Genomic DNA, 99,314 nt, shown 5'->3' on the forward strand with positions numbered 1-99,314 from the left:
AAAGTGGTCGATGAGGTACATCGCAAAAATGGAAAGATATTTTGCCAACTGATGCACACAGGTCGGGTTTCTCACCCGGCAAATATGCCACCCAATAGTCAAATTCTGGCGCCTTCAGCCATCAAATTAGAAGACACAAAGATGTATGTGGATAATCAAGGGGAATTAAAGATGCCTGTTGCTAAAGCCATGGACAAAAATGAAATAGAAAAAACCATTGACGAGTACAGACATTCTGCCGCAAATGCCATTCGCGCTGGATTCGATGGAGTAGAGATTCATGGTGCTAATGGTTATTTAATCCAGCAATTTCTAAATACTGCTTCCAACCATAGACAGGATGAATATGGAGGTTCAATAGCCAATAGATGCCGCTTCGGTCTAAAAGTTGTTGAAGCGATATCAAGTGAAATCGGTCCAGAAAGGACAGGTATTCGACTATCTCCATTCGGAGTGATGAACGAAATGGAGCACTTTGACGAAATTGAGGATCAATACCTGTATTTCGTGACCCAGTTGAATAGGCTGGATATCGCATATGTACACCTGGTAGATCACGAAAGCATGGGAGCTCCCGAGGTACCTGAAGAAATCAAAAGAGAAATTAGAATCTTATTCAAAAATTCATTGATTCTGAGCGGAGGCTACGATAAAGAAAGAGCAGAACATGATTTATCAAAAGGCCATGCAGATCTCATTGCATTCGGAAGACCATTCATCTCTAATCCGGATTTGGTTACCAGATTTTACGAAAATGCAAAACTTGCTATTCCAAATACCGATCTTTTTTATACACCAGGGGAAGAAGGATATACTGATTATGAAAAGCTTCATGAAAAAATCAAAATTTAAATTTTTAATTATGAAATACATAACCATTCTATTTTTTGCATTAATGACTTTATCAGCATGTGATAATTCCAATGGCAATGATAAAGCACCTTATAATCAATATGAAGATATTGATGGAGACAACACACTTAGAGATGATACTATAGGGATGACAGAGAAGGACACCCTTCCAGTCATCGTTAAGAAAGGAGAAGAAATTGACAACTAATATGAATATATTCGAAGCGATTAGAAAAGACCATGATATCCAGCGAGGATTAGCTGATAAATTGGTTGAAACATCAGGTGATTCTAAAACGAGAAAAATTACGTGGGAAGCTCTTAAACATGAACTACAAGTTCATGCAGATGCAGAAGAACGTTATTTTTACGTTCCATTGATCGAAAAAGACATGACACAGGAGCATGCCCGACACGGTGTTGCTGAACACCACGAAATGGATGAGCTCATAGAAAAATTAGAGGAAACAGACATGTCCTCACCTGCATGGTTGAGTACTGCTAAGAAATTAAGAGAAAAAGTTTTCCATCATTTGGAAGATGAAGAACATACTTTTTTTCAGCTTGCCGGAAAAGTATTGACAGAAAAAGAGAAGACAGATTTGCAGACAAAGTATCGAAAGCATATGAGCGAAGAAGATGCTGGCATAAAAAAAGGGTAAGTCATCAAACAATATCTGTCCGTATTTAGTAAGGCACTGCAATGCCGTAAAGACTTTTAAATCGAGGTTTGCCATTGCTAATATTCCTCGATCTGAATCACAAAGACAGAAATGAGATTTTATTTTTTTATAGCAGTACTATTTACTGCTTTTTCATGTAATGAAGGCGATCAATTAACGAAGCAAGAAGTAGCCGACAATTATTCCGGTGATGCAAATGTCACTGATGTATACATAGTGGATACTACTGGTGAAAATATAGTTAAAGACACCTTACCAGTAATCATTGAAACGGCGAAGAGAATTGAAAACTAATTTTCACTAAGCTGGTTTAAATGGTTTATCGCTTAAACAAAATTTAAATGAACAGCAAAACAGCAAACAGTAAATACGACCTGGTGACGGAAATCGAAAATAGATGGAGTCCCAGGTCTTTTTCGTCTGAGACCATTTCAGATGAAGAAATGATGAAATTATTTGACGCCGCCAGGTGGGCAGCCAGTTCCAACAATTATCAACCATGGCGTTTCATGTGGGCCAGAAAGGGTACGGAAACATGGGATAAAATTTTTAATTGCCTTAGTGATTTTAATCAAAAGTGGGTCAATAATGCCACTATTCTGATCTTGACTGCCTATAAGGAGCAATTTGATAATGGCAAGGAAAACTTTCATGCTTTGCATGATTTAGGATTAGCGGTAGGGAATATGTCTATACAGGCTCAATCCCAGGGTATAGCTTTGCATCAAATGGCTGGAGTGGACTGGAAAAAAGCACATGAAGTATTTGAGATTCCGGATGGTTATCATATTACTACAGCTATCGCTGTAGGTTTATATGGTGGAGACCCTTCAGTTCTTCCGGAAGATCTTGCTGAAACAGAAACCAAAGAGAGAAGCAGAAAAGATTTATCTCAGATTGTCAAAGAAAACACTTTCAGTTTCTTGTAGCATTTTTGACTGCTAGACCATGATCACATGCCTGTATTCTTATTTTGAACATCCAAAAATATGATCTGTAATAGCCAGAATCATCGAACATATCATTGTTTCTTGAGTATGATCAATAGAATAAGTTATTAATTAATAAAAAAAATAAAAATTATGAATGAGTCAAAAATAATAGATGGATTGAATGACCTGCTAGCGAAGAATTACGACGCTGAAAAAGGTTTTATGAAGGCAGCTGACGAAACTGAAAATCGTGTTTTAGCTGCTTTGTATAGAGAAAAAGCAAGTCAAAGATATACTTTCGGTCACCAAATCAAAGACATTTTGAGAGAAATGGGTGGTGAAATCGACAAAGGTACAAGTACCCTTGGAGACATGCACAGAGCGTGGATGAACTTCAAAAAATTCTTTTCATTTGATAAGGAAGAAGCTATTTTAGAGGAAATAGAGAATGGTGAAGAAGCGGCAGTAAAAGAATACAACGAGTTTCTTGAAATCAGCGATTTGCCTCATTCTATCAGAAGAATTATTACTGCACAAAGAAATGCTATCCAGAAGACTTTGGACAAAGTGGAGCAGTTAGAAGAAACATACGATTAATTGTAGTATAACCTAATTACGAGCCTCGATGCGTTGCATCGGGGCTTTTTTTATTGATCTGACAAACAAAAGAACAATTATCTACTTCTTTAAGTATGAAAATAAAAGATATGTCATCATTTGATATTATAGTGATTGGTAGTGGTCCTGCAGGCTCTACTGTGGCTAAAAAATGTGCTACAAAAGGTAAGAAAATAGCTATCGTTGATGTGCTATTTGGTGGCACTTGCGCTTTAAGGGGCTGCACACCTAAAAAGGCCATGGAATCTGTTACTTCTACTTTTTGGGAAACACGTGATTTTACGGGGTATGGCTTTAAAAAGACGCCTCCATTCATAGATTGGCATGATCTGATGGCACACAAGGCAAAATTCACTTCTACAGTTCCGGCTCAAACGAAAAGTGATTTTGAGGAGCGTGGAATAACTGCGATAGAGGGCAAAGCTTCATTTCTGGATAAAAAAACACTGCTAGTTGATGGAAAAGAATATAGCGCTGACCTTTATGTAATCGCAACTGGAGCTACACCCAGGACACCACCTTTTCCAGGTGCTGAACACATGATAACATCAGACGATTTCTTTGAACTGGATCATTTACCAAAAAAGGTAGCTATTGTAGGAGGTGGATATGTGGGTTTTGAGCTATCACACATTATGGCAGCTTGCGGCTCGGAAGTGACCATTTTAAGTGATGAAGAAATGCCACTAACCGTCTTCGAAGAAGATTTGGTTAGAAAATTAATTCAGGCCACGCTACATAAAGGCATTGAAGTCAAGCTCGGATTCAAGGTTAGCGGCATTTCCAGGGAAAATGATTCATATCTCGTTAAAGCCAGTAGATCTTCAATTACGGACTACGAATTGGAGGCTGATCTGGTTCTCAATGCCACTGGAAGAATTCCTGCTGTGTCAGATTTAAATCTGGAAAATGTACCCTTGGAACTTAATGAAAACCAAGGAATTAAAGTAGATCGTTTTTTATTTGCTGAAGGTCACGAGCACATCATGGCCATAGGGGATGTTTCCGCCAACTTACCCTTTACTGAAGTGGCCAACTATGAGGCAAATCTTGCTGTGCATAATATTTTTGAAAAGAGAAGAAAAAGCGTCGGCTATCATGGAGTACCTATGGTCATCTACACTTATCCAAAAATGGCAATGGTGGGTTTAAAAACAGAGGAATGTGGCAATATGAATGTCAAAGAAGCATCACTAAGAACATCGTTCATACAGAGAGCTAGAGCTAATCAATTTGCAGGCTATAAAACCATAGTCGAAAAATCTACGAAGAAGATCGTTGGTGCACACATCATTGGCTACAATGCAGATGAAGCCATAAACATATTCGCTTTGGCCATGCAATTAGGTATAACTTGCGATGATTTGAAGAATAGCTTTCTAGCCTATCCTACGGTTATACATGATACTAAATTTCTCGTTTAGTTAAGGGTGACTTTTGAGTTGCTCTTTCTTCTTAAGCAGTTGTCTCTTTGCCTTCGAAAATGCTTCATTGAAAGCCTTAACGTAATCCATGTCATCACTACTGGCAAAAATGGTAGGTCCAGGTTTTCTTACTTCAAGATTGGCAAATACCGTTTTATCTGATTCCCCATCATCTAATTTGAAGTACAAATCTACCTGTGTAATTCCCATTTTATATTCTTCAAGGCTATTGAGCTTTTCATGAATCATTTCGTCAACTACATCACTGATTTTAAACGGACTTTCAATTACTACTTTCATCTTTCACTTATTTTAAATTACAACAGCTGAGAGCATTGGTATGTTCGAAGAAACGATTGAACATTTCACTACTTGCAGCACTTTCTTTCATAAAAATGACTTTAGATTATTTTGATAAAGACTTCCACCTTATATTAGAATCAGCCATTGGAACAACAGTCATTATTGGCCTTATTATACTCTACACCAGAATTTTTGGCCTTAAGAGTTTCAGTAAAATGACCGGCTTTGACTTTATCATCACCATCATTATCGGTAATGTCGCAGCAATGGCGCTTTCAACTGGAAGGCCAGGCCTTTATATGGGTATGATTATACTGACCTTTGCCTTTGTAATCAACTACCTCATTACTTATTTTCTATTTAAAAGTGAAAAAGTTGAAAGCATTGTAGAAAACAAACCAGTCTTTTTGATGCGAGACGGAAAAATGAATGAAGAAAACATGAAAAAATGCAAGGTCACGGTTGATGAATTGAGGGGGAAATTGAGAGAGGCCAATGTTCTGCAACTTCATCAGGCAAAAGCTGTTATTCTAGAAACGACCGGCGATGTCAGTGTTTTGCACTCTGATCAGGATATAGAAATCGATGACTTTATTTTAAAAGGAATCCAGTAATTACAACATTGACCTAAAAAAGCGACGCCCATTTAAAAGAAAAGAAGGATATTTGCGCGCAAATGAAGAACACTTATTTCGATTTAATAGACCAAACCTACTACTTTCCTCAGGAAGGTTTTGATTTACGGGATGACTACCTCACTTTCCATGGTATTTCATTGAAGTACTTGATAGAAAAATATGGTACACCGTTTAAGATCATGTATTTACCCAGGATTGCGGAACAAATCAGGAAAGCACGAAACCTATTTAATCGTGCGATTCGCAAGCATAAGTACAAGGGATCGTATTATTATTGTTACTGTACTAAATGCTGTCATTTTTCGCATATCGTCAAAAAAGCCGTGCAGGAAGGAGTTCATCTGGAAACATCTTCATCTTTTGATATAGATTTGATCTATAAGATTTACCATGAAGGGGAGATTACTAAAGACATCATCATCGTTCACAACGGCTATAAAACGGAGGATTATCTGGAAAAGATTGCCAGACTGAATAGAGATGGTTTCAAGAATTCAATCCTTGTGCTGGATTCTAAATCTGAAATCAAACGGGTAAAGAAATACGCCAGTGATCTGAAAAATCCGTTAAAATTAGGCATTCGGATGGCCATAGATGAGGAACCACAGTCTGCTTACTATACTTCCAGACTTGGAATACGCGCTGCTGAAATTCTGGATTTTTACCGAAATGAAATCGCAGATGATCCATCACTGAGCCTGAAAATGTTCCATTTTTTTGTGGATTCAGGAATTAAAGACAATATGTATTATTGGGGTGAGTTTCAGAAAGCACTCAAACTCTACGTAGACCTCAAAAGTATTTGTCCAGATTTACGGGCAATCGACCTGGGTGGCGGATTTCCCGTCAGAAACAATCTGGGATTTGAATATGACTATGAGTACATTATCAATGAGATTGTAGCCAATATCAAAACAGCCTGTACTGAGGCTGAGATTCCTGATCCGGATATTTTCACTGAATTTGGGAAATATACGGTAGGTGAAAGTGGAGCTATCATTTTTCAGGTACTCGAGCAAAAACAACAGAATGATGCAGAACTTTGGTATATGGTGGACAATAGTTTAATGAATACCATTCCGGATGCATGGTCGATATTTGAAAAATTCATTTTACTTCCGGTTAACAAGTGGAAAAATGAATATGCCCGAGTGAGTATTGGGGGCATCAGCTGTGATCACTCGGATTACTATAACTCCGAAGATCTGAATCAGCAATTATTTCTTCCTAAATACGATTCATCAGACGCAGAACCGCTCTATGTTGGATTTTTCCACACAGGGGCCTACCAGGACTCCATCAGTGGTTATGGAGGAATCAAACATTGCCTTATACCTGCTCCCAAATTGATCATGATCGATAGAGACGAAAAAGGAAATTTCGTAGACAGCGTATACAGAAATGAGCAGACGGTAGAAGAAATGTTGGAAATACTTGGATATAATAAGTAGATGAATAAAAAAACATTTGCGGGTATAGAAAGTCAATTTAGCGGAAAGGACGATTCTGCCATATGGTTGCAATCTATTCCTTACGATGGGACCAGTACCTGGGGAAAGGGCGCAGACAAGGGATTTGATGCCTTCATGGATGCTGCAGAAAATATGGAGCTTTATGATATCGAAACAGATTCAGAAGTGTATAGGAAAGGCATTCATTTGCTTAAAAACGCCCCTCCTTTTTCTTCACCGGAGGAAATGTATCAGTGGACTTATGAAAACACACAGGAGCTTCTCTCACATGATAAATTTCTTACTTTTTTCGGTGGCGAACATAGCATCAGTATAGGCATCATAAAGGCGTTTTACGAACATTTTGAGAATCTTACTGTCCTACAAATTGATGCTCATGCTGATCAACGACCTACCTATGGTGGTACGCCTTACAATCACGCATGCGCTGTATATGATGCGGGGCGTCATTGCAATTTGTTACAAGTAGGTATTCGATCAATGGACGTTGGAGAAAAATCATTTATGGTAGACGATAAGACGTGGTATGGTCATGAAATTATTGGTCGCCTGGATTGGATTCCTTCCGTGATTGAGAAAATGACCGATGAAGTCTATATAACGGTCGATTTGGATGCCTTCGATTCTTCCATTATGCCTGCAACAGGGACCCCAGAGCCCGGAGGTATGACATGGCAACAAGTCATCGAGCTTCTGCAGAAGACCTTCTCGCGTAAGAATGTAGTTGGCTTCGATATCGTAGAATTAGCGCCCATACCCGGTATGAAAGCACCACAATTTCTGGCAGCCAAATTATACTATAAAATGCTCTCTTATAAATTTAAAGGTTAAATGGATATCGACAAGGTCAAATTAGATTATCTCAAAACAGAAGATTATAAAGAGCTCAGAATTGCGATGAAAGCAGCTTACATCGGTATGCCAGAAGAGGTATGGATGGAAGAAGAAATTCTGAATCTGCTTGAAAAATTTCCAGAAGGTCAAGTCGTCATTAGAGTAGATGACAAACTTGCCGGATGTGCCTTATCCATTATTGTGAACCACGAATTGCTGGAATCCACCCACACCTATGATATCATTACAGGTGGAAGTACCTTTAATACACATCATTCTGAAGGTGATTTGCTATATGGAATTGATATTTTCATCCGACCGGAGTTCAGGGGATTGCGATTGGGAAGAAGGCTTTATGACTACCGAAAAGAGCTTTGTGAGAAGTTGAATCTACGAGGCATTGCTTTCGGCGGTCGGATCCCTAATTATCACAAATATTCGACTGAATTAACCCCTAAGCAATACATCGAAAAGGTACGATTAAAAGAAATCGAAGATCCTGTTTTGAACTTTCAGATCTCCAATGACTTTCATCCATCGAAAATCTTAAAAGGATATCTACCTGAGGATGAGGAGTCTGGAAAGTTTGCCGTACTCATGGAATGGAAAAATATCTATTTCGAAAAACCGCAAACCAAAGCGGCTACTAAAAAAAAGGTGGTAAGAATAGGTCTGGTGCAATGGCAGATGCGGATTTACAAAGATCTAGAAGAACTGATGCATCAAGCAGAATTTTTCGTGGATTCACTATCAGGTTACCGTTCTGACTTTGCTTTATTTCCCGAGTTTTTTATGGCTCCACTTATGGCTTCCTACAATCACTTAAGTGAATCCGATGCCATTAGAGAACTGGCTCAGCATTCGGAAGAACTGGTCAACAGATTCTCTGAATTAAGCATTTCTTACAATATTAACATCATCACTGGCAGCATGCCTGAAATCGTAGATGGCATGTTATATAACGTAGGATATTTATGCAGAAGAGATGGTACTGTGGCCCGTTATGAGAAATTGCATGTGACACCGGATGAAGGAAAAGTATGGGGTATGCAAGGAGGAAGTCAGATCAAAGCTTTTGATACAGATTGTGGTAAAATTGGAGTGCTCATTTGCTATGATTGCGAATTTCCGGAAGTAAGTAGGATTTTGGCCAATGAAGGAATGGATATATTATTTGTACCTTTTTTGACGGACACCCAGAATGGTTACAGCCGAGTTCGAAGTTGTGCGAGAGCCAGAGCGATTGAGAATGAATGCTATGTGGCCATAGCGGGTAGTGTCGGCAACCTACCCAAGGTACATAATATGGATATCCAATATGCTCAGTCCATGGTTTTTACCCCCTGCGATTTTGCTTTCCCTGCCAATGGCATTAAGGCCGAAGCCACTCCCAATACAGAAATGATATTGATTGCTGATGTTGACATAGATTTGCTACGCGAACTACATCAATTCGGAGCAGTTAGAAATCTTAAAGACAGAAGAACAGATTTGTACAACGTTAATAAAAACTAGATTATGGACAAAGGACCCATCTCTAAATTCATTAAACACCACTACAGACATTTCAATGCTGCCGCTCTGGTAGACGCAGCAGAAGCATATGAAAAACAATTAGAAGCTGGTCATAAAATGATGATCACTCTGGCTGGTGCAATGTCCACAGCAGAACTAGGTTTGTCCCTTGCTGAAATGATTCGTCAGGACAAAGTGCACATTATTACATGTACCGGTGCTAACCTGGAAGAGGATGTATTCAATTTGGTAGCCCATGATCACTATAAACGAATTCCTAATTATAGGGATTTATCGCCAGAAGAAGAACAGGAATTGCTGGATCAACACTTCAACAGAGTTACAGATACTTGTATTCCAGAGATGGAAGCCATGAGGAGAATAGAAGAGCATCTGTTTCAAGCATGGTCCAAGGCTGATAAAGCTGGTGAGCGTTACTTCCCCTATGAATTTTTTTATCAGATTTTGTTGAGTGGCGAGTTAAAGGAGAAGTATCAAATAGACCCTAAAAATTCATGGTTACTTGCAGCAGCAGAGAAAAATCTTCCCATCATCGTTCCGGGTTGGGAAGATAGCACCTGTGGTAACTTCTTCGCCTCCTATTGCATTGAAAATAAAATTAAACCCTCTACCATGAAGAGTGGTATTGAGTATATGATGTTTTTAGCTCAATGGTATCAGAACTACGCTTCTGACAAAGGAGTCGGTTTCTTTCAGATTGGCGGCGGAATAGCAGGTGATTTCCCTATCTGCGTAGTTCCTATGCTGCATCAAGACCTGGGTTTAGAAGCTGTGCCAATGTGGTCCTATTTTTGCCAGATATCGGATAGCACTACCTCATATGGCTCCTACTCAGGAGCTGTTCCAAATGAAAAAATTACATGGGGAAAACTTCAGATAGATACACCTAAATATATTATTGAAAGTGATGCGACGATTGTGGCACCTCTGATCTTTGCGTGGTTACTGGGCTGGTAGTAGTCAAATTTTTTTAATCAAAATGGACTATAAAAGTGTCAGTCTCTTTATCTTATTTCTGCACAACTTGCTATTTGCAGGTTTATTGGTCTGGCACGGTAGAAAAAATAATCTTCGTTCTAATTATTGGTTAGCATCCTTTCTTTTTCTGGCAGCCTTATATATTGTTCCATTCGTTTTGGGTTATGCCGGTTGGTATGCTGTAGAATGGAAAAGAAACATATTATTTTACTTTCCTTTCCAGCAGCTTTTTCTACTCCCTCCTGTCTTGTATATGTATACTAAATCACTTCTGGAACCAAAATTTACTTTTAAAAAAATAGATCTGGTCTATTTTATTCCTGCCATCCTTTATTCATTCTATACCTTCATAGTCTGGATAACAGACCAAGTGATTTTAGGTGAATATTATTTCTATGATGATGGCAAAGACATGGATTTTGATCCCTGGTATCAATTTGCAGGATTCATCTATTTGCTGTTTTTTGCTGCGCTCTGCATAAAAGCATATTTGAGATATAGAAACAATACATTTCAAATTTACAGTTATGCCGACGCCATTTTATATATATGGTTACCTAGGTTCATTATTGCATTAATTTTATTGCTACTCATCAGACTGTGTTTCTTCATAACCAATCCGGAGTGGGCTAACTTTGGACAAAAATATTGGTATTACGTGTCCTTCTCAATTTTGACCTACTATATTTCTATCAATGGTTACATTCACGCCGTCAAATTGGTACCAATATCATGGAGAAATTTGAAGCTTGCTGCATCAGAACGTGAAGATAAACCAGAATATGCAGATCAATCTAATGAAGGTGATCTGGACCTTGCATTAAAAGACAGTCTTGTTCGTCTGATGGAAGAAGAACAATTCTTTTCAAAACCGGACCTCACCCTTTATGATCTTGCTAATGAATTAGATGTCCACTCCAGATCTATTTCACAGACGATCAATATGGGTTTTGATATGAACTTTAATGATTATGTCAATATGCATCGAACCAAAGAAGTAATGAAAAGAATGCAAACAGAAGACTTAGGTGTTAAGTCCATCCTGGGGATTGCGTATGATTGTGGTTTTAATTCAAAATCAACTTTTAATAGGGCATTTAAAAAGTACAGTAACATGACGCCGAGCAAATATTTGGCATCTATTCGAAAAAAATAGGTGCCAAATCAGGATATGACACCGATATCTTACCATAAAGAGGGATGTTTGTCTTTTTGTAATTTGTAATCAAATTTATATGTGTACCAGATTAGTCTTTTTTCTTCCCTTCTTTCTTCTTTTGGGTTTTTGCTTTGGCCAACAAAAACCTTCGTTTGATTTTGATAAGTTGGATATTATCGCCTCTGCAGATGTTCCTCAGGATGCCCCTGGAATTGCGACAGGTATCATCTTTGAGGGCAAACAGATATACACCAAGTATGCTGGATTCAGAGATTTGGAAGAAAGGCAGGACATTAATGAGGAAACAAGATTCAATATCGCCAGCATGGCCAAGCAATTCACCGCCCTGGCCATACTTATGCTTGAAAAAGAAGGCAAACTTAAGCTTGAGGATGACTTTCGTATTTATTTGCCTGAAATTTATTCGAAAGTATCACATAAAATAACGCTAAAACACTTGCTTAGTCACTCAAGTGGAATAAGAGATGTCTACGCGCTCTGGTCTCTGAAGGGCATTGTCTGGTGGAAAGAAACTTTAAGAAATGAAGATGCCTTAAAAATTCTCAGTGATCAGGAAACTCTAAATTTTAATCCGGGTGAACATTTTGAGTACAGCAATTCTAACTATATTTTGTTAGCAGAGGTCATTGAAAAAGTGGCCGAGGATGGATTTTATAGTTTTACAGATGACATGTTTGCCAAACTAGGGATGAAAGGGACATCATTCACTCGAGATTATACAAAAATTAACGGTCCGATAGCCAAACCCTATTTCAATTTTGATGAATGGCAAGGTTATGAATGGACTTGTGATATCGTGGGAGATGGTAACTTATTTTCTACACTGGAAGATCAATTGCAATGGGAAAGAATAATACAAACCGGAGGAAATGATTGGGTGAACTCTTCTGTTATCAACAAAAGTCAATTGCTTTTTGATTCCATAGACCACCGTGAATATGGTTTTGGTTTACAACATGGTATTTACAATGACATACCGTACAAATATCACGAGGGTGCTACGGGGGCATGGAAGTCAATAACGGTTAGATTCCCGCAAGAAGATCTTTCAATTGTGACATTGACCAACAGCGGAAAAGTAATCCCAACCTACCAAACGATGTTGATGGTCAATGAAATATTTAACATTAAAGATTCCAAACCAACTTTCCCAATCCAGCCTGACAAGGAAGGCGATTTTATTGAGATTCAAGAATTGATGGGCAACTACATTACACCAGAAGGATACTTTGTCAGATTGATAGATAAGGAAGGTGATTTATATCTTTTGAGAAGCAATAGAAACGACACTAAATTAATTAGAGAAAATGCCAATACGACACAACAATGGAATGATAAAGCTTTTAAGCAGCAATTCAAAAAAAATGAGCAGGGTGAGATGGAGGTCACATTTTATTATCCCTCTGTTCCGCCTTTTACGCTGACAAAAATTGATTTTGAAGCAGACTCTTTGGATAAATCGTTGCTAGGAAAAGAATACATTAATAGAGAACTTGGTGTCGCTTTAAAAATTGACATGGAAAAAACAGGCGGACTTTCTGTAATCCTTGGGGAAAACACGATGGACGCTATTGCATTGTCCAATACAAGAATAAAGGCTGGAAACTATATGCTTGAAATAGATAAAACTAAGGACGGAAAAACATCAATATTACTAAATACAGATCGACTGGATCAAGTGATATTCTCCTCAAATGAATGAAACACTCATTTACAAGGAACTATTACTATAGGTGAAATTTGATCCAACAATAAGTTGCCCTTATAAGGTGGTATTTCTTCTGACCTATAATAAACTGAAAAAGTAAGATATTCCATATCTTCTGTCGCTTGAAAGGTCAGACTATACTTCTTCCATTCTAAATGTTCTATGGCCTGCGTTTCAGTAAGTAAAATTCCGTCGCAAGCGCTAGTGCCTCCGTACAATGTGAAAATGAGTGGCAAATTTTGACTTTCATTTGCATTTGATTTGCTGGTGCCTAAACGATTCCCTTTTTTAATCAATACAGATTCATTTGCGTTGTCTTTGTAATGTCTGCTCAAATAATTTTCAGATCGTGCTAAATGTAATTCAATCGAATAACAATGTCCCTTTTCCAGGGGTTGTTCTAGTTTCTGACTGATGGCTTCCCATGTATGATCGTCTCTTGCTACCAATCCCACGTATGTCTTTCCGTCTTTAGGCTCTTTAGTAACATTGAAAAAGCCGCCTGGATGTATATCCGGTGGTGTATTTTTAGGGAAAAGATAGGGTGTGCAGTCTATCCAATCTTTTAAGAACACATGACTAAAAAAGGAACCCGCTTTGGGCTCACCTTCAAGAGAAGCATTTCGAATCAGAATAGTATCATTTTGAGCAGATATTTCTGTTCCCATAAAAGTAATTACAGAAAAAAATACCGCAACGCTTAAATTCTTAATTATCATTTTACAAACTTTGAAATAAATAAATAAATAAAACCCAAGGATTTCACCTGCATTTAATCTTGCCCTTCTATCGTCCGACATAACCAAACCACTCGCAATCTAAATCTTCATATTTTCTTTCATGAGATGTTAACACCTTATAAAAGAATTTATTGAGAATACGATTTACAAAGATATGTCTTAACCATAATGATGAATACTTAAAAACTCATCAGCTAAACATCTCCTTCACCTTTGTCTTCATGCTTTTAATTATTCTTTGTTTATTTATACTAAATAGTAAGTATGATTGATATTAATAAATATTACAGTGTAGACAGCAGATACATTCAGGAGTTATTTTTCCTGCAAGCTGAGCTTCTCAAACTACAAAAGCACATCAATGATGAAAAACTGAGATTAGCCATTCTCTTTGAAGGCAGAGATACTGCCGGAAAAGGCGCCGCGATTGCCAGGTTCACCCAGTTTTTAAATCCACAATCGTACAGAATGGTTGCCCTGGGCAAGCCAACTGCCTTAGAAAAGCGTCAATGGTATTTTCAACGTTACATCAAAAGACTTCCCAATGCAGGCGAAATGGTTTTCTTTGACAGAAGTTGGTATAACCGCGCAGTTGTCGAGCCTGCAATGGGCTTCTGCACTCAGAAACAGCACGAATTATTCATGAATCAGGTAACCCAGCTGGAAGAAATGATCATCGCAGACGGAATGAAAATTGTAAAATTTTGGTTTTCGATAGACAGCCTGTCACAAAAAGCCAGAATTCAGAAGCGCCTCGACTCGCCACTGGAAAGGTGGAAAGTCAGCCCTGTGGACCTTGCAGCACAGGATAAATGGGAAGAATTTACCAGATATAAGGAAGCCATGTTTGAAAGAACGAGCTCTGTTAAAAGTCCATGGATCATCATTAAAGGGGAAACGAGAGAATACATGAGAATTCAAGCCATGAGGTACATCTTATCGCTTTATGATTATGCTGAAAAATCCTCCGACGTGAGGCCTCCTGAATCCGATGCAGCGAGGATCTACGGTCAGTGAATGTCCTATCGAACATCCATTAAGTACATCTAATTCTGATTTTTGAACAGCGATCAATGATGGAGAGGAAACTCAGATAAACAGCTTACTGCTGCAAACTGATAAAAGCTTCATCATCCCGATGATCGGAAAGTGTATTGATCTTATCAATCCACTCCTCAGGAATTTCTCTGATGATATCGCTTAATTTCTCGCCCCAAAGCCTGGAAATATCCTTCAATTCGTTCTCTTCAAACCGCTTCTCAATAATTTCACCCGTTTCTGCTTTTAGAATGACCACATCGATTGGAAATCCAACGTCATTGGCGCTTACTCTGGTAGAATCAAAAGAAAGAAATCCTGTTTTCAAAGCAAATCTCAGGGTGGACTGATAGTTTAACGTACGATTCAAAATCGGCTTGCCATATCCTGAATTCCCAATAATTGTAAAGGGTGCAGCCGTACCGATTTCTATCCAATTTCCTTCAGGATACAATAAGAAAAGCTTAGGTTCATGATCTTCTGACAACTTGCCTCCTACGATGGTATAGAGATTAAAATTCAAGCCCGAAGCAGCCAGTGCTTCTTTATCTTCCTGTGCAACCTTTCTCAATTGCGCTCCAAAAGCGTTGGCGACATTATACATGCGATCATAATTTTCACCATCTTTTTTCAATACATCTTCGAAATAAATAACAGCTTTATCCCGGATGGAGCGCAAGCCTGAAGTCATCAAAAATACGGTGCCATGATTGGTCTTGTGAAGAGAGATCTTTTTAGCCGTGGTCGTCTCAGTTCCCATGGTAATTCGGGTATCTGCAAGAGCTACAAGTCCCTGTTTCACCCTGATTCCTAGGCAATATGTCATTTAATTTCTAGTTTCATTTCTGTTACAAATCTAATTTAATTAAAGTACATATTGGCGATATCATTATGTATTTTTGATATTCTTTCTATCACTTGGTGCACATACTCTAAGACCTTGTCTTCATCGTCGAAATCGTCAAAGGATTGCATACTTAAAGTCTTCTTATCAAAGGATTCAATCATAGCATCATAACCCTGTGGTCGAACACTAATTTTCCTAAGGCCCATCCTTATATTGTTTAAGGAATAAGCCATCGAACGCGGGAAAAGGTCATTCATGAAAATCATTCTAAATATATTCTCAATAGATTTTTTTCCGGGATGAAGCTTGTTATAAATATCAAATCCTTCAATGGACTTTAAGAGAATGGTCCACTGATAGCTAATGAGTGCTTTATTCATGCCATTTTCGCTCAAAATAGACCAGTCTGAAATCTTACCTCTGACAATTCTGAGTACCTGGATCGAGCGCTCGACGAAAAGTCCTAATTTGATAAAATGATAACAATCATCATGTAATATGGTGTTCTGTATGGTCGACTTTATCATTGCAATATGAGTCCTCATATCCTCTGTAAAATCATAAATCTTTCCAGCTGAAAATTTTTGCTCTTCATAATTTGAACAGTACAGATAAAGCTTGTTAATCGATTCCCATAGTTCAGTAGAAATAGAATTTCTGATACTCCTTGCGTTTTCACGAGCATTTTTGATGACACTGAAAATACTATTGGGATTATTAATGTCAAAAATTACATTTTTCCAGATCTCCTGCTCCATTATTCCGCCCTGGCTTTGAAAATTCGTTCCGGCCATAAACATAATCGATCTCAGGGTAAAGTCCTTGTTTCTGATCATAGGTGTATCTAATGTACTGAAATACTGCACCTTGAGAAACCGGCTACAATGCTCAGCCCTTTCTAAGTTTCTCCCTATCCAATACAAACTATCTGCAACTCTCGATAACATATTTTATGCTTTTATAACCCATGTGTCCTTCGACCCACCTCCTTGAGATGAGTTTACAATCAGGCTTCCTTTAGTCAATGCGGTTCTGGTGAGACCTCCTTTCAATACAAATGGCTGATCACTTCCCATTAGCGTGAATGTGCGCAAGTCAATATGCCTGGGCTCAAATGCTTCACTTTCCTCTATATAAGTTGAATGTGTGCTCAATAACATTTTGGGCTGTGCAATGAACTCTCTTGGGTTCGCTTTGACTTTTTCTTTCAGCTCTGCAATTTCTCCTTTGCTCATTTGATCACAAATACATACGCCATAACCTCCGGACAAGTCAACGGGCTTGACCACGAGTTCTTCCATGTGATCTAAAACATACTGCAGATCTTCAGGCTTTTCACATATGTAAGTCGGAACATTCATTAAAATAGGATCTTCATCCAAATAATATTTAATGAGGTCCGGCACATAAGCACACACTGCCTTATCATCTGAAATACCAGTACCCGGTGCATTGATGATCGTAATATTCCCTTTTAGATATGCCCGCATGAGACCAGGAACACCTAACATCGAATCCGGTTTGAAAACCTCAGGATCTAAAAATCCATCATCTATCCTTCTATATAAGACATCCACCTGAATCTTCTCACCAATGCTCTTTAAGTAGACTTTATCATTCTCTACATACAAATCGCGACCTTCCACTAATTCTATACCCATTTTCTGAGCCAGGTAGGTATGCTCAAAATAAGCAGAATTGTAAGCGCCTGGCGTTAACAATGCACAGAATATTTCTCCCATTGGCTTGTTGGCAACCCCCCATAAACATTTTAACAATTCTTCCGTATAGTCCGATACCGCTTCAACAGGAGTATCATTAAACATATTAGGAATAACCCTCGTCATGGCAATTCTGTTAATCAGGACATAACTTACTCCAGATGGACTTCGGAGATTGTCTTCTAGAATATAGTAATTGCCATCTGAATGCCTGATCAGGTCAGTTCCGGAAATGTGGCAGTAAATATTCTTAGGAGGAGAAAAGCCTTCCATAGCTTTACAATAATGACTCGAACTCTTGATTAAACGCTCGGGAATAACATTATCTTTAAATACTTGACCACCGTTGTAAACATCATGGATGAACATGTTAAGAGCAGTATTCCTCTGGATTACTCCTTTTTCCAACATATCCCACTCTTCGTGGTTGATGATCCTGGGAAAAAGGTCAAATGGAAAAATTTGCTCCTCACTCTTTTCTTTTTTGTACAAAGCATAAGTTACACCTTGATTCAGAAAGGACAATTTTGCCGATTCATTTAAAATTTTAAATTGATCAAGTGGCAATTGCGACAAACGTTTGATCAATGGATGATAGTAAGAGTCTTCCGACTCCATTCCTTTCACCACTTCATCGTAAATGTCATCAGGTACATGGTATTGGTCTAGTATATTGCTCATAAGTTGGTTTCGCCTGAAAGTGTTTTAACCTTAATAAATCACTTATTAAATTTTACTCGAACATAATTCGAATATTTCTATTAAAATAGATGTATATGCAATAGATTGCTTACTAAATTTGTTCGCCAAAACAGCTATTATACCCGGATGTTATAGAATTCTTCGCTGTTTACCCGGAAAAGATCACCTGCGGAAGATAACAAAATAAATCTTAAACAAAAAAACTCTATGAGTATCCAAGTTGCTATTAAGCACAACACGAAATATACTTACGACCGACCTATTAAACTATGGCCTCAAACCATCAGATTAAGGCCGGCTCCTCATTCCAGGACTAAGATCACTGGTTACTCATTAAATATCCAACCCGAAGGTCATTTTATCAATTGGATGCAGGATCCTTTTGGCAATTATCAGGCTAGAGTAGTGTTTCCTGAAAAGGTGGAAAGCCTTCAAATCAATGTAGAGGTTCTTGCAGAAATGGTTTCGATTAATCCATTTGACTTTTTCCTGGATGAAAGCGCAGAAACTTTTCCTTTCGAATATGATGAGCTCACTAAAAAAGAATTGGCACCCTACCTGGAAATCAATGAGCGAGATCCGTTATTATTAGAGTTGTTTGAGCAATGTCAGAAATATAAGGGGCAAACAACAGTAGATTTTCTGGTCTCACTAAACATGCACATTTACAATCTCTTAGACTACACAGTGAGAATGGAACCGGGCGTCCAAACTGCCGAAGAAACCATTAAAAAACAATTGGGATCATGTAGAGATTTTGCATGGTTATTTGTCCAGCTTGCCCGACATTTTGGTTTGGCAGCAAGATTTGTCTCAGGCTATCTGGTCCAATTAAAAGCAGATGAAAAGTCATTGACAGGTCCATCCGGGCCGGAAGAAGATTTCACTGATTTACATGCCTGGGTGGAGATTTTCATTCCAGGAGCTGGATGGGTAGGGCTGGATTCTACCTCTGGACTTTTCGCCGGAGAAGGTCACATTCCTCTGGCCTGCACACCTCATCATACCAGCGCGGCTCCGATTACCGGAGCAACTGAAATCACGCAGGTTACTTTTGATTTTGACAATTCAGTCGATAGGGTCTACGAAACTCCCCGAGTTACGAAACCTTATACATCCAGTGATATTGAAAAGATACACGAACTGGGATTTAAGGTAGATGAAATATTAGATAACGAGGATGTCAGATTGACCATGGGCGGAGAACCCACCTTTGTTTCAGAAACCGATATGGAATCTGAGCAATGGAATACTGATGCAGATGGTAAGGATAAAAGAGCTTTGGGACTGAAGCTGGCGAACGGGCTCAAAACGCATTTTGGGAAAGATACTTTGATTCATTTTGGTCAGGGCAAATGGTATCCCGGCGAACCCGTACCTCGTTGGCAATATACGCTGTACTGGAAAAAGAATGGCGGGTCTTTATGGAAGGATCCCAGTTTGATTGGAAACCCAAATCAGAAAGGAAATCTCAAATCTGAAGATGCACTGCATTTTATGGATTTGCTGTGTAAGAGTTTAGGTATTCCCCCAGATGCCGCTATTCCTGCATATGAAGACAAATATTATTATGAATGGTCTAAGGCCAATTTGCCTATTGACCTGGAAGACTTCGAAAAGGAAAGTCTGGAAAGACAAACCCTTCATTCGCTTTTGAAAAAAGGGATAGAACAACCCGAAGGAGCAGTAATACCTTTGAAATGGAATTCTGATACTCATACCTGGGTAACTTGTAAATGGCAGTTCGAAAGGGAACACTTGTTTCTAATTCCCGGAAATTCACAAATAGGGTATCGATTACCTTTAGATAGAATATCTATTAAAGCAAACGCAACGGAAAATATTGAGGTTCCGGCCGACCCCTTATCAGATCAGGAAGTCTTATATACGAAAGATCAATTCAGTGAAAAAATAGAAGATCGACTGACCAGAAGCTCAACATATGATAATGCCAGTGTCTTTAAAACTGCCATTTGTGCACAGGTTACCAATGGAAACTTACATGTTTTCCTTCCTCCACTTGAAGAGATAAATGGATTTCTCGACCTCATCTACACCATAGAATATTGTGCTTCGAAACTCAATATGCCGGTAGTGATCGAAGGATATCAACCACCTTTTAATAAGGACATTCAAAAGCTTGCGGTTACTCCAGACCCCGGTGTAATAGAGGTGAACGTCCATCCGGCCCATTCCTGGTCCGAATTGCTGGATATTTATAATAACTTGTTTGACGAAGCGAGGAAAGTTGGACTGGGTACCAACAAATTTATGTTGGATGGCAAGCATACTGGTACCGGAGGTGGCAACCATATTACCTTGGGTGGAAGCAGTCCTGCTGAAAGCCCTATGCTAAGAAGACCGGATCTCTTGAGATCCATGATTTCATTCTGGCAGAATCACCCATCGTTATCCTACTTATTTTCATCTGCGTTTATAGGCCCTACCAGTCAAGCTCCCAGAGTGGATGAAGGCAGGCCCGACAATATATATGAGCTTGAAATCGCCTTTGCCCAATTGGAAAAGCAAAAAGACCCACCATTTTGGATGGTCGATCGCTTGTTCAGAAATCTGCTGACCGATTTAACAGGAAATACCCATAGAGCAGAGTTTTGTATTGACAAATTATACAGTCCAGATTCATCGACTGGCAGATTAGGAATACTCGAATTAAGAGGCTTTGATATGCCGCCACATAAGGAGATGAATCTGGTTCAATTGCTGTTGATTCGTTCCCTGGTAGCAGCTTTCTGGAAGAATCCTTATCAAAACAAACTGATTGACTGGGGAACTGATCTTCACAATCGATTTATGATGCCGCACTACATCAGAGAAGATATAGATGAAGTTGTGGAATATTTGGGAAGTAATGGAATTCCTTTCGATAAAAAATGGTTGGATCCATTTCTTGAGTTTAGATTTCCATTGATAGGCGAAGTCCAGGTCAAGGAAATGAATATGAAATTACGATCAGCCATTGAGCCCTGGATCGTTTTGGGAGAAGAAATGACTTCAGGTGGTACTTCCAGATATGTTGATTCTTCACTTGAACGATTAGAAGTAATGGTAGAGCATTTTAACCCTGAAAGGTATAAGATCCTTTGTAATTCTGTGGAAGTCCCTATGGTCAAAACTGGCTATAAAGGAAAGTATGTAGCTTCGATACGATACAAAGCCTGGGCACCTTACTCCGCTTTACATCCTACTATAGATGTCAATACGCCATTGGTTTTTGATATATATGATACCTGGAACGAACGTTCTGTCGGTGGCTGCACCTATCATGTAATGCATCCTGGTGGAAGAAGTTATGATACCTTTCCGGTCAATAGTCTGGAGGCAGAAAGCAGGCGAACCACTCGTTTTTGGGAATTCAATCATTCTCCCAAGTCACAGGTTAATATTGAAAATCAACCGGTATCCGCAGGAGAGGCAAAAAGTTACGTGGTGGTCAATGAGGGAGTGAAAACGGATATTACTATTAAACAAATACCTGTGAGTAAGGAGTTTCCGAATACCTTAGACTTAAGGAGAGGGTAACGTGGATGTTTTCTTCAATCATTAAATCTTCCTATATGCCACAGCACTCCACTGGGATCGTGGAGAAAAAATTCGCTACCCCAGTCCTTGTGAACGATTTCGCTTAGCCGCACATATTCGTATTGGTCGACAAGGTTTAAGTCCTTCACATATCGATGCATACCTTCCAGATCTTCTACTTCCAGAAACATCATGGTATTGTCAACCCACTTTTTTACATAATACTTCTGTAAATAAAATCCGATTCCCTCACTGACTATAAAATAAGACATCCCTTCATCAATTACCGACTCCTGCCACCCAAGAGATCGATAAAATTCTCTGGATTCATTGTAATTTTTGGCTCCAATAAAAGAACGAATACTTTTTGTTTGCTGATTAAAATTTACCATAATGGTTATTGATATTTATACTAAGATCCAAATTTATGCGCATAGTTTACGATCCAACCTGCCTGGTAAGTCTCGTTGATTGACAAAATGTGTTTGGATTCGTTAGGTCAACACTTCCCTTCTTTTACTGTCGAATATAGTAATACGAATCTAAGCGGGCATATTAGCTATTGACCGTCTAAAAATCCCCTGACGCTTATCCATTCCTCCCGATATGGCCAAATAAATACTCCATTTCTTCCTTAATCTGTTCACTTCTTTCCAAATACACTTGCTTTTGATCAGGTCTATCATCTGCTGCCTTGGGATCTTTATAAGTAATGGCAAATCGATGATCCGCAGTGGGTATGATTGGACAGTTTTCGTCTGCTTCATCACAGGTCATGATCGCTATGAATTGACCTGAAGGGTTAATGGGGTGATCATATTTTTTAGAAAAGATAAACCAAGGTGGAGCATTGGGATCTGATTTGACACCATATACCGGGTTATCACCATCCGAAATTTTGGTGATCAAGAAACCCTGATTTATCAGAGTCCTGATAATCATGGGATGCACCGCTGTGGCCTCCGTGCCACCAGAAAAACAATGAACTTTACGGTTTCCATTTCTGATCGCTGTAACCTGTGCCCAAATTTGTGCTAAATGACTCCTTCGAGAATTATGTGTACAAATAAAGTTGAGCAAAACAACGTCACGGTTTTGGATCTGCTCATCAATGACGGAGGCTAGCTTTTCAAGCGACGATCTTCTTTGCTCTTCGATCATACACCTACTACTTTGCTCCTTCTTTCCATCAGGATATTGTCCATCCAAACTCCATTTAACTGAGCAACTTTTTCTCTATACCCAATGGTCCGAAAGCCACATTTCTTATGTAAATTGATGCTGGCAATATTCCCGGGCATGATCCCACTTTGAAGGGTCCAAATGCCATTTTCTTCACTGATTCGAATAAGCTCTCCTAGGAGATAGTAACCCACACCCTGACCTCTCGCCTTTTCAGATACATACACGCTGACTTCCGCCACCCCGCCATAAACGCATCTGCCAGATACGGGTGCTAAACTTGCCCAACCCAAATAACTTTTTCCATCTGTAGCCAAAATCCTCCCATATGCCAAATGATCCGAGTCCCATTTATCCCATTCCGGAATATGTGTCTCAAAAGTAGCCACTCCAGTAGCTAAACCTTCTTCGTAGATCCGCTGAACTTCAGGAAAGTTTTGTAAGTGAATGGACTCAAATCTCATTTTAGCAACACATTGAGTCAGTTGAACAACAAGCGTCAGCTTTGTCAGCAAGATTAACAATTAACTTTGGAACACCACAATCCTCCTTTGCCAGGCAGGTGGTCTGTGTTGGCACTAATTGAAAATCCCCACTACCTGAATCCAAAGCATACTTACCCACAGTATCTCCCTGATACTCCACTTCCACTTCTTCGTCCGTAAGACCAAGCTTTTTCTGACTTAAATCAATAATCTTAATGAGCTTTTCAGGTGTGAGCCTGTGATGGATATCAATAGAGCTCCATAGTTGAATACTGGCTTTTACCTCTTTTCTTTCTTTTCCACCACAATCCATAAAGTGTTTATCGACTTTTCCTATCTCGGTGACATGAAAGTGTGCGGGTACCTTCTTTCCATCCGGTAAAACAAAACCTACATGGTCCCTGGCTTTTAACTCCTCTTTAATTTCATTTAAATTCATAATTGACACATTAATTTTAGCAGCAAGAAAACTGCTTGAAAATTTGATTGAATAAGATCCGAATAGAATCCATTTTTTGACGGTTAATACAATAACATACCTTAACACCTTCCACTTCACCTTTGATAATGTCCATCTTTTTCAACTCTTTCAGATGTTGGGAGATCGTTGACTGAGAAAGACCGATTTCGTCCACGATTTCACCACACACACATGAATTGACATCTACCAAGTATTGTAGGATAGCAATTCTGGCGGGATGAGCAATAGCCTTTGCGATGGAAGCAATCTCATTCTGCTCTGGCGTAAATAGTTCTGTTTTAGATATTCCCATAGTATTAATCGCAATATTACGATTAATAGTTGAAAGTATCAAACATATCTTCAAAAATATGGTTTGTTTGGTGAAGAATCTAGATTTCTGTGAGGACCAAGGTGACACAATTACCAATAATGGCACTATCACATGAAAACCAACCGATTTTTCCTGAGTCGATCGAACAGGTTTTCTGATGTCAATGTTGCTAAAGAAAAAACATGAACAATTTTAAAATTTCGAGCAGTGACCTGAAATCACAAATGACCAAGAAACACGTTTTCAATGATTTTGGAGCGGGTGGTGAAAATGTATCACCTCACTTAAAGTGGGAAAATGCACCGGAAGGCACTAAGAGTTTCATTGTCATTTGCTATGACCCTGATGCTCCAACAGTGAGCGGGTGGTGGCATTGGTGTGTGGCGAATATCCCGGCTTCAACCACAGAATTTAAATCTGGTATTTCAGAGTTTCCAGATGCTTGTGTTCACGGATTAAATGATTATGGATCTACAGAATATGGTGGTGCGTGCCCGCCTCCAGGCGATCCTGCTCATGCTTATCAATTCACAGTCTATGCACTTTCCACAGAAAGATTAGAGATTGAAAATGGTACACAACCAGCGATGATTATGTTTATGGCCAATGAACACATTTTAGGTAGAGCTACGATTACAAGCTACTACTCCAGGTAATTTCGTCTTCCTTAAAATATTAATGGACATGCACTCTATAAGGGAGCCTTTTAGTATTATCTTCCTACGATGAAGAAATATGATGTCATTGTGATCGGTGCAGGTAGTGCAGGACTGGGAAATTCCGGGGTTGCCAATGCTTTAGGTTTAAAAACGGTTTTAATTGAAAAGGATGAAAATCACTTCGGTGGTGATTGTACCAATTTTGGCTGTGTTCCTTCAAAAGCAATGATTCATATTGCCAATCACTTTCACGAGGCGAGAAAAGCGGCAAAATTTGGTATGACTGTTAGCGGGAATGCCGACATGTCAAAAGTACTAAGCTACATTCATGAGAAACAGACTGAGATACGCAATGAAGAAGATGCCGAAGCCTTGAGAAATCAAGGTTATGAAGTCATCATCGGCAAAGCGCGTTTCGTTGACAAGAATGTAGTGGAAGTCAATGGGGAAAAGCTGGAAGCCAAAATCATTCTATTGTGTACAGGTTCCAGTCCGCGGATGATTGAAATTGAGGGCCAGGACAACACAACCATATACAACAATGAAACCCTTTTCTTTGAATGCAAATCTTTGCCTGAACATTTCACTGTTATAGGTGGAGGGCCAATTGGTTGTGAAATGGGTCAGGCTTTTTCACGCCTGGGCAGTAAAGTCACCATAGTCAATAGAGGAGAGAGGTTGTTGTCCAAAGAACAGGAAAAAGTATCTGCCATACTCGAGGAATGTTTTGCAAAAGAAGGCATTCAAGTGATCAACAACGCCACTGTAAAATCTTTTTCTGATGGCAAAGCTACCATTGAATCCAAGGATGGTAGCCTTCGCACCATTTACTCATCAGCAGCCTTAATGGCCATTGGCCGGGTAGTCAACACCCAGGATATAGGATTGTCAGAGGCCGGCATTGAATTGACGAAAAATAGTAAAATTAAAGTTGATAAATATCTTCGCACAAGTAATCGTCAGGTATATGCCATTGGCGATGCCGCGGGTAGTTACATGCTTTCTCACGGAGCTGAGAAAATGGTCAGAATGCTCTGGAGAAACCTCTTGATCCCTATTATGAAGCACAAAAATACTACTCGTGATCTCAGTTGGGTCACTTTTACAGATCCACAAGTTGCCCATTTTGGTTGGACTGAGCGTGAATTGGACGAAAACAAAGTCAACTATTACCGCCAGGATCAATCTTTCGCTGAGGATGATCGTGCAATCATTCAGGAATATCAGTATGGACACACCTCCATGTGGATGGAAAACAACCGAAATGTGAGGGGGAGAAAATTAATCTCCGGAAGCATGATTGCTCCGGATGCTGGCGAATTAATCCAAGAGATGGAACTGGCTAAAGATGCCGGCGTCAAGATCAAAACGATTGAATCTCGTGTATATCCTTACCCCGTCAAATCACGTATCAATCAAAAAACCATTCGAGGAGTGATAGCTGCTAATAGAGCAGATTGGAAAAAGAAACTTGCAAGGCTGGCTTTCAGATTATTCCATTAAATTTAATTCACTGATCAACACTTCGTACTCCAAACTTATAAATAGTCTGTGAACGAAATAATTCACCAGGTTTTATAATTACAGATGGGAAATTTGACTGATTCGGACTATCTGGGAAGTGCTGGGTTTCAAGACAAAAGCCGGTTCGCTTACCATAGTTTTGCTGAAATTTCCCATTATAATGACCTTCTAACCAATTTCCGGTATAGAGTTGAATACCCGGTTCATCTGTATGTACTTCTAAAACTCGTCCACTCTGAGGCTCAAGCACCTTCGCTGCTAGATACTGAATGCCAGGTTGATCAAGTACAAAGTTGTGATCGTAGCCACCTCCAAATTCGAGTTGCTCATCTGGCGAATCGATATCTTGTCCTATCGCCTTCATGCTTCTAAAATCAAAAGGAGTGTCTGCAACTTCCTGTAGATGTCCCAGCGGAATGATATACCTATTTACCGGTGTGATGTATGAGGCATTGATCATTAAACGATGTTCTAAGACATCTCCTGATCCGGCCAGGTTGAAGTAGGCATGATTGGTCAAACTAATGGGTGTAGCCTGATCGGTAGCCGCTTCATAGGTAAGAATCAGAGCATTTTCATCATTTAATTCATAGCTGACTTTAACATCCAAGTTGCCTGGATACCCTTCTTCCATATGTGGGCTCCTGTAAGTCAATATCAATTTTTCATTCTCCACTTCCGAATGCCAGAACTTCTTGTCAAACCCTTGCTCACCTCCATGCAGGTGATTACCGTTGCTATTGGTGGCTAATTTGTAAATTTTTCCATCCAACTCGAATCGACCTCCCTCGATTCTATTTCCATACCTTCCTATGATCGCTCCGAAATAAGGATGTCCCTTCAAATAATCTTCAAACTGATCAAACCCAAGGGTAATATCTGCTAGCAAACCATTCTGATCGGGAGTAAGGATGGATTGAATAATGCCACCATAGTTTAAGACAGTAACTTCTACCCCATTTTTATTTTCAAGTGTAAACTTTTTAGACTGGCCAAATGCTTCTTCGATGATCATAAGTTGGTTTTATTGGAGTAAAAATAATCCATTGAATTAATTTTAACTTTGGTACGCACATTATTTACTTTGATAGTTGAAATAAAATGAACCAAACATGAAACAATTTCTACTGTGGACTTTGAGCTTGTTGGTGGCAGGCCTTTCCGCACAAGTCACGAAGGTAGCCTATTTGGATGCAAATGGCAATTATTCGATTCATAAGGCAGCAGTAGATTATTCATTTAAAAGGTCCAACTTTTCTCAAGTCGAAGGCTTTCCTTTTACAACCATTGCCCACCCCAATTTTAAGAATTTTAGAAATGTAAGCATTGCAGATCTAAACAAGGATGGGCTGCAAGAAATCATCGTTTGTCTCAATGAAACACTGTATGCCTTGAATGCGGATGGCACTGTACATTGGCAAGTCCAATTGAAAGGCACCTCTAATTTTCCACCAGCCATCGCCGATATTGACCTGGATGGAGATTTAGAAATTGCAGTACAAACTTATGGTGTACCAGCCGTTGGAAATGTTTATGTTTTTGATCATGAAGGTAAGATTATGCCAGGGTGGCCGCTTAACATTGAAAATCATTTTTTTCTAAATGGCATTGCACTAGCTGATCTGGATGGACAGGGACAGCTCGAAATTTTGGCTAGTGAAAGAATTAATTCTAGTCAAGGTAGAGTACATTCATTAACTCTAGACGCTAAACCTATCAACGCTGGTTGGCCAGTGACCATTCCAGGAACGCCGGCATTTACGCCTTCCATAGGAGACATTGATCAGGATGGGAACAAAGAATTAATCACATGTACTACCACAGCGCTTTATGTTTTTGATGCTAGTGGAATGTTACTTGATGGATTTCCTCTAGAAGAGAATGGCAGTAAATTTTCTTACCAATCTCCCATTCTCGCTGATCTGAATTCAGATTCTAATCTTGAAATCATCGGTGCCCGCCATGGAGATCTACCCGGCACCATTGCTGTAACGAGCGATGGAGGATACCATGCTAATTGGCCTGACTACGACCAGCTATGGACTTATGCCACACCTGCAGTTGTCGATATCGATGGTGATGGAGATTTGGAAGTTTTCTATGCCAGACCGTATGTGGACGAAACCCTACCTGATGATGTCGTGCTTGGCTATGACCATAATGGAAATCGATTGGAAGACTTTCAAATCATTGATTTAGTTGGCTCAGAAGGCATTCTGGCGATAGCTGATATAGATAACGATCAGGATTGGGAAATCATAACCGCTTCGAAAGCCACTATGAATGGGAAAGGTTTAATTCATGCCTATCACCTAGAAAATGGTAGTGAAGCCTCTAATTTTCCATTACTGGTCGACGGTTTTACTTTCGTCAATGGCGCATCTTTGTCAGATATTGATAACGATGGAATGATGGATCTGACGGCCCTATCCTATCAATTAAAATTTAACAGCACCAGCCCTGACTCCGTGTTTATTAATGTTTTCAATCTTGAAGTTCCTTATCGACCTTCCTCTGTCCTGTTTAATGGATATAAGGGAAGTAATACACACGACGGACTTTTCCAGCAACTCTTTTCTTCCACATCAGAACAAGCCATAATCAAGTTTGCAATTTATCCAAATCCTTCCACTAATACCATCAATGTTGACTCGTCTAACATAGGTCAAAAGTTTCGGATTCTTAGCCAGAATGGGGGATTGGTCAAAAAAGGTAAACTTTCCCAACCAACCATTGACATACAAACCCTTCAACCTGGAATTTATCTTCTAAAGGTCGGTGAACAAGTGCAAAAATTTATCAAAACTAATTGAGTAAGGTCTGGATTTTCTTTCTCAATGTTACATCGGAAGCCATTCCAAGATGCGAGCTTTTAACTTTATTCCCCACCATAAAAAACAAAGATGGGATGCTTCTTACTTGAAACTTAGAAGCAATGTCTCTTTGTTCATCCACATTGATTTTTACGATTTCTACCTGGCCCTCAAATTCCTTTGCCAACTTTTCAACCGTAGGTAGAAGTTGTTGACATGGACCACACCAGTCCGCATAAAAATCCAGCATGATGGGCTTCCCAGTCGCCACCAAATCATTAAATTCCTTATTTGAATTAATTGTCTTCATATTTCATTCATTTTATGCACAATTAGGACAATGCTAAAATTCATCAATAGCCTTATTCCTGAGTGCTTAACAATTTCACATCTTCCGTATTGATTTCGGAGAGTTTTTCCAACTTGCCCGCCTCAAATAGTGAGGGTAATTCCGCTAGAGGTGTTCCAAGAGGGGCCTTATAATTCACGTAGTCCTGAAAAACAATTCCACCTAGTTTTCTCTTATTATAACCTTCCCGAAACCTGACTCCACCACCATTTACTTGATAATTATACGCTAAATAATCGATGAAGTTCGATCCCTTGTTGATCCAATAATAATAGTTGTCTTCATGATCCAGCCCTCCTCCTTCTTCATCGAAAGTAACTCGTATCACATGGTAAGCTTGATCTTTAATGATTACCTCTCCTTCATAAAATTTATTGACCGCAGGATCTTTTAGCTTGTGAGGTAGGGTGGCAAAATAAATCACTGAATTTAATCCTTCTCTGCCGCTAGTTTCCTTTTTTTCTGTCAATGCGGCTGCTTCACCATTCACTTTTCTAGAAAACTTTTCATTATCCATGTAATCCTCAAAGAACGTATCATTTTTCTCATACTTTGCTTCATATCGATAAGAAGGTCCCTCATTGACAAACGAATATTTTCTATCTCTGAAAGTAAAGGTATATGCAGACTGTTCATATGCTTCTCCCCCATGCGCCTCAATGGTTGCATTTAACAAACTATCTTCTCTAGTTTGCGGAACTTCGCTGACAGGTTCTTTATTGGTAGCGTGATCACAAGCGTATAGCAAACTGATCAACAAACTAATTAAAACGATTCTAGTCATAATTTAATAATTCCTTTAGGGGATTCTATATACAGATAAATGGCGTTTCGATCTCCTTTCTTGAGGTCCACATCATCTCTAAAATGCTTTAGTACGGTATGAATGGTTTTGGGTTCTGTGTGATAAAACTCAATACACATAAACTTACACTTCGCCTCTAATTGATCTGTGGGATGATGCTCGGACTCAGACCAGTCGACCACAAATGGCACAATTTCAACTTCTGGTCGATCCAGAGGTTGGGTCATCTTCCACTTTAGTAATTTTTCATCAGCTGTCCTACGACTCCCTTCTACAATTTCTCCGAGCTCCTCTTTATATTGACCTAATGCCCGGGCATCTTCTTTTATATTCGCGGTTTTCACACACCATCTCGTTACCTTGTTGTGCTCAATTAAATCTAAGCCCATCCAATGAGGATGGTTGGCTTTCTCTTTTGTCTCATCAATAGCAATGATCTCCAGATAGCATTGGTCCCCTAAATCCAAAAGTGCATTTTTGGTCCCGTGGTCCAAATGACGTCCACCGTAGCTAGGCTTGACACCCAACTTTTGGTAAAGATCTTCTACCGCCTCATCTAAATTCTTGACGGCATAAACCACATGGTCGACTCTGCTGTTCATAATCTGAAAGTTTACTAAAGAACAATAACAAAGTTAAATTTATTTTCGACTGTCCCTTTATAAACCTCAGTATTCGTCTATACTTAAAAACTATTAAAAATGAACAACAGAAAAATCTTCGACTTTCTCAGAGATTTACAAGAAAACAACTCCAAGGAATGGATGGATGAAAACAGAGACCGGTACCATGAAGCAAAAGAAATTTGGATTGATCAATGCGCCGCCATTCTGGACCGTTTAGCGAAAATAGATCCGAAATATGGGAAGATAGAGCCTAAAAGCACCATCATGCGAATCAATAACAATCGCATGTTTCATCCTGATCGGCCGGTTTACAAGGATAATTTTGCCTTTAGTCCGGGAGAAATGTCTGATCCGGCATTGTACGTTCATGTTTCACCAAATGGATCTTTCATGGGCGGCGGCTTACATCATCCTGACAATAAAACGCTTAAGAAAATCAGAGCTGCTATTGATTATGATGGCGAAGAACTACTTAAAATTTTGCAGGAAGATAAATTTCAACAATTTTATGGTGGATTGTCAGAAGATCCAGATCAATTAAAGACCAGTCCTCGAGGTTATTCCGAAGATCATCAGCACATCGAACTGTTGAGAAGAAAGAACTTTACGGCCATTCATTCTCTGACTCAGAAAGAAGTGAACGGCAGTGATTTTACCGACATAGTAGAAAGAGGATTTAAGATTATTCAGCCATTTAATGCATATCTGAAAAAAGCAATTGATTTCGAGGCTTAAATGTGAAACCGAATGATCCTTTACTTCGTTACATGACCATGCGAATTTTGTTTTCATTTACCTTTCTTAGTTTTTTGGCATTCACCTCCTACGCTCAAATCGATGTTGGTGAATTTCAATTAGTTATAGAAGAGTACTACCAATCAAAAAACTTGCCTGGAATTTCTGTGGCAGTAAGACTAGCCGATGGCACAGAGTTTCAGGGAGCTACGGGTTTCTCCCATGCTCAAGTGTCAATGGATACCAGCATGTTCGTTGGGGTTGCGAGCAATACCAAGCTTTTCACATCGATCCTTTCTCTAAAGATGATCGAAAATGGTTTCTATCAGCTTGAAGATAAAGTTGGTCAATGGTTGCCCAGTATTCAATATGTCGATCCTTCTATCTCCGTTAAGCAACTTTTACAGCACAACAGCGGTGTGAATGACTTCATAGGCAATAACGAATTGTTCCCGGGCCTGGTCATTAGTGAGCCACTGCGGATTTGGACTCCTGAAGAAACACTGGAATATATCTTCGAGCCGATTGGTGGGCCCGGAGAAGGGGTTTATTATTCGAATGCCAATTACATTTTAGCAGCCATGATTATGGAGTCAGCTACAGGATTACAATTCGAAGATCTGCTTCGTGATTCGATTCTAACGCCATTAGGATTGGATGGATTCTATATGGAAGGGTTTGAAGATGTTCCTGGTGAAATCGCGCACCCTTTCCTGCTTGGTCAGGATTATTTTGAAACAGAGAGAATAGCTCTTGGTACGATTACATGGTCAGCTGGATTTTTAGTTTCACGACCTGTCTGGATGACCCGTTGGTATGATGCCGTTTTCAATCAAAACCACTTCAGTGATTTTATTGTCTCACAAATAACAGACTTTATAGAATGGCCGGATGACGAAGAAGGAAAGGAAATGGGCCTAGGCCTATATCGCCTGAACATCAATGATCGAACTTATTTTGGGCACGGTGGGGCGACCATTGGTTACGCTTCATACACCTTGTATGACAGGGATTGTGGGCATAGTGTAAATGTAGTGATCAATGAATTATTTGCAAGGCCACAGGAGTTAGCAGTATTACTAGCTGAAAAAGCCTGTGCATTAACGTCTTCTACTGAAAATACGACCATTGATTTTTTGGAGGCCAATGTTTTGGTATTTCCGAATCCAGCCAGCGAAAGCATAACTGTGCCATTCGCCGAAGTTCTTTCTTTGTACACGTATGATGGTAAACTGATCTTAAAATCAGAAGGACCTAGGATGAATGTAGAAAAGCTTCCAGAGGGCTTGTATATGCTTCAGGTATCTAGAGGCAAATCAAATATTGCCAGGAAAGTAATCATCAACAGATAACTGCTCTCCTATTCAGATTTCACTTATAAAACCTTCAGAGCTACTTCGACACTTTGTTTAATTTGATATGATTCCAGGTATGTCTTTCATTGCATAAGATTAATTAATACCTGAATCTGCTTTAAGCCTTTTGCCACACCTGTGCTTCAGATTTACTGAAAAATTAATGAATTATTTTCTTTGGGCCATCTACATTAATAATCCCACCGGATACGATGGCTTGCATCACATCCTTGGCTTTTCCCTGAATGGGTCTAACCCGGGACCGCGGAACCAGATATAGATCTCCGGAAAGACTGAAAGAGAGCGGAAAATAGACCAAAAAAAATTTATCCTCCGTGCTCTGATCCGTTTGCTCGCCAAGTAGCAAGCCTACCTCCTTATTTGTAATAAAGCCAATTTTATATACATCTTCATCATGCATTTTCACCATCACCGGTTCTGAAAACTTCCTATCCCGACCAATCAAGGCGGTCGTAATATCTTTTACCGATTTATAAACCAATCCTAAAATCGGTAATTTGATCAGATAAGCTTCTACCCTAGCCCAGAATGCAACTTCTACATATTTCCTTGCCAGGTAGCCAATTAAAGTCAGTAAAACAATAACTCCTAAAAAGATGAGCATTGATGATCTTAATTTCAAGTACGAATCTACATAAGAAAGGATATAAAAGATGACCCATGCCGTTAGTAATAAAGGCAGCACCAACGCTAATCCTGAAATGAAATAACTTAAAAGTCTGGCAAACATTTACACTCTTTTAATGAATTCTCAACTCCCCATTTGAACCTCTAAACCGCAAATATAAGCCGATGTTCTATTGCTTCTCTATTAAATTATTCCAATACCTTCTGGGAACATGACGAAGGTGTAATTTTGCATTATTTCTTTCTGAAATATTCACACTCTGAAAATATTGCCGCCACATTTTCTGATACTCCAGCTCTTCCGTGGACAATGCCGAGCTCTTTATGGTCAAGAGTTTCTCTTCAAATCCAATAAATGTGCTCTTAAAATCTTTATAATGCAAACCATATTGTCGCCTCACATCAAAAATAATCCACTCCATTGAAGGATATCTGTCTTCAAAATGCTGACCTATCAAGGGCATCACGTCAAAATCAGGCTCAACTACAGCGGCATAAGACCCATCCTTCAGTTCCTGAAAACGGACAAATGCGTGCATCCTGTGAACCTCACGCCTGATCATCTTTAAGACTTTATGCAACGCCATCACATTCTCATCTCCATAATTGTAGAAATAACCTGTATTACCTTTGAATATTTGCCGGATTAAGACAAGCAATCTCATTTCAATCCCATCCTGCTCAGATAAAAAGCACCGGTAAATTTGCTTAATCATCCTTTTGTCTGAATGCTTTTTCAGTCCTTTAAGCACCCTTTCAGCCTTACTCCGATCTGAATCAATTTGCAGCTTAACTGAAAACATATCTGTACCTGAACCCTCGCATTTTTGGATGTCTACTGCATCTAACCTTCGTTCATAGATGGTGAATACGCTACTTAAAAATCCCTGAAAGCTTCCATCATAGCAACAAACCACTTTTTCTTTTACCATAATGTAAGTTGCTTTTCTCTTTCTGATTGCTGAACTGATGCTGGCAATAAATTTCTCCTGATGAGGTATTCAGGTTTATCAAGTAATTTATTCAAGTATCCTACACACTCTATAAAATATTGCGCACGCTTCCACACCACACCTATCTTTTTCAATTGTTCAACATTAAGTCTTCTAAACTTCCTGGCAGCCACAATCTTTTTGGCTGACTTCACGCCGATGCCAGGCACTCTGATGATTTGCCAGTAATCAGCTCTATTAATATCTACCGGAAAAAGGTGCAAATTCCTCATTGCAAAAGCAGACTTGGGATCCAATTGTAAATCGAGGTTGGGATGAAGGTCACTGACTATTTCATCCACATTGAACCCATAAAAACGCATCAACCAATCAGCCTGATAAAGTCTATTTTCTCGAACTACTGGAGTTTTATCCACGGTAGGCAATCGAGCATCATCACTGATGGGGACATAGCCGGAATAATAGACCCGCTTCAATTGCTTGGTTTTATATAACTGATCCGATAAATTTAAAATCTGATGATCACTCTCCGGACTTGCACCAACAATCAATTGTGTTGATTGTCCTCCGGGAGCCACTTTCGGTGCATTTCGGCTTTTTCGACGCTCTGCCTTGGATTCAGATATGGCACTCTTCAAATAACTCATGGGTTCCAGAGCCTCCTTAAAAGATTTTTCCGGTGCTACCAACTTTAAGCTCTTTTCCGATGGCATCTCAATATTGACCGATAGTCGATCGGCATGGAGGCCAGCCTCATACAACAACTCCTCGCTGGCACCAGGAATCGCTTTTAGGTGAATGTATCCATTAAACTGATGTTCTGTTCGTAATTTCTTAGCAATTCTAACCAACCTTTCCATGGTGTAATCGGGACTTTTGAAAATGCCAGAACTGAGAAACAGACCCTCAATATAATTACGCTTGTAAAAATTCATGGTAAGATCTACCACCTCCTGTACAGTAAAGGCAGCACGCTTAACGTCATTTGATTTCCTGGAAACACAATATGCACAATCGAAAATGCAAAAATTGGTCAACAAGATTTTTAAAAGTGAAACACATCTGCCATCTTGCGTGTAGGTATGGCATATGCCCATTCCCGTAGAATTACCTAATCCGGTTTTGGTATTTTTACGGTCCGAACCACTTGAAGCGCAAGAGACATCATATTTTGCAGCATCGGACAAAATGGACAATTTTTCAATAGTAGCTAATTTCATGTCGCAATAATCGGCATTTTTTGCCGATTATACTGTCTGTAAAGAAATTTTTTCTACTGGAAAACAAAATTTTACATTATCTTTTCCTGACAAGATGAATTAAGCATTGTGCAAAGCCATCTAATAATTAAACAGATCGACAAAAATGAAATTAAATCGCAGAATTTTTAATAAACAGTTGCTCATAAGTGCAGGCGGATTGACCTTAGTCAACTCGCTGCCTTTTAATTTACAAGTAAAAAGTGAAAAGAAGGGCTTGGGAATTGCATTGGTCGGCTTGGGAAGTTACAGTTCAGGTCAACTTGCACCTGCTCTGCAAGAAACCTCCGAATGCCACCTTGCAGGAATTGTTACAGGTACACCTGCCAAAGAGAAGCAATGGGCACAGCAATATGACATACCCCAGAAAAACATTTACAATTATCAAAATTTTGACGACATCAAAGATAATGACGATATAGATATTGTATATGTTGTACTTCCCAACGCTATGCATGCTGAATTTAGCATCAGAGCAGCCAAAGCCGGAAAGCATGTGATTTGTGAAAAACCTATGGCCATGAATGTCGAAGAATGTGACGCGATTATCCAAGCTTGCAATGATGCAGATGTCAAATTGAGTGTGGGATACCGTTTGCAATCAGAACCTTATACCCAGGAAGTCAAGAGTATGGTCAGGGAAAAAACTTTTGGGGAGGTGCGCTATGTTCAGTCAGATGCAGCATACATATCAAGAGGCAATCCTGATCAGTGGAGGCTTAATATAGATCTTTCAGGTGGCGGAGCATTAATGAATATGGGCGTTTATGCCATTCAAAGCAATATTTACGGATCTGGAATGAATCCTATCTCAGTAACTGCTCAAGAATACAGTACCAGGCCGGAATACTTTAAAAAAACAGACGAAACCATCACTGCTCAATTTGAATTTCCAAACGGCGCCACCGGTAATATGATGACCAGTCATAACATCAGAGCTAATCGTCATTATACCTCCTGTGATAATGGTTGGTTTGAATTACAACCCGCCAATAGCTATGGCCCACTGAAAGGCAGAAGGTCAGATGGCACTTTGATAGAATTCCCTCATAGGAGCCAGCAGGCACTCCAAATGGATGACTTTGCCCGCCACATCGCTCAAGGGACCGTAAACAGGGCACCAGGTGAAATGGGAAAAAGAGATATGATTATTGTTGAGGCTATCTATAAGTCTATCCGGAATGGAGGTACAAGGGTAGATTTAGACCTTGGAAATCTGGGAATCGTTTCAGAAAAATGATAGGCTTATTTTCTAGGATCGTACTTCAGTTTCTGTATCATCTCCATGGTCATTGGATCTGCATATACTCCGTAGGCATCCACCAATAATCCTTTGAGATCATGTTTTTCAGAAGATATCGCATAGAGAACGGAGTTATCATCTGTACTTGACATTCCCTCGAATCTATACATTTGATCTACATTGAACTCTGCAGGGCTTAGTTTTCGGTCAAGTCGTTCACATTTAATACAATCACTCTTGATATTGAAGTCTTCTACGTAGCCTTTATCCTTTAAATCTTCTATCGCTTCCGACAGCGTATCATAATTATTCTGATCCATCGTTATACTTTTATTTCTTAACGCAGCAATTGCGGCAATGTTCGCTGATTTTAATTTGCTATCTTTCAAAAAACCATTGGTATGAAAAAATTTATGCTGCTCTCCTGTTTTTTAGTGTATGTCAATGTTCTTTTTGGACAGAATCAAAGGTCATACGAGGATATTCATATTTTAGATGTAAATGTAATTGACGTGGTCACCGGACAAGTCAGTCCTGATATGCACATTACCATTTCAGATGGTAAAATTAAATATGTTTCCAGCACTAGTCTACCGATCAAAAGTACAGACCTTATTATAGAAGCAAAAGGACAGTACATCATGCCAGGTTTAGCGGAGATGCACGCCCATATCCCACCTCCATCGACCGGAGATGAACGAATCACAGAAGTGCTATTTTTATACTTGTCTAATGGTATCACCGCTATCCGGGGGATGTTAGGTGATTCGTCTCACCTCGCGCTTAGGTCTGCTTCTGAAAGTAGTCAATTGCTCAGCCCTAGAATATTTACTTCCAGTCCATCATTGAATGGGAACTCTGTAACAAGTTTGGAGGAAGCTGACCGAAAAGTCAGAAAATATAAAGAGAATGGTTATGATTTCCTAAAAATACACCCTGGCATCTCCAGGGAAAACTTCGACCAAATCGTTGAAACTGCCAACTTAGTGGACATTCCATTTGCTGGGCATGTACCAGTTGATGTCGGAATTAGACATGCTCTCAAAAGTCGGTATGCCTCTATCGATCATGTGGATGGATTTATTGAAGGTTTGGTTCCGGCATCAGAAGATGTAGAACCTACTGAAAATGGTTTCTTTGGATACAATTTCACTCCATTGGTAGATACTACTCTGATAGATGAATTGGTAAGTCTTTCTCGTGAAAACGAAGTTTGGATTGTTCCCACTCAATCCCTATTTGAGCGATGGTTTGCACCGGTCACTGCCGATGTCTTGTTGGCTCAGCCTGAAATGCAGTACATGCCTCCAGCGACCAGACGAAATTGGCTTAGGGTTAAAAATCAGTACATGACTGACGAAAACTTTAATGAGGAACAGTGGAAGAAATTCGACCATATACGCAAGAAATTGATAAATGCTCTTTCAAAAGATGGACACGGCATTTTACTTGGTTCAGATGCTCCACAGCTCTTCAATGTCCCTGGCTTTTCCATCCATCACGAAATAGCAGGCATGCAAAATGCGGGAATGTCAAATCTCGAAATTATACAAGCAGGCACGATAAATACAGCTCGATTTTTTAACCAAACGGACGTATTTGGGCAGGTCAAGGAAGGTTTGTCAGCGGATTTAATTTTGCTTGGTGCAAATCCACTCGAGAATATAGGTGCTTTGAGAGAAATCATAGGAGTATTTCGCAATGGACAATTCATAAGTAAAGAAACCATTGACCTAAGACTGAGTGAAATGGCAAATAAATACAAATCCGATTAGAATTTAATTGCTCATACCACCTGGTTAATCAGACCACTTAATAGCAAGTAAATCAGTCTGCTTTTAATGAGTTTGCTTTGGCCTTGTATCAATTTGTATCTGCTTTCCAAATATTTGATTTCCCTGGAATTGATCAAGAAAATAGAACTCTCGCCGATTTCAAATTTTCTATTCTCTGCTTCTAGCAATCGCCTGTAATTTACGACCGCATCTGCTGTGATTACATTTTGTTCTTCCAGCTGTCTTTGCAAATTGTAATAGGTTTCCAGTTTAACTTGTAAATCCTGTCTTTTGAGGCTAAAATCGTAATAGGTGTCCTGAAGTTTCACACGAGTCATTCTCAATTTGCCTCGCGCTTTTCTCTGCAATAATGGATAAGCTGCTGATATCCCTAATTTATAATTTTCGATGGGTTGAAAATCGGTACCCGCCTGATATAGTGGATTGTAGTCTAATCTCAAATCGGGCTTGAGAAACTCTCTATTTAAGCGCTCTTCAATGTCTAAGCTTTCTATCTTGTATTCATATTGTAACAACTCGGGGTGCTGAGCCAAGAACTCATCCTGCACCAAAACCAGACTGTCTGAAGCTGCTTCTAAATAATTAAAGTTAATGGGAGTCGGTTGGATAAACGGTTCCAATTCCAATGGAATATCTCCTTGAATCCACAAGAAGTTGTTAAGCCCAAGCCTGGTTTTTATCAAATTCTGTTCTGCTTCTGATTGCTCTATCTGTCTGGATTGTAAGGATATAAAAGCTTCCAATGTATCTATGGCAGGAATATCTCCGTTTCTGAAACTGCTAATACTGCCCTGGAGTCGAATTCTCGCTAATTCTACACCTTCTTCAGCAATCTGAAGATTAAAAAATGCTTCCTGCCAATCTATATACCGATCCAAAGCGTTATAGATCAGCTCATTGAGCAAGATTCGTTGCTCCTGAATGCTGGATTGTACAAACACCTGGGCTTTTCTTACTTCCGTCCTCCTTTCATCGATCAACAATCCTTGCCCCAATGGGATACTGACACCTCCATAAATTAAACCGTTACTGGGAAGATTTTCGCTGTCATCCAAGAATACTCCGCTGTTCCAGTCGTATCCTGCTTTCAGGTCAACCGCATACCAGGTGGGGATCTTTACTCCTCCATTAAAAATCGAATAATAATTCTTCTCTTGAAAAGCCTTTTGATCCCAGGTCACCCCTAACTTAGGGTCGAATGATCCCCTGGACATCAGCTCATTTGCATCAGCAAAATCTCTGACCAATTCAGATTTATAAATCATGGGATGATGTTCTCTCACAATCCCCAGATATTCCGAAATGCTTAATACTCGCTCATTTTGTGCATGGAGCGCGCTTACCACCATCATGATTGATATGATAATTCTAATCTTCATCCCGTTTTCTTATTGATATCCTCCATCGTCAACCCATGTGGGTAGGGCTTTTCATTTTCATCAACTCTGACAAAAACAATTTGATCTATAGATATAATTGTTTTTTGAGTGAATAGATTTCTGACCAAACACTTCATAGTAATGCTAGTGGTTCCTACACCCACGAACTCCATTCCTATTTCGACCACATCACCTTGCTTTGCAGAGGATACAAAATTAATTTCAGAAATAAACTTGGTCACCACTTTTTGACTGTTCATTTTAGTCATGGCATAGATACCTGCTTCTTCATCTATCCACCTCAACAAGGCGCCTCCAAAAAGCGTGTTGTTGGCATTCAAATTTTCTGGCTTGATCAGTTTCCTACTGTAGAATTTCATTCTATTTAATTTTTCTCAAAGGTGCTTTTGTTTTGACGGATTCCTGCTGTTCATCTTTATAGTAATCCGGCGGAAATCCATTCAATTGCCTCCATAGTTCATACCCTACCGAAACATTCTTTAATAGAATAATCACATTTGCTCCTCCACCAATTCTTACCTCTTCCGGCCAATCTTCCGCTGTTGGATCGGGAGCCACTAAGACCCGATATTTACCATTAGGGCTTATAAAGTTGTCAATAGCAAAGACTGTCCCCCCGAAGGTTCCATAGCTGTTATTGGGCCATCCACTAAATACAATGGCTGGCCAACCGTCAAACTGAATTCTAACTTCTTGTCCTCTATCCAGCAAAGGAACATCCATGGCTTCTACGTACATTTCTACACCTCTTTGGTAGTTTGCAGGAATGATGCTTACGATTTCCGAACCAGCACTGACCAGTTCTCCGATTCCCGTTTTAATGGCCCTGGTCACAATACCATCTATAGGCGAAGTGATGAAATAGTTTTTCTGTCTAACTTCATAGGCATTGTAATTGGATTGTAGCTTATTCATAGTGGCATCAGCATCATAAGCAGCCGAAAGTGCGGACATTCTTTCTGACCTGGATTTGGCCATTTTGTCATTGTAATCATTTCGAATACTTAGTGCATTGGTTCTCAGATTTTCAAGTTCATTCAGATGTGTCGATAACTTGTTCTGAAGTGAAATGACCTTAGCGTTGGCTTCCTGTGCTGCAAATCGCTTTGCTTCCAAATCTGTTAAGGATTTCAAACCTTCTTCATACAGCTGTTCCTGCCTGCGCAGTTGGTTCTGGGCAATTTCGTATTTGGTACGAGCTGCTACCAACTCTATGCTGTCACTTTGGATCATTAATTTGACCTGGGCAGTTTTAATGTCGTTTTGGTCCAGTTTGTTTTGAAGACCCATTCTCAATGCCTCTAATTGTTGTTCGAGATTTCTGGCTTTCTCAAGATAAGCTTTAGAAGCGCCGGACTTTGCTGTAATCTGATCCTGCGTTCTATTCAGTATTTCCGGATCGAGATACTCTTCCTTGACTTCAGAAATTCTGATGATGGTATCACCTGCATTGACTGACTGGCCTTCTACTACATACCACTGATCTATTCGACCACCGATGACATTTTGAATGGTCTGTGGTCGATCGTCAGGATTGAGTGTGGTGACATATCCTTTAGATCTGATATTTTGGGTCCAGGGGAGAAATAATGCGCAAATGCTAATCAGCAAAGCACATAACATAACGATGATCAGTGCTCTGGAAACCGATTTTTGCTCCAGCATTCTAAAGGATCCATATCTATGGGTTTCTACATCGTCGTTTACTCTCTTAAGGCTAATGTTCAACATAGCTAAGCATCTTTAGTTTCGTCTCCAATAATTCTACCGTTGTTCAAGGTGATTTTTCTGCTAATGTATCTGGACCAGGCATCATCGACAGTGGTCACAATAATGCTCCAGGGCGCATTCTTATCCGTCAATTTTTGCATAATCACTTCTTTTTCGACGAAGGGTACATGGTCTAATGGATCCTCTAAAATCAACAATTTGGGTTTCGCAGCCAATGCTCTTGCCAACAAGATCTTGTTAGCAGCAGACCGGGGAATCCTTTTCCCATCCGGATCTAATTTCGTGTTTAAACCTTCAGGTAATGTTGAAATAAAATTTTCCAACTGCACCAATTCAATGGCATTGATTACATCCTCTGTTTTGACATCATCCCTTCCCATTGCTATATTTTCAAGCAACGTACCTAAAAAGACCTGATTATTACTCAATGAAAAGCCAATGTGCTTCCTTAGTGATACAAAATTTAAGGATTGCATGGAGAGATCATTGTACCTAATTACGCCATCGGTGGGCTCGTTAATTCCAGCCAATAATGAAATTAATGTAGACTTCCCTGATCCTGCGGAACCCATAATGGTAATCGACTCCCCTCCTTTCACCTTCAAATTCAGATCTTTTAAAATCAGTTTCGGAGAATCTGAAAAAGAAAAACTAACATTTTCAAGTGATGTACTGATGGTTTCGAAGTTTTCACTAAAGGTCAAACCTTCTTCTTTGTCCAATTCCATGTCTGTTACCGCACCAATCTTTTCAAGTGCTGTCAATACATCATAAATGGAATCCAATGACTTGATTAATTTTTCAACGCTGTTAATAATAATGATGATGATGATTTCTGCTGCTACAAACTGACCAATATTCATTTCTTGCCTAAAAACAAGTATACTTCCAATAACCAAGAGGCCGGCAGCCACCAGAACTTTAAATCCAATCAAATTAAAAAATTGATTGATCAAAACCCTGAAATGACTTTCTCTCGAAGTCAGATAGCTGGAAACTTCCTTGTCCGTTTTGATCATAGCGATCTCCTGGTTTTCAATAAGTTTAAAAGAAAGCTTTGTTCTGGCAACCTCCTCTAACCAATGAGCAACTCCATATTTGTATTTGGACTCTTCCAGACTGGTTCGTAATCCCTTGGGACCACTGATCAACAAGATGGCATAAACCAACCCGATCAGCACCACTCCAAATATGATGAAGAACGAATGATACATACTGAGAACGATCAAACCCACTATGATCTGAAATGAGGCCAAGGAAAAATCTATCAAAATTTTAGGCAAACCTTTCTGGATCGTGATGGTATCAAAAAATCGGTTGGCCAGTTCTGGTGCATAATACTTGTACAACTCACTGTACTTAATTCTGGGGATCCTGTATGCAAATTCAAAAGATGCTCTGGTGAAAATTTTCTGAGCAATGTTTTCTACTATACGAAGCTGCATCAATTGAAAGATTCCGGTCAATGTAATCCCTACTAACACAAAGGCTACTAAAACTCCCCAAGCGGTAGACATTTCACCTCCCTGAATAAGATTGATAATAGCCTGGATGCCTATCGGAAGTGAAAGATTGACCAGTCCATTGAGCAGGGCATAGATGTAAACCTGTGTGATTTCCTTGCGATCTACGGCCAATAAACGCTGGAGTCTGCGCAATGGAGTTAAAGGAGTGAAGGCTTCCATAGTAAAATAATTAATTTTTCGTACTTTTAACTAAACAACTATTACAGATAATAGTTTTACTATTACACGTAAAATTAAAACTTTTATGCCACAAGTAAACATTACCGTCGATATCAATGAGAATATTTATCTCAGGGATCCCTTAGAGACTGACCTTGGCAAGCGCATCATAGAGCACGCCATTTTGCTTTTGGACGAAATAGGATTTGAAGATCTCAATTTCAAAAAGTTGGCCCATCACATGAAGTCTACAGAAGCATCATTATATAGGTACTTTGAAAACAAATACATGCTATTGGCATACTTAGTAGCGTGGTATTGGGACATCATGCATTTTACCTTACTCATGGACATTCGAAATATCAAAGAACCAAAGAAAAAACTCATCCGAAGTGTTGAAACTCTTGTAAATTCTCTTAATGAATCCACCACTCCATCTTATATTGACCAAAACAAACTACACAATATTGTCGTCGAAAATGCTGCAAAAGTTTATCACACTAAGAAAGTAGACACTTTAAATAAAGAAGGGTTTTATATTAATTATAAAAAAATTGTCAAAACACTTTCTGAAATCATCCGGGAGATAGACTGCGACTTTAAATATCCGCGGGCTTTGGCCACCAATATCATTGAGCAATCCCTGGACAGCGAATACTATCTGGATCATCTCCCCAGCCTCACTGATACTCAGTCAAGATCAACGGATTCGAAAAATGAAACGGTAAAAATGATCACCTACATGTTGGATAGAATATTATGATGTCCAAGTATCGTTAAGGTTTCATTAAAATGCGGTTTTGAAATTTACTTTCTCTCTCTTTGATCCTAAATTGGTTGTAAATACATCACAATGAAATATTGGTTTTGTGCGACAGTGATTATATTAGGAATTTCGGGATGCAGATCTTATTCTTACATTGACAGTTATGAGGTCAATGCACCGTTAAGCCGGCTCCCCCAATTATCTGTGATCACAGACCAGGAAATTTTTTACGGCAATCAAAATCCAGACTACTATAATACTTATTCACGCTCCCTGGGTTCTGCCTCGAACATACACATCGTGGAAAGGCAATTCACATCTTATATACTGGATCAACTCACAAACGCTAAATCTGAAAAGAGCGGTTATGCCGTCATGAGGATCAATCATCTTAAAGTAAGAAATACGATGTCATTGTTTTCGGTCCTGGCCATCTTGTCTGTGGGCAGCACCACATTGTTGGGCCTTCCAGCTGGCAGATATCACGTTGAATTAGATATGACTTTGGAAATTCTGGACAAGGATCAGAACATATTGGGCACTTACAGGGGCAAAGGGAGACAGAAAGCCTTCATTGGCATGTACTATGGATATGGAGAAAGAGAGGCAAAAGAAAAAGCGATTTATGAGTCTGTTGAACAATCTTTGAATCAGATTAATGAGAAGGTAATGACGGATATGAGCTACCTGAATACCAAGTTAAAAAAGAACTAAAATTGCTGTGGTTGCCTTAAAATCATTGATGATTTTGAACAAACGCTTTCATTTGTTAATAAGGTGAAATAGCTATATCAATCAAATATTATGATCAGTACATTTCTTGCACAAGTTGTTTTGGGAATTTTGGCCATCACGATAGTGGGCATCATTTTGCTTTTTATCTTAAGAAAAAGAAAGAAGAAAACGCATTTCCAATCTAAAATCGTCAACGACACTTCTTACAACATCGGTAAAATAGAATCCCATGAGGAAAACAATTCTGATGAAAAGGTAGATGAATATCTGGAGCGAAAGAGTAAAGACGGTGCTCAACCATTTAACAGAGGAGACTACGAAATTTACAATGACTAATCACAGAATAAGCGACCAAGATTTAATGCAAGCCGCCATTTCCTGTGCCCTGGAAAACAATACTCCTTATGGGGCTCTGGTGGTGAATGTCAGAAATGGCGAGAAAATAGTTTGTGCTAACACCACCTCATCCGGCGATAAAACGGAACATGCTGAAATGAATGCGCTGAGAAAGTTGAATCAATTAATTTATAATGACGAAGAAGATCTGATCCTGTATTCTACTGCTGAGCCTTGCCCTATGTGTATGGGTGCCATTCTTTGGTGTGGTATTAAAAAAGTAAAGTTTGGCATTTCTATCACCGTGGTCAAGCAATTTCATGGCCAGATTATGGTTTCTGCCCAACGCTTAAATGAGCATTATCACAATGATTGTGTCATTACAGGTGGAGTGCTGGAAGAACAATGCTTCAAACTTTTTAAGAAATTAGCATCCTAAATAGTTTGAACTTCAGGAACAGCGCACATTATATGTAAATATACTACATATGGAAACTGGTAGTTTCATTTCACTTGCAATTCCTGTTTTAAACGTATATCGTTAGAAGCAGCACCCATGTGTAGCTGTATCGGTCCTTCTTCCAAAACATATTTCTGGGATGCTTCGTGCCAATATTTTAGTTCTTCAGAATCGAGCTGTAACTCCACCGATTTGGTTTCTCCGGATTTAATATGGACTCGATTGAATGCCTTCAGTGCTTTGATGGGACGTACGACCTCAGATTCCGGGAAGCTTACATACAATTGCACCACTTCATCACTATCGTAATCGCCTATATTACGTACTCTAACATTGACCTTTACCTTTTCCCCATCGCCAATGGAGGCACTTGATAAATCCGCCTCCAGGTAATCAAATTTAGAATAAGAAAGACCATGACCAAATGCAAATAACGGCTCATTCTTATCGTATAAATAAGTTTTTCCTTTAGTAATGTCATATTCCAAAATTCGACCCAGATCTGAAATCGATTTTGACCAGGTTTGCACCAATCTGCCAGCAGGACTATACCCTCCAAAAATTACATCAGCAATAGCAGTGCCCATTTCTTGACTGGACTGCGTTACGTGTATAATCCCGGAAACACGTTCTGCCGACCAATTAATAGCATAGGGAAAGCTAGAAACAAGCACCAAAATAGTATTAGGATTAGCCTCAAACACCAACTTCACCAGGTCTTCCTGTTCTAATGAAATGGCTTCTCTATCGACTTCCTCACGGCCATCACTGGCTACGTGATTTTGTCCCCAACCCAGGCCATAGCTTGTGGGGTGATTTCCCACGCATACAATAGCATAATCTGCTTGAGTAGCAGCGATCAAAGCTGAATCCGCTTTATTACTGGCAGCAAATAAGACCTCAATCTGTTCACCCAACGCTTTTTCTATTCCTTCCTTGATAGATATAGCATAGGGCGGCGTACCGGCATACCAGTCTGATAGAACCAAATCAGCACTGGGTCCTATGACCGCAACTTTTTTCAGCGTCTTTTTATCCAGAGGCAAAACCCCGTCATTTTTCAGAAGGACGATTGACTTTTTAGTGGCTTCTAAAGTTAGCGCTTTGGCTTCAGGCTGGTTCCAAGGCCTGATGGTATCCTCAATACCAATTTTGCTATAAGGATTTTGATCAGAGTCGTCAAGTAAACCGATTTTCAACATCACACGAAGTGTTCCTCTCACTTTTTTATCTATTTCCGCTTCTGTAATCAAGCCTTTTTCAAGGGCTTCCCGAAGATGAGTTTTGTAGTCGTCCAAAAACATGGTGATTCCAGCTTTGATACAACCGGCTGCCGCTTCGGCTAAATTTTCATAATAATGATGATCTGTAACAAGTCGCTTAAAAGCTCCACCATCTGTACATATAATTCCATTCTGATTCCATTCCTTCACTGCAATCTCTTCGAGCATAGGATGAACGGTACAAGGCACTCCATTATAGGAATTATAGGCAGCCATAAAGGCCCTTGATCCCCCTTCGGTTATCCCTTTGTAAAAAGGATAAGCATAATATTCCCGAAATAGTCTTTCACCAAAATCAGAAGAATTAAAGTACCTATTATTTTCATTGCTGTTAGCTAAAAAATGCTTCATCAACGAAGCTACTGTCCAATATCGAGGATCATTGCCTTGAAGACCCTGAACATATGCTACGGTCAGTCTACTGACCAGATAAGGGTCCTCTCCATAGCACTCCTCCGTTCGACCCCACCTGATGTCCCGTCCCAGGTCGGCATTGGGAGCAAGCATAATAAGACCGCCACTCAAATAGTTTTCGTTCTGGGTAACATATCGTGTTTCATAGGCTTCCCATTCAGCCAGCTTGCGATGAAGTTCCGGATCCCACATCTGAGCTAATCCAATAGCCTGTGGAAATGTAGTAGTAGGTGCTGCCCCCTCTCCTTTAACAGCCCAGTTTGCAGGTCCGCTCAGCGCAAGTCCATGTAGTCCTTCTACAATTCTGGTTTTTTTCACTCCCAGTCTTGGAATCCCAGGCGGTCTATAATGCATATGATCGATCTTCTCCTCCAAGGTCATCAAAGAGATCAAATTGTCCAACCGCTCATCGTCACTTAGCTCGATATTTTGAAATGGATAAGTTTGAGATTGAAGCAACAATGAGCTGGCAACCATTATAAAAGAAAGCAAGAAAGATCGCATCCTGATAAAATTAGTACTGTTATGAGATGAATTCGAAATTAACAAAATATGCCACCAATCGCCTGGATGGACGAACAAAAATCTAAAAATCTATCTTTCAAAAAAGAAAGCAATAATGAAAAGAATTCTAAAACACATACCTCTTATTGGGTGGTTTTTTAAAAAGGACAAACCATCAACTAAATATGAAAACAGAACCAAAGAGGAGTTGTACAATCAAGCGAAAGAAATAGGCATTGATGGACGATCAACGATGAATAAAGAAGAGCTGGTTGATGCCTTAAAAGCTGAGACCAATCATTCAAAAAATACTGAAGCAAAGGATTATTCATCCAATTATGAAAGCAGGACCAAAGAGGAATTATACGAACTGGCCAAGGATTATGATATTCAAGGACGGTCTACCATGAACAAGGAAGAGCTTATTCAAGCTTTGCGCGATTACAGAAGCGAAGAGGTGGCAGAACCTGCACCAGCAAAAAGTACCATCAACTATGAGAACCGGACGAAAGAAGAATTGTACGAATTAGCAAAAGAAAATGAAATAGAGGGACGATCAACGATGAATAAAGAAGAATTGATCGAAGCGTTACGCGATCATTAATAATAAAAAATTTGTAAAAATGAAGTTTTTAATAAAATATACGACACTTTTAATCCTGGTTATGGCAAGCGCGGCTTTCATAAATGCGCAAGATCCAATAGAGGGTTTCAGAGATATGAAATGGGGAACCAGCTTTGAAAAAGCTGATGAAATGATGGACCTTAGCAAACAAGAAACCAATGGCAAAATAGAAATTTATGCTTCACCAACAGATTCACATCAATTAGGTACCGTAGAACTCAAGGAGATCTATTACTTTTTTCATAAGGATGCAGGATTCTTTAAGATTGTGATGTCCGGTAATGAGTCTGAGAATGAAGAAATGGGCGCCATATTAAAAAATAGATTGGGCTTGGATTACGATACGGTCATGGATCCATCGCATTCTCACAACATATGGGTGGTGGACGATGTAACAGTCGTTTACAAACAGCAACTCAGCAAAGATTTTATAGTTTCAATTAGAAGCGAGGCGATTGCCAATTACAAAAAAAGTTTAAATCAGACCATTACGGACTTTTAAAAGAAGAAATATGGACAGACCAAGCATAAAAAATGAAGATCAGTACGAAGCTTTAAGAGATGAAGGCTACAGTAAGGAAAAAGCTGCCAGAATTGCCAATTCTACAAATGCAGGTAAAAAGGGAGGGAAAGCTTCAAAATATGAAGAGCGGACCAAGGAAGAATTGTATGAGCAAGCCAAGCAAATAGGCATTGAAGGCCGGTCGAAAATGAGTAAGTCAGAGCTGATCGACGCATTGCGCAACCATTAAGCTTGCAAAGCCGTAAAAATCTGATCAGCACGATTTTGCCATGTATAATTGTGGACCAGATTTTGATTATTTTTGATGGCATCTTCCTTCTTAGTGGGCAATGTTGCCATTTGCTCCGCCAAAGATTGTGGATCTCCCACATTAAAGAAATTGATGTGGAGCCCTTTGCTTTCTAATTCTCTGATTGATGGTATATCCGAAGCTAGAATCTCTAAGCCTGCATAAGCGTATTCGAAAAGTTTAATCGGAGAAGTGTATTTAGTGCCTTCCATTCTATTTAAAGTAGGGACCAAACCAACATCCATTTTTGCATAGAATTTGTAAAGATCCTTTTTGTCCAAAGAGGGAATAACGGTGATGTTATCAAGCCGGTGAGTATTTAAGTCATTGCTTGAAACACCTATGATATAGATATGTATTTTTAAGGCATGATGTACAGGAAAAGATTGCAGTATTTTCGCTGCAGCTACGATCACATCGACGCCCTTCCAGGTACCATAACTACCGGCATAAACGTAATTTATTTCTCCAGGATTCCGCTGTTTCATTGCATCAAGGGGATAGGTATCTATTCCATTGGGTAGAACAGCGATCCGGTTTTCTTCTACATCAAAATAATGCTGTAAATCCTCTTTTATACCTTCTGAAACTGCCACAAAATTATGGACAACGCTATAGGCCTTGCTTTCCTGTATTGGCGTGACTTTATCAGAAACTTCAGAATAAATCTTATGAGATTCAAAAATAATGGGAGCCTTAACCCTCGCCCATTGAGGGATTTTGCTATAAAAGTATATGAATGCAAAATCTCTCGTAAAAATTGAAGTAGGAGGGCGTAGATGAAGTAGTATGCATACATTGAAACAAAAAATGAGTCTTGACCACTTTTCAAATTTTTGCAATCCAGGATTGATCACTCTGATTTGATTTACATTGGATTGAGGATGATCCCATTTCATCTTTGAATAGCCCCGATACCAGTCTACCTTGATTCTTTGCCCAAAAGCTTTCACCATCGAATAAGATTGATATATATTAGCTTTCTTTATATTTGTTCCTTCTTGATAGATGTAAGCAAGCCTCATATTACAAATTTAGCTAAATTGTTGTCTATAATTATGCAGCCTAGATGAAAAGACTGAGTATAATCTCTCTGGATGGAGTGAACTGGGACATCATCCAACCTCTCTTGGACGGAGGTAAGCTTCCATTCTTGTCAAAACTCATGCAGAAAGGCAGTCAAGCCGTTCTACAGACTCACAGCTATGTTTCCAGTGGTTCAACATGGCCATCCATACATACAGGCACCCATCCCGGTGAGCATGGCATCATGTTTTCGCACCGACAATTAGAGTCCGGGACTTACAATATTGTCAAAAAACAGGCTGAGGATATTCCATTTAAAGGATTTTGGCAGGTGGCCTCTAAATCAGGAATACCTACCATCGCAATAGACCTTCCCAAAGCACCGGCCGTTCGTCAGTTTAATGGCCTGGTTCTCAATAGTTGGGGTGAGGAAGCTCCATGGTATTCACCCTCCTTTCCCAAAGACCTAAAAAAGGAAATACATTCAAAATTTGGGAAACATCCATTACAGGAATTTTATCATCGTCCAATGAAGGACCTAAATTCCTGGAAGTGGCTTAAAAATCAACATGTCATAGGCTTGAAGAAGCGATTTGAAATCGCTCACTACTTAATGGATCAACAAGCTGACTGGCAGTTATTTGTGATGGCCATTAATGAAATGCATCTTGCGGGCCATCTCTTTTGGCACATTATAGATGAAGATCACCCAGATCATGATCCTGAGTTACGTCAAGAAGTCGGCAACATTATGCAAGAATTGTTAATCATTACAGATCGTGGTTTAGCAACACTTGCCGATCGTACAGAAAGCAACCAACTGATCATCTCTAATAACGGCATGGACAGAAGCCAGGCACCCATGTCAGTCCTTGATCAGGTTCTAAAAAGATTAGGATACATGCACGGTGAAGTGAATGATGATAAAAATTTAGGGCGCAATAGTTTTAATGTCGTACAAGAACTTGAGAAAAAAATTCCAATGGGCTTGGTTCAATGGTTAAAAGCTAAAGCACCCAAGAAACTATGGTATAAAATCACCAGAAAGCTTACCTATTCTACAAACGAGTGGAAAAAATCACGAGCTTTTCCAGTACCCAATGATGTTTCCGGAGCGATTAGAATCAACTTAAGAGGGCGAGAACCCCATGGAATTGTAGATCCAAAAGAATACGACACCTTGTGCCAATCTATTATTGAAGATATGAACCAATTGACCATCAATCAAACTGACACCAAAGCAATAGAAAAGGTGATCAAGGTTAAAGATCAGTTCAATGGTCAGAATTCCAATGAATTGGCCGATTTACTTATCCTTTGGAATAAAGAAAAACCCATCATAAGCGTCGAAAGCCCAAAAATTGGGACAGTGAAAGTCAAAGAGGACAAAAGAACCGGCGCCCATACGGACAAAGGTATATTTGTAGCGGATGAAATGATGCAAGGATTATTTAAGAGGGAAGGCGATATGGTGCATGATTTACAAATTTACCCCGCTGTTTTAAATTTCTTTGAAATTGAGCCAAAATTGAAAATCAACAATACAAATTGACATGGAGTATATAAATTTAGATGAGGGCATTAAGGTTTCAAGACTTCAGTTTGGTTGTTCAAGACTTGGCAAAGCGGTAAAAGAAGACACCACCAATATCAGTTCGGAGATCCTTAACCAGGCCTATCAAAGTGGTATTAATTTTTTTGATACAGCATCTAACTATACTTATGGGCATTCTGAAGAACTTCTAGGTGAATTCATCAATGACAAACGGGATCAAGTGGTCATTTCCACCAAAGGAGGAACTTTAATTTCAAAAAAGGCTTCTGCTGTAAGATTTCTCAACCCCATGTATGGCCTTATCAGACCCATCATTAAATTTAATAAAAGCTTAAAGAAACATAAAAAGAGATTCAATTTTGATCCTCAATATCTGACAAGTATACTAGATAGGAGCCTCCACAGATTGCAGACAGAGTTTGTAGACCTTTATTATTTACATAATCCTACCCTGGACGTGTTACAAAGTACCAAACACAATGCACTACTAGGTGAATACAAAGAAAAGGGAAAAGCGAAGCTTACTGGTCTTTCGTTGGGATCAATCGCAGAAATTAAGGATTTGGCTTCGTTTGAAAACATTGACATTCTGCAATTGCCTATAAATTATACCAATTACAATTTTGAAACCCATGAGTACTTAAAAAAAATAAAAGGCAAGGGCATTAAAATCATTGCCAGAAGTCCTTTTGATCGAGGATTACTTACCTCTTATAATCAAAAGATGACTGGGGGGAAATTCGGCGATCGCAATCAAATTTCTGAGATGCAGAAATCAAGTCTTACGGAGCATTTAGGTGTATCTGAGGTAGAGTTGGCCCTATGGTTCATGAAAGATTTAGATATTGCTGAGAGTATACTTTTCAGCTCTTTTAAGCAGAAACACCTGCAAATGAATACAGAAGTTTTTAACAGTTCTGTCCCAGATCATTTCACCTGGGAAAAGGTCGTTGAGCTAAAGTCCCAGCCATCCTAAGATGATTTTCTGCCGATTTGTGAAGGGGTCTTGCTCATTAACTTTTTTGTTCACTTTAAAATTAGAAGAAGTGCTGCCGAACCTCGTTTTTCGATTCCCTGAAATCAAGTGTAATTGATCAGTTTGCTTCAATTCACTTTTGCTTTCGGCCACCCCTACAAATTCTAGTATGGAAGTCAGCGTGCCTTGAGGGTGTTCTAGAAATTCTTCTAAGCTAATGGACAAGAATTGGATCTTATGTCGCTTCAGATATTGAAACATCACCCACTTATTGATCTTTAATCTCAGGTAACTGGATAGAACACCTTTACCTCTTTTCACAAAAGAGGCAATGTTGGCTCTTAGATCCCTTTCCATATAAATTGTGGTGACTTGAATATTCGGCATGGAGCGGTATAAGTGTAGTCGGCTTAAGCTTTTGGAACTGTCCAGTATGAATTCAGTTTGAGGAAAGTTTTTTAAAGCAATTGCGTATAAGTCTTTCAAAAAGATGGATTCCTCCTCTTTTTTGATAGAAGTAGGTCTCGAGAAAAATGGCTTAATGTTCTTATAAAATAATTGAATGCCTATGTCTTTTTCTATGGGTTCAGCAAAATATGCACTGTGATCTGAAATAATTTGACCCCAAAAAGGGCAGTCAATTGCTGCTTTCCCACAGGTACAGGTTCTTTCATGAAATGAGAGATTGAACTTTTTGATTTCACCCGCATAAAAGATGGCTGGTTGGAGCCCCAGGTGCATGCTGATAACCGTTGATCCAGAGCGGCTATGACCCAGCAGATAGAGGAGTTTAATGCTTTTGTTCATTTAAGCAGCTAAACTATGACTTTTCTGAGAATTAGAACCTACTGTATTATAAATGGTAATTATTGATTACTTTCATATTCAGAATTTCTTATATATATCGTATTAAGTATCATTAGACTGAAATGAACTTTTCAAAATTTAAACACACCCAATATCTTGCTTTCGCACTGATTGTATTAGGTTTAATCATCATTTTCTTCAAGTATTTAAGCCTTTCACATTTATTTATTTTCGAAGACATTGGCACTGACACCCTGACTTTGTTCTATCCATCGCTTATGGACTATGTCAGACTCATCAGAGAAGAGGGTATCCCTTTCTTTTCATTTGCCAAAGGTGCAGGACAAAGTTCATTCTCAGAAAGTTTACTCAGCCCATTCACTTGGGTTTATGTGATATTAGGCAATCAATACCTCGCATACGGCATTGGCTTTGTCCAATTTTTAAAAGTGGCGGTCATAATGATCGCCTCCTATCATATCTTTAAGTTGCAGGGATTAAGCAGTAAGGCTGCAAGCTTCGGTGCCAGTCTGACCAGTTTCATGGGATATGTTGTGGTCGGTTCGTCTTGGTATGGCCATTCGACAAATATCATGTATATGTTGCTATTCCTTTGGGGCTTAGAATTATGGATAGTGAGAAGAAGATGGTGGTTACTACCAATTGCCGCCTTGTTCTTAATTGGCCCGCCCCTATTTTTTGTCATTGAGTTTACCATCATTTATCTGGTGATCAGAATGGCAATGTCCAAAAACTTGAATCTTAATTCATTTCAAACCGGTTTGACCAATGTCTGGAAGCCACTTCTTACCGGAGTATTGCTCGGAGCACCTTTTCTAGCAGCAGTAGTCTATAAATTTATTTATAGTCCCAGGGTGGGAGGAACGGAATCTTACGTTGAAGATTTGTCAGCCACTCCTATTTTCGAAACAAACATTGCCGAACACTACGCTACCACCATTTATAGATTCTTTTCAAACGACCTGTTGGGTACTGGCGATGGTTTCAGAGGTTTCAATAATTACCTGGAGGCCCCTTTGTTTTATTGTGGTCTGATAACACTGCTGTTGGTTCCACAAATATTCAGATTTATTGATCGAAAACAGAAAATCGTCGTTGGATCTGTTTTGCTGTTTTGGACTTTGATTTTGGTATTCCCTTATTTCAGGTATGCTTTTTATTTGTTTATGGGAAATTACTATAAGGGTGCGCTCTCTTTCTTTATTCCTTTCACCTTACTTTGGCTAAGCGTTATGGTCATAGACCGTATGATCAAAGGGTATCGCCTTAATCTCTATCTTTTGTATGCAAGTGCAGCACTATTGATTGGAATACTTTTTTCACACCAATTGATTTCAGCCAATATCGTACCGGTGAATTCTATTAGAAATACGGTTTTGGTATTTCTGATATTAGAAACGGTATTGCTTACGATTCACCAATTCTCCTCCAGAAAAAAGATTTTACAATATACCCTGCTTTTGGTTGTCATTACAGAAGGTGTCATTCTGTCTTTTCCTGCCCTCAATAATAGGAGCTCCATTGCCAGTGATCGTTGGAATAATCGTGAATTATATCAGGATTATGCTTTAGAGTCTATCAAGTATATCCATTCGATCGAGGATGGTTTTTATAGAATAGAGAAAAATTTTGGATCCTACAAAACAGGACTCAATGATTCTCAGGCTCAAGGTTTTTTTGATACCAAATCCTATCGCTCGCACAATAATGAAAACTACGTCAACTTTTTTATTGCCTTAGATATGATTCAGCCCGGTAATGAACATGTCAGCAGGTGGTTGGAAGGGGTATACCGGGTACCAGAACTCCATCCTTATTTTCAGATCAAATATATGATAGCACAACCCGGAAGGAACGTGGATATGCTCAGTCAATATTATGATAACGTTGGTCAACTAAAAGGACTCAATGTTCATAAAAACAGGCACTTTGTTCCCTTAGGTTTTCCAGTATCAGATTACATTACGGAAAGTGAATTTGCTGGTCTTGGTGCGTATTTTAAGAAACTAAATGCGCTCTATAACTATGCAGTGATTCCCGACGAGGATGTCAATCGCTATCCTGACCTGATTCGCAAGGATCCATCGAGAATCAGCAATTCTATTTCATTTAGTAGTATCAGTAATAAATACCAATCCACTGCACTTAATATCACCTCTTTTAAACAAAGTAGGATTAAGGGAAACATTGCGTTAAGCCAACCTTCGATGTTGACATTCTCTATTCCTTTTGACACGGGGTGGAAGGCTTACGTGGATGGTAAACGACAAGAAACATCATTGATCGATAATGGCATGACAGGATTGTATGTTACATCCGGAAATCATGTCATTACACTCAAATACAGACCGCCATTTTTTATGGCAAGCATGATCTTATTCACATTTGGCCTCGGTTTTCTCATCTATTTTGGTGTGATGACCAGGCCAGTTCATAAAGATCCACTGCTTGAGCCATTGACATTCAGCCATTGTAGTCAAAATCTTTTACAGAAATCTACAGGCAAAAGTTCAAAAGTTGTAAAATCAGCAGGAAACAATTCTAAAGTCAAGAAAAAACGTAAAAAGAAGTAATCCCTTATGTTTTAAAATCTGCAATCTCACTGGATGTGGGAATGAAAAGCTTCCAAATACTGATCTGCTGCTTAATCAGAAAGATGGTAGCCAGAATTATAGCAGCGCTTCCATAGGCGATGACACTTGTCCAGGCGGCACCGATTATCCCAAACTTAGGGATTAACAGAAGTCCAAAAATGATGGTACACAAGACACCGAACCACTGGGCCCATATATTATAGTTTAAATCATTGTAAGACCTATTGTAATTGAGTAGCACCCTTTTAACATTAACAAGCACCACTCCCAGACACAGTATTCTTAACGCACTAATCGCACCTATAAATTCTTCACCGAAAAGTACGGTCACAATCCAAGGAGCAACCCAATACAAAATGAAAGCCAGGAAAAGGATAAAGTATAAGATCAGTTTAAAATATCTCAAGAACATAACATTGCCCTGCTTTCTATCCAAAGTGATCAGATATGGTTTTAGCACTTCTTCAATGGGAGCAGCTGCCAGCAGCAGGAAATTAGTGAGCTGGCTGGCGAGGGCATAGAGTCCCAGATTGGTCAAACCTGAGAAAATCTCTACGAACCAAACATCCAATCGCTTATTCAGGAAATGTCCGATTTGATTCACATACCCTAATCTCGCATATTCTAAAAAAGGTTTCTTTACATCGTTAGCATCAAATGCCAAGCCACCTTGGTACTTTTTAATGGTATAATAGAATGAAAGCATAAACGTAACAGCCTGAGCGATCAGGATGAGTGAAAATCCAGTCAGAAAAGAAATGCTGTCTTGCCTTGTTTCTACATACAAATATCCCAGTCCAAAAAGCACCACCTGAATGAGATTAGAAATCAATAGAAACTTATTGATCGATCTAAAGGCCTTGATGGATTGCAAAATGGTCTGACAAAGTGCAGTTAAGTGTTGAAAAACAAAAGACAAAAAGAAAAATACCATGTAAAAGATCGTGAAATACTCCTCAGGAATGAGCAAATAGGTAAATCGAGTTCTAAACAGATACGCAAAAACCAGCACCAAAAGAACAAATACAATACTCGCGATATGCACCTTAATTGCAAATCCTAAAACCTTCCTCGATTCAAATTGCGATTTCGCCAGGTGAAAGAGTGTACTTCGCTTGGCGTCAAATCCAGCTGCCACAATACTGAGAGAAACCCCTGCCATCATGAAAGCATAGAGACCATTTCCTTCGGGCCCTAGCATTCGTATGATAAAAATGGAGTAGAGAAATGAAAAAAGAATGACCGGCACTCTTATAACCAGTGACTCCAATGCATCTCTATTGACATTCTTTAACATGACTGACGGGAGTGGTAGGCCTGAGTTAAAAGCGCTTCGTATTGATCAGTAATCACATCCCAGGTATAGTTATCGTTAACTTTTTGTCTTGCTTTTTCACCGAGTTTATGTCTTCTGTCATCATTTTCAATCAATTGTTCAAGCGCATTCTTAAGTTGATCAACATCATAAGGAGTGGTCAAAACTCCTGTTTCTCCAACCATTTCAGCCGTTCCACTTTGATTCCCAGTGATCACTGCACAAGCGTGCGCCATCCCTTCCAATATACTAATAGAGGCGTTTTCAAATTCTGAAACCAGGCAATAAATACTGGCTTTTTGCAACAGTTCCTGATATTGCTTTGAAGTATTGTCCAGCCATCCATGAAATTTTATAGTAGGAATGGCATCTTCTGCCAACTTTTTTAAACTCTCCATTTCAGGACCGTCACCACAAATATGGATTTTGTAGTCTGTTTCCATGTCTTTAACAGCTTCTATCAATGTGTGGAACCCTTTTCTTTTCAATAAGCGACCCGTAGAAAGTATAATTTTCTCTTTATTTAGCTGCTTTTGGTCTGGAAGATCTATACCGTTGGGTATCATAAAAGGGCTTTTCTCACCAGTACTGTAAGGCTTGATCAATTGGCCCAGAAAGTGCGACGGAGCCCCGGTGGCGAAGCTGTTCTTAATGATCCCTCTGATGAAGTGAGGAGTGACATAATGGATGGCCTGAAAGCGGTCAGGATTATAATTGGGAAGATCACTGCCATGAGCTGTTACGATGTACGGAATGTCAAATTGCTTTTTCACATATTTGGCCAGAATACCCGTTGAAAGAATGAAATGACAATGTACCACATCGAAATGTTTACGCTTGAGGTAGTTTTTTAAAAATCTCCTGGCTTTTGCGAGAAATCTCAAATGTTCCATGGGATAGCTCATACTGGCTTGCTTTCTTGCCACATCGACTCTATGGATTCGGACATCATTCTTTACTTCCTCTTTAGGCAGATCTTCAAAACCCATGGTGACTACCTCCACCGCATGCCCTCTTTGTGCCAGGTTTTCGCAGATTTTCTGACACACAGGACTGGCACCCCCGCCTATCGGAGGATACTCAAAATTAAGAACCAATATTCTCAACTTCCGCCTTTTTCTCGTTCTGGATAATTTCCTTAACACTGTATGGAGCTTCCTCTCTGTTTTCATAGTAAGTTTTATTCAGCATGTCTGCCAACAAACCTGAAATGAAAATCTGTAGACCAATTAAGAAAGAAAATAAAGTGACCAATGGCCAGGTGGTCTCCGACATGTCCTGTCCTTTAACAAATTCAAAGACCGTAATCACTCCACTTAAGAAACCAAAAATGATGATGATCAAACCCATTCCCCCCAGGAGGTGAAGTGGACGCACTGCAAACTTCTTCCAATACCATACGGAGACCATATCTATAAAGCCCTTAAGCCCTCTACGCCATGAATATTTGGACTGGCCATGCAATCTGGGTCTGTGATTGACAACCATCTCACCTATGGTAAAGCCTTTAATCTTCAAGAGGGCCGGTATAAAACGATGCATCTCCCCGTATAGGGATAAGTCTTCGAAACACTCTTTTTTATAAACTTTTAAAGCACAACCTGAATCATGAATCCCATCATTGATCATGGTGCTTCTAATCAAGTGTGCAGTTCTGGAAACAATCTTTTTGCCGACAGGGTCCTTCCTGTTTTTTCGCCATCCTGAAACGAGATCCAGGTCATTTTCTCTAAGATATTGTATCATTTTGGGGATATCGGCCGGATCGTTCTGGCCGTCTCCGTCCATGGTTACAATGATCGGATAAATGGCTTGCTTTATTCCGGCATCCAAGGCCTGGGTTTGTCCAAAATTCTTTCTGAAAGCCAGAATCTTGACAGGATGCAGTTTTTTCAGTTCACTGAGGGTTTGATCCGTAGATTTATCATCTATGAATATGATTTCATATTGATATTCATTCTGCTCACAAATGGTCTTAATTTCATGATGGAGCAGTTGCACATTGGCCTCTTCGTTGTAAACAGGTACAATGATTGAAATAGATTCTTTCAAAGTATAATTATTTGTTATCAGCAAGATACAAATATTGATAATTTATATGTTTTCTCGCGGAATAAATTCAGTAGTTTTGAGAAATGAAGAAACACTTATGGATAGCCATACTTGTGGTTTTTATAATAACGAGTTGTAAGCACAAAGGCGAAAATGTTACCCTGCAAAATAATATTGAGGACACTACTATGTCAAAAGCGAGTACTGACTTACCCAGCAAAGATCCAATCGAACAAATCCAAATGAAATACCAAAAAACACGTTCATGGCTTGAAAGCGCAGTAATAGATAGTACCGCAAAACCATACGAGTGTGAAGGAGATCCGATCAGTGGGAAAATCATTCATTATGCAAAAGACGGAGAAATAATCGCCGTAAAGCACGAAACCATGATGGGAGATCATTCAGGATCAACCCATATCTATTATTTGGACCAGGGTCATATTTATTTTGTTTACCAGATAGATGGTGGTTGGAGTTTTGGTGGTCCGCTTACCAAGGATGAAAACGGTTTTGATGTACCCGGAACCATTGACAGAATAGAAGAAAACAGATTTTATATTCAAGATGGGAAGGTGATTAAACAACTCCACAAGGCTTTTGAACTCAAAAGTTGGGAAGAGAAATCTGCAGCAGATTTCCCAAACAAAGAAGTCTCTCCTACCCAAACCTTTTCAGAGCTGAAGAAAGCCTTTGAAGAATTATTAGCTTTTAAAAAGCCATGCTAGACTCTAAGCTTCTACATGACTTTTATCTCGTTTTCATAGATTTGATAGACTGATTAATCCAACATAGAAAGTCTTCTGACGAAAAATTCATACAATTTGACATTTAATGAACTTCTGAATGAAGTTTGGTCGTTGATTGAAGAGAAGAAAATGAACAAAGGTAAATGAGTAAACTTCGATTAGAGTCCAAATTGAGAAACGTAGGTATCGCCTATATTTTATTATTATTTGTAGGCGCACACTATGCTTATGTCAATAAATGGGGAACACAAATCTTATTCTGGATTACCTTTGGAGGCCTAGGTATTTGGTGGTTAATCGACTTGTTTAGAGTCCCGGGTTTGATTGATCGGTTCAATGATCCAATTATAGATGAAATCGAATACCTCGAATATCGTGAACGTGAGCAGGATGACTTTTCCGAACTTCGTCGTATGAGAGCAGTAAGAAGTGGAAATCTATTAGAGGACAGACGAAGATTTTAGTCAACGATATTCCGGATTTTCAAAGCTCCAGTGCGTTCCATCATCCCATCTTTCCCGTGAATTCCCATAGGCGTTATATCCGTTTCTTTCCTTCAACATGTAAGCACAATGCATTAAATTATAGGTCATGAATGTGGTATTTTTATTGGTAAAGTCGCTGTCATAACCTACGGGCGGATCTTTTTTCTCTCCTTTCCACTCAGTGTCCCCATAGCTTGGTCCGGGGCCCACTTCTCCAATCCATCCAGCATCAGCCTGTGGAGGTATGGTGTAGCCAATATGCTGCAGAGCGTATAATATACCCATGGCGCAATGCTTCACGCCATCTTCATTTCCGGTAATGAGGCAACCACCGACCTTTCCATAATAGATGTATTGACCTTTCTCGTTGGTTTTACCACTCATTGCATAAAGTCTCTCGATCAATTTCTGTGCTTCAGAAGATTTTTCACCCAACCAGATCGGTGTTCCGACGATTAAAATATCTGAGTTTATGATTTTTTCAAAGAATTCCGGCCACTCATCTTGATCATAACCTTGTTCCGTCATATCGGGGTATACTCCAGTGGCAATTTCATGATCAATAAATCTAACAAGTTCCGTTTCAACACCCTCTTTGTCCATGATCGATTTCGAAACTTGAATCAGATTATCAGTGTGACTTTTACGGGGAGACTTTTTCAAAGTGCAATTAACGTATACCGCTTTAAGTTGGGAAAAATCTGGCTTATTCATAAGATTTTACTTTACTTACTGATTTGTAATGTCAATGTTCAGGTTTCTGAGCTTTCAGTGTTTTATTCCCATGAAATTAACTGAAAAGCTGCATTTATTGTAAAGCATGTAAATCAGATAGATACTCTTTAGGATTCACAATTTGTAATTCAATTCTACGACACCGGAAGGGTAAGCTTTCTGAGATTTTAATGTAAACAATCTTTCTTGAGGTTTGCCTGCAAACAAATCTATGCCGTCAGGAATCGTGATGGGCATGATATGTTTAATGATTTCATCGATCAAATCTGCGTTCAAAAATAAGGTGTTTAGCTCACCCCCTCCAATTAACCAAATATCTTTGCCTTTCATGGCTTTCAGGCTTCGGGCCCAACTGATCACATCTTCGGAGATAAAAGAAACATTCTGATCCTTAGTCAGATTTTTGTTTCGAGTCAAAACAAAATTCAACTTGTCTTTGTAGGGAAAGGCCACTCCAAAACTGAGCACTTGCTGATAAGTCTTATTTCCCATAACGGTGGTATCAATACGATCGTAAAATCGGGCATAACCGTAGTCCTCCCCCTCAGGATGATTGATCTTGTCCAGCCAATCTACACTACCATTCTGCCTTGCGATTTTTCCATTTAAACTGGTCGCGATGTATAGTATGATTTTCCTCATTTTTAAACGTGAATCCTATACCTCAGATATTTGTTATTGATAGATATAATCCTTAACAATATCGAACATATTTTATGATCACCCGAACATTTGGTAAATTATTAGATTATTCATATAAACTTGAATCATATGCCATTGATTATAGCACTTCTTGCTTTATTTTTTCCAAGAGTAATCATCCTCATTCTATACTTTTTGACCAGCTTTTTTTCAGGTGTATACGATAGTATTTTGCTTCCCGTTTTGGGATTTCTCTTTATGCCAGTTACCTTAATTGCCTATACTTACACAGTTAAGGCTGTTGGACCTGGATCCACTACAGGAATTATAATTATTGCCATTGCTGTAGTCATCGACCTGGGTCTTTGGCGAAGGGGATCAAGGAGGCGATGATCTGAGGTTATTTGCAAATTCCAAATGAATTGACAATCTAGGTAGATTTTTTTTTGGAAAAGCTAGATGTATAGTATGTCATATTTAATAGCCTAATTTATTCTTTTGAAATGCTTGTAGAAACCTTATCGGTGATGTACCATCGATCATCTTCTTTAAGCAAGTTAAAGTAATCTGTAAACAATCGACTTGCCGTCTCTAATTCAACTTTTGCTGAAGCAGCCGTCCTCGTTATATCGATAGCCAATATTCTACCTTCTGCATTTGGCAACCTTGGTCTTGGCTTGAATCCCGAAAGATAATTTTCTCTGTCTCTCCTCACTATCTCTCCGTCTCTGACAAATTTCAGATTACAAGTGCTATGCATTGCAGACCCAACTAAAGTAGTATCCCCAGTCAACCACCCATCAAAATATTGAACGATCACAGACTCTATCGCCTGGCGTTCAATTTCATGATTATTTTCTTCCTGAGCAGAGACCATTAAGGTTAGCATTAAATAGACCGCAATTACGAGTACTCGTTTCATCATTCGAAATTTTACTCCAATTTACGACTTTAAGCTTCCAGGTGGTATTAACGAAAAGTTAAATCTATCTTATTCGGGATACCAATTCCTTAGTCTGACTTCTACATTTGGATTACCTTCATTGACGAGTGATTTAAATTTTTCTACATCACTAAAACCGTCTTTACCTCTGAAATGGAAGGGATAAACTACTTTGGGTCCAAATTCAATGACAGCATCTGCTGCTTTATCTACAGTCATGGTATAGGGTAAGTTCATACAGACGAATGCGAAGTCAATGTTCTCAAGATTTCTCATCTCCGGGATGTCTTCTGTATCTCCAGAAAAATAAAATGTTTTTCCTCCCATGTCTAAAACGTAAGCATTCCCCCAGCCCTTTTTATGCCGGGCCGTTTCGTCATTAGGCAAATTATACATGGGAACGACTTTCACTCTGATCCCTTCTACCTCTTTCTCAGCCCCATTCTCTAAAATGATCACCTCATGAAAATCTAATCCATCCATTTCATCGGCCACGGATTGAGGAACCACTGCTGTCGTAGCATCCAGATTAAGTCCTCCCAGAGTTTCTTTATTTAAATGGTCACCATGGGCGTGTGTGATGAAAATCAAATCAGCGTCTTCGAAGTCTTCAAATTTTTCTGCTCCGCCATAAGGATCCATGTAAATCGTTTTGCCATCCCATTCCAATACCGTGGTGGCATGTAATACAGGCGTCATGATGACATCACCCATATTTGTAGCGATGGTATCTGACTGCGCATCTAGCTTCAAGACAGATAATAGGAGTACGAGAGAAAATAGTATGGACTTCATAGTAAGAATTTACGGTTAGATAATAGCAAAGTGTGTAAGTAGGTATAAAACATATTATTTAGCCAGATTGTTTGGTCAGGTGCTCTTATACATCCGGATCTCCGTCTTATTACACGATGTATGAGACTATTTTTGGATTCGAAAGAAAAATCTAACTACATTTAAAGATATTTAGAAAGCAGCAGATTAGAACTTTTTGGAAATTAAATTTATCAATAGAAAGACAGGCCAATTTGAAATAGAACAGCCGCCTGCAGAGAAACTAATGAGGTTTCTATACCATCATCCGATTGGTAAAAACACCATTTTACCTCTTGCTATAAAGAAGTGGGTTTCTGTTCTATATGGTCGAAGAATGGATCGGCCTGAATCAGTTGGAAAGATTAAATCTTTCGTAGATCAGCAAAATATAGACATGGCTGAATCTCTTAGACCTGCGGAAGATTTTACCTCTTTCAACGATTTTTTCATTAGAAAGTTACGCGGAGGTGCAAGACCTATAGAGTCAGGTTTGGTTTCGCCTGGGGATGGGAAGTTACTGGCTTTTAAGCGCGTGAGAGATGTAGATGCTTTTTATGTCAAAGGTCAAACTTTTACCTTGAAGAGTTTCCTTAAAAATGAAGCATTGGCGAATGAATATAAGGACGCTTCAATGCTGATCTTACGTCTTGCTCCTAATGACTACCACAGATTTCACTTTCCTTATGATGGAACACCATCTAAAATGACAGAAATTTCAGGGACTTATTACTCGGTTTCTCCAATTGCATTGACACAAAATTTTGGCAAATTCTTTACAGAAAATAAGAGATCGTACTGTTTGCTGCAAACGGAACATCAAGGCAACATACTGATTGCCCCTGTGGGAGCAACGATGGTAGGGACCATCCACACTACTTATGTGCCCGAAAATCCAGTCCATAAGGGAGATGAGATGGGTTACTTCACATTCGGAGGATCAAGCATTTTGTTTCTGGTCACAAGTCAGGATTTTATGATTGACCAGGATCTACTGGATAATACGCGAAATGGTTTTGAGACTGCTGTGAAAATGGGGGAAAAAATAGGAGAACTAGAAAAGGTCAAATCCAGATAAGTTTGCAGCACATCCTTTTCATTTTAAAGGACTTATCATTGCTAATGATTCATCTTTTTAGAAATTCAGGGCGTCCGGGCGCTGTATTCCGGGTTTCGCTGCTCGCTCATCCTGCTGCTCTCTTCGTTCGCACCAGGACAAGCCCTACATGTAGCTGACGCATGCACTTAATCTATGACTTACCTCTTTTTCATAGTACTTTATTTTAGAGCAAACTGTACTCCTTCTCATTCGCAATTGGTATTAGACTTGCTCGATGAATTGATTAATTATTCAAATGATAATCCCGAAAATCATGATTTGGTCACATTAGCCACGATCTTTCATCAACGCTTGGTTTGGATCCCTCCCTTTAATGACGGGAATGGGAGAACGGTACGATTGGCCATGAATTTAATTCTAATGCGCGGCGGCTACCCACCCACATTTATCCTGACGAAAGACCGAAGAAAGTATTATTGTGCTTTGAATCAAGCTAACAACGGCGATTATTCGAAAATGCTTCTATTGATGTTTCTAGCAGCAGAACGCTCGTTGAATCTATCTCTTTCCGCCATTGCAGGAGACTACGAGGACTATTTTCCAACGGGTGACATTGCTGAAGACCCATCAGTGTCATATGGTCAAGAGTACCTGAGTTTATTGGCACGCCGAGGAAGAATAGATGCCTATAAAGAGGGAAGAGTATGGTATACCACGAAGTCAGCAGTGGAGGAGTACAGGCAGAAGAAGTTAAAGTGATATTGCCTTATGGCATTTATCGCGTATAGGTCATGCTATGCACTACCTGGCCGTTACGATCATAATACCTCCATAAACCAATTGGAAGTTTCCAATGCCTATATTGTCCTTCTGCCTTGACAGAACCATCCTCATAAAATTGGGTGACCGGACCTTCCACTTTGTTATTCCTATAAGTGCCTTTTTCAGCAAGCGTTCCATCAGGATTGAATTGCATCCAATATCCATTTCCGATACCATCCACATATTGCTGAACCGTCATCAATTCCCCATGATCATAAAGTCCGTAAAGAACTCCAGTGTATGGCTTTCTGGTATTGGGATCGTAGTATTGACTACCAAAGTCCTTTGCCGCTCTAGTCTCCGTCTGTTGCATGGTCAAGGCATTAGAAGGTAAGGAATCTAGCGTATAAGACACTTGTCCGTTAGTATTCATGGAAAATACCATGACGCAAATGAAAAAATACAAAGCTTTCATATCTATAAAATGATGTTCAGAATGATTCATTATACAATATCACTGTCCTTGTAAACAAAGAAAACAGAGGTTAGTTGGATTTACGGTAATCGATCGCTGAGCCGGTTATTATCTCGTTGAGTTGGTGAATGAGTTCGACAACTCGTTCGATACACTGTAGGTATTGGCGATTAGTACTTTTTGAATTTCAATGGTATCACTTTCCAATACAAAACCTCGTAAATATTGAATCCAACAAGTCATCCGTATGGATCTCTCCAGTAATCAGCCCCAGATGATGTAGCGCTTGTCGAATATCCATGGCAATAAAATCACCGGTCATCCCGGACTGTAATCCATTTAAAACCCTATCGAGAGCCTCATAGGCATTATTCAATGCTTCAAAATGTCGGGAATTCGTGACAATCGTTTGATCCATCAAGGAAGGATCATCCACCACCAACTGGTGCAACTTTTCCTTCAAATACTCAATATTCATTTTATTTTTCGCAGATGCAGTGATAAGATTTTCAGAGCTAATCAATCCTTCTTTATAGTACTCTTCCGGCTTGATGTAAGGGTTTAGATCCATTTTATTGGCCACATAAATTTGCTTGCTCTTCGCAGTCAACACCTTGCTCCCCTCCAGGAATCGCTCTACATCGGACCATAAATCTTCCGGTTTTGTTTCTGTGACATCAAACAAATAGATGACCAGGGTGGACTGCGCAATCTTCGCGATCGTGCGCTCAACCCCTATTCTCTCTATTTCATCCTGTGCCTTTCGAATCCCCGCTGTATCGATTAATCTAAAATGAATGCCATTAATATTTAGTGACTCCTCAACCGTATCCCTTGTGGTTCCGGCAATTTCTGATACAATCGCGCGCTCTTCATTGAGCAAGGCATTCAACAATGTAGATTTTCCTGCATTGGGCCGTCCTGCAATGACTGTTGCTACACCATTTTTCAACACATTTCCCAGATGAAAAGAGTCCAGTAATCGCTTAATTACTGACTTTATCTTCTCTACAAGTGCCTCCAGCTTACCTCTATCTGCAAATTCTACATCTTCCTCACCGAAATCCAATTCCAATTCAATTAGCGCGGCAAAATCTATTAACTCCTGTCTCAACTCCTGAATTTCCTGAGAAAAACCTCCCCTCATCTGCTTAATGGCCAACTCATGGGATGCCTCCGACTCAGAAGCGATCAGATCAGCCACAGCTTCCGCTTGCGAAAGATCCATTTGCCCATTTAGAAATGCCCTCAGAGTAAATTCCCCTCGATCCGCCAATCTACATCCTCCCCTTAAGCAAAGTTGAATGACCTGTTCTAAAATATAAGGTGATCCATGACAGCTCAGCTCCACTACATCTTCTCTTGTATAAGACTTGGGTGCTTTGAATACCGTTGCTACACATTCATCAATAACTCTTCCGCTTTCATCTTCTACTTTTCCATAGTGAACCGTATTGCCTTCTACTTTCTCCAGGTTCCTTCCCTTGAAAAAATAATCTACAATTTCGATGGCCCTGGGCCCTGAAACCCGTATTACGCCGATAGCTCCCTGGCCAGGCGGTGTAGAAAGGGCAACGATGGTATCGGGCGAGAATGAATTAGTCATATTAAAGGTTTAAGATTTTTTCCCATATCGTATCTAGAACGGGAATTCCATGTTTTAAGTTTTCTCCTTTGATCAATGGTGTGCGCTCCCCAGGATAAATAATAGATGAACGGTCATTTTTGGGTATCGAAGATTTGTAATCATTTAGAATAGCTTGTATCTTCTTACCAATGTATTCATAGTGAGAAGTTTTACTCATGTCTATGCAAATAAAAACTTGTGAAATCGCTGTTTCTGCTTCAAGTTTTGAAATCTCATGGGTTGAGAGACCATTGGACAGAATCGCTGCCAAAATATCTAAAACCAGAGACAATCCAGCACCTTTCCAGTATCCCATAGGAACTGGAAGACCAGTGGACAATATGACTCCGGGATCAGTGGTCAATATGCCTTCTTGATCGAATCCACCGGGCAAGGGGAGATGCTGTTCTTTCATTTCCAAATCTTCCATCTTTCCATAAGAAAACTGAGACATTGCCATGTCCAGTACGATTGGTGGATCTCCCGGAACAGCAATGACCAGTGGATTATTTCCCAACTTGTTATCGTCCGCACCCCAGGCTGGCATATTTGCTATGGTATTGGTCCAACCAATGAAAATACAGTCATTTGCCGCCGCTAACCGTCCGTAAGTGCCTCCACGCATCCAATGATTGGTGTTTGACATAGACACGCAGCCTAACCCATAATGATTGCTTAAACGCATCGCAGATTCTGTTGCTAAAATGGCATTGGTGATGCCCGGACCTTTCATCCCATCCCATTGTTGAATGGCTTTAAATTTTGACTTGATGTCCGGCGTAGCTGCTGGATCAACCCTGGATTGGTCCACATCTGATATGAATCTGGGAAATCGATTAATACCATGAGAATATACACCCTCCAGGCTGTTTTCAACAAATACCTCTGCAATACTGGTTGCCTTGCTTCTTTCGAATTGGCGTTCCTCCAATTTGTCTTGCAGCGTATTTAAAATCAAATCATAGCTTAATCTCTTCATAATTCAGTCTTTTTTCCTGATGCACATGAGTTTAATTACTAAATTGGTAAAAAATAAAGATATGAACATCCTCCACAATGCCCTACTGTTATTGATGATCTGTTTTTTATCAGCCTGTGCGGAACCAAAATCTGATGTCACCGAAGAAAAAGGTGATGAACAGAAAACAATGACTTTAGTGAAGAAATGGGAAACGGATACGGTGTTCACTACCGCAGAATCTGCCATTTACGACGATCAAAGAGATGTCATTTTCGTTTCTAACATAGAAAATGGTCCCTGGGAAGCAGACGGTAAAGGTTCTATTGGGAAATTATCCTTGTCCGGTCAGGTAGTAGATGCCAGGTGGATTACAGGCTTGAATGCCCCAAAAGGGCTTGGAATAGTTGGTGACTATCTCTATGTAACCGATTTGACGACGCTCTTAGAGATTGACATAGATAAAGGTGAAATCAATAAACGCTATGAAGTGGAAGGGGCTACAGGCATTAATGATATTACAACTGCACCTGATGGTACGGTATATATTTCAGATTCTCATGTCGGCAAAATTTTCAAATTACAGGATGGGAATGTGACTGAGATCAATGATGGTCTTGCCAAATCAAATGGTGTTTTTTATGAGGATGGAAAGCTTATCATTGGAACCTGGGATGATGAAAAAGTAAACACTTTGTCTTTGTCAGACAATGTGCTTACCACTTTGGCTGAAAATATAACCCAACCTGACGGGATTGAGGCAGATGGAGAAGGAGGATATTTTGTCAGCAGCTGGAAAGGCTTGGTACATTATATTGACCCGCAAGGTTCAAGCACGGTCATCCTGGACACAACTGGTGATGAGATAGGCGCTGCAGATATTGATTTCATCCAAAGTGAAAAACTTCTACTCGTTCCTACTTTTTTTCACAATACCATTGCAGCATATGAAGTAAAAATGCAGTGATTTAGTCACTGTTTAACTTCACTTTCTCGCGAATCATTTCGCGAATGACATGATGGGGAACATCCTGTTGTATGCCAATTTGCAAGGTTCCCTTACCAGTTTGATATCCCTTCAAATCTACTTTAAATTTCTCAATGATGGCGCCGGAGTGAGGGTAATAGCTCACATGGTTTTGATATGCATAGAATCCGGCAATGACTTTTTCTTCCTTATATGCTGGCATGCCATAGCTAATGGCCGGTCGTGCACTCGGCACTTCTTCGAGAATTAGATCCACAATTTGTTGCATGATTTCAAGATGTCGACCTGAATGGTCGGCTAGATATTCTTCTACAGATTGGTACTTTTTCATTGCCATGGTAAGCCTCTTTATTTTCTATATCACCTACTTGGGTGACAAAACATTTTCAATTCATCTTTAACCGTACAAGAAATGCCTGAAAATATAGGAAACTTTACGCTGATCATTTACACTTCTTTAATCACTTTTCCTTCCGCAATATCCAACCTCCTGTTCATGCATGCTGGTAATTCCTCTTCATAATGTGTAACATAGATTAAAGTTTTATCGAGTTCAACGACTATTTGATTAAGCAGTTCCCGAAAATGAACCATTTGTCCATAATCCAAACCCTGGCAGGGTTCGTCTAATATTAAGAGTGGTGGATTCTTAACCATGGCCCTGGCCAGAAATGCCAACCTTTGCTCTCCCGTAGAGATTTCATTAAACCTACGCTCTGCGATGTCTTGGATACCCAGTAATTTTATGTAGTCAAATACGATCTGAAGCTCTATGTCTGTCAATTCCTTATATAAACCCGCAGTGTCGAATAATCCCGAAGCTACCAATTTCCAGATCGGTAAATCCTTTTCACAATAGAGTTGTAGTTCCGGCGAAACAAAACCGATCTTCTTTTTGATATCCCATATGCTCTCACCGGTTCCACGTTTTTGATCAAACAATATTATTTGATTACGATAGGCCTGTGGGTTATCTGCGGTGATCAAACTGATGACCGTACTTTTGCCAGAGCCATTGGGACCCATCAATGCCCATTTCTCTCCCCGATTGACTGTCCACGAAAAATCTTTCAATGCATAAAAATCTCCGTAAGTTACATTGGCACCTGAAAATTGAACAGCTACGTCAAAATCGGGTGCCTTACTCACCATATACTTTTTAAAGATCGTATGGTTTAATGAAGGATGGGCAAGGTTTTCTGGTAGATGATCTACCAATTTTCCATCTTTCAAGTAAAAGACGTGATCGATAAATTCAGGCAGGTCACTTTCTGAACAGACCAGAACCAAAGAAACCTCCTTTAACTGTGAAAGTATTTTCCTCAAAAGCTCCCGGCTCTGCTTGTCAAGTCCGACAAAAGGATTATCTAATAATAAAAAGTCTGGTTGCTTTAGGACAGAACGTGCCAGAAGCGAACGTCTGGTTTCGCCTGTAGACAAACTGGTAATCTTCCTGTTCAGCAGGTGGTCAACCTTAAACAAATATGCCACTTCCAATAAGTAGTCATCTTCATATAGGGGATCTTCTAATTCCACGGATTGCTCATCTATAGTGCCCATAGGTTTGACCTGATTTTGCAAAACCTCATATAAGGTAGGTCCTAGCTCTGAATCATAGGCATGGTAGCGCTGCTGATAATATTGGTATACCGTTCCAACATAGCGGTGAAATTTATAATCACCAGGAACGAACTCGATGCTTCCATTCTTAGTGATTTCACCCTGCCTTGGGAAAAGCTTTCCTGCGATGGTTTTAAGCAGTGTTGTTTTTCCGGAAGCTGTAGGACCCATGACCGCATAAGAATTTGAATGCTCGATTGTTAAATTTATATCCTTTAAAACGGGGTGTTCCCCTATGGCAACATTGACCTTATCAAAAACGATGCGCTTATCTTCCATGAATCACTATAAAAACTCGAAAAGCCATAAAGGTATTTTATTTCCCACACCTATTCGTGCGTTATTAGCTTCAATGAAAACCTCTTTTATATATTAAAACAAGCAATTAAACCCTTTTTGCTTTTTATGGTAACCTTTTACTACTTATTTTCTGATGATGCTAAGCATATTCAACTTCATCAAAGGATTCACAGATGTCCTGCACAGTTACTACCTTTGTTCAAATTCTGATTATTGAATAAAATCGCATTTAAGGTAAAGAGAGCTGCTGAAAAAAGTATCCTTCAAGGACATCCATGGATATATGAATCTTCCATTGTCAAACAAAATAAAGAGGGCAAAGCAGGTGACCTGGCCGTCATATTTGATCAACGAAACAATGAACTATTGGCACTGGGATTGTACGACCCTGCTTCTGTCATTAGAATTCGCGTCCTCCATGTCGGTGGTTCCCAAACATTGAACTACTCATTTTTCGCCAACCTATTTAAATTGGCATATGACCAACGCCGGCCATTGCTCGAAACAAAAACGACTGCTTACCGCCTGATATATGGAGAGAATGATGGACTTTCCGGGCTGATTGTAGATATCTATAATTCAATCGCTGTGATTAAACTCTATACGGAAGTATGGTTTGGATTTATGTCAATCTTCACTGAAATTTTACAACAAGAGTACGATATCGATACGATTATTCTGAGATTGAATCGCAAGCTGCAGCAGCAAAAAATTCCTTTACAGGATGGCGAATTGATTCTGGGTCAGTTGCCCTCTGAGGAAGTCATTTTCTACGAACACGGTCTGCGGTTCAAAGCCAATCTAATTAAAGGGCATAAGACCGGTTACTTCCTGGATCACAGGCATAATCGGCTTAAAGTCCGAAATCTGGCAAAAGGAAAGGATGTGTTGGATATTTTTTCCTATGCAGGTGGATTTTCAGTCAATGCTGTAGCTGGTGGAGCAAAGCAGGTCATCAGTGTAGACATCAGTGAACAAGCGTTGGAAATCGCTCGAATGAATATGGCACTGAATTTCGAAGAAGCCAATCATCGTATCATGGTCATAGATGCATTTGAGGCAATAGTTCAATTAAAAGCAGGAGGTAAAAATTTCGATCTGATCATCGTAGATCCACCCTCTTTTGCAAAGAGTTCAGAGCAAATTCCACGAGCCTATAAAAGTTACCGTCGTCTGGTTAAAGAAGTGTTACCATTGGTTAAGGAAAATGGTATCTTTTTAATGTGCAGCTGCTCCAGCAGGATACCAAAAGATGAATTTTTTGATGTGGTGATAGCTGAAGTGGTACAAAGTGGGAGACAATATCAAATATTGGAAACGACCGATCACGATGTAGATCATCCTAAAAATATTGCGGAACTAAATTATCTCAAGTCAATATATATTCAACTTCAAAATTGATAACCCAATTTGAGATCCAAGAATAAAATACCTGGTTTGCCATCAGGCCAGGCCACCTCAGCTGCCGTTGACAAAATAATTCTATTAAACCATATGAATCCTATATTGGCTTGACCGATGAACAAAGGCACTACGCCCGTTTGACCGTCGGTTATGTCCAGGTACTTTCTATAAATCATACCTGCGCCGAGGTTTGCACCTACATAAAATTGATGGGCTGCACTTCTCTTTGTCAAATACAATCTGGGGCCAATATTTAAATGTAATGCAGAAATGACTTTCTCATTTATACCTAGTAAACCACCGACTCTATTATTTGCTAGATAACGAAAGGTAATTCCTGAAGTCAGTGAGTAAATATTTGTATTTCTATAACGAACATCTGCTGCCACGGTGAAGGGGTAAGTGGGATCAGCAAAAAGTGCTGTGTTCATACCAGCATGCACTGCAGTTAAGTAGCGACGATGTTCCTGTGCGTGAATAAATGTGTTAAACAGGAGTAAGACCCATACTATATGAAAGCTTTTTAAGAAATTCATTGCACTCCTTCTAAGTGGCTTAAAGGCCCAATTGTTTTGTTTCTTGCTTTATACTTAATCCTCAGCGGTCTGATATACCCTTACATAATCCACTTCCATTCTTGCTGGCAGAGCCTCCGGAGCGATACCTTGTCTACCACCCCAATTTCCACCATAGGCAATATTGAGGATCAAATGAAATCTTTGGTCAAAAGGCCAGGCTTCATATCCCGTGCTTTCATTAGGATATCTAAAAATCTCGACATCGTCCACAAACCAGATCATTTCCTCTTCATTCCACTCCAGAATATAATCATGAAATTCCTGCTGAGCATCAGCAAGCTGCAAATCACCGTTTCTATGTGTCCCCTTCATATGATTGTACTTGGCCGTATGAATGGTTCCGACCACTCTTTCAGGGTTAAAACCTACATTCTCGATAATGTCTATTTCCCCACTTCTCGGCCATCCTCCATACATCCGATCGGTCGACAACATCCAAATGGCAGACCAAACACCCTTTCCTGCAGGCAATTTAGCACGAGTGACAAACTTTCCATATTTCCAATCTCCTTTACCTTTGGTGACCAGTCTGGCTGAAGTGAACGCTCTGGATTTATAATCTTCGGCATGTGTTTCGATGATCAATTTTCCATCTTCCACCCTTGCATTTTTCTCTCTTTTCTCCGTATAATATTGAAGTTCATTATTCCCCCACCCGCAACCAGCAGGTTTGTCACAGGCATCTCCAATATCGTAGGACCATTTGGTAGAATCAGGCAATCCGGCATCATTAAATTCATCGGACCATATTAATTGCCATCCTTCCTGCTCTACCTGACTTATTTTTAGATTGCTGTAACATGAGATCAAAAAAATGCTGAAAATCCAAAGCCTTACTATCATATTACTTATTTTTCTGAAACAAAAATAATAAAGTCCTGATAAGGCTTCTGCTCAATAAATCCATTTAAGCGATGCTTCGGCTATATGGCCGGTACATGCGGGAAGAGATTTAATCATGCATTAAATCACTGCTGATTATATAAAACTTATCTAACTTAAAAAGGAGTTAATCTCCTATACCTTATTAAAGACCGCTAAACCATTCCTGATATTTCTCACCTATGATTGGAACAAGCTTCTCCTCGCCGTTAAGAGCAGCAACCAATCCGATGATCCAGCAAATGAATAAAAATATGCCCCCTAGGGCGTAGATCAGCCAACCAAGAATAGGGATGATGGCTATAAAACTGATGACTATCAAGGATAGACCCAATCCCAAAGCTTGCCTTATGTGAAAGGACGCGTAAGAATTTTTATCATTATTATTGATGACCAGTGCGATGATGGTTCCAATGAGTGTGATGTATGCGATGATGCCTACTGTTTTAGGATCCATACTAGATGACTGCCCAGTTGGTCCTGGAGCTCCTTGCTGATTTTCCATTGATTTTTATGCTTTTTAGTTATTAAATAAGTCTTTACAAAGTGTAATCAAAAAGCCATTATATATGTCAAATTAAGAGAAAAATATTAAATGCGCAACTAAGCTCGACCAACATTGCTGTTTTTAATATGATCGTCGATATCTTCGCCACATAATTCAAAATGATGATCACATATTCAGAAGCAAAAATCGAAGAACTTTGGATCCACTTTGTGGGAAATGCCTCTCAGGATGAGGGAATTCAGTACTGTAATACGAGCATCGTATTACCTAATGAAGTGGTAGACGAAATGTTAAAGCAATATTTCTTCGGTAATTTTAAAGAACCTGAGTTTTATGCTTTCGATTTTTTCGATGGCAACATTGACCTAAACCCCATGTACAACTACGTCAGAATGGTTTTCGAAGATCCCGATTTACTCGGTGAACAGTCTGTTAACATATCAAAATTTCTCTATGAAAATTCGAAACATCCAAACATCAAATCTGGTGATTTAATGATAGCTTATGTTAAGGACATACTGATAGAAGATAAAATGATGGATGGAATTTGTGTTTTTAAATCAGAAAACAAGCAGCCATTCCTAAACCTGGAAAAACAGGGTAAAGGGTATTACATCCGGGAAAATGAGGGGCTTCATCCTGGCAAGCTGGATAAGGCTTGCCTTATTCTGAATTCAGAAGCTTCAGATGGATATCGAATACTGGCACTCGATCATGCTAACCGGTCGAAAGATGCTCAATTCTGGAAAGAGAAATTCCTGAATCTTAAACCCAGATCTGATGATTACCATTATACCAAGCAGTACATACAAGCAACTAAAGCTTTTGTTAAAGATCGCTTACAACCTCTATACGATATTGATAAAACACAAGAAGCTGAAATTCTGAATCATTCTTTAGACTTTCTCAAAAATGAGGAGGAACTGAACCAGGCTGCCTTTGACGAAAGGGTCTTTAAAGATCCAAATGTGATCAATGAATTTCAACTGTTCAAATTAGACTATCAGCAGGAAAATGAGATTGAATTGGCTGACGGATTTAAAGTCAGCAATGCTGCCGTTAAAAATCAATCTAAGGTGTTCAAAAGTGTCTTGAAGCTCGATAAAAACTTTCATATTTATATTCACGGAAATCGCAGTTGGATAGAAAAAGGAACTGATCCCGATGGCAGAAAATTCTATAAAATCTACTATGAAGAAGAAAACTAACTAACGAACCAGCGTAACATCTCCTTTAAGGATTATCTCGCTGTTATCCGTGAGTGCTACTACAGCTTGCCAAACATATACACCCACTTCTGCGGGATCATTGGCAAACTTGCCATCCCATCCTGCACTGATATCATTAGGTGCTATATTTCGCGCAACAAATACCTGATTACCCCATCGGTCGAAAACTGATAACTCCAATATATTGGAGACTGTGGAACTATTTCCCTGAAGATAAAATGTATCATTGATACCATCATCATTTGGAGAAAATATATTTGCTGCATAAATCGGTCTGACATTTAAAACCTCAATGGTAACTTGATCTGAGGTAACGCAGCCATTATCATCGGACACCGTCAAAGTATAGGTCGTCGTACCCGGAGGAACGACAACCGGATTCAGGCAGTTCTGCCTTCCATCACTACATAATAATGGATCTGACGGCATCCATGATATGGTGACATCACTATTGTCGGAAGCAAATGAACCATCTAAGCGAATGGAATCTCCCAGGAATTCTACAGAAGCATCCTCTCCTGCATCGACTGTGATAGGATTGACGTCAATGATGCTTATGGTTTCTGAGCTTTCACAACCTTTGATGTCCCTGATTCGAATTTCATAATCACCCAGAGGCAGATCTTCAAATGTGGCCACCTGAGCAAAAGAGCCACCATCAAATGCATATTCGTAATCCGGAAATCCACCACTTGCCTGGACTGTAACTGATCCCAGATCGATCATATTACATCCAATATTTTGTTGCTGTAGAATTTCCAGCTCCAGGCTTTGCACATCTTGGCAGCACGCACCGACTGCTATTTCTCTCACTTCTGTGGTTCTGCATCCAAGATCACTGATGATCGTCAGGACGATAAACTTTTGTCCAAAACTGTTATAAGTAATTTGAAATGGTCCTGGTCCCTCTTCAGATTGTGGTACTGCTCCTTCTCCAAAGTCCCACTCGAAATTGATCAAGTTGCCCAGATTATCTGTAGAGTTGTCGATAATCTCTACCATCTTATCACAAGTCAAAACATTATCGTTGATTTCAATAGAAAAGTCGGGTTCCGGGCCTCTGAATTCTGCGCTTCCACCAAAACTTAAGCTTATACCGGCACCGGTATTACTAAAATTATTGATTAAAAGGGCATAGGCTTTACCCTCTTCTTGTTGTAGAGCTCTTAAAAAATTGTCATCTGCTCCGAAGCATCCCGGCTGTTCATTAACATCATTCGCAGAGTCATTCAGACCTGTAGGACCCGCACATGAACTTGCCATACATCGTAGAACTGTTCTGTTAGAAAAGTCGCCTATTCCGTTGGGAAGTTCATATAAGACAAAATCTATATCATCGCTCGCGTTTAATGGATCAATAGAGAACGTGAGCGTACCATTGTTGTCAGCTATCCATGTTGTCCAACTGGACTGATTTTCAGATACAGAGCCTCCAACATCTAGACAAGTACCGGCAGCCTCATTATTGTCATCTCCCCCACCAGTCAGCGCTTGAATGACAAACCCTGATTTATCACAAAGCAAAGCAGCGCTTTTAGCATCCTGCCCCGGCTCTGTGGGCGGATTGAAGTTATTGACACAAATTTGAAAACTACCCTGATTATTTCCTGCACCTCCCACTCTGATATAGTAAGTTTGACCCACACTCAAAGCACTCCAAATTAAGTTGACCACATCCGCACCAGAATCTTTATTGGAACAGGTCACGACTGTAATAAAGTCATCTGTGCAGTTTCCAGACAAAAGTTCTACCCTTGGGTTTTGAAGTGTTCCACCCAAATCCCCGTTGATGAGCACATTCAAAGCTGAGGCCGTAGCTTTAAATTGAAACCACAAGTCATTCTGAACGCCGGCGAAACAATCATTGGCCTCAAATTCGGACCCACCCGCATTGGTAGAGTTAAATTCCGTGCTTTCAGAGCAGTAAGCTAATGGATTGTCTATTGTAAAAGCATTGGCACAATTGGTATTAGAAGATTGTGCTGCCATTTTAAATGTGAGTAAGAGCAGTGCAATTGATACAGTATTTCTCGGTGTTCCCCAATTCATTCCCTAAATGTACAGGAAATCACAAACTTCTGCAGTCAGGAATGATGCAAAACCAATTTAAGATTCTATTGATTGATTATACAGCCTTTGATCAATGCACCCCAAAATCAGTAGTTCGCCGGTGGATGACAATGGCTGAAATTTCCCTTAGAAATGCCTTATTGACCTAAAGCTTTGGAAATATCCTCTACATTCATCTTCGCTGAAAAGTTCTTCTTAATGGTAAACTCGGTAAACTTTCGATCAGTCTCAAAGCCATATCCATAAGAGGTATCTCCTTTTTCAGGCTGGGTGATCCTGACAAACTTATCTGTGTAAATCTTTTCTGATACTTCATCCCAAATGAGCTCAGAAGTCTCCAGTTTTTCATTTTCAGTATTGTAAAGCACCACGCTATCCCGCACATATACTTTACCATCACGATCTACCTGCTCTAAATATTTTGCATCTAACCAACTGAGCGGGCGCTGCTTCTCATCCAGAAATTCAACATGGACACCATCCGTAAAAATATCTCTGCGATCATTCTTATTGACATGTCGTTCCAACAATGGACCTGAAACTTTAAGCCTAACCTTGGCAGAGTCACTGTAAATCACTGAAACATCTTCTGCGATTTCTACATCAGTGTCGATCGTTTCAAATAGTTTATTGATCTCCTGCAAATCATTGGAACAAGAGGCTAGAACGACAAAGAAAATAAGAGCTGTGTATTTCATCATCTTACTAACGTTACATCACCGGTAACTGTTATCTTTTGGCAAGTGGGACAATTCGAATTATTGTCAAAAGGACTTCCAGTGGTTATTTTAGCATACCACATATATACTCCTTCAAGCGCAGGATCAGAAGAAAATGTGCCATCCCATGCCAGAGAGGGGTCCCCAATTCCAATTCCTGATCTTTTAAAAACCAGATTTCCCCATCTATCATATATGGCAAGCTCGTCAAACGACCTTACCTTCCGAGGATCGATTTCAACCGTGAATACGTCATTGATGCCATCTTGGTTAGGAGAAAAAACATTGGGTGCAAAGATTCCTACGGTTTCCTCTACAGTCACCAATACTTCATCATTTACCGAACAGCCTAATGCATCACTGACTGAAACCATGTAATTCGTAGTAAAAACAGGGCTGACAAATGGATTATTGCAATCTAAAGTCGTTGAATCCGGACATTGAAGACCTTCTTGTGGACTCCATAAAAAAGTTACTTCCGTTCCGGCTGTGTGCGTCACTTCCAATTGCTCATCTGATGCCGAATCGGTGATGGTTATGTCCGCTCCGGCATTAACTGAAAAGGCCGGAATTTCAGGGATAGAAATCTCTAGTGTTTCTTCGCAATTAAATTGATCTTGTATGCCAATGGTATAATTGCCCGGTGGTAAATCTCTGAAAATGCTATCTTCTGAAAAGACGCCTCCATTCAAATTATATCGATAACCTGCAAATCCATCCGAACCAGAAATTGCCAGATAAGATCCGATGATTCCATCGCAATAATCTCCCCGGATACTATCCACATTCACCTGCAATGTACTATTGGCACAGACGTCAGGCACCACAATCGTAAAGTCATCTGACTGGACACAACCGTTTTCATCGGATATGGTGACTGTATATGTGGTGGTTATAGTCGGATTAAAATCAGGATTCAGACATGTCAGGCTTCCATCCGAGCAACTCAAACTATCTGTCGGGTTCCACTCAACCATAAAATTACCTGAAACATTAGTCTGCACCGTTTGTGAATGGCTATCGCCGGGAAAACTAATGGTCACGTCCGGACCAGCATCTAACTGAAACGCTGGCACCTCTGAAATGGCAACAACGATATTTGCACTGCATTGATTTTGATCTCTAATTACAATGTCATAGGATCCTTCTCCAAGATTTTCAAAATTGCTGCTCTCTGCAAATGGACCGCCATCGATCGAAAATTGATATCCCGGAACCCCACCAACTCCACTAACCATTACGAAGCCCGTATTTAATCCGGCACAAGTAACCGATCTTGCACTATCTAATTCAATTTGCAAATCAGAATTTACACAAAGATTGACCGCAACATTTACCTGATCTGTTGCAGTACAGCCATTTTCATCCGTAACCGTAATGGTAAACAATGTTTCTTCAGAAATATTAATGGCAGGGTTCAAACAATTAATTGACCCATCAGGACACATCACCCCTGTTCCCGGTGACCATGATATCGTTACATTACCAGTTGCCGTCGTAGTAGCGTTTAATTGAATATTTTCGTTGGGATCATTAATGGTCAGGTCTTCACCTGCATCCACTGTAAAATCAGCAAGTTCACCAATGGTGTAAATAGTATCAATGGTACACATGTTTTCATCCTGAACCCCGATGACATGGTCTCCTACCGATAGATTATTAAAAATGGGACTGGTCTGAAACGGGCCTCCATCTACATTGTACTGCAAGGGGCCACAAAGAAAATCCGGTGCTAAGGAAAGATAGCAATTATTGGTCTCTCCACATGACACTCCTTTGATGCTATCAATCCTAAAATCTATTTCCGGAAGGTAATTGCAAGGCTCAATATTGATCTCTTTGACTACAAATTCCTGGCATCCCAGATCTGACTCAACACGAAGCGTTACAAACTGCGAACCAAAATTGGGGTATTGCACCGCATGAGGTCCAGGTCCTGTTGCATTGGGCGGGATGGCCTCTGAGCCAAATTCCCATTCATATTCAACAATATTTCCTGTACCAGCAGTCACCACATCTACAATTTGTAAAGCAGGACCGCAAGTAGCGAAGGTAACTTCGAAATCTGCCTGAGGTCCCAGAAAAGTTGCTGTTCCACCAAACTCAAGGCTGAATCCTGCTTCACTATCACTGAAATTATTAATCAGCAAAGCATAGCTCTTTCCAGCTTCCATATCTATAAATCTCAGATAACCGTCCTCGTCAGCTTCACAATCCAAATCCTCCTCCAAATCGGTGGATGTAAGATCTAATCCTGTATTAGGACCACAAGGCATGAAGTCACCGCCATCGGTAGCTCCACAACGAAGTAATGTTTTATCGCAACTGCTGATATCTCCACTTAATTCAAAGACCGCAAAGTCATAATCATCTGATATCACCAATGGCTTTAAATCAAAAGTAAAAGTACCGCTCTCGAAACATGTCCATTTGAACCAGGTAGAATTATTCTCAGAACTGCCTCCCACATCTAAGCACGAACCTGCCGCTTCATTACCATCTAATCCACTGCCTATGATGCTCTGCACCACAAATCCTTCCTTATTACACAAAATCGAGGCTGTAGAGCAATCCTGACCAGGCACAATCGGTGGATTATAGCTTTCAATGCACAATTGAAAAGTACCATCATTTCCTGAAGACCGTCCATCTACTCTGATGTAATATCGTTCTCCAATGATCAAATTGGATTCGAAAAGTGTGGTTATTTCCTGTGAAGTACTATTGACTATACAATTGATTTCACTTAAAAAAGTACAGTCTTCACCTTTCATCAAAGCGATCTCTGGATTATCCAATGTGCCCATTTCGCCGTTGACTACAATATTGATGGATTTATTGGTGGCCACAAAAGTGTACCATAGATCATTTTGGGCGTCACCCCAACAAGCTGGCGCTGCGAATTCTGAGCCCCCCACATCTGTATTATCGAATTCATCTACACCGGAACAATAAGAAGTAGGATCTGCTATTTCCAGTGCTGTTGCACAATTGATGTTGCTGGATTGACCCTGTAATTTCAAGATCAAAATTGTAAAAAAAAGCAAGAAGCCTAATCTCGTTTTCATTGATTCATTTACCCAATCGTGATAAAGACACAAATTATACCGAATTCGCTTGTTGACAACGGAATTTACTTTATAACGGATGGTATTATTATTTCACTACATATTATCTAAAAAAACATATAATTGCAAGGCGCAATAAAAGTTAATCCTTGTTTGGAAAGACCTATCGATTTAAAATTCTATTTTCACATATGCTTTACCTGGTACCTACACCTATTGGAAATCTAGGAGATATCTCCATCAGAAGCAAAGAGATTCTTGCCGATGCAGACCTGATTTTAGCGGAGGACACCCGCAATACCGGCAAACTATTAAAACTGCTGGAAATAGAAAATAAGATGTGGTCTTTTCATGCACATAATGAGCATCATCAGGTAGAGAAGGTCATTGAATTGCTGGAAAGTGAAAGTACGATCGCTATGGTAACAGATGCCGGCACACCCGGAATATCTGATCCTGGTTACCTGCTGGTCAAAGCTTGTCATGAAGCTGAAATTCAGGTTTCATGTCTTCCCGGTGCTACAGCTTTTGTTCCAGCGCTGGCTTCCTCCGGCATCCCTTCAGATAAATTTTTCTTTGAAGGTTTTCTTCCTCAGAAAAAAGGCAGGCAGACCAGGTGGCAAGAGCTCTCTGAACTCACCTATACCATTGTTCTTTATGAGTCTCCTTATCGGGTGCTCAAGTGTTTGCAGGAAATTGTTCACCATTGTGGTGCTGAACGGATTGTGTGTGTGGTCCGCGAAATCTCCAAGATCCATGAAGAGGTAAAGAGAGGCTTAGCTTCAGACATATTAGAAGATTTTAAAAATCGGCCAAGCATCAAAGGCGAATTTGTTATCATTGTGGCAGGTAAATGAGAAGTTGATCGAAAAATTCACGCTTTACATAGAAAGCATGGAATTAATTTCCTTCAACGCATGATTATTAAGGTGTGATTCAAAAACAAAACGACCAATGAGTATACTTTCTATTCAAAATGTGGTTAAAGAATACCATAACCACACTGCGGTGGATAATGTGAGTTTCGAAATTCCGAAAGGGAAGATTTTTGGCTTACTTGGACCCAATGGGGCAGGTAAAACCTCGCTCATCAGAATAATCACCTCCATTACCAGGCCAGATTCGGGCCAGATTCTTCTTGACGGAGAGCCTATAAACAGCAGGACTCCTGAGCAGATCGGATACATGCCGGAAGAAAGAGGTCTCTATAAGAAAATGAAGGTGGGAGATCACCTGAAATATCTCGGGAGGTTGAAAGGCTTGACCGAAAAAGAGGTGAAGGCTAAGCTGGAATATTGGATGGAAAAATTCGAAATCCAGGATTGGTACAAGAAAAAAATCGAAGAATTATCTAAGGGAATGCAGCAAAAGATTCAATTTATTGCTACGGTTCTTCACGAGCCCAAACTGCTCATTTTAGATGAGCCCTTCTCTGGACTTGATCCTGTCAATTCTAATCTTATTAAAGACGAGATTTACAGACTAAATCAGGAAGGCACCAGTGTCATATTTTCCACGCACAGAATGGAGCAGGTGGAAGAAATTTGTGAAAGAATTGTTTTGATCCACAAAGGGAAAAAAATATTGGAGGGCCAGGTAGCAGATGTGAAGCATGAGCATAAGGAGAATATATTCACACTGCAGCTCAATGGTGATATTCCGGATCAACTGCAAGCGAGGTATGACTTCACTTCTAAGTCAAACGAAACTTACGAGTGCAGCCTGGAAGATCAGCAATCCAGTGATGTCATGCTTACAGAATTGATCGGTAGTGGTGTTAGCATTAGATCCTTTGAAGAAAAAATGCCTTCATTAAATGAAATATTCATCAAATTAGTTAAAGGGTAAAAGAAGAAATTATGGACAAAGTTTTACTGGTACTTAAAAGAGAATATTTATCCAGGGTATTTAAAAGGTCTTTTTTACTAACCACATTATTAACACCCTTTGCCATCTTACTATTTATAGTAGTTGTGGGGCTTATTTTTTCTTATGATTCAGATGAAAAGAAAAAGGTTTTAGTCCTTGATCCGGGCAAAATGTTGATCGATGATTTCATCTCTTCCGGTGGAATAGACTATGAATTCACTGATAAAGATCTGGCGAGCTTGAAAGCTGAATTTACCGAAAGTGATTTTAATGGCATTCTTTACATACCTGAACTTGAAGAAATCGGTGTGAACAATCATAAAATCTTCTATTATTCAGATGAGCAGTTGAGCTTGGATGCAACCAATTCTATTTCACGTAAAGTACAAGGCAAAATCAAGGATTACAAAATCGTGCAGATGGGGATCGATCCAAATCAATTGCAAATGCTGGATACAAAGGTGACTTTGGATCCAGAACCGATTTCAGATGATCAGGAAGATACAAGCTCCATGGCGACACTTGTAGGGTCCGGTCTGGGTGGAGTAATGGGATATGTCATGTTTTTTTTCATTTTGATTTATGGAATGATGGTTATGCGAAGTGTCATGGAAGAAAAAATCAACCGTATAGTAGAAATCATCATTTCATCGGTTAAGCCGTTCCAGTTGATGCTGGGAAAAATTCTGGGAGTCGGCGCTGTGGGCCTGACACAGATTGTCATTTGGCTAATCTTGATTCCCACTTTCTCTTATGTTGCCTATGCGTTTTTGGGAATGAGCGCACAAGATATAGCAGCTTCTTCGGGGGCTGATATGAACCTGCCCGAGGGCATGGAAGACAGTTTTGCCGCTGATATATATGGGGTGATGGGAGAGCTAAGCCGACTCAACTGGTGGCTGATCATCCCGTTATTCATTATCTACTTTATTGGCGGATATATTATTTATACCTCCCTATTTGCTGCAGTGGGGTCTGCCATTGGGGATGACTTGAATGAAGGTAACTCATTGACCTTTCCATTAATGATTCCCATCATTTTAGCGGTGTACATGATGTTTCGAGTAGTGGCAGTACCCAATAGTAATCTGGCAGTTTGGTCTTCTATGATTCCTTTCCTATCCCCTATCATCATGCCTGCGAGACTGGGCGCTGAAATTCCTTCCTGGCAGATTGCTTTGTCCGTTGCACTGCTTGTCCTGTTCTGTATATTTTCAGTATGGATCGCCGGACGTATTTACAGAGTTGGCATTTTATTATATGGAAAGAAAGCCAGCCTGAAGGAATTGGGTAAGTGGATTTTTACCAATTAAGAACTGTTTCCTTTTCGAGTAACTGGCGCCGCGATAGCGATAGTGACCAATTACGTAAAGTTCTGCGGCAATATGCTTCGCTGATACCTTAAGGTAGTACAATACCAATGGCCAGCATGGCACCTGCTGTCTATCATCTAAAGAGGTGGAATCCTCAAAACCTGTCCAGGATAAATCTCATCGGGATGTTGCAACATCGGTTTATTCGCTTCAAAAATGGTATTGTATTTCATGGGATCACCATACTGCTTTTTGGAAATCTTGGACAAGGTATCTCCAGACTGTACCGTATAGAACCTGGCTTCCGGCTCAGGATTAGCAACAGTAATCCGATCTTCTACGCAAGCGATGCCTTCGACATTTCCCAATGCCAAAATGACTTTTTCTCTATCAGCGTTTGTAGAGGTTTCACCTGAAATGATCACTTGTTCAGCTAACTCTAAATGGAGTCCGCTTACAGGAATTCCCAGTCTGTTAATTTCACTTCTCATAGCATCTATCTTCTGCTCTTCTGCAGATTTTACTGCTTGATCTACTTCCGGTGCTTTTTTGCCTGTCAATTTTTTTCCGGCTTTCTTTAAAAATGAAAACAATCCCATAGTCAGATATTTTTTATGATGTTTCAAATATATGTAGATGCTCATAAGACCACATCCAAAGGACAATATAAGTAAAATTGAAAATTAGTACCATTTAATTTGACTGCTTTCAACTTCATATAAGATGAGATCTTTCAGTTTCTTAGCCTCCTCTAATTGGAGATATGGAATATGAATCGAACCTGCTGCTGTAAACATTCTGATGGTCGCCAATCCTCTACGCCACTGGAATGGAGATTGGTGAATTTGGACATTTTGTACTTTATACAATTGAAGAATGTTGTTTTTATTTTCATACACACCATGATGAGCGTAAATTAAATACTCATTCACTCTGTATCTCCATTTGCGATACTGTACATATGTTGTGATGCAAAAATAAGGAATGGCTAAGAGTACCAAAAGATACCTAGTATCTAAGAATATGTAATATCCAATGCCCGCTATCAGAAGCCATGGCAAGATGCCCACATAAATCATATTTCGAACCAGATACCAATGACTGATATTTCGATCATCCAAGGCTAAGTATTCGTTGCCATTGCTCAAAAGGTAATTGAGAATGTTCTGAATGCCTTCCAACTTTATCCCCGGAATCTTGATGGACTTCTTATTGCTGATCTCAACCGAAGAAGCTTGTCTCAATTGCAGGCGATGAATGCCGAAAATTCTTTTTAAGGGATTGTTAGACCATCTGATTTGCTGAATTTTGTGGTCTAATGCTGCATTTTCTTTTCGATTAAACAGTCCAGCTTGAATCTTAAAGCCTTTTTCCGAACGGAACATTTTAAAATCATAGTATTTTAAAATTGTTCTAATACCTGTACCAATGACAATGATGACCAGGAGAATAAATGCCAAACTAGAAATAATCAGGATACCACTCTTCAGAAAAGATTGCAAAGATTCTTCATTTAACCAATCCATATCCAAGCCTGCATCTGATAACTCTCCAGCGCCCCAAAGGGTGAAAAAAAACAGCAAAACCAATGTCCTCAGGTGGTTCTGAGTCAGGCCCACGATGAATAGATCTTTTAGGGAAAGTGAAAAAATAACATCATCTTCTTTTTGTGATATGGTGTCAATGGCAGTTTGCTCTATAGGTTCTTCTTTAATTTCTATTTCAGATTTTCTTTCCAGAATTAATTTTCGGAGCTCAATGGCCAGATCCTTGTCAATGGCATTAAATGAGAATTCATTTTTAGAAGATCCTGCCGTATCCACTTCGATTTTTACTACATTAAAAATCTGATGTATGATGCCTTGCTCAAAATTAAGCGTCTGGATTCTTTCGAATGGTATATTTAGTTTGGATTTCTTAAACACCCCTTTTTCAATGAAAAGCTCATTGCCCTGGACTCTGAATGAAAATCTAAGGTAGGATGCAATCGCAAAAAACAAGGCCAAAATTGCTACTAAAATCGTAGAAATCAATAAAATATTAGAGACATTTCCTGCCCTTTGACCTATGAATACGGCAATAATCGCCGGCCAAAATTGTCTAATGATGTTGAAAAAGTACTTGTAGATCAATAAGAGGATAGCAATGGGGGATTGCCTCATCGGATCAGCAAAGGTATTACTCATCCTCTTTAATTTTCTCCAAAATGAAATCTTTCAATTCAGTCGCCTGATCTAATTCCAGGCCAGGGACGACGACATCACTTGAGCTCCCACCAGCGGTGTAAATCTTCAGCTTTGCCAATTTGAAATATCGATCAAATATTCCCTGACTCACTTCACAGTGCTGTACCCTGTTAAATGGAACGGTTGTAACGCTTCTCCAAAGCCAACCCGTCTTATATGAAATATCTCTTTGTCGAAAAGCATAACCTTTATATCCGAAGGCTTTAAATAAATACGCAAAATTGATCACAAAAATCAACAGAACACCGAGTAAAAACCATTGGAAGTTATTGGTAAACCAGGATTTGTCGATAATGGTCCATAAGTACACAAGAATCGCAACAATGACTATAAAAAAGATAAAAACATTGGTCAATAAAACATACAGATACTTATTGTCCAGAGGCAAATAATTAATCTTTTCTGCTCTTGGAATTTCTTCAAAACTCAATTGTATATTTGAAAAATCGGTCATTTAGTTTTCGGACTGCAATTCCTCCCAATACTCTGCTGCTCTTCTGGTATGGGGGATACAAATGCTTCCACCCACAAGATTGGCAATCATGAACACTTCGTATAACTCTTCAGTACTCACTTTCAGATCATGGCAAGTACCCAAATGATATTTAATGCAATCATCACATCTAAGCACCATGGAGGCCACCAGCCCAAGAAGCTCCTTAGTCTTCACGTCGAGTGCACCATCAGCATAAGTCTGATGATCCAGCGAAAAGAACCTCTTCAGCATTTTATTTTCTTTCGAAAGAATGACGTCATTCATCTTCTCTCTGTAATCGTTAAACTCTTTAACTAGCGACATATATCAAATTTTAAACAGTATTTCGGTTTCGTACTCTCCATATGGAAATGATCATTCTGAAAGGCAAGCAAAATGTAGCAATTAACGCACCTGTTCCAAAGAATATCATTTCAGTCCTGATATATTTAGACAAAGGAATCTGTTTATCAATCTCTAAATGGGAGACCATGCTGTATGTACCTTGTTCATCCAACATATTCTGAAATGAAGATAAGCCATCCATGAGATACACAAAAATACCGATAGATAAAAATGTCAGGATCAACTTCACGGGAGTATATCTTGCAAAGGGTGTGAATCTGAGCAAAAATAAGTATCGCACGAATGTAAAGAATAAAAAGATTGCCGTGAGATTATAAACTAAAAATGGGAAGTCGGGAACATTTTTGAATATGGGCAATAGAATTACGGTCAATAAAACACCTGTAATAAATATTGAAATCATCTCGAATTGCCAGGAGGCCTTATTTTGCTTCATTGGCGCAAAATTAGCAGAAATTCGCACCTTTGTCCAACATATCTTAATAAATGCCCTTTAATTACGGCCTAAATAATGTTTGATACCTTCCAGCACTCCATCGGAGATGGCCTTCTCAGCAAAATAAACGCCCTTGGCCTTTCTAAGTGGCTCTAATTCAGGACTGTGATTAGAAACCACAATTCCTCGTGCCTTTCCCTTCAACATATCTATATCATTTCCACCATTTCCAGCAGTAATAAAATTATCAAAAGACATCTTCCATTTGTGCGCCAGATACTTGATGGCGTTGCCCTTACTTGCTCGAATAGGGAGAAAGTCCAATAGTTTGTTATCTGTCAGCAAGACATTCGCTTTTAATTTGTAGTCATCCAGTAATTGATGAATATGAGCAAAATCATCCTTATTGAAGTCATCATCGACGTAAAAGCTCAATTTAAATCGGGACTGCGCGTCAGGTTCCTGTAACTCGAGCTTGGGAAGAAAACTCATGACCTCTTCAAGTTTTTCTCTTTTCCATTGATAGGAGATATTTTTATTATATCCGGTATCTTCTACAAATTCCTTAGTATAATAGATTTTGGATCCTGCGGAACAAATTACTATGTCAGGATCAGGCAGATGATGTTTTGACATGGCTTCGAGAGTCAGCCGTTTGTTCCTACCTGTCGCTATTCCAAAGGCTACTCTATCTCTGTTGTTGTTGATCCAATCAGTAAATTCTGTCAACTCATCTCTAGGTGCTTCATCTATAAGTGTACCATCCAGATCACTTATGATGTAAATCTTAGAATGATAAAGTTTTCGACCTATATCTACCTGTACCGTGTCATTAATTTTATCAATTTCCTCAAGGTAAGTTTCGGTATGGGCATCCCAGGAATAATATTTGTTGACTCCCTTAATACCGTTAGCGGAGTAGGTTTCCCAGGTTTTATTATTGGTAATAATCTCTTTTATGGCTTTCGCAATTTCTTTAGGAGAATTGACATTTACTAATTTTCCATTTTCACAGTTGCTTAGAATTTCTTTAGGACCACCATAAGGTGAGGCGATGACTGGTAAACCACATGCAGCTGCTTCCACGGTAGTTAGTCCAAAATTCTCACCTGGATTCGCATTCACAAATACGCCCTTTTTTCTGGCGGCTATACGGTATATTTCAGGAATTTCAAGCTTCGGATCATTTTTTTTGGGAATAGCCAGTTTGCCATAAAGGTCATATTTGTCCATGAGTAAAAGCAATGATGTCAATATACTTTGCTCATCGTCAGGCATCATGCTGATATCCTTCCTTACTCCAGCGAAAATAGCCAGATTTGCAATTGATTGTAATTCTTCATCATTGCCAAATGCCTCTACAATGGTTGCAAAATTCTTCCTGGCATCGGGTCTCCCAATAGAAAGAATCAATGGCTTGCTAGAGTCAAAAAGAAACCTGTCTATTTCCCTATTGATTCGATAAAGCACTTGCTCCTGCTCTATTGATATTTCAAAAGAGGGCATTTCCTGTCGATAAAATGGATAGAAAAGATCCTGATTGGTGCCTGGAGGAATGACTTTAAAATTAGCCTCTTCATAGGCATTGTAGTCCTTGTATTGCTCTTCTATTTCATGCTGAGTACTTGTTATGACCAGTTCTGCATTTCTTATAGCGGCCTCTTCTGCACGGATACGATTGTTCATATTGTACATCTCCTCGATTTTCTTTTCTGACATTCCTTCCTCCAGGAGATGCTCTTTCTTTTTTCGACCCAATGAATGTCCGGTACTGATCAATTTAATTTGAAAAAACTTGCTGATTTGAACCGCCACATAACCACCATCTGCATAATGTCCATGAACAATATCCGGGATGTCATTTTGTTCATTATTAAAACGGATGGTATTGTCTACAAACTCATCCATATAATTCCAGAGTGTTTCTTTTTTACGATAAGACTTGCCTCCGCAGGAGATTCTAACTATTCTCGCTTTATCATTAATAACTTCGATGTCTTGTGAATAGTCCGGTGACACTCTCTTGTCCGTAATTTTTCTGGTAAACAGATCTACTTTTCTAACTTTTTCATTCTTGGAAAGTGCGTCCAGAAGTTCAAGTAAATATTTAACCTGTCCACCTGTATCATTGTCTCTGCCTATTTCAGGATTTTCAAACCTAATCAGTCCATGTGGGCTAAACAATTGAATATAAAACTGTTTCATTTTTTTTTATGTTATTGGGGTATATATCAATAATTATGTATTCAAAAATGATATAAGCGGTAGTTTTGTGACCGCTTGTATTATCTAAAGAGTAAAATATGTATTCAGGTTCGGGATTTAGTGATTGGGAAATCGGAGATGTAGATGTATTTATACATGAAGGTAAATATCATTTGTTTCATCTGATTATTCCAAATCATGATTACATAGCGCATGCAATTTCAGACGACGGTGTACATTGGACACGCGTACGAAATGCCTTGTTTGTAGGACATCCGGGAGAATGGGACGATGATATGTTGTGGACCATGCATGTTTCAAAACATGGCGAGAAATTTCGGATGTATTATACAGGATTACAAAGAAGAGACAAGGGAATTATACAAAAAATAGGGGTAGCTGAGTCCGATGATTTAATGACATGGGAAAAAAAACAACCTCTTAACTTCCCTCTAAGTTCAGAACAGCCACATTATGAAGATGTAAATAATAATCCAAGAAAATGGCTCAGCTTCAGAGATCCCTTTTTTTATCACTATAGAGGAGATGACTATTTGCTGATTTGCGCACGCAGCAGCTTTGGACCCACTTCCAGAAGAGGTTGTGTTGCTTTAATGAAATTGGTGGATGATAAGTGGGAAATGCGTTCTCCCATTTTGTATCCCATGGTTTATGACGATGTGGAATGCCCATGCGTATTCGTGATCAATGACACATCCTATCTTATTGGTTCTATTCGCGAAGATATAAAAGTGAGGTACTGGTATTCTGAAAGATTTAGAGGAGAGTATCATAATTTTCGATCTGATTTACTACTACCTCAAGGAAATTACGCTGCCAGAGTTGTGCAGGACGGTGAACATCACTTATTATATAACTTTTTCTTCAAAGGTGGAAACGTCAATGAACATAGAGTACTTCCTCCACCAAAGGAACTTGATGCTGACACTGAGGGGCGATTGTTCCTAAAGAGTTTCTACCGTTGGAATTTAATGGTACAAAAAGAGGTCGATCAGAGTGAGCTACCTCTGTTAGAAGCCATATTGTCTAACCCGACAGCAAAGTGCGACATAGGAATTAATAGTTTCATTTTGGGAGCTAGAAGTGGATATGAAATCTTCACTTTTAAAAGACTTACACACTGTTTTATTTGGGAAGGAACCATCAATGTCGTGGGAATGGGGAAATTTGGATTAGTTAGTGATATGGATCTTCAGGGAAATGGATACTATTATTCATTTGACATTTCTAATGGATTGGTTCAGATCAGAGCATGGGGTTTCAATGAACAGAATGTCATGCAAAACTTCATTTTCAATAATATACAGTCAAACATCTTTAAACTCAAAGATCCTAAGATCTTAAATTTTCAATTGATCCGATATGGTAACTATATTGAGTTGTCGATAGACGGTCAGGTAAAATTGACCTTAATTGACTACACTTATGATGGGGACAGGATCGGCTGGTATTCAGCCTCTTCAGAACTGGTTATTACAAATTCAGTTTTCAAATTCTTACCTGATGCAAGTTCTGAGTATGCAAGCCAGGAATCTGAAGAAGAAAAACATTAAATAATCAAAGTCATGAGAAAAACCAAAAGTCCAAAATCATTATGGAATTCTACACCCTATGGTTTCTCGCAAGTGGCATATGCGGAGTCAGGTCAATGTGTTTTTATTTCCGGACAAGTTGCCTGGGATAAAGACCAAAGTATTGTTGGACGAAATGATATCGCTTTGCAAGCGCGTAAATGTTTAGAAAATCTAGAAAATGCAATAAATTCGGTTGGTGGCAATCTGGATAATATTATGATGCTCCGAATTTATATCGTATCCTATAAGCCTGAACACGGTAAAATAATTTCATCATTATTGAATAAATTTTTCGGTGAAGAGAATCAGCCCGCAAGTACGTGGATCAACGTACAAGGGCTAGCAAGTGATGATTTTCTAATTGAAATCGAAGCTCAAGCTATTATTAGAGAGTCTATCTAAACTCCTTTCACAAATACACCCACTACAAGAATAATATAACCTATCAGTAACAACCAGTCACCGTTATCAGCAATGGCAGGACTCACAGTAGCACCAAGCAATGCAATTAAAACGAGTACTAAGCTTATGACAACGGTTATCATTTTCGGAGCTTGTGTTTTTAAGGAACTCATAATCTTTGGTTTTCAAAATAAATGACATTCGGTTTACTATTAAGTTGATACCTCTTATTAAGTCTAGATGTTCGTCTGTAAAATCTTTTAAATGGATTCTATTAGATGAATACCACAGAGCTGGAGTACATCCTTGTCCGTGGTCTTAAGCAAGCAAAATTAGTATGCAATAGGCTAGCTGCATTCACTATTATTTACAAGCATAATAAGTAGTACAAAATTTAAAAAGATAAGTGAAAACCTTTCGTGGACATTAATATCAATTTGCAGTTGTACAACAGCATTAGGTTTCTAATGCACTTAGTTACTAAAAAACTTCAAATTAATCTCATGAGAATTTCAATTTTTGCGTACTTACTTTTAAACAAAAAGGTTTTAGCATATCTATATTTGCTTATTGTATTTATGCAAGTACTTAATGGTCAAAAGCAATTCACTGGTAGCGTGATAGACCAGCAAGGAGAATCCGTTCCTTATGCCAATGTGATATTGAAAGACGCTACTGATTCTTCATATGTTAAAGGAATTTCAGCAGACTCAATTGGCTTTTTTAAATGTTTTCTTGAGAATGGTTCTCTTCATTTCATAGAAGTTTCTGCCATTGGCTTTGAAAATAAGACTATAGCACTTATTGAAACACAAAACCATTACGAGATCAAACTCGATCAGGCTTATTACGGAATGGATGAGATTAAGATACAAGCTCGTAGATCTTTATATGAATTAAAGGAAGATCGGCTGGTATTTAATGTGGGAAGTATACCTACTTTCGGAGGTGATAATGCACTCCAAGTCTTGCAGAAATCCCCAGGTGTACAAGTTAACGAGAACGGTGGCACCATTGGGCTAAACAATAAAGGACAAGTCTTGATGATGATTAATGATAGAATCGTCAGAATTCCTATGAATTTGCTTATTGCCCAATTGCGAAGCATTCCTGCCGAAAACATTGAAAGGATAGAGATAATACATCAACCTCCACCTAAATATGATGCAGATAACGCATCTGGAATCATTCATATTGTTTAGAGAAAAACGACATTCAAGGATTTAATGGAAATTTTAGCTTGATGGCTGGATATGGATTTCGAGAAAAGATCATGCCCTCACTTTCCATCAATTACCGTAAAAGAAGATTCAATCTATTCGGTAATATCTCAGCATCATATGACAATTTTGCTGAGTTTCAAGTAGATCATTTCAGATCCTATGATTATGAGGGAATAGATTACTTTTTCACCAACTATTTTACCTTTAAAAATGGCATTCATCGAGGAGGAAATGCCAACATTGGCTTTGATTATGAAATCAGCGACAAGACTTTTCTGGGCGTAGAGATTGGATTAAATATAAATGAAATGAGTACCGAAAACGCACTATCAGAATCTGAGTTTTATGAAAATAGAATGCTGGTTGATAATTATGAAAATCTGTTAAATAACTCTACCTCCAATAACCTAACTAATTACAATACCAATCTTAATCATAGCTTTAAAAATGGAAGCATTCTTACTGCTGATTTTAGTCATGCAAATTACAAGGCGATCAATAGTGGAGCATTACTGACATCTAAAGGCAATCCATTTCAGGATAATGGAAGGAAATCAAGATTTATTATTACAACTGCTCAAATAGACTATTCGCATCAATTTAATCACTTGTCAAAAATAGAAATCGGTACAAAAGTAACACTCAATAATTTCAACAGCGTTGTCAGTTTCTCTGACTTAATCAACAATGAGTGGGTCGAACGACCGGCTTTCAGAAGGGAGGATGAAATATATGAGAGTGTAATTGCTGCTTATGCCAGCTATTACCACAAATTTAGTGATCAATGGACCTTAGATGCAGGATTTCGATTTGAACAGTACTCATTTGATCTGGATGCCATTAGAAGTGCTGAAAACTTAGAAATTTCACTTAACAATCCCTTCCCTATTCTTCGAATAAATTATGAGATTGACTCTATTCAGTCTCTTAATCTGACTTTGAATCGTCGGTCCAACCGTCCTACTTTCTCACAATTGGCAGCATTTCAAATTGTTTTTGACCCTACACTGTTGGTCGAATCAAATAATCAATTACGACCGGCGTTCACTAATTCTGCTCGCCTTTCTTACCGACTTAAAAACTTACTATTTAGTGTTGAGGGTAATGATACCAGAAATTATATAGGGTATGACAATACTGTGATAAAGTCAGAAAGAAGGCTGACTTCTACTCCTATCAATCTTGACAAAGTACAATCTATAATCGGTAGTATTAGTTTCATAATGTATTTTACCAGGTGGCTGGAGGCAAACACTACTTATACTGGTGGATACTATACTATTTTCGATAAAAGCAATAGACCCATTCCTTTTAAAAAGGATATTTTCACACATAATATTCAATTAACGACTACCGCTGATCTAGGAAAAGGCATGACTTCCACTTTTACATTCAATTATCAGACTCCCGCTATAGCAGGGGATCAGATATATCAAACCTATCCTAGTATTGCGTTTGGTTTGAGTAAAAAATTCGGTTCTAGTTCTTTGATTTTCAATTTGCAGGATGTATTGAATGCTGCTGCAACGATAGACTGGGAGTACAATCAGGAGACATTGGGAATTAGAACCTAGGGAACGACAATGTGGTCGGAAAGAACTTTTCGAATAACCTATAGAAGATCTTTTGGTGATAATAAATTAAAAGGTAAACGCGAAAGGAAAAGCAGTTTAGATGAAGAGCGTGGTAGAATGTAGTAATAAAAATGCTTGTCAATTAAACTTTAGAGAAGCAAAATTATATCATACATTCACATGGGCATTTGAGGTGATTGATATTCTTGACAATAAACTAGATCTTTAGTATAGACAAAAAAAAAAGCTCGGATGAAATAAATCATTCGAGCTTTAATAAAAAAAAGGCAACGACCTACTCTCCCACGATTTAACGTAGTACCATCAGCGCTGAAGGTCTTAACTACTCTGTTCGGAATGGTAAGAGGTGCACACCTTCGCTATAATCACCTAAGTTCTTTCATCGATCGCCGTAGCGTTAGCGTAGGCGATGATAATTTCTTTATTTATCACCACAATTTAAAAGGTGATATGATTTTTGAGATAAAAAAAACAGATGGAAAGAACAGCGTTACACTGTAGTTATACAAGTAAAATAAAAAAAAGGAAGCATTTGGGTAATTAGTACTACTCGGCTTCATACATCACTGCACTTCTACCTATAGCCTATCAACGTGGTAATCTTCCACGACCCTTTTATCCGTCAGCTGACGGAAATAGAATACTCATCTTGGAGATGGCTTCGCGCTTAGATGCTTTCAGCGCTTATCCATGCCACACATAGCTACCCTGCGATGCAGCTGGCGCCACAACAGGTACACTAGAGGTGTGTCCAACTCGGTCCTCTCGTACTAGAGTCAGCTCTCCTCAATATTCTTGCGCCCACAACAGATAGAGACCGAACTGTCTTGCGACGTTCTGAACCCAGCTCGCGTGCCACTTTAATGGGCGAACAGCCCAACCCTTGGGACCTTCTCCAGCCCCAGGATGTGACGAGCCGACATCGAGGTGCCAAACCTCCCCGTCGATATGAGCTCTTGGGGGAGATCAGCCTGTTATCCCCGGCGTACCTTTTATCCTTTGAGCGATGGCCCTTCCATACGGAACCACCGGATCACTTTAGCCAACTTTCGTTCCTGATCGAGGTGTCCCTCTCTCAGTCAAGCACCCTTATACTAATATGCTCTTCGCATGATTACCGACCATGCTGAGGGTACCTTTGCAAGCCTCCGTTACTTTTTAGGAGGCGACCACCCCAGTCAAACTACCCACCACACAATGTCCTCCCTTGCGGGAGTTAGAATCAAAATATAAGAAGGGTGGTATTTCAAGGACGACTCCACAACCACTAGCGTGGCTGCTTCAAAGTCTCCCACCTATCCTACACATATTATATCCTAACCCAATGTGAAGCTGTAGTAAAGGTGCACGGGGTCTTTTCGTCCCGTTGCGGGTAATCGGCATCTTCACCGATACTTCAATTTCACCGAGCTCATGGCTGAGACAGTGCCCAAATCGTTACACCATTCGTGCAGGTCGGAACTTACCCGACAAGGAATTTCGCTACCTTAGGACCGTTATAGTTACGGCCGCCGTTTACTGGGGCTTCAGTCAATAGCTTTGGACGAATCCTAACTACCTTCCTTAACCTTCCAGCACCGGGCAGGTGTCAGACCCTATACTTCATCTTTCGAATTTGCAGAGTCCTGTGTTTTTGCTAAACAGTCGCTTGGGCCTCTTCACTGCGGCTCTATCGTTATAATAGAGCGTCTCTTCTCCCGAAGTTACGAGACCATTTTGCCTAGTTCCTTAGCCATGAATCACTCGAGCGCCTTAGGATACTCTCCTCGACTACCTGTGTCGGTTTACGGTACGGGTAGTATATATCTGAAGCTTAGAGGTTTTTCTTGGAAGCATACTTGGGACTTTATCACATCACCTAAAAGGATCAGTGTACTATCGTGTTTCGACTCATCAGCGGATTTACCTACTGAATCAACGCCTACGCACTTCAACCACGAATTCCGTCTCGTGGCCAGTCTTACGTTTCTCCGTCACCCCATCGCAATATATACTAGTACGGGAATATTAACCCGTTTGCCATCGGCTTCGCCTTTCGGCTACACCTTAGGACCCGACTAACCCTGATCTGATTAGCATAGATCTAGGAACCCTTAGTCTTACGGCGATAAGATTTCTCATCTTATTTATCGTTACTCATGCCTACATTTTCTTTTCCAGAAATTCCACCGCACCTTACGGTACGACTTCAATATCGCTGGAATGCTCCCCTACCACTGAAATAAATTTCAATCCATAGTTTCGGTGGTGGATTTGATGCCCGCTTATTTTCCGCGCAGGAACGCTCGACTAGTGAGCTGTTACGCACTCTTTAAATGAATGGCTGCTTCCAAGCCAACATCCTAGCTGTCATAGCATTCCCACCTCGTTAGATCAACTTAATCCACACTTGGGGACCTTAACTGATGGTCTGGGTTGTTCCCCTCTCGGCGAAGGACCTTAGCACCCATCGCCTCACTGCCGCTGCAGTGTCATGGCATTCGGAGTTCATCAGGGGTTGGTAGGCGGTGAAGCCCCCTAGCCCTATTGGTAGCTCTACCTCCATGACACTCTATAACGACGCTGCACCTAAATGCATTTCGGGGAGTACGAGCTATCTCCTGGTTTGATTGGCCTTTCACCCCTACCCACAGGTCATCCGAACATTTTTCAACATATACCGGTTCGGTCCTCCATTGGGAGACTATCCCAACTTCAACCTGCCCATGGGTAGATCACCAGGTTTCGCGTCTACCCCCACTAGCTCTTCGCCCTATTCAGACTCGCTTTCGCTGCGCCTACGTACCTTAAGTACTTAAACTTGCTAGTGAGGAGTAACTCGTAGGCTCATTATGCAAAAGGCACGCCGTCACCACAATAAATTGTAGCTCCGACCGCTTGTAAGCGTATGGTTTCAGGTTCTTTT

The 99,314-nt window shown here is 39.5% G+C and carries 98 protein-coding genes, 2 rRNA genes and 1 pseudogene (2 of these 101 running past the window's edge); 49 read left to right on the forward strand and 52 right to left on the reverse strand.

The genetic code is table 11. The annotated features are described in order from the left end of the window. The 7 genes from L2567_RS08660 to L2567_RS08690 all read left to right on the forward strand — a co-directional run. A protein-coding gene (locus tag L2567_RS08660) for an alkene reductase (RefSeq protein ID WP_235297361.1) crosses the window boundary here: on the forward strand, positions 1 to 852 show its 3' portion. It extends 258 nt beyond the left edge of the window; only the last 852 of its 1,110 coding nucleotides appear in the window; the start codon falls outside the window, past its left edge; its stop codon occupies positions 850 to 852. Positions 853 to 862: 10 nt separating this feature from the next. Next, positions 863 to 1,060 (forward strand): hypothetical protein, encoded by a 198-nt coding sequence (locus tag L2567_RS08665; protein WP_235297362.1) that lies wholly within the window; start codon positions 863 to 865, stop codon positions 1,058 to 1,060. Position 1,061: 1 nt separating this feature from the next. After that, positions 1,062 to 1,514 carry a hemerythrin domain-containing protein gene (locus L2567_RS08670; protein WP_235297363.1) on the forward strand — a complete coding sequence of 151 codons (453 nt, stop codon included), beginning with the start codon at positions 1,062 to 1,064 and terminating at the stop codon, positions 1,512 to 1,514. Between the two features lie 111 nt (positions 1,515 to 1,625). Next, on the forward strand, positions 1,626 to 1,829 hold the full coding sequence (locus L2567_RS08675; RefSeq protein ID WP_235297364.1) for a hypothetical protein: 204 nt from the start codon (positions 1,626 to 1,628) through the stop codon (positions 1,827 to 1,829). A 47-nt stretch (positions 1,830 to 1,876) separates the two neighbouring features. Beyond that, positions 1,877 to 2,464 carry a nitroreductase family protein gene (locus L2567_RS08680; RefSeq protein ID WP_235297365.1) on the forward strand — a complete coding sequence of 196 codons (588 nt, stop codon included), beginning with the start codon at positions 1,877 to 1,879 and terminating at the stop codon, positions 2,462 to 2,464. Positions 2,465 to 2,617: 153 nt separating this feature from the next. Next, positions 2,618 to 3,064, forward strand: a complete 447-nt coding sequence (locus L2567_RS08685; RefSeq protein ID WP_235297366.1) for a ferritin-like domain-containing protein — start codon at positions 2,618 to 2,620, stop codon at positions 3,062 to 3,064. Positions 3,065 to 3,174: 110 nt separating this feature from the next. Next, entirely contained in the window at positions 3,175 to 4,509 is a 1,335-nt protein-coding gene (locus L2567_RS08690) for a dihydrolipoyl dehydrogenase family protein (protein WP_235297367.1), read from the forward strand. Here the strand turns inward: L2567_RS08690 and hpf are convergent, their stop codons facing one another. After that, positions 4,510 to 4,809 carry a ribosome hibernation-promoting factor, HPF/YfiA family gene (gene hpf / locus L2567_RS08695; RefSeq protein WP_235297368.1) on the reverse strand — a complete coding sequence of 100 codons (300 nt, stop codon included), beginning with the start codon at positions 4,807 to 4,809 and terminating at the stop codon, positions 4,510 to 4,512. 95 nt (positions 4,810 to 4,904) lie between these two features. Here hpf and L2567_RS08700 point away from each other — a divergent pair, with 95 nt between their 5' ends. From L2567_RS08700 to L2567_RS08730, 7 genes are all read left to right on the forward strand, one after another. After that, on the forward strand, positions 4,905 to 5,426 hold the full coding sequence (locus tag L2567_RS08700) for a DUF421 domain-containing protein (RefSeq protein WP_235297369.1): 522 nt from the start codon (positions 4,905 to 4,907) through the stop codon (positions 5,424 to 5,426). A 62-nt stretch (positions 5,427 to 5,488) separates the two neighbouring features. Beyond that, a complete protein-coding gene (locus L2567_RS08705; protein ID WP_235297370.1) occupies positions 5,489 to 6,901 on the forward strand; it encodes a type III PLP-dependent enzyme domain-containing protein in 1,413 nt (470 codons plus the stop codon). Beyond that, a complete protein-coding gene (speB, locus tag L2567_RS08710) occupies positions 6,902 to 7,753 on the forward strand; it encodes an agmatinase (protein WP_235297371.1) in 852 nt (283 codons plus the stop codon). It abuts the gene before it with no gap. Next, positions 7,754 to 9,271 (forward strand): bifunctional GNAT family N-acetyltransferase/carbon-nitrogen hydrolase family protein, encoded by a 1,518-nt coding sequence (locus L2567_RS08715; RefSeq protein ID WP_235297372.1) that lies wholly within the window; start codon positions 7,754 to 7,756, stop codon positions 9,269 to 9,271. It begins immediately after the preceding gene. Between the two features lie 3 nt (positions 9,272 to 9,274). Beyond that, positions 9,275 to 10,249, forward strand: coding sequence for a deoxyhypusine synthase family protein (locus tag L2567_RS08720; protein WP_235297373.1), 975 nt, complete (start codon positions 9,275 to 9,277; stop codon positions 10,247 to 10,249). A gap of 22 nt (positions 10,250 to 10,271) precedes the next feature. Then, positions 10,272 to 11,426: a helix-turn-helix domain-containing protein gene (locus L2567_RS08725; protein ID WP_235297374.1), complete on the forward strand. Its 1,155-nt coding sequence runs from the start codon at positions 10,272 to 10,274 to the stop codon at positions 11,424 to 11,426. 79 nt (positions 11,427 to 11,505) lie between these two features. Continuing rightward, positions 11,506 to 13,152: a serine hydrolase domain-containing protein gene (locus tag L2567_RS08730; RefSeq protein WP_235297375.1), complete on the forward strand. Its 1,647-nt coding sequence runs from the start codon at positions 11,506 to 11,508 to the stop codon at positions 13,150 to 13,152. A gap of 5 nt (positions 13,153 to 13,157) precedes the next feature. Here L2567_RS08730 and L2567_RS08735 read toward each other — a convergent pair whose 3' ends face one another. Continuing rightward, positions 13,158 to 13,877 (reverse strand): hypothetical protein, encoded by a 720-nt coding sequence (locus L2567_RS08735; RefSeq protein ID WP_235297376.1) that lies wholly within the window; start codon positions 13,875 to 13,877, stop codon positions 13,158 to 13,160. A 285-nt stretch (positions 13,878 to 14,162) separates the two neighbouring features. Between L2567_RS08735 and ppk2 the strand changes: the two genes are divergently transcribed. After that, positions 14,163 to 14,915 (forward strand): polyphosphate kinase 2, encoded by a 753-nt coding sequence (gene ppk2, locus L2567_RS08740; RefSeq protein ID WP_235297377.1) that lies wholly within the window; start codon positions 14,163 to 14,165, stop codon positions 14,913 to 14,915. Positions 14,916 to 15,000: 85 nt separating this feature from the next. On the opposite strand, the gene L2567_RS08745 is transcribed toward ppk2, so the two are convergent. The 3 genes from L2567_RS08745 to L2567_RS08755 are packed head-to-tail and all read right to left on the reverse strand — an operon-like array spanning position 15,001 to position 18,185. Next, a complete protein-coding gene (locus L2567_RS08745; RefSeq protein WP_235297378.1) occupies positions 15,001 to 15,762 on the reverse strand; it encodes a peptidase in 762 nt (253 codons plus the stop codon). 35 nt (positions 15,763 to 15,797) lie between these two features. Continuing rightward, positions 15,798 to 16,730: an alpha-E domain-containing protein gene (locus L2567_RS08750; RefSeq protein WP_235297379.1), complete on the reverse strand. Its 933-nt coding sequence runs from the start codon at positions 16,728 to 16,730 to the stop codon at positions 15,798 to 15,800. 3 nt (positions 16,731 to 16,733) lie between these two features. Further along, positions 16,734 to 18,185: a circularly permuted type 2 ATP-grasp protein gene (locus L2567_RS08755; RefSeq protein WP_235297380.1), complete on the reverse strand. Its 1,452-nt coding sequence runs from the start codon at positions 18,183 to 18,185 to the stop codon at positions 16,734 to 16,736. A 228-nt stretch (positions 18,186 to 18,413) separates the two neighbouring features. Here L2567_RS08755 and L2567_RS08760 point away from each other — a divergent pair, with 228 nt between their 5' ends. After that, on the forward strand, positions 18,414 to 21,746 hold the full coding sequence (locus L2567_RS08760) for a transglutaminase family protein (RefSeq protein ID WP_235297381.1): 3,333 nt from the start codon (positions 18,414 to 18,416) through the stop codon (positions 21,744 to 21,746). A 14-nt stretch (positions 21,747 to 21,760) separates the two neighbouring features. Here L2567_RS08760 and L2567_RS08765 read toward each other — a convergent pair whose 3' ends face one another. The 5 genes from L2567_RS08765 to L2567_RS08785 form a co-directional block, all read right to left on the reverse strand. Next, positions 21,761 to 22,138: a VOC family protein gene (locus L2567_RS08765; protein WP_235297382.1), complete on the reverse strand. Its 378-nt coding sequence runs from the start codon at positions 22,136 to 22,138 to the stop codon at positions 21,761 to 21,763. A 196-nt stretch (positions 22,139 to 22,334) separates the two neighbouring features. After that, positions 22,335 to 22,907: an arsenate-mycothiol transferase ArsC gene (locus L2567_RS08770; RefSeq protein ID WP_235297383.1), complete on the reverse strand. Its 573-nt coding sequence runs from the start codon at positions 22,905 to 22,907 to the stop codon at positions 22,335 to 22,337. After that, positions 22,904 to 23,392 carry a GNAT family N-acetyltransferase gene (locus L2567_RS08775; RefSeq protein ID WP_235297384.1) on the reverse strand — a complete coding sequence of 163 codons (489 nt, stop codon included), beginning with the start codon at positions 23,390 to 23,392 and terminating at the stop codon, positions 22,904 to 22,906. Before L2567_RS08775 ends, L2567_RS08770 begins: the two co-directional genes overlap by 4 nt. 1 nt (position 23,393) lies before the next feature. Then, a complete protein-coding gene (locus L2567_RS08780) occupies positions 23,394 to 23,852 on the reverse strand; it encodes a DUF6428 family protein (protein WP_235297385.1) in 459 nt (152 codons plus the stop codon). A 16-nt stretch (positions 23,853 to 23,868) separates the two neighbouring features. Beyond that, entirely contained in the window at positions 23,869 to 24,186 is a 318-nt protein-coding gene (locus tag L2567_RS08785) for an ArsR/SmtB family transcription factor (protein WP_235297386.1), read from the reverse strand. Between the two features lie 203 nt (positions 24,187 to 24,389). Between L2567_RS08785 and L2567_RS08790 the strand changes: the two genes are divergently transcribed. Further along, entirely contained in the window at positions 24,390 to 24,863 is a 474-nt protein-coding gene (locus tag L2567_RS08790) for a YbhB/YbcL family Raf kinase inhibitor-like protein (protein ID WP_235297387.1), read from the forward strand. Positions 24,864 to 24,932: 69 nt separating this feature from the next. Continuing rightward, positions 24,933 to 26,369 (forward strand): dihydrolipoyl dehydrogenase family protein, encoded by a 1,437-nt coding sequence (locus tag L2567_RS08795; RefSeq protein WP_235297388.1) that lies wholly within the window; start codon positions 24,933 to 24,935, stop codon positions 26,367 to 26,369. Positions 26,370 to 26,376: 7 nt separating this feature from the next. Here the strand turns inward: L2567_RS08795 and L2567_RS08800 are convergent, their stop codons facing one another. Next, positions 26,377 to 27,405: an aldose epimerase family protein gene (locus L2567_RS08800; RefSeq protein WP_235297389.1), complete on the reverse strand. Its 1,029-nt coding sequence runs from the start codon at positions 27,403 to 27,405 to the stop codon at positions 26,377 to 26,379. A gap of 97 nt (positions 27,406 to 27,502) precedes the next feature. On the opposite strand from L2567_RS08800, the gene L2567_RS08805 reads away from it, so the two are divergent. Next, positions 27,503 to 29,203: a T9SS type A sorting domain-containing protein gene (locus L2567_RS08805; protein ID WP_235297390.1), complete on the forward strand. Its 1,701-nt coding sequence runs from the start codon at positions 27,503 to 27,505 to the stop codon at positions 29,201 to 29,203. Here L2567_RS08805 and trxA read toward each other — a convergent pair. The 3 genes from trxA to L2567_RS08820 are packed head-to-tail and all read right to left on the reverse strand — an operon-like array spanning position 29,196 to position 30,959. Continuing rightward, entirely contained in the window at positions 29,196 to 29,513 is a 318-nt protein-coding gene (gene trxA / locus L2567_RS08810; protein ID WP_235297391.1) for a thioredoxin, read from the reverse strand. The two genes, L2567_RS08805 and trxA, sit on opposite strands and share 8 nt — an antisense overlap. Positions 29,514 to 29,565: 52 nt before the next feature. Next, positions 29,566 to 30,336, reverse strand: coding sequence for a DUF6503 family protein (locus tag L2567_RS08815; RefSeq protein ID WP_235297392.1), 771 nt, complete (start codon positions 30,334 to 30,336; stop codon positions 29,566 to 29,568). After that, positions 30,333 to 30,959, reverse strand: coding sequence for a VOC family protein (locus tag L2567_RS08820; RefSeq protein ID WP_235297393.1), 627 nt, complete (start codon positions 30,957 to 30,959; stop codon positions 30,333 to 30,335). The genes L2567_RS08815 and L2567_RS08820 overlap by 4 nt, the downstream gene beginning before the upstream one ends. A 99-nt stretch (positions 30,960 to 31,058) precedes the next feature. On the opposite strand from L2567_RS08820, the gene L2567_RS08825 reads away from it, so the two are divergent. Further along, the gene (locus L2567_RS08825) at positions 31,059 to 31,718 is read left to right on the forward strand and encodes a DUF2461 domain-containing protein (protein ID WP_235297394.1); all 660 of its coding nucleotides are present in this window, start codon (positions 31,059 to 31,061) and stop codon (positions 31,716 to 31,718) included. 2 nt (positions 31,719 to 31,720) lie between these two features. Further along, positions 31,721 to 33,070: a serine hydrolase gene (locus tag L2567_RS08830; protein WP_235297395.1), complete on the forward strand. Its 1,350-nt coding sequence runs from the start codon at positions 31,721 to 31,723 to the stop codon at positions 33,068 to 33,070. 163 nt (positions 33,071 to 33,233) lie between these two features. Here L2567_RS08830 and L2567_RS08835 read toward each other — a convergent pair whose 3' ends face one another. The 3 genes from L2567_RS08835 to L2567_RS08845 form a co-directional block, all read right to left on the reverse strand. Further along, positions 33,234 to 33,824 carry a DUF502 domain-containing protein gene (locus L2567_RS08835; RefSeq protein ID WP_235297396.1) on the reverse strand — a complete coding sequence of 197 codons (591 nt, stop codon included), beginning with the start codon at positions 33,822 to 33,824 and terminating at the stop codon, positions 33,234 to 33,236. Positions 33,825 to 33,891: 67 nt separating this feature from the next. Further along, a complete protein-coding gene (locus L2567_RS08840; RefSeq protein WP_235297397.1) occupies positions 33,892 to 34,653 on the reverse strand; it encodes a TIGR03915 family putative DNA repair protein in 762 nt (253 codons plus the stop codon). Next, the gene (locus L2567_RS08845) at positions 34,647 to 35,894 is read right to left on the reverse strand and encodes a putative DNA modification/repair radical SAM protein (protein WP_235297398.1); all 1,248 of its coding nucleotides are present in this window, start codon (positions 35,892 to 35,894) and stop codon (positions 34,647 to 34,649) included. The genes L2567_RS08840 and L2567_RS08845 overlap by 7 nt, the downstream gene beginning before the upstream one ends. Positions 35,895 to 36,039: 145 nt before the next feature. Here L2567_RS08845 and L2567_RS08850 point away from each other — a divergent pair, with 145 nt between their 5' ends. Continuing rightward, the gene (locus L2567_RS08850; RefSeq protein WP_235297399.1) at positions 36,040 to 37,173 is read left to right on the forward strand and encodes a Gfo/Idh/MocA family protein; all 1,134 of its coding nucleotides are present in this window, start codon (positions 36,040 to 36,042) and stop codon (positions 37,171 to 37,173) included. A 5-nt stretch (positions 37,174 to 37,178) separates the two neighbouring features. On the opposite strand, the gene L2567_RS08855 is transcribed toward L2567_RS08850, so the two are convergent. After that, positions 37,179 to 37,496 (reverse strand): phosphoribosylpyrophosphate synthetase, encoded by a 318-nt coding sequence (locus L2567_RS08855; protein WP_235297400.1) that lies wholly within the window; start codon positions 37,494 to 37,496, stop codon positions 37,179 to 37,181. Between the two features lie 81 nt (positions 37,497 to 37,577). Here L2567_RS08855 and L2567_RS08860 point away from each other — a divergent pair, with 81 nt between their 5' ends. Then, on the forward strand, positions 37,578 to 38,951 hold the full coding sequence (locus L2567_RS08860) for an amidohydrolase family protein (RefSeq protein ID WP_235297401.1): 1,374 nt from the start codon (positions 37,578 to 37,580) through the stop codon (positions 38,949 to 38,951). Positions 38,952 to 38,962: 11 nt separating this feature from the next. On the opposite strand, the gene L2567_RS08865 is transcribed toward L2567_RS08860, so the two are convergent. From L2567_RS08865 to L2567_RS08880, 4 genes are read right to left on the reverse strand one after another with little or no spacing between them, the layout of a single operon-like run. After that, entirely contained in the window at positions 38,963 to 40,351 is a 1,389-nt protein-coding gene (locus tag L2567_RS08865; protein ID WP_235297402.1) for a TolC family protein, read from the reverse strand. Continuing rightward, positions 40,348 to 40,731 (reverse strand): acyl-CoA thioesterase, encoded by a 384-nt coding sequence (locus L2567_RS08870; RefSeq protein ID WP_235297403.1) that lies wholly within the window; start codon positions 40,729 to 40,731, stop codon positions 40,348 to 40,350. Before L2567_RS08870 ends, L2567_RS08865 begins: the two co-directional genes overlap by 4 nt. Position 40,732: 1 nt before the next feature. Further along, entirely contained in the window at positions 40,733 to 42,103 is a 1,371-nt protein-coding gene (locus L2567_RS08875) for an HlyD family secretion protein (RefSeq protein WP_235297404.1), read from the reverse strand. 2 nt (positions 42,104 to 42,105) lie between these two features. Continuing rightward, positions 42,106 to 43,788 (reverse strand): peptidase domain-containing ABC transporter, encoded by a 1,683-nt coding sequence (locus L2567_RS08880; RefSeq protein ID WP_235297405.1) that lies wholly within the window; start codon positions 43,786 to 43,788, stop codon positions 42,106 to 42,108. 85 nt (positions 43,789 to 43,873) lie between these two features. Here L2567_RS08880 and L2567_RS08885 point away from each other — a divergent pair, with 85 nt between their 5' ends. The 4 genes from L2567_RS08885 to L2567_RS08900 all read left to right on the forward strand — a co-directional run bounded on the left by L2567_RS08885 (position 43,874) and on the right by L2567_RS08900 (position 46,064). Further along, on the forward strand, positions 43,874 to 44,551 hold the full coding sequence (locus L2567_RS08885) for a TetR/AcrR family transcriptional regulator (RefSeq protein WP_235297406.1): 678 nt from the start codon (positions 43,874 to 43,876) through the stop codon (positions 44,549 to 44,551). Positions 44,552 to 44,641: 90 nt separating this feature from the next. Beyond that, entirely contained in the window at positions 44,642 to 45,268 is a 627-nt protein-coding gene (locus L2567_RS08890) for a hypothetical protein (protein ID WP_235297407.1), read from the forward strand. Positions 45,269 to 45,358: 90 nt separating this feature from the next. Continuing rightward, positions 45,359 to 45,625: an EGFR-like transmembrane domain-containing protein gene (locus L2567_RS08895; protein ID WP_235297408.1), complete on the forward strand. Its 267-nt coding sequence runs from the start codon at positions 45,359 to 45,361 to the stop codon at positions 45,623 to 45,625. After that, positions 45,618 to 46,064: a nucleoside deaminase gene (locus tag L2567_RS08900; protein ID WP_235297409.1), complete on the forward strand. Its 447-nt coding sequence runs from the start codon at positions 45,618 to 45,620 to the stop codon at positions 46,062 to 46,064. The genes L2567_RS08895 and L2567_RS08900 overlap by 8 nt, the downstream gene beginning before the upstream one ends. A 65-nt stretch (positions 46,065 to 46,129) precedes the next feature. Here the strand turns inward: L2567_RS08900 and L2567_RS08905 are convergent, their stop codons facing one another. Beyond that, positions 46,130 to 48,286 carry a glycoside hydrolase family 3 C-terminal domain-containing protein gene (locus L2567_RS08905; RefSeq protein WP_235297410.1) on the reverse strand — a complete coding sequence of 719 codons (2,157 nt, stop codon included), beginning with the start codon at positions 48,284 to 48,286 and terminating at the stop codon, positions 46,130 to 46,132. A gap of 175 nt (positions 48,287 to 48,461) precedes the next feature. Between L2567_RS08905 and L2567_RS21280 the strand changes: the two are divergent. The 4 genes and pseudogenes from L2567_RS21280 to L2567_RS08920 all read left to right on the forward strand — a co-directional run. Then, positions 48,462 to 48,572 (forward strand): annotated as a pseudogene (locus L2567_RS21280) (Rho termination factor N-terminal domain-containing protein); the annotation flags it as partial. Then, complete coding sequence (locus tag L2567_RS08910; RefSeq protein ID WP_406626679.1) at positions 48,555 to 48,890, forward strand: Rho termination factor N-terminal domain-containing protein; 336 nt, start codon at positions 48,555 to 48,557, stop codon at positions 48,888 to 48,890. The pseudogene L2567_RS21280 and the gene L2567_RS08910, both read left to right, overlap by 18 nt. Before the next feature lie 19 nt (positions 48,891 to 48,909). Continuing rightward, the gene (locus tag L2567_RS08915; RefSeq protein WP_235297412.1) at positions 48,910 to 49,413 is read left to right on the forward strand and encodes a hypothetical protein; all 504 of its coding nucleotides are present in this window, start codon (positions 48,910 to 48,912) and stop codon (positions 49,411 to 49,413) included. 10 nt (positions 49,414 to 49,423) lie between these two features. Continuing rightward, complete coding sequence (locus L2567_RS08920; protein WP_235297413.1) at positions 49,424 to 49,663, forward strand: DUF7218 family protein; 240 nt, start codon at positions 49,424 to 49,426, stop codon at positions 49,661 to 49,663. On the opposite strand, the gene L2567_RS08925 is transcribed toward L2567_RS08920, so the two are convergent. Further along, on the reverse strand, positions 49,660 to 50,748 hold the full coding sequence (locus L2567_RS08925; protein ID WP_235297414.1) for a glycosyltransferase: 1,089 nt from the start codon (positions 50,746 to 50,748) through the stop codon (positions 49,660 to 49,662). The genes L2567_RS08920 and L2567_RS08925 overlap by 4 nt on opposite strands. 44 nt (positions 50,749 to 50,792) lie before the next feature. Here L2567_RS08925 and L2567_RS08930 point away from each other — a divergent pair, with 44 nt between their 5' ends. Beyond that, entirely contained in the window at positions 50,793 to 52,301 is a 1,509-nt protein-coding gene (locus L2567_RS08930) for an alkaline phosphatase family protein (RefSeq protein WP_235297415.1), read from the forward strand. Position 52,302: 1 nt separating this feature from the next. Beyond that, the gene (locus L2567_RS08935; protein ID WP_235297416.1) at positions 52,303 to 53,280 is read left to right on the forward strand and encodes an aldo/keto reductase; all 978 of its coding nucleotides are present in this window, start codon (positions 52,303 to 52,305) and stop codon (positions 53,278 to 53,280) included. Here the strand turns inward: L2567_RS08935 and L2567_RS08940 are convergent. Then, on the reverse strand, positions 53,260 to 54,087 hold the full coding sequence (locus L2567_RS08940; protein WP_235297417.1) for a hypothetical protein: 828 nt from the start codon (positions 54,085 to 54,087) through the stop codon (positions 53,260 to 53,262). The two genes, L2567_RS08935 and L2567_RS08940, sit on opposite strands and share 21 nt — an antisense overlap. A 122-nt stretch (positions 54,088 to 54,209) precedes the next feature. Between L2567_RS08940 and L2567_RS08945 the strand changes: the two genes are divergently transcribed. Then, a complete protein-coding gene (locus L2567_RS08945; protein WP_235297418.1) occupies positions 54,210 to 56,681 on the forward strand; it encodes a YfhO family protein in 2,472 nt (823 codons plus the stop codon). A gap of 4 nt (positions 56,682 to 56,685) precedes the next feature. On the opposite strand, the gene L2567_RS08950 is transcribed toward L2567_RS08945, so the two are convergent. Genes L2567_RS08950 through L2567_RS08960 form a run of 3 tightly spaced genes read right to left on the reverse strand, consistent with a single transcriptional unit; the run spans position 56,686 to position 60,069 of the window. After that, on the reverse strand, positions 56,686 to 57,999 hold the full coding sequence (locus L2567_RS08950) for an oligosaccharide flippase family protein (RefSeq protein WP_235297419.1): 1,314 nt from the start codon (positions 57,997 to 57,999) through the stop codon (positions 56,686 to 56,688). Next, entirely contained in the window at positions 57,993 to 59,123 is a 1,131-nt protein-coding gene (locus L2567_RS08955) for a glycosyltransferase family 4 protein (RefSeq protein WP_235297420.1), read from the reverse strand. The genes L2567_RS08950 and L2567_RS08955 overlap by 7 nt, the downstream gene beginning before the upstream one ends. Then, positions 59,104 to 60,069, reverse strand: coding sequence for a glycosyltransferase family 2 protein (locus L2567_RS08960; protein WP_235297421.1), 966 nt, complete (start codon positions 60,067 to 60,069; stop codon positions 59,104 to 59,106). The genes L2567_RS08955 and L2567_RS08960 overlap by 20 nt, the downstream gene beginning before the upstream one ends. Before the next feature lie 83 nt (positions 60,070 to 60,152). Between L2567_RS08960 and L2567_RS08965 the strand changes: the two genes are divergently transcribed. Both L2567_RS08965 and L2567_RS08970 read left to right on the forward strand, forming a co-directional pair. Continuing rightward, positions 60,153 to 60,797 (forward strand): hypothetical protein, encoded by a 645-nt coding sequence (locus L2567_RS08965; RefSeq protein WP_235297422.1) that lies wholly within the window; start codon positions 60,153 to 60,155, stop codon positions 60,795 to 60,797. A 164-nt stretch (positions 60,798 to 60,961) separates the two neighbouring features. Continuing rightward, entirely contained in the window at positions 60,962 to 61,282 is a 321-nt protein-coding gene (locus L2567_RS08970; protein WP_235297423.1) for a TM2 domain-containing protein, read from the forward strand. Here the strand turns inward: L2567_RS08970 and L2567_RS08975 are convergent, their stop codons facing one another. Beyond that, entirely contained in the window at positions 61,283 to 62,017 is a 735-nt protein-coding gene (locus L2567_RS08975) for a flavodoxin family protein (RefSeq protein ID WP_235297424.1), read from the reverse strand. It abuts the gene before it with no gap. 135 nt (positions 62,018 to 62,152) lie between these two features. Further along, positions 62,153 to 62,680, reverse strand: a complete 528-nt coding sequence (locus L2567_RS08980) for a dihydrofolate reductase family protein (RefSeq protein WP_235297425.1) — start codon at positions 62,678 to 62,680, stop codon at positions 62,153 to 62,155. A gap of 129 nt (positions 62,681 to 62,809) precedes the next feature. On the opposite strand from L2567_RS08980, the gene L2567_RS08985 reads away from it, so the two are divergent. Beyond that, complete coding sequence (locus L2567_RS08985; protein WP_235297426.1) at positions 62,810 to 63,073, forward strand: hypothetical protein; 264 nt, start codon at positions 62,810 to 62,812, stop codon at positions 63,071 to 63,073. Positions 63,074 to 63,170: 97 nt separating this feature from the next. On the opposite strand, the gene L2567_RS08990 is transcribed toward L2567_RS08985, so the two are convergent. Beyond that, positions 63,171 to 63,602, reverse strand: a complete 432-nt coding sequence (locus tag L2567_RS08990) for a nuclear transport factor 2 family protein (RefSeq protein WP_235297427.1) — start codon at positions 63,600 to 63,602, stop codon at positions 63,171 to 63,173. A gap of 69 nt (positions 63,603 to 63,671) precedes the next feature. Next, positions 63,672 to 64,418: an MBL fold metallo-hydrolase gene (locus L2567_RS08995; protein ID WP_235297428.1), complete on the reverse strand. Its 747-nt coding sequence runs from the start codon at positions 64,416 to 64,418 to the stop codon at positions 63,672 to 63,674. A 196-nt stretch (positions 64,419 to 64,614) separates the two neighbouring features. Here L2567_RS08995 and asd point away from each other — a divergent pair, with 196 nt between their 5' ends. After that, positions 64,615 to 65,514, forward strand: a complete 900-nt coding sequence (asd, locus tag L2567_RS09000) for an archaetidylserine decarboxylase (protein WP_235297429.1) — start codon at positions 64,615 to 64,617, stop codon at positions 65,512 to 65,514. A 174-nt stretch (positions 65,515 to 65,688) separates the two neighbouring features. Further along, on the forward strand, positions 65,689 to 66,255 hold the full coding sequence (locus L2567_RS09005) for a Fic family protein (protein ID WP_235297430.1): 567 nt from the start codon (positions 65,689 to 65,691) through the stop codon (positions 66,253 to 66,255). Positions 66,256 to 66,271: 16 nt separating this feature from the next. On the opposite strand, the gene L2567_RS09010 is transcribed toward L2567_RS09005, so the two are convergent. From L2567_RS09010 to yiaK, 3 genes are all read right to left on the reverse strand, one after another. Continuing rightward, positions 66,272 to 66,733: a toxin-antitoxin system YwqK family antitoxin gene (locus L2567_RS09010; RefSeq protein ID WP_235297431.1), complete on the reverse strand. Its 462-nt coding sequence runs from the start codon at positions 66,731 to 66,733 to the stop codon at positions 66,272 to 66,274. Positions 66,734 to 66,929: 196 nt separating this feature from the next. After that, entirely contained in the window at positions 66,930 to 68,339 is a 1,410-nt protein-coding gene (mnmE, locus tag L2567_RS09015) for a tRNA uridine-5-carboxymethylaminomethyl(34) synthesis GTPase MnmE (protein ID WP_235297432.1), read from the reverse strand. A gap of 1 nt (position 68,340) precedes the next feature. Beyond that, a complete protein-coding gene (yiaK, locus tag L2567_RS09020) occupies positions 68,341 to 69,339 on the reverse strand; it encodes a 3-dehydro-L-gulonate 2-dehydrogenase (protein WP_235297433.1) in 999 nt (332 codons plus the stop codon). Between the two features lie 61 nt (positions 69,340 to 69,400). On the opposite strand from yiaK, the gene L2567_RS09025 reads away from it, so the two are divergent. Further along, complete coding sequence (locus L2567_RS09025; RefSeq protein WP_235297434.1) at positions 69,401 to 70,285, forward strand: SMP-30/gluconolactonase/LRE family protein; 885 nt, start codon at positions 69,401 to 69,403, stop codon at positions 70,283 to 70,285. A 1-nt stretch (position 70,286) separates the two neighbouring features. On the opposite strand, the gene L2567_RS09030 is transcribed toward L2567_RS09025, so the two are convergent. Beyond that, positions 70,287 to 70,637, reverse strand: coding sequence for an iron chaperone (locus tag L2567_RS09030; protein ID WP_235297435.1), 351 nt, complete (start codon positions 70,635 to 70,637; stop codon positions 70,287 to 70,289). A 116-nt stretch (positions 70,638 to 70,753) separates the two neighbouring features. Further along, positions 70,754 to 72,205: an ATP-binding cassette domain-containing protein gene (locus L2567_RS09035; RefSeq protein ID WP_235297436.1), complete on the reverse strand. Its 1,452-nt coding sequence runs from the start codon at positions 72,203 to 72,205 to the stop codon at positions 70,754 to 70,756. 234 nt (positions 72,206 to 72,439) lie between these two features. Here L2567_RS09035 and L2567_RS09040 point away from each other — a divergent pair, with 234 nt between their 5' ends. Further along, positions 72,440 to 73,627, forward strand: coding sequence for a class I SAM-dependent rRNA methyltransferase (locus L2567_RS09040; RefSeq protein WP_235297437.1), 1,188 nt, complete (start codon positions 72,440 to 72,442; stop codon positions 73,625 to 73,627). Here the strand turns inward: L2567_RS09040 and L2567_RS09045 are convergent. From L2567_RS09045 to L2567_RS09055, 3 genes are all read right to left on the reverse strand, one after another. Continuing rightward, positions 73,618 to 74,166 (reverse strand): hypothetical protein, encoded by a 549-nt coding sequence (locus L2567_RS09045; RefSeq protein ID WP_235297438.1) that lies wholly within the window; start codon positions 74,164 to 74,166, stop codon positions 73,618 to 73,620. The genes L2567_RS09040 and L2567_RS09045 overlap by 10 nt on opposite strands. Before the next feature lie 54 nt (positions 74,167 to 74,220). Further along, positions 74,221 to 75,051: a glycoside hydrolase family 16 protein gene (locus tag L2567_RS09050; RefSeq protein ID WP_235297439.1), complete on the reverse strand. Its 831-nt coding sequence runs from the start codon at positions 75,049 to 75,051 to the stop codon at positions 74,221 to 74,223. 184 nt (positions 75,052 to 75,235) lie between these two features. Continuing rightward, on the reverse strand, positions 75,236 to 75,595 hold the full coding sequence (locus L2567_RS09055) for a DUF4870 domain-containing protein (protein WP_235297440.1): 360 nt from the start codon (positions 75,593 to 75,595) through the stop codon (positions 75,236 to 75,238). 164 nt (positions 75,596 to 75,759) lie between these two features. Here L2567_RS09055 and L2567_RS09060 point away from each other — a divergent pair, with 164 nt between their 5' ends. Then, entirely contained in the window at positions 75,760 to 76,806 is a 1,047-nt protein-coding gene (locus tag L2567_RS09060) for a nucleoid-associated protein (RefSeq protein WP_235297441.1), read from the forward strand. Here L2567_RS09060 and L2567_RS09065 read toward each other — a convergent pair whose 3' ends face one another. From L2567_RS09065 to L2567_RS09075, 3 genes are all read right to left on the reverse strand, one after another. Further along, complete coding sequence (locus L2567_RS09065; protein WP_235297442.1) at positions 76,807 to 78,876, reverse strand: T9SS type B sorting domain-containing protein; 2,070 nt, start codon at positions 78,874 to 78,876, stop codon at positions 76,807 to 76,809. Between the two features lie 158 nt (positions 78,877 to 79,034). Continuing rightward, positions 79,035 to 79,598: an LPS export ABC transporter periplasmic protein LptC gene (gene lptC, locus L2567_RS09070; protein ID WP_235297443.1), complete on the reverse strand. Its 564-nt coding sequence runs from the start codon at positions 79,596 to 79,598 to the stop codon at positions 79,035 to 79,037. Then, positions 79,595 to 82,684 (reverse strand): T9SS type B sorting domain-containing protein, encoded by a 3,090-nt coding sequence (locus tag L2567_RS09075; RefSeq protein WP_235297444.1) that lies wholly within the window; start codon positions 82,682 to 82,684, stop codon positions 79,595 to 79,597. The genes lptC and L2567_RS09075 overlap by 4 nt, the downstream gene beginning before the upstream one ends. Positions 82,685 to 82,875: 191 nt before the next feature. Here L2567_RS09075 and rsmI point away from each other — a divergent pair, with 191 nt between their 5' ends. The 3 genes from rsmI (at position 82,876) to L2567_RS09090 (ending at position 85,866) form a co-directional block, all read left to right on the forward strand. Further along, positions 82,876 to 83,541, forward strand: coding sequence for a 16S rRNA (cytidine(1402)-2'-O)-methyltransferase (rsmI, locus tag L2567_RS09080; protein WP_235297445.1), 666 nt, complete (start codon positions 82,876 to 82,878; stop codon positions 83,539 to 83,541). Between the two features lie 97 nt (positions 83,542 to 83,638). Further along, complete coding sequence (locus tag L2567_RS09085) at positions 83,639 to 84,532, forward strand: ABC transporter ATP-binding protein (RefSeq protein ID WP_235297446.1); 894 nt, start codon at positions 83,639 to 83,641, stop codon at positions 84,530 to 84,532. 11 nt (positions 84,533 to 84,543) lie between these two features. Beyond that, positions 84,544 to 85,866 (forward strand): ABC transporter permease, encoded by a 1,323-nt coding sequence (locus L2567_RS09090; RefSeq protein ID WP_235297447.1) that lies wholly within the window; start codon positions 84,544 to 84,546, stop codon positions 85,864 to 85,866. A gap of 137 nt (positions 85,867 to 86,003) precedes the next feature. Here L2567_RS09090 and lysM read toward each other — a convergent pair whose 3' ends face one another. From lysM to L2567_RS09120, 6 genes are all read right to left on the reverse strand, one after another. Continuing rightward, entirely contained in the window at positions 86,004 to 86,465 is a 462-nt protein-coding gene (lysM, locus tag L2567_RS09095; RefSeq protein ID WP_235297448.1) for a peptidoglycan-binding protein LysM, read from the reverse strand. Between the two features lie 84 nt (positions 86,466 to 86,549). Then, positions 86,550 to 88,052 carry a PH domain-containing protein gene (locus L2567_RS09100; RefSeq protein ID WP_235297449.1) on the reverse strand — a complete coding sequence of 501 codons (1,503 nt, stop codon included), beginning with the start codon at positions 88,050 to 88,052 and terminating at the stop codon, positions 86,550 to 86,552. Continuing rightward, positions 88,045 to 88,566 carry a PH domain-containing protein gene (locus tag L2567_RS09105; protein ID WP_235297450.1) on the reverse strand — a complete coding sequence of 174 codons (522 nt, stop codon included), beginning with the start codon at positions 88,564 to 88,566 and terminating at the stop codon, positions 88,045 to 88,047. The genes L2567_RS09100 and L2567_RS09105 overlap by 8 nt, the downstream gene beginning before the upstream one ends. Next, positions 88,567 to 88,911, reverse strand: a complete 345-nt coding sequence (locus tag L2567_RS09110; protein WP_235297451.1) for a carboxymuconolactone decarboxylase family protein — start codon at positions 88,909 to 88,911, stop codon at positions 88,567 to 88,569. 10 nt (positions 88,912 to 88,921) lie between these two features. After that, positions 88,922 to 89,389, reverse strand: coding sequence for a hypothetical protein (locus tag L2567_RS09115; protein WP_235297452.1), 468 nt, complete (start codon positions 89,387 to 89,389; stop codon positions 88,922 to 88,924). A 57-nt stretch (positions 89,390 to 89,446) separates the two neighbouring features. After that, a complete protein-coding gene (locus L2567_RS09120; protein WP_235297453.1) occupies positions 89,447 to 91,594 on the reverse strand; it encodes an HAD-IIB family hydrolase in 2,148 nt (715 codons plus the stop codon). A 98-nt stretch (positions 91,595 to 91,692) separates the two neighbouring features. Between L2567_RS09120 and L2567_RS09125 the strand changes: the two genes are divergently transcribed. Both L2567_RS09125 and L2567_RS09130 read left to right on the forward strand, forming a co-directional pair. Next, positions 91,693 to 93,168 (forward strand): glycoside hydrolase family protein, encoded by a 1,476-nt coding sequence (locus L2567_RS09125; protein WP_235297454.1) that lies wholly within the window; start codon positions 91,693 to 91,695, stop codon positions 93,166 to 93,168. Positions 93,169 to 93,180: 12 nt separating this feature from the next. After that, positions 93,181 to 93,591: a RidA family protein gene (locus tag L2567_RS09130; RefSeq protein ID WP_235297455.1), complete on the forward strand. Its 411-nt coding sequence runs from the start codon at positions 93,181 to 93,183 to the stop codon at positions 93,589 to 93,591. On the opposite strand, the gene L2567_RS09135 is transcribed toward L2567_RS09130, so the two are convergent. Beyond that, a complete protein-coding gene (locus L2567_RS09135; protein WP_235297456.1) occupies positions 93,588 to 93,764 on the reverse strand; it encodes a hypothetical protein in 177 nt (58 codons plus the stop codon). The two genes, L2567_RS09130 and L2567_RS09135, sit on opposite strands and share 4 nt — an antisense overlap. 330 nt (positions 93,765 to 94,094) lie before the next feature. Between L2567_RS09135 and L2567_RS09140 the strand changes: the two genes are divergently transcribed. Together L2567_RS09140 and L2567_RS09145 are read left to right on the forward strand one after the other, a co-directional pair. Continuing rightward, a complete protein-coding gene (locus L2567_RS09140) occupies positions 94,095 to 94,793 on the forward strand; it encodes a carboxypeptidase-like regulatory domain-containing protein (protein ID WP_235297457.1) in 699 nt (232 codons plus the stop codon). 41 nt (positions 94,794 to 94,834) lie between these two features. Next, positions 94,835 to 96,388, forward strand: a complete 1,554-nt coding sequence (locus L2567_RS09145; protein WP_235297458.1) for an outer membrane beta-barrel family protein — start codon at positions 94,835 to 94,837, stop codon at positions 96,386 to 96,388. A 282-nt stretch (positions 96,389 to 96,670) separates the two neighbouring features. On the opposite strand, the gene rrf is transcribed toward L2567_RS09145, so the two are convergent. Continuing rightward, positions 96,671 to 96,782 (reverse strand): 5S ribosomal RNA (gene rrf, locus L2567_RS09150). Between the two features lie 147 nt (positions 96,783 to 96,929). Next, positions 96,930 to 99,314, reverse strand: a 23S ribosomal RNA gene (locus L2567_RS09155) (it continues 479 nt past the right edge of the window).

The sequence above is a fragment of the Portibacter marinus genome (assembly GCF_021533195.1).
GTDB classification, from domain to species: domain Bacteria; phylum Bacteroidota; class Bacteroidia; order Chitinophagales; family Saprospiraceae; genus Portibacter; species Portibacter marinus.

Coding starts and splice junctions, on each gene's coding strand:
- L2567_RS08665 (WP_235297362.1), top strand. CDS start 863: ATGAAATACATAACCATTCTATTTTTTGCATTAATGACTTTATCAGCA.
- L2567_RS08670 (WP_235297363.1), top strand. CDS start 1,062: ATGAATATATTCGAAGCGATTAGAAAAGACCATGATATCCAGCGAGGA.
- L2567_RS08675 (WP_235297364.1), top strand. CDS start 1,626: ATGAGATTTTATTTTTTTATAGCAGTACTATTTACTGCTTTTTCATGT.
- L2567_RS08680 (WP_235297365.1), top strand. CDS start 1,877: ATGAACAGCAAAACAGCAAACAGTAAATACGACCTGGTGACGGAAATC.
- L2567_RS08685 (WP_235297366.1), top strand. CDS start 2,618: ATGAATGAGTCAAAAATAATAGATGGATTGAATGACCTGCTAGCGAAG.
- L2567_RS08690 (WP_235297367.1), top strand. CDS start 3,175: ATGTCATCATTTGATATTATAGTGATTGGTAGTGGTCCTGCAGGCTCT.
- hpf (WP_235297368.1), bottom strand. CDS start 4,809: ATGAAAGTAGTAATTGAAAGTCCGTTTAAAATCAGTGATGTAGTTGAC.
- L2567_RS08700 (WP_235297369.1), top strand. CDS start 4,905: ATGACTTTAGATTATTTTGATAAAGACTTCCACCTTATATTAGAATCA.
- L2567_RS08705 (WP_235297370.1), top strand. CDS start 5,489: ATGAAGAACACTTATTTCGATTTAATAGACCAAACCTACTACTTTCCT.
- speB (WP_235297371.1), top strand. CDS start 6,902: ATGAATAAAAAAACATTTGCGGGTATAGAAAGTCAATTTAGCGGAAAG.
- L2567_RS08715 (WP_235297372.1), top strand. CDS start 7,754: ATGGATATCGACAAGGTCAAATTAGATTATCTCAAAACAGAAGATTAT.
- L2567_RS08720 (WP_235297373.1), top strand. CDS start 9,275: ATGGACAAAGGACCCATCTCTAAATTCATTAAACACCACTACAGACAT.
- L2567_RS08725 (WP_235297374.1), top strand. CDS start 10,272: ATGGACTATAAAAGTGTCAGTCTCTTTATCTTATTTCTGCACAACTTG.
- L2567_RS08730 (WP_235297375.1), top strand. CDS start 11,506: ATGTGTACCAGATTAGTCTTTTTTCTTCCCTTCTTTCTTCTTTTGGGT.
- L2567_RS08735 (WP_235297376.1), bottom strand. CDS start 13,877: ATGATAATTAAGAATTTAAGCGTTGCGGTATTTTTTTCTGTAATTACT.
- ppk2 (WP_235297377.1), top strand. CDS start 14,163: ATGATTGATATTAATAAATATTACAGTGTAGACAGCAGATACATTCAG.
- L2567_RS08745 (WP_235297378.1), bottom strand. CDS start 15,762: ATGACATATTGCCTAGGAATCAGGGTGAAACAGGGACTTGTAGCTCTT.
- L2567_RS08750 (WP_235297379.1), bottom strand. CDS start 16,730: ATGTTATCGAGAGTTGCAGATAGTTTGTATTGGATAGGGAGAAACTTA.
- L2567_RS08755 (WP_235297380.1), bottom strand. CDS start 18,185: ATGAGCAATATACTAGACCAATACCATGTACCTGATGACATTTACGAT.
- L2567_RS08760 (WP_235297381.1), top strand. CDS start 18,414: ATGAGTATCCAAGTTGCTATTAAGCACAACACGAAATATACTTACGAC.
- L2567_RS08765 (WP_235297382.1), bottom strand. CDS start 22,138: ATGGTAAATTTTAATCAGCAAACAAAAAGTATTCGTTCTTTTATTGGA.
- L2567_RS08770 (WP_235297383.1), bottom strand. CDS start 22,907: ATGATCGAAGAGCAAAGAAGATCGTCGCTTGAAAAGCTAGCCTCCGTC.
- L2567_RS08775 (WP_235297384.1), bottom strand. CDS start 23,392: ATGAGATTTGAGTCCATTCACTTACAAAACTTTCCTGAAGTTCAGCGG.
- L2567_RS08780 (WP_235297385.1), bottom strand. CDS start 23,852: ATGAATTTAAATGAAATTAAAGAGGAGTTAAAAGCCAGGGACCATGTA.
- L2567_RS08785 (WP_235297386.1), bottom strand. CDS start 24,186: ATGGGAATATCTAAAACAGAACTATTTACGCCAGAGCAGAATGAGATT.
- L2567_RS08790 (WP_235297387.1), top strand. CDS start 24,390: ATGAACAATTTTAAAATTTCGAGCAGTGACCTGAAATCACAAATGACC.
- L2567_RS08795 (WP_235297388.1), top strand. CDS start 24,933: ATGAAGAAATATGATGTCATTGTGATCGGTGCAGGTAGTGCAGGACTG.
- L2567_RS08800 (WP_235297389.1), bottom strand. CDS start 27,405: ATGATCATCGAAGAAGCATTTGGCCAGTCTAAAAAGTTTACACTTGAA.
- L2567_RS08805 (WP_235297390.1), top strand. CDS start 27,503: ATGAAACAATTTCTACTGTGGACTTTGAGCTTGTTGGTGGCAGGCCTT.
- trxA (WP_235297391.1), bottom strand. CDS start 29,513: ATGAAGACAATTAATTCAAATAAGGAATTTAATGATTTGGTGGCGACT.
- L2567_RS08815 (WP_235297392.1), bottom strand. CDS start 30,336: ATGACTAGAATCGTTTTAATTAGTTTGTTGATCAGTTTGCTATACGCT.
- L2567_RS08820 (WP_235297393.1), bottom strand. CDS start 30,959: ATGAACAGCAGAGTCGACCATGTGGTTTATGCCGTCAAGAATTTAGAT.
- L2567_RS08825 (WP_235297394.1), top strand. CDS start 31,059: ATGAACAACAGAAAAATCTTCGACTTTCTCAGAGATTTACAAGAAAAC.
- L2567_RS08835 (WP_235297396.1), bottom strand. CDS start 33,824: ATGTTTGCCAGACTTTTAAGTTATTTCATTTCAGGATTAGCGTTGGTG.
- L2567_RS08840 (WP_235297397.1), bottom strand. CDS start 34,653: ATGGTAAAAGAAAAAGTGGTTTGTTGCTATGATGGAAGCTTTCAGGGA.
- L2567_RS08845 (WP_235297398.1), bottom strand. CDS start 35,894: ATGAAATTAGCTACTATTGAAAAATTGTCCATTTTGTCCGATGCTGCA.
- L2567_RS08850 (WP_235297399.1), top strand. CDS start 36,040: ATGAAATTAAATCGCAGAATTTTTAATAAACAGTTGCTCATAAGTGCA.
- L2567_RS08855 (WP_235297400.1), bottom strand. CDS start 37,496: ATGGATCAGAATAATTATGATACGCTGTCGGAAGCGATAGAAGATTTA.
- L2567_RS08860 (WP_235297401.1), top strand. CDS start 37,578: ATGAAAAAATTTATGCTGCTCTCCTGTTTTTTAGTGTATGTCAATGTT.
- L2567_RS08865 (WP_235297402.1), bottom strand. CDS start 40,351: ATGAAGATTAGAATTATCATATCAATCATGATGGTGGTAAGCGCGCTC.
- L2567_RS08870 (WP_235297403.1), bottom strand. CDS start 40,731: ATGAAATTCTACAGTAGGAAACTGATCAAGCCAGAAAATTTGAATGCC.
- L2567_RS08875 (WP_235297404.1), bottom strand. CDS start 42,103: ATGTTGAACATTAGCCTTAAGAGAGTAAACGACGATGTAGAAACCCAT.
- L2567_RS08880 (WP_235297405.1), bottom strand. CDS start 43,788: ATGGAAGCCTTCACTCCTTTAACTCCATTGCGCAGACTCCAGCGTTTA.
- L2567_RS08885 (WP_235297406.1), top strand. CDS start 43,874: ATGCCACAAGTAAACATTACCGTCGATATCAATGAGAATATTTATCTC.
- L2567_RS08890 (WP_235297407.1), top strand. CDS start 44,642: ATGAAATATTGGTTTTGTGCGACAGTGATTATATTAGGAATTTCGGGA.
- L2567_RS08895 (WP_235297408.1), top strand. CDS start 45,359: ATGATCAGTACATTTCTTGCACAAGTTGTTTTGGGAATTTTGGCCATC.
- L2567_RS08900 (WP_235297409.1), top strand. CDS start 45,618: ATGACTAATCACAGAATAAGCGACCAAGATTTAATGCAAGCCGCCATT.
- L2567_RS08905 (WP_235297410.1), bottom strand. CDS start 48,286: ATGCGATCTTTCTTGCTTTCTTTTATAATGGTTGCCAGCTCATTGTTG.
- L2567_RS08915 (WP_235297412.1), top strand. CDS start 48,910: ATGAAGTTTTTAATAAAATATACGACACTTTTAATCCTGGTTATGGCA.
- L2567_RS08920 (WP_235297413.1), top strand. CDS start 49,424: ATGGACAGACCAAGCATAAAAAATGAAGATCAGTACGAAGCTTTAAGA.
- L2567_RS08925 (WP_235297414.1), bottom strand. CDS start 50,748: ATGAGGCTTGCTTACATCTATCAAGAAGGAACAAATATAAAGAAAGCT.
- L2567_RS08930 (WP_235297415.1), top strand. CDS start 50,793: ATGAAAAGACTGAGTATAATCTCTCTGGATGGAGTGAACTGGGACATC.
- L2567_RS08935 (WP_235297416.1), top strand. CDS start 52,303: ATGGAGTATATAAATTTAGATGAGGGCATTAAGGTTTCAAGACTTCAG.
- L2567_RS08940 (WP_235297417.1), bottom strand. CDS start 54,087: ATGAACAAAAGCATTAAACTCCTCTATCTGCTGGGTCATAGCCGCTCT.
- L2567_RS08945 (WP_235297418.1), top strand. CDS start 54,210: ATGAACTTTTCAAAATTTAAACACACCCAATATCTTGCTTTCGCACTG.
- L2567_RS08950 (WP_235297419.1), bottom strand. CDS start 57,999: ATGTTAAAGAATGTCAATAGAGATGCATTGGAGTCACTGGTTATAAGA.
- L2567_RS08965 (WP_235297422.1), top strand. CDS start 60,153: ATGAAGAAACACTTATGGATAGCCATACTTGTGGTTTTTATAATAACG.
- L2567_RS08970 (WP_235297423.1), top strand. CDS start 60,962: ATGAGTAAACTTCGATTAGAGTCCAAATTGAGAAACGTAGGTATCGCC.
- L2567_RS08975 (WP_235297424.1), bottom strand. CDS start 62,017: ATGAATAAGCCAGATTTTTCCCAACTTAAAGCGGTATACGTTAATTGC.
- L2567_RS08980 (WP_235297425.1), bottom strand. CDS start 62,680: ATGAGGAAAATCATACTATACATCGCGACCAGTTTAAATGGAAAAATC.
- L2567_RS08985 (WP_235297426.1), top strand. CDS start 62,810: ATGCCATTGATTATAGCACTTCTTGCTTTATTTTTTCCAAGAGTAATC.
- L2567_RS08990 (WP_235297427.1), bottom strand. CDS start 63,602: ATGAAACGAGTACTCGTAATTGCGGTCTATTTAATGCTAACCTTAATG.
- L2567_RS08995 (WP_235297428.1), bottom strand. CDS start 64,418: ATGAAGTCCATACTATTTTCTCTCGTACTCCTATTATCTGTCTTGAAG.
- L2567_RS09005 (WP_235297430.1), top strand. CDS start 65,689: ATGACTTACCTCTTTTTCATAGTACTTTATTTTAGAGCAAACTGTACT.
- L2567_RS09010 (WP_235297431.1), bottom strand. CDS start 66,733: ATGAAAGCTTTGTATTTTTTCATTTGCGTCATGGTATTTTCCATGAAT.
- mnmE (WP_235297432.1), bottom strand. CDS start 68,339: ATGACTAATTCATTCTCGCCCGATACCATCGTTGCCCTTTCTACACCG.
- yiaK (WP_235297433.1), bottom strand. CDS start 69,339: ATGAAGAGATTAAGCTATGATTTGATTTTAAATACGCTGCAAGACAAA.
- L2567_RS09025 (WP_235297434.1), top strand. CDS start 69,401: ATGAACATCCTCCACAATGCCCTACTGTTATTGATGATCTGTTTTTTA.
- L2567_RS09030 (WP_235297435.1), bottom strand. CDS start 70,637: ATGAAAAAGTACCAATCTGTAGAAGAATATCTAGCCGACCATTCAGGT.
- L2567_RS09035 (WP_235297436.1), bottom strand. CDS start 72,205: ATGGAAGATAAGCGCATCGTTTTTGATAAGGTCAATGTTGCCATAGGG.
- L2567_RS09045 (WP_235297438.1), bottom strand. CDS start 74,166: ATGAATTTCTTAAAAAGCTTTCATATAGTATGGGTCTTACTCCTGTTT.
- L2567_RS09050 (WP_235297439.1), bottom strand. CDS start 75,051: ATGATAGTAAGGCTTTGGATTTTCAGCATTTTTTTGATCTCATGTTAC.
- L2567_RS09055 (WP_235297440.1), bottom strand. CDS start 75,595: ATGGAAAATCAGCAAGGAGCTCCAGGACCAACTGGGCAGTCATCTAGT.
- L2567_RS09060 (WP_235297441.1), top strand. CDS start 75,760: ATGATCACATATTCAGAAGCAAAAATCGAAGAACTTTGGATCCACTTT.
- L2567_RS09065 (WP_235297442.1), bottom strand. CDS start 78,876: ATGAATTGGGGAACACCGAGAAATACTGTATCAATTGCACTGCTCTTA.
- lptC (WP_235297443.1), bottom strand. CDS start 79,598: ATGATGAAATACACAGCTCTTATTTTCTTTGTCGTTCTAGCCTCTTGT.
- L2567_RS09075 (WP_235297444.1), bottom strand. CDS start 82,684: ATGAAAACGAGATTAGGCTTCTTGCTTTTTTTTACAATTTTGATCTTG.
- rsmI (WP_235297445.1), top strand. CDS start 82,876: ATGCTTTACCTGGTACCTACACCTATTGGAAATCTAGGAGATATCTCC.
- L2567_RS09085 (WP_235297446.1), top strand. CDS start 83,639: ATGAGTATACTTTCTATTCAAAATGTGGTTAAAGAATACCATAACCAC.
- L2567_RS09090 (WP_235297447.1), top strand. CDS start 84,544: ATGGACAAAGTTTTACTGGTACTTAAAAGAGAATATTTATCCAGGGTA.
- lysM (WP_235297448.1), bottom strand. CDS start 86,465: ATGGGATTGTTTTCATTTTTAAAGAAAGCCGGAAAAAAATTGACAGGC.
- L2567_RS09100 (WP_235297449.1), bottom strand. CDS start 88,052: ATGAGTAATACCTTTGCTGATCCGATGAGGCAATCCCCCATTGCTATC.
- L2567_RS09105 (WP_235297450.1), bottom strand. CDS start 88,566: ATGACCGATTTTTCAAATATACAATTGAGTTTTGAAGAAATTCCAAGA.
- L2567_RS09110 (WP_235297451.1), bottom strand. CDS start 88,911: ATGTCGCTAGTTAAAGAGTTTAACGATTACAGAGAGAAGATGAATGAC.
- L2567_RS09115 (WP_235297452.1), bottom strand. CDS start 89,389: ATGAAGCAAAATAAGGCCTCCTGGCAATTCGAGATGATTTCAATATTT.
- L2567_RS09120 (WP_235297453.1), bottom strand. CDS start 91,594: ATGAAACAGTTTTATATTCAATTGTTTAGCCCACATGGACTGATTAGG.
- L2567_RS09125 (WP_235297454.1), top strand. CDS start 91,693: ATGTATTCAGGTTCGGGATTTAGTGATTGGGAAATCGGAGATGTAGAT.
- L2567_RS09130 (WP_235297455.1), top strand. CDS start 93,181: ATGAGAAAAACCAAAAGTCCAAAATCATTATGGAATTCTACACCCTAT.
- L2567_RS09135 (WP_235297456.1), bottom strand. CDS start 93,764: ATGAGTTCCTTAAAAACACAAGCTCCGAAAATGATAACCGTTGTCATA.
- L2567_RS09140 (WP_235297457.1), top strand. CDS start 94,095: ATGAGAATTTCAATTTTTGCGTACTTACTTTTAAACAAAAAGGTTTTA.
- L2567_RS09145 (WP_235297458.1), top strand. CDS start 94,835: ATGGCTGGATATGGATTTCGAGAAAAGATCATGCCCTCACTTTCCATC.